The sequence below is a fragment of the Kribbella sp. NPDC058245 genome (assembly GCF_042882005.1).
GTDB lineage: Bacteria > Actinomycetota > Actinomycetes > Propionibacteriales > Kribbellaceae > Kribbella.
Genome location: NZ_JBHVWY010000006.1, coordinates 191,056 through 300,101, shown reverse-complemented (window position 1 = coordinate 300,101; position 109,046 = coordinate 191,056). Strand labels below are relative to the sequence as shown.

98 protein-coding genes and 1 pseudogene are annotated in these 109,046 nt (G+C 67.8%); 48 read left to right on the top strand and 51 right to left on the bottom strand.

Translation table 11 applies throughout. The features are described from left to right. Window positions 1–119 precede the first annotated feature (119 nt). Entirely contained in the window at window positions 120–2,216 is a 2,097-nt protein-coding gene (gene gyrB, locus ACFVWG_RS16455) for a DNA topoisomerase (ATP-hydrolyzing) subunit B (RefSeq protein WP_391544120.1), read from the bottom strand. A 290-nt stretch (window positions 2,217–2,506) separates the two neighbouring features. Between gyrB and ACFVWG_RS16450 the strand changes: the two genes are divergently transcribed. Genes ACFVWG_RS16450 through ACFVWG_RS16440 form a run of 3 tightly spaced genes read left to right on the top strand, consistent with a single transcriptional unit; the run spans window position 2,507 to window position 4,307 of the window. Then, on the top strand, window positions 2,507–3,151 hold the full coding sequence (locus ACFVWG_RS16450; RefSeq protein ID WP_391544119.1) for a hypothetical protein: 645 nt from the start codon (window positions 2,507–2,509) through the stop codon (window positions 3,149–3,151). Between the two features lie 2 nt (window positions 3,152–3,153). Further along, complete coding sequence (locus tag ACFVWG_RS16445) at window positions 3,154–3,753, top strand: hypothetical protein (protein ID WP_391544118.1); 600 nt, start codon at window positions 3,154–3,156, stop codon at window positions 3,751–3,753. After that, entirely contained in the window at window positions 3,750–4,307 is a 558-nt protein-coding gene (locus tag ACFVWG_RS16440) for a hypothetical protein (protein WP_391544117.1), read from the top strand. The genes ACFVWG_RS16445 and ACFVWG_RS16440 overlap by 4 nt, the downstream gene beginning before the upstream one ends. A 4-nt stretch (window positions 4,308–4,311) precedes the next feature. Here the strand turns inward: ACFVWG_RS16440 and ACFVWG_RS16435 are convergent, their stop codons facing one another. From ACFVWG_RS16435 to dnaA, 7 genes are all read right to left on the bottom strand, one after another. Then, entirely contained in the window at window positions 4,312–5,631 is a 1,320-nt protein-coding gene (locus ACFVWG_RS16435) for a hypothetical protein (protein ID WP_391544116.1), read from the bottom strand. Window positions 5,632–5,676: 45 nt separating this feature from the next. Then, the gene (locus tag ACFVWG_RS16430) at window positions 5,677–6,192 is read right to left on the bottom strand and encodes a hypothetical protein (RefSeq protein WP_391544115.1); all 516 of its coding nucleotides are present in this window, start codon (window positions 6,190–6,192) and stop codon (window positions 5,677–5,679) included. A 53-nt stretch (window positions 6,193–6,245) separates the two neighbouring features. Next, entirely contained in the window at window positions 6,246–6,836 is a 591-nt protein-coding gene (locus ACFVWG_RS16425; protein WP_391544114.1) for a DUF721 domain-containing protein, read from the bottom strand. Then, on the bottom strand, window positions 6,829–7,968 hold the full coding sequence (gene recF / locus ACFVWG_RS16420) for a DNA replication/repair protein RecF (protein ID WP_391544113.1): 1,140 nt from the start codon (window positions 7,966–7,968) through the stop codon (window positions 6,829–6,831). The genes ACFVWG_RS16425 and recF overlap by 8 nt, the downstream gene beginning before the upstream one ends. A gap of 1 nt (window position 7,969) precedes the next feature. Next, complete coding sequence (gnd, locus tag ACFVWG_RS16415; RefSeq protein WP_391544112.1) at window positions 7,970–8,893, bottom strand: phosphogluconate dehydrogenase (NAD(+)-dependent, decarboxylating); 924 nt, start codon at window positions 8,891–8,893, stop codon at window positions 7,970–7,972. A 26-nt stretch (window positions 8,894–8,919) separates the two neighbouring features. Further along, window positions 8,920–10,065, bottom strand: a complete 1,146-nt coding sequence (dnaN, locus tag ACFVWG_RS16410) for a DNA polymerase III subunit beta (RefSeq protein WP_391544111.1) — start codon at window positions 10,063–10,065, stop codon at window positions 8,920–8,922. A 459-nt stretch (window positions 10,066–10,524) separates the two neighbouring features. After that, entirely contained in the window at window positions 10,525–12,300 is a 1,776-nt protein-coding gene (gene dnaA, locus ACFVWG_RS16405) for a chromosomal replication initiator protein DnaA (RefSeq protein ID WP_391544382.1), read from the bottom strand. A 1,337-nt stretch (window positions 12,301–13,637) separates the two neighbouring features. On the opposite strand from dnaA, the gene rpmH reads away from it, so the two are divergent. The 8 genes and pseudogenes from rpmH (at window position 13,638) to ACFVWG_RS16365 (ending at window position 20,121) form a co-directional block, all read left to right on the top strand. After that, window positions 13,638–13,775, top strand: coding sequence for a 50S ribosomal protein L34 (rpmH, locus tag ACFVWG_RS16400; RefSeq protein ID WP_130386492.1), 138 nt, complete (start codon window positions 13,638–13,640; stop codon window positions 13,773–13,775). Window positions 13,776–13,800: 25 nt separating this feature from the next. Then, window positions 13,801–14,157, top strand: a complete 357-nt coding sequence (gene rnpA, locus ACFVWG_RS16395) for a ribonuclease P protein component (RefSeq protein ID WP_391544110.1) — start codon at window positions 13,801–13,803, stop codon at window positions 14,155–14,157. Then, on the top strand, window positions 14,154–14,480 hold the full coding sequence (gene yidD / locus ACFVWG_RS16390; protein ID WP_391544109.1) for a membrane protein insertion efficiency factor YidD: 327 nt from the start codon (window positions 14,154–14,156) through the stop codon (window positions 14,478–14,480). The genes rnpA and yidD overlap by 4 nt, the downstream gene beginning before the upstream one ends. Window positions 14,481–14,495: 15 nt before the next feature. Beyond that, window positions 14,496–15,479, top strand: a pseudogene (yidC, locus tag ACFVWG_RS16385) (membrane protein insertase YidC); the annotation flags it as partial. A 310-nt stretch (window positions 15,480–15,789) separates the two neighbouring features. Further along, complete coding sequence (locus ACFVWG_RS16380) at window positions 15,790–16,299, top strand: protein jag (RefSeq protein WP_391544108.1); 510 nt, start codon at window positions 15,790–15,792, stop codon at window positions 16,297–16,299. Continuing rightward, complete coding sequence (gene rsmG, locus ACFVWG_RS16375; protein WP_391544107.1) at window positions 16,296–16,991, top strand: 16S rRNA (guanine(527)-N(7))-methyltransferase RsmG; 696 nt, start codon at window positions 16,296–16,298, stop codon at window positions 16,989–16,991. Before ACFVWG_RS16380 ends, rsmG begins: the two co-directional genes overlap by 4 nt. A gap of 1,232 nt (window positions 16,992–18,223) precedes the next feature. Beyond that, window positions 18,224–19,171, top strand: coding sequence for an AAA family ATPase (locus tag ACFVWG_RS16370; protein ID WP_391544106.1), 948 nt, complete (start codon window positions 18,224–18,226; stop codon window positions 19,169–19,171). Next, window positions 19,168–20,121: a ParB/RepB/Spo0J family partition protein gene (locus tag ACFVWG_RS16365; protein ID WP_391544105.1), complete on the top strand. Its 954-nt coding sequence runs from the start codon at window positions 19,168–19,170 to the stop codon at window positions 20,119–20,121. The genes ACFVWG_RS16370 and ACFVWG_RS16365 overlap by 4 nt, the downstream gene beginning before the upstream one ends. 1,061 nt (window positions 20,122–21,182) lie before the next feature. On the opposite strand, the gene ACFVWG_RS16360 is transcribed toward ACFVWG_RS16365, so the two are convergent. The 5 genes from ACFVWG_RS16360 to ACFVWG_RS16340 form a co-directional block, all read right to left on the bottom strand. After that, window positions 21,183–22,151 carry a class I SAM-dependent methyltransferase gene (locus tag ACFVWG_RS16360; RefSeq protein WP_391544104.1) on the bottom strand — a complete coding sequence of 323 codons (969 nt, stop codon included), beginning with the start codon at window positions 22,149–22,151 and terminating at the stop codon, window positions 21,183–21,185. Between the two features lie 41 nt (window positions 22,152–22,192). Then, entirely contained in the window at window positions 22,193–22,543 is a 351-nt protein-coding gene (locus tag ACFVWG_RS16355) for a DUF3817 domain-containing protein (protein ID WP_391544103.1), read from the bottom strand. Further along, on the bottom strand, window positions 22,540–23,355 hold the full coding sequence (locus tag ACFVWG_RS16350) for an SURF1 family protein (RefSeq protein WP_391544102.1): 816 nt from the start codon (window positions 23,353–23,355) through the stop codon (window positions 22,540–22,542). The genes ACFVWG_RS16355 and ACFVWG_RS16350 overlap by 4 nt, the downstream gene beginning before the upstream one ends. A gap of 1 nt (window position 23,356) precedes the next feature. After that, window positions 23,357–24,304 carry a D-alanine--D-alanine ligase gene (locus tag ACFVWG_RS16345; RefSeq protein ID WP_391544101.1) on the bottom strand — a complete coding sequence of 316 codons (948 nt, stop codon included), beginning with the start codon at window positions 24,302–24,304 and terminating at the stop codon, window positions 23,357–23,359. Window positions 24,305–24,436: 132 nt separating this feature from the next. Next, the gene (locus ACFVWG_RS16340; RefSeq protein WP_391544100.1) at window positions 24,437–25,747 is read right to left on the bottom strand and encodes a PLP-dependent aminotransferase family protein; all 1,311 of its coding nucleotides are present in this window, start codon (window positions 25,745–25,747) and stop codon (window positions 24,437–24,439) included. A gap of 134 nt (window positions 25,748–25,881) precedes the next feature. On the opposite strand from ACFVWG_RS16340, the gene ACFVWG_RS16335 reads away from it, so the two are divergent. Genes ACFVWG_RS16335 through ACFVWG_RS16325 form a run of 3 tightly spaced genes read left to right on the top strand, consistent with a single transcriptional unit; the run spans window position 25,882 to window position 27,159 of the window. Next, complete coding sequence (locus ACFVWG_RS16335; protein WP_391544099.1) at window positions 25,882–26,070, top strand: hypothetical protein; 189 nt, start codon at window positions 25,882–25,884, stop codon at window positions 26,068–26,070. Window positions 26,071–26,122: 52 nt separating this feature from the next. Next, on the top strand, window positions 26,123–26,773 hold the full coding sequence (locus ACFVWG_RS16330) for a GNAT family N-acetyltransferase (RefSeq protein WP_391544098.1): 651 nt from the start codon (window positions 26,123–26,125) through the stop codon (window positions 26,771–26,773). Beyond that, entirely contained in the window at window positions 26,773–27,159 is a 387-nt protein-coding gene (locus ACFVWG_RS16325) for a DUF2784 domain-containing protein (protein ID WP_391544097.1), read from the top strand. The genes ACFVWG_RS16330 and ACFVWG_RS16325 overlap by 1 nt, the downstream gene beginning before the upstream one ends. A 108-nt stretch (window positions 27,160–27,267) precedes the next feature. On the opposite strand, the gene ACFVWG_RS16320 is transcribed toward ACFVWG_RS16325, so the two are convergent. From ACFVWG_RS16320 to ACFVWG_RS16275, 10 genes are all read right to left on the bottom strand, one after another. Beyond that, window positions 27,268–27,594 (bottom strand): PadR family transcriptional regulator, encoded by a 327-nt coding sequence (locus tag ACFVWG_RS16320; protein ID WP_391544096.1) that lies wholly within the window; start codon window positions 27,592–27,594, stop codon window positions 27,268–27,270. Between the two features lie 23 nt (window positions 27,595–27,617). Then, complete coding sequence (locus tag ACFVWG_RS16315) at window positions 27,618–28,565, bottom strand: DUF6528 family protein (RefSeq protein ID WP_391544095.1); 948 nt, start codon at window positions 28,563–28,565, stop codon at window positions 27,618–27,620. Window positions 28,566–28,679: 114 nt separating this feature from the next. Then, a complete protein-coding gene (locus ACFVWG_RS16310; protein ID WP_391544094.1) occupies window positions 28,680–29,804 on the bottom strand; it encodes an N-acetylmuramoyl-L-alanine amidase in 1,125 nt (374 codons plus the stop codon). A gap of 47 nt (window positions 29,805–29,851) precedes the next feature. Further along, window positions 29,852–30,181: a thioredoxin gene (gene trxA / locus ACFVWG_RS16305; protein ID WP_132165553.1), complete on the bottom strand. Its 330-nt coding sequence runs from the start codon at window positions 30,179–30,181 to the stop codon at window positions 29,852–29,854. Window positions 30,182–30,210: 29 nt separating this feature from the next. Then, the gene (trxB, locus tag ACFVWG_RS16300) at window positions 30,211–31,197 is read right to left on the bottom strand and encodes a thioredoxin-disulfide reductase (RefSeq protein ID WP_391544093.1); all 987 of its coding nucleotides are present in this window, start codon (window positions 31,195–31,197) and stop codon (window positions 30,211–30,213) included. Between the two features lie 117 nt (window positions 31,198–31,314). Continuing rightward, window positions 31,315–32,079: a hypothetical protein gene (locus ACFVWG_RS16295; protein ID WP_391544092.1), complete on the bottom strand. Its 765-nt coding sequence runs from the start codon at window positions 32,077–32,079 to the stop codon at window positions 31,315–31,317. A gap of 127 nt (window positions 32,080–32,206) precedes the next feature. Continuing rightward, window positions 32,207–32,926 (bottom strand): RNA polymerase sigma factor SigM, encoded by a 720-nt coding sequence (sigM, locus tag ACFVWG_RS16290; protein WP_391544091.1) that lies wholly within the window; start codon window positions 32,924–32,926, stop codon window positions 32,207–32,209. Next, window positions 32,923–34,578 (bottom strand): protein kinase family protein, encoded by a 1,656-nt coding sequence (locus ACFVWG_RS16285; protein ID WP_391544090.1) that lies wholly within the window; start codon window positions 34,576–34,578, stop codon window positions 32,923–32,925. Before ACFVWG_RS16285 ends, sigM begins: the two co-directional genes overlap by 4 nt. Window positions 34,579–34,671: 93 nt before the next feature. After that, window positions 34,672–36,318, bottom strand: a complete 1,647-nt coding sequence (gene murJ / locus ACFVWG_RS16280) for a murein biosynthesis integral membrane protein MurJ (protein ID WP_391544089.1) — start codon at window positions 36,316–36,318, stop codon at window positions 34,672–34,674. Further along, window positions 36,311–38,572 carry a hypothetical protein gene (locus ACFVWG_RS16275; RefSeq protein WP_391544088.1) on the bottom strand — a complete coding sequence of 754 codons (2,262 nt, stop codon included), beginning with the start codon at window positions 38,570–38,572 and terminating at the stop codon, window positions 36,311–36,313. Before ACFVWG_RS16275 ends, murJ begins: the two co-directional genes overlap by 8 nt. Window positions 38,573–38,647: 75 nt before the next feature. Here ACFVWG_RS16275 and ACFVWG_RS16270 point away from each other — a divergent pair, with 75 nt between their 5' ends. Beyond that, window positions 38,648–40,069, top strand: coding sequence for a CCA tRNA nucleotidyltransferase (locus ACFVWG_RS16270; RefSeq protein ID WP_391544381.1), 1,422 nt, complete (start codon window positions 38,648–38,650; stop codon window positions 40,067–40,069). On the opposite strand, the gene ACFVWG_RS16265 is transcribed toward ACFVWG_RS16270, so the two are convergent. Further along, window positions 40,066–40,815, bottom strand: coding sequence for an aminotransferase class IV (locus ACFVWG_RS16265; RefSeq protein WP_391544087.1), 750 nt, complete (start codon window positions 40,813–40,815; stop codon window positions 40,066–40,068). The genes ACFVWG_RS16270 and ACFVWG_RS16265 overlap by 4 nt on opposite strands. Before the next feature lie 27 nt (window positions 40,816–40,842). Between ACFVWG_RS16265 and ACFVWG_RS16260 the strand changes: the two genes are divergently transcribed. Beyond that, window positions 40,843–41,463 (top strand): hypothetical protein, encoded by a 621-nt coding sequence (locus tag ACFVWG_RS16260; RefSeq protein WP_391544086.1) that lies wholly within the window; start codon window positions 40,843–40,845, stop codon window positions 41,461–41,463. 133 nt (window positions 41,464–41,596) lie between these two features. On the opposite strand, the gene ACFVWG_RS16255 is transcribed toward ACFVWG_RS16260, so the two are convergent. After that, complete coding sequence (locus ACFVWG_RS16255; protein ID WP_391544085.1) at window positions 41,597–42,055, bottom strand: GNAT family N-acetyltransferase; 459 nt, start codon at window positions 42,053–42,055, stop codon at window positions 41,597–41,599. Between the two features lie 112 nt (window positions 42,056–42,167). Here ACFVWG_RS16255 and ACFVWG_RS16250 point away from each other — a divergent pair, with 112 nt between their 5' ends. Further along, complete coding sequence (locus tag ACFVWG_RS16250) at window positions 42,168–43,721, top strand: alkaline phosphatase D family protein (protein WP_391544084.1); 1,554 nt, start codon at window positions 42,168–42,170, stop codon at window positions 43,719–43,721. Here ACFVWG_RS16250 and ACFVWG_RS16245 read toward each other — a convergent pair. After that, window positions 43,718–45,622, bottom strand: a complete 1,905-nt coding sequence (locus tag ACFVWG_RS16245; protein ID WP_391544083.1) for a glycoside hydrolase family 30 beta sandwich domain-containing protein — start codon at window positions 45,620–45,622, stop codon at window positions 43,718–43,720. The genes ACFVWG_RS16250 and ACFVWG_RS16245 overlap by 4 nt on opposite strands. A 123-nt stretch (window positions 45,623–45,745) precedes the next feature. On the opposite strand from ACFVWG_RS16245, the gene ACFVWG_RS16240 reads away from it, so the two are divergent. After that, window positions 45,746–46,762 carry a LacI family DNA-binding transcriptional regulator gene (locus ACFVWG_RS16240; protein ID WP_391544082.1) on the top strand — a complete coding sequence of 339 codons (1,017 nt, stop codon included), beginning with the start codon at window positions 45,746–45,748 and terminating at the stop codon, window positions 46,760–46,762. Between the two features lie 1,639 nt (window positions 46,763–48,401). Then, window positions 48,402–49,847, top strand: a complete 1,446-nt coding sequence (locus ACFVWG_RS16235; protein WP_391544081.1) for a M81 family metallopeptidase — start codon at window positions 48,402–48,404, stop codon at window positions 49,845–49,847. A 109-nt stretch (window positions 49,848–49,956) separates the two neighbouring features. Here ACFVWG_RS16235 and ACFVWG_RS16230 read toward each other — a convergent pair whose 3' ends face one another. Then, on the bottom strand, window positions 49,957–50,544 hold the full coding sequence (locus tag ACFVWG_RS16230; RefSeq protein WP_391544080.1) for a TetR/AcrR family transcriptional regulator: 588 nt from the start codon (window positions 50,542–50,544) through the stop codon (window positions 49,957–49,959). A gap of 76 nt (window positions 50,545–50,620) precedes the next feature. Between ACFVWG_RS16230 and ACFVWG_RS16225 the strand changes: the two genes are divergently transcribed. The 6 genes from ACFVWG_RS16225 to ACFVWG_RS16200 are packed head-to-tail and all read left to right on the top strand — an operon-like array spanning window position 50,621 to window position 56,117. Further along, window positions 50,621–51,871, top strand: a complete 1,251-nt coding sequence (locus ACFVWG_RS16225) for an acyl-CoA dehydrogenase family protein (RefSeq protein WP_391544079.1) — start codon at window positions 50,621–50,623, stop codon at window positions 51,869–51,871. Continuing rightward, window positions 51,868–52,662 (top strand): SDR family NAD(P)-dependent oxidoreductase, encoded by a 795-nt coding sequence (locus ACFVWG_RS16220; RefSeq protein ID WP_391544078.1) that lies wholly within the window; start codon window positions 51,868–51,870, stop codon window positions 52,660–52,662. Before ACFVWG_RS16225 ends, ACFVWG_RS16220 begins: the two co-directional genes overlap by 4 nt. Continuing rightward, complete coding sequence (locus tag ACFVWG_RS16215) at window positions 52,655–53,707, top strand: phosphotransferase family protein (protein ID WP_391544077.1); 1,053 nt, start codon at window positions 52,655–52,657, stop codon at window positions 53,705–53,707. The genes ACFVWG_RS16220 and ACFVWG_RS16215 overlap by 8 nt, the downstream gene beginning before the upstream one ends. Window positions 53,708–53,737: 30 nt before the next feature. Next, window positions 53,738–54,397, top strand: a complete 660-nt coding sequence (locus ACFVWG_RS16210) for a histidine phosphatase family protein (RefSeq protein WP_391544076.1) — start codon at window positions 53,738–53,740, stop codon at window positions 54,395–54,397. Further along, window positions 54,394–55,140, top strand: a complete 747-nt coding sequence (locus tag ACFVWG_RS16205; RefSeq protein ID WP_391544075.1) for an SDR family oxidoreductase — start codon at window positions 54,394–54,396, stop codon at window positions 55,138–55,140. The genes ACFVWG_RS16210 and ACFVWG_RS16205 overlap by 4 nt, the downstream gene beginning before the upstream one ends. Next, window positions 55,140–56,117 carry an LLM class F420-dependent oxidoreductase gene (locus tag ACFVWG_RS16200; RefSeq protein ID WP_391544074.1) on the top strand — a complete coding sequence of 326 codons (978 nt, stop codon included), beginning with the start codon at window positions 55,140–55,142 and terminating at the stop codon, window positions 56,115–56,117. The genes ACFVWG_RS16205 and ACFVWG_RS16200 overlap by 1 nt, the downstream gene beginning before the upstream one ends. Here the strand turns inward: ACFVWG_RS16200 and ACFVWG_RS16195 are convergent. Both ACFVWG_RS16195 and ACFVWG_RS16190 read right to left on the bottom strand, forming a co-directional pair. Then, window positions 56,080–56,670 (bottom strand): hypothetical protein, encoded by a 591-nt coding sequence (locus ACFVWG_RS16195; protein ID WP_391544073.1) that lies wholly within the window; start codon window positions 56,668–56,670, stop codon window positions 56,080–56,082. The two genes, ACFVWG_RS16200 and ACFVWG_RS16195, sit on opposite strands and share 38 nt — an antisense overlap. Then, the gene (locus ACFVWG_RS16190) at window positions 56,667–57,086 is read right to left on the bottom strand and encodes an MmcQ/YjbR family DNA-binding protein (protein WP_391544072.1); all 420 of its coding nucleotides are present in this window, start codon (window positions 57,084–57,086) and stop codon (window positions 56,667–56,669) included. Before ACFVWG_RS16190 ends, ACFVWG_RS16195 begins: the two co-directional genes overlap by 4 nt. Window positions 57,087–57,354: 268 nt before the next feature. Between ACFVWG_RS16190 and ACFVWG_RS16185 the strand changes: the two genes are divergently transcribed. After that, the gene (locus ACFVWG_RS16185) at window positions 57,355–58,350 is read left to right on the top strand and encodes a hypothetical protein (RefSeq protein WP_391544071.1); all 996 of its coding nucleotides are present in this window, start codon (window positions 57,355–57,357) and stop codon (window positions 58,348–58,350) included. Here the strand turns inward: ACFVWG_RS16185 and ACFVWG_RS16180 are convergent. After that, a complete protein-coding gene (locus tag ACFVWG_RS16180) occupies window positions 58,300–60,189 on the bottom strand; it encodes a sensor histidine kinase (protein WP_391544070.1) in 1,890 nt (629 codons plus the stop codon). The genes ACFVWG_RS16185 and ACFVWG_RS16180 overlap by 51 nt on opposite strands. Continuing rightward, window positions 60,179–60,865, bottom strand: coding sequence for a response regulator transcription factor (locus ACFVWG_RS16175; RefSeq protein WP_391544069.1), 687 nt, complete (start codon window positions 60,863–60,865; stop codon window positions 60,179–60,181). The genes ACFVWG_RS16180 and ACFVWG_RS16175 overlap by 11 nt, the downstream gene beginning before the upstream one ends. A 113-nt stretch (window positions 60,866–60,978) precedes the next feature. Here ACFVWG_RS16175 and ACFVWG_RS16170 point away from each other — a divergent pair, with 113 nt between their 5' ends. From ACFVWG_RS16170 to ACFVWG_RS16155, 4 genes are all read left to right on the top strand, one after another. Further along, window positions 60,979–62,043, top strand: a complete 1,065-nt coding sequence (locus ACFVWG_RS16170; RefSeq protein WP_391544068.1) for a hypothetical protein — start codon at window positions 60,979–60,981, stop codon at window positions 62,041–62,043. Beyond that, on the top strand, window positions 62,040–63,335 hold the full coding sequence (locus ACFVWG_RS16165; RefSeq protein WP_391544067.1) for a peptidoglycan-binding protein: 1,296 nt from the start codon (window positions 62,040–62,042) through the stop codon (window positions 63,333–63,335). Before ACFVWG_RS16170 ends, ACFVWG_RS16165 begins: the two co-directional genes overlap by 4 nt. Window positions 63,336–63,349: 14 nt before the next feature. Further along, a complete protein-coding gene (locus ACFVWG_RS16160) occupies window positions 63,350–64,042 on the top strand; it encodes an ABC transporter ATP-binding protein (protein ID WP_391544380.1) in 693 nt (230 codons plus the stop codon). 248 nt (window positions 64,043–64,290) lie between these two features. Beyond that, window positions 64,291–65,478 (top strand): ABC transporter permease, encoded by a 1,188-nt coding sequence (locus ACFVWG_RS16155; protein WP_391544066.1) that lies wholly within the window; start codon window positions 64,291–64,293, stop codon window positions 65,476–65,478. Here ACFVWG_RS16155 and ACFVWG_RS16150 read toward each other — a convergent pair. Together ACFVWG_RS16150 and ACFVWG_RS16145 are read right to left on the bottom strand one after the other, a co-directional pair. Continuing rightward, window positions 65,380–66,708, bottom strand: coding sequence for an MFS transporter (locus tag ACFVWG_RS16150; protein WP_391544379.1), 1,329 nt, complete (start codon window positions 66,706–66,708; stop codon window positions 65,380–65,382). The genes ACFVWG_RS16155 and ACFVWG_RS16150 overlap by 99 nt on opposite strands. A gap of 66 nt (window positions 66,709–66,774) precedes the next feature. Further along, complete coding sequence (locus ACFVWG_RS16145; RefSeq protein WP_391544065.1) at window positions 66,775–67,389, bottom strand: alpha/beta fold hydrolase; 615 nt, start codon at window positions 67,387–67,389, stop codon at window positions 66,775–66,777. 240 nt (window positions 67,390–67,629) lie between these two features. On the opposite strand from ACFVWG_RS16145, the gene ACFVWG_RS16140 reads away from it, so the two are divergent. Then, a complete protein-coding gene (locus ACFVWG_RS16140) occupies window positions 67,630–68,046 on the top strand; it encodes an acyl-CoA thioesterase (protein WP_391544064.1) in 417 nt (138 codons plus the stop codon). Then, on the top strand, window positions 68,043–69,146 hold the full coding sequence (locus ACFVWG_RS16135) for a zinc-dependent alcohol dehydrogenase family protein (protein ID WP_391544063.1): 1,104 nt from the start codon (window positions 68,043–68,045) through the stop codon (window positions 69,144–69,146). Before ACFVWG_RS16140 ends, ACFVWG_RS16135 begins: the two co-directional genes overlap by 4 nt. Here the strand turns inward: ACFVWG_RS16135 and ACFVWG_RS16130 are convergent. Beyond that, window positions 69,135–69,569: a YciI family protein gene (locus ACFVWG_RS16130; protein WP_391544062.1), complete on the bottom strand. Its 435-nt coding sequence runs from the start codon at window positions 69,567–69,569 to the stop codon at window positions 69,135–69,137. The genes ACFVWG_RS16135 and ACFVWG_RS16130 overlap by 12 nt on opposite strands. Window positions 69,570–69,734: 165 nt before the next feature. On the opposite strand from ACFVWG_RS16130, the gene ACFVWG_RS16125 reads away from it, so the two are divergent. Further along, the gene (locus ACFVWG_RS16125; protein ID WP_391544061.1) at window positions 69,735–71,162 is read left to right on the top strand and encodes a PPC domain-containing protein; all 1,428 of its coding nucleotides are present in this window, start codon (window positions 69,735–69,737) and stop codon (window positions 71,160–71,162) included. Window positions 71,163–71,253: 91 nt separating this feature from the next. Beyond that, window positions 71,254–72,687, top strand: a complete 1,434-nt coding sequence (locus ACFVWG_RS16120) for a pre-peptidase C-terminal domain-containing protein (protein ID WP_391544060.1) — start codon at window positions 71,254–71,256, stop codon at window positions 72,685–72,687. Window positions 72,688–72,747: 60 nt separating this feature from the next. Here the strand turns inward: ACFVWG_RS16120 and ACFVWG_RS16115 are convergent, their stop codons facing one another. Continuing rightward, window positions 72,748–73,929, bottom strand: a complete 1,182-nt coding sequence (locus tag ACFVWG_RS16115; RefSeq protein WP_391544059.1) for a M20 family metallopeptidase — start codon at window positions 73,927–73,929, stop codon at window positions 72,748–72,750. 149 nt (window positions 73,930–74,078) lie between these two features. On the opposite strand from ACFVWG_RS16115, the gene ACFVWG_RS16110 reads away from it, so the two are divergent. Together ACFVWG_RS16110 and ACFVWG_RS16105 are read left to right on the top strand one after the other, a co-directional pair. Continuing rightward, entirely contained in the window at window positions 74,079–74,339 is a 261-nt protein-coding gene (locus ACFVWG_RS16110; protein WP_391544058.1) for a hypothetical protein, read from the top strand. After that, window positions 74,336–74,569 (top strand): hypothetical protein, encoded by a 234-nt coding sequence (locus ACFVWG_RS16105; RefSeq protein WP_391544057.1) that lies wholly within the window; start codon window positions 74,336–74,338, stop codon window positions 74,567–74,569. The genes ACFVWG_RS16110 and ACFVWG_RS16105 overlap by 4 nt, the downstream gene beginning before the upstream one ends. A gap of 44 nt (window positions 74,570–74,613) precedes the next feature. On the opposite strand, the gene ACFVWG_RS16100 is transcribed toward ACFVWG_RS16105, so the two are convergent. The 6 genes from ACFVWG_RS16100 to ACFVWG_RS16075 all read right to left on the bottom strand — a co-directional run bounded on the left by ACFVWG_RS16100 (window position 74,614) and on the right by ACFVWG_RS16075 (window position 79,533). Then, window positions 74,614–74,937, bottom strand: a complete 324-nt coding sequence (locus tag ACFVWG_RS16100; protein WP_391544056.1) for a YciI family protein — start codon at window positions 74,935–74,937, stop codon at window positions 74,614–74,616. Window positions 74,938–75,043: 106 nt separating this feature from the next. After that, window positions 75,044–76,003: a hypothetical protein gene (locus ACFVWG_RS16095; RefSeq protein ID WP_391544055.1), complete on the bottom strand. Its 960-nt coding sequence runs from the start codon at window positions 76,001–76,003 to the stop codon at window positions 75,044–75,046. Further along, window positions 76,000–76,191, bottom strand: coding sequence for a hypothetical protein (locus tag ACFVWG_RS16090; RefSeq protein WP_391544054.1), 192 nt, complete (start codon window positions 76,189–76,191; stop codon window positions 76,000–76,002). The genes ACFVWG_RS16095 and ACFVWG_RS16090 overlap by 4 nt, the downstream gene beginning before the upstream one ends. An 844-nt stretch (window positions 76,192–77,035) precedes the next feature. After that, the gene (locus ACFVWG_RS16085; RefSeq protein WP_391544053.1) at window positions 77,036–77,866 is read right to left on the bottom strand and encodes a DUF72 domain-containing protein; all 831 of its coding nucleotides are present in this window, start codon (window positions 77,864–77,866) and stop codon (window positions 77,036–77,038) included. A 9-nt stretch (window positions 77,867–77,875) separates the two neighbouring features. Continuing rightward, complete coding sequence (locus tag ACFVWG_RS16080; protein ID WP_132415544.1) at window positions 77,876–78,955, bottom strand: inositol-3-phosphate synthase; 1,080 nt, start codon at window positions 78,953–78,955, stop codon at window positions 77,876–77,878. Beyond that, window positions 78,952–79,533: a helix-turn-helix transcriptional regulator gene (locus tag ACFVWG_RS16075; protein ID WP_391544052.1), complete on the bottom strand. Its 582-nt coding sequence runs from the start codon at window positions 79,531–79,533 to the stop codon at window positions 78,952–78,954. Before ACFVWG_RS16075 ends, ACFVWG_RS16080 begins: the two co-directional genes overlap by 4 nt. A gap of 213 nt (window positions 79,534–79,746) precedes the next feature. Between ACFVWG_RS16075 and ACFVWG_RS16070 the strand changes: the two genes are divergently transcribed. After that, a complete protein-coding gene (locus ACFVWG_RS16070) occupies window positions 79,747–81,237 on the top strand; it encodes a short-chain fatty acid transporter (protein ID WP_391544051.1) in 1,491 nt (496 codons plus the stop codon). On the opposite strand, the gene ACFVWG_RS16065 is transcribed toward ACFVWG_RS16070, so the two are convergent. After that, complete coding sequence (locus ACFVWG_RS16065) at window positions 81,227–83,344, bottom strand: family 43 glycosylhydrolase (RefSeq protein ID WP_391544050.1); 2,118 nt, start codon at window positions 83,342–83,344, stop codon at window positions 81,227–81,229. The genes ACFVWG_RS16070 and ACFVWG_RS16065 overlap by 11 nt on opposite strands. 173 nt (window positions 83,345–83,517) lie before the next feature. Between ACFVWG_RS16065 and ACFVWG_RS16060 the strand changes: the two genes are divergently transcribed. Both ACFVWG_RS16060 and ACFVWG_RS16055 read left to right on the top strand, forming a co-directional pair. Continuing rightward, complete coding sequence (locus ACFVWG_RS16060) at window positions 83,518–85,734, top strand: transglycosylase domain-containing protein (RefSeq protein ID WP_391544049.1); 2,217 nt, start codon at window positions 83,518–83,520, stop codon at window positions 85,732–85,734. Window positions 85,735–85,846: 112 nt separating this feature from the next. Then, complete coding sequence (locus ACFVWG_RS16055; RefSeq protein ID WP_391544048.1) at window positions 85,847–86,944, top strand: mannosyltransferase family protein; 1,098 nt, start codon at window positions 85,847–85,849, stop codon at window positions 86,942–86,944. 219 nt (window positions 86,945–87,163) lie between these two features. Here ACFVWG_RS16055 and ACFVWG_RS16050 read toward each other — a convergent pair whose 3' ends face one another. After that, window positions 87,164–91,039, bottom strand: a complete 3,876-nt coding sequence (locus tag ACFVWG_RS16050) for a GH92 family glycosyl hydrolase (protein ID WP_391544047.1) — start codon at window positions 91,037–91,039, stop codon at window positions 87,164–87,166. Window positions 91,040–91,355: 316 nt separating this feature from the next. Here ACFVWG_RS16050 and ACFVWG_RS16045 point away from each other — a divergent pair, with 316 nt between their 5' ends. Together ACFVWG_RS16045 and ACFVWG_RS16040 are read left to right on the top strand one after the other, a co-directional pair. Continuing rightward, on the top strand, window positions 91,356–92,255 hold the full coding sequence (locus ACFVWG_RS16045; RefSeq protein WP_391544046.1) for an NAD-dependent epimerase/dehydratase family protein: 900 nt from the start codon (window positions 91,356–91,358) through the stop codon (window positions 92,253–92,255). Beyond that, window positions 92,231–94,342 carry a glycosyltransferase family 2 protein gene (locus tag ACFVWG_RS16040; protein ID WP_391544045.1) on the top strand — a complete coding sequence of 704 codons (2,112 nt, stop codon included), beginning with the start codon at window positions 92,231–92,233 and terminating at the stop codon, window positions 94,340–94,342. The genes ACFVWG_RS16045 and ACFVWG_RS16040 overlap by 25 nt, the downstream gene beginning before the upstream one ends. Here the strand turns inward: ACFVWG_RS16040 and ACFVWG_RS16035 are convergent. Further along, window positions 94,278–94,742 (bottom strand): GtrA family protein, encoded by a 465-nt coding sequence (locus ACFVWG_RS16035; protein ID WP_391544044.1) that lies wholly within the window; start codon window positions 94,740–94,742, stop codon window positions 94,278–94,280. The two genes, ACFVWG_RS16040 and ACFVWG_RS16035, sit on opposite strands and share 65 nt — an antisense overlap. Before the next feature lie 133 nt (window positions 94,743–94,875). On the opposite strand from ACFVWG_RS16035, the gene ACFVWG_RS16030 reads away from it, so the two are divergent. Beyond that, window positions 94,876–96,024 (top strand): NAD-dependent epimerase/dehydratase family protein, encoded by a 1,149-nt coding sequence (locus ACFVWG_RS16030; protein ID WP_391544043.1) that lies wholly within the window; start codon window positions 94,876–94,878, stop codon window positions 96,022–96,024. On the opposite strand, the gene ACFVWG_RS16025 is transcribed toward ACFVWG_RS16030, so the two are convergent. Then, entirely contained in the window at window positions 95,975–96,907 is a 933-nt protein-coding gene (locus tag ACFVWG_RS16025) for a LysR family transcriptional regulator (protein ID WP_391544042.1), read from the bottom strand. The genes ACFVWG_RS16030 and ACFVWG_RS16025 overlap by 50 nt on opposite strands. Window positions 96,908–97,019: 112 nt before the next feature. On the opposite strand from ACFVWG_RS16025, the gene ACFVWG_RS16020 reads away from it, so the two are divergent. Further along, window positions 97,020–98,234 carry an MFS transporter gene (locus tag ACFVWG_RS16020; protein ID WP_391544041.1) on the top strand — a complete coding sequence of 405 codons (1,215 nt, stop codon included), beginning with the start codon at window positions 97,020–97,022 and terminating at the stop codon, window positions 98,232–98,234. Here the strand turns inward: ACFVWG_RS16020 and ACFVWG_RS16015 are convergent. Beyond that, window positions 98,202–98,924, bottom strand: coding sequence for a methyltransferase domain-containing protein (locus tag ACFVWG_RS16015; RefSeq protein ID WP_391544040.1), 723 nt, complete (start codon window positions 98,922–98,924; stop codon window positions 98,202–98,204). The two genes, ACFVWG_RS16020 and ACFVWG_RS16015, sit on opposite strands and share 33 nt — an antisense overlap. A 148-nt stretch (window positions 98,925–99,072) precedes the next feature. Here ACFVWG_RS16015 and ACFVWG_RS16010 point away from each other — a divergent pair, with 148 nt between their 5' ends. Next, window positions 99,073–100,491: an amidohydrolase family protein gene (locus tag ACFVWG_RS16010; RefSeq protein ID WP_391544039.1), complete on the top strand. Its 1,419-nt coding sequence runs from the start codon at window positions 99,073–99,075 to the stop codon at window positions 100,489–100,491. Window position 100,492: 1 nt separating this feature from the next. On the opposite strand, the gene ACFVWG_RS16005 is transcribed toward ACFVWG_RS16010, so the two are convergent. From ACFVWG_RS16005 to ACFVWG_RS15995, 3 genes are all read right to left on the bottom strand, one after another. After that, window positions 100,493–101,494 (bottom strand): alanine racemase, encoded by a 1,002-nt coding sequence (locus ACFVWG_RS16005; protein ID WP_391544038.1) that lies wholly within the window; start codon window positions 101,492–101,494, stop codon window positions 100,493–100,495. 4 nt (window positions 101,495–101,498) lie between these two features. Next, complete coding sequence (locus ACFVWG_RS16000; protein ID WP_391544037.1) at window positions 101,499–102,629, bottom strand: lipid II:glycine glycyltransferase FemX; 1,131 nt, start codon at window positions 102,627–102,629, stop codon at window positions 101,499–101,501. A 67-nt stretch (window positions 102,630–102,696) separates the two neighbouring features. After that, window positions 102,697–103,614 (bottom strand): SDR family NAD(P)-dependent oxidoreductase, encoded by a 918-nt coding sequence (locus ACFVWG_RS15995; RefSeq protein WP_391544036.1) that lies wholly within the window; start codon window positions 103,612–103,614, stop codon window positions 102,697–102,699. Window positions 103,615–103,740: 126 nt separating this feature from the next. Here ACFVWG_RS15995 and ACFVWG_RS15990 point away from each other — a divergent pair, with 126 nt between their 5' ends. The 3 genes from ACFVWG_RS15990 (at window position 103,741) to ACFVWG_RS15980 (ending at window position 107,055) form a co-directional block, all read left to right on the top strand. Beyond that, window positions 103,741–104,328, top strand: a complete 588-nt coding sequence (locus tag ACFVWG_RS15990; RefSeq protein ID WP_391544035.1) for a TetR/AcrR family transcriptional regulator — start codon at window positions 103,741–103,743, stop codon at window positions 104,326–104,328. A 768-nt stretch (window positions 104,329–105,096) separates the two neighbouring features. Continuing rightward, window positions 105,097–105,813, top strand: a complete 717-nt coding sequence (locus ACFVWG_RS15985) for an SDR family NAD(P)-dependent oxidoreductase (protein ID WP_391544034.1) — start codon at window positions 105,097–105,099, stop codon at window positions 105,811–105,813. 33 nt (window positions 105,814–105,846) lie between these two features. Next, complete coding sequence (locus tag ACFVWG_RS15980; RefSeq protein ID WP_391544033.1) at window positions 105,847–107,055, top strand: MFS transporter; 1,209 nt, start codon at window positions 105,847–105,849, stop codon at window positions 107,053–107,055. Here ACFVWG_RS15980 and ACFVWG_RS15975 read toward each other — a convergent pair. Then, window positions 107,024–107,566: an NUDIX domain-containing protein gene (locus ACFVWG_RS15975; protein ID WP_391544032.1), complete on the bottom strand. Its 543-nt coding sequence runs from the start codon at window positions 107,564–107,566 to the stop codon at window positions 107,024–107,026. The two genes, ACFVWG_RS15980 and ACFVWG_RS15975, sit on opposite strands and share 32 nt — an antisense overlap. Before the next feature lie 36 nt (window positions 107,567–107,602). On the opposite strand from ACFVWG_RS15975, the gene ACFVWG_RS15970 reads away from it, so the two are divergent. Continuing rightward, on the top strand, window positions 107,603–108,085 hold the full coding sequence (locus ACFVWG_RS15970) for a hypothetical protein (protein WP_391544031.1): 483 nt from the start codon (window positions 107,603–107,605) through the stop codon (window positions 108,083–108,085). On the opposite strand, the gene ACFVWG_RS15965 is transcribed toward ACFVWG_RS15970, so the two are convergent. Beyond that, entirely contained in the window at window positions 108,086–108,889 is an 804-nt protein-coding gene (locus ACFVWG_RS15965; protein WP_391544030.1) for a deoxyribonuclease IV, read from the bottom strand. Window positions 108,890–109,046 lie beyond the last annotated feature (157 nt).

Below are 109,046 nucleotides of genomic sequence, written 5' to 3'. Positions count from 1 at the left end.
TGGAAAGGAAAAGTTGGGTTCTTGGTCCTGTGGTGCTTTCCCTTTTGGGGCAAGACGTAGGACGTCGGGGGGGGGGGGGGGGGGGGGGGAGCGCCCCCGCGGGTGGGGGCCCGCTGCACTCAGATGTCAAGGAACCGGACGTCCTTGGCGTTGCGCTGGATGAAGTTCCGGCGAGCCTCGATGTCGTCACCCATCAGGGTCGCGAAGGTCTCGTCGGCGCGGGCCGCGTCGTCCAGAGTGATCTGCAGCAGCACCCGGTTGGCCGGGTCCATCGTGGTCTCCCACAGCTCCTGCGCGTTCATCTCGCCCAGACCCTTGTAGCGCTGGATCGCGTTGTCCTTCGGCAGCTTCTTGCCCGCCTCGATGCCGGCCTCGAGCAGCCCGTCCTTCTCGCGCTCGGTGTAGGCGAGCTCGGGCGTCTGGTTGCTCCAGCGGATCTTGTACAGCGGGGGCTGCGCGGCATACACGTGACCGCGCTCGATCAGCGGACGCATGAACCGGAACAGCAGGGTGAGCAGCAGCGTGCGGATGTGCTGACCGTCGACGTCCGCGTCGGCCATCAGAACGATCTTGTGGTACCGCAGCTTCTCCTCGTCGAAGTCCTCGTGAATGCCGGTCCCGAGGGCGGAGATGATCGCCAGGACTTCGTTGTTCTGCAGGACGCGGTCGATCCGGGCCTTCTCGACGTTCAGGATCTTGCCCCGGATCGGCAGGATCGCCTGGTACTTCGGATCCCGGCCACCCTTGGCGGAGCCACCGGCCGAGTCACCCTCGACGATGTAGACCTCGCACTCTTCGGGGTTGGTCGACTGGCAGTCGGACAGCTTGCCCGGCAGCCCGCCGCCACCCAGCAGACCCTTGCGGTTGCGGGCCAGCTCGCGCGCCTTGCGGGCGGCGATCCGGGCACTCGCGGCCGCGGTGGCCTTGCGGATGATGTCGCGACCCTCGGCCGGGTTCTGCTCGAACCAGGCGCCGAGCCGGTCGTTGACGACCCGCTGGGTGAAGCCCTTCACCTCGGTGTTGCCGAGCTTGGTCTTGGTCTGGCCCTCGAACTGCGGATTGCCGAGCTTGACCGAGATGATCGCGGTCAGGCCTTCCCGGATGTCGTCACCGGTGAGCCTGTCCTCCTTCTTCTTGATCATGCCCTGGTCCTCGGCGAACGAGTTCACCAGCGAGGTGAGCGCGGCCCGGAAGCCCTCTTCGTGCGTCCCGCCCTCGTGGGTGTTGATCGTGTTCGCGAAGGTGTGCACGGACTCCTGGTACGAGCCGCTCCACTGCATCGCGACCTCGAGGCTCAGCGACCCGTCGGCCTGCGCGGCCTCGAACGCGATCACGTCGCGGTGCACGGTCTCGCGGATGCCGGTCAGGTACTTCACGTAGTCGACCAGGCCGTCCTCGTACTTGAAGGACTGCTCGACCGGCTGACCGTCCTCGGTGTGGTCCGGCCGCTCGTCGCGGATGACCAGCTCGAGGCCCTTGTTCAGGAACGCGTACTCCCGGAAGCGGGTGGTCAGCGTCTCGTACGAGTAGACCGTCGTCTCGAAGACGTCCGGGCTCGGCCAGAAGGTGATCGTGGTGCCGGTGGAGTCCGCCGTACCGACCTCGGCCAGGTCCTCGTCGGGGACACCGATGGTGAAGGTCTGGGTGTAGGCCTTGCCGCCCGTGCGGACGTCGACCTGCAGCCGGTTGGACAGCGCGTTCACGACGGAGACACCCACGCCGTGCAGACCACCGGAGACCTTGTACCCGCCGCCGCCGAACTTGCCGCCGGCGTGCAGAACAGTCAGTACGACGGTCACCGCCGGCTTGCCCTCGGACTCGACGATGCCGACCGGGATACCGCGGCCGTTGTCGATGACCTGGACGCCGCCGTCGGCCAGCAGGGTGACGATGATCTTGTCGCAGAAGCCGGCCAGCGCCTCGTCCACCGCGTTGTCGACCACCTCGTAGACCAGGTGGTGCAGACCCCGCTCACCGGTGGATCCGATGTACATACCGGGCCGCTTGCGAACCGCGTCGAGCCCTTCGAGGACCTGGATCGCGCTCGCGTCGTACTCCTTCTCGACGACGCTGGACTGGATCTCGGTCAGTAGTGCTTCTTCTTCGATGCCTTGCTCTGCGCTGCCGGTGTCCTCTGCGGACGTTGTTTCGTCGATCTCGGTCGGCTCGTCGGTCACCGGCTGTTGTCCTCCTCGGACCCCGCGTTCGCGAGGCATCGCGGCACAGTGGGAGCGGCCACTACAGTGTTGTCAGGGGCGCAGCTCGTCGTACACGGTCTATCTTACCCGTCGACCAAGGCAGAACCTGCCACCAGCCGCCCGAAACTCACCTCAGGGCGTCTTTTCGCCCTCCTCGCCATGTCCCCTCTCGCGGGTGGGGGGCCGGAAAGCGCTCACGGGCGCTCAGTGGCCTCCGGCAGTTTCACCACTGACCCGGTACGGCGGCGCTCCGTCCGGACCGGTCCAGACCGCCCCGCGCGCACCCACCGCCCCTTAGGATCGCTGCCGTGGAGAGTCTCGACGACGTCATCGACGACCTGATCGCCGACCGGGTGATCCGGCGGCATCGACGGATCTGGCTGATCGTCATCGCGGCCGTCGTCGTACTGGCCCTGCTGGTCCTGGCCACCGGCGGCTGGAAGGAGAAGACCGGTCGCTCGGTGCCGACCCTGGTCGCCACCGTCGACGCGCCGGCCACCGTCACCGCCGGCCGCTGGGAGTACAGCTTCAGCAAGGCGGAGATCGTCCGCGAGCCCAAGACCGAGTACTCCGCCGCCAAGGCCGAGCTGCTCGTCTACTTCGAGCTGCGCAACATCGACACCGAGGACAAGAAGAGCGGCTACCTGAACGGCGACCTGGTCCGGCTGGTCCCCGGTGGCGGCAAGGACCTGGTCAAGTCCAACGGCGCCACCTGCCGCAACGAGATCGGCTGGGTGATCGTCTACGGGCTGCCGTCGGAGAGCTGCTTCACCAAGTTCGAGATCGAGCCGGACTTCAGCGCGGACCAGATCGAGGTCGGCATCCTCGCTGAGCAGTACATCTCCGACAACGGGCTGCTCGGCGCCGACGAGGACCCGTACTGGCACTCGCCCGAGGCAGCGGCCGTGGTCCGGCTGAAGCCGACCGTCGTGATCAAGGACGAGGAGAACTAGGAGTGAAGCTCTACCGCCCCGCGACCATCCTGGTCGGCGTCCTCTTCGTCGTACTCGGCGGCCTGACCCGCCTGGCCACCCCCGACCATGTGTTCGACGAACAGAACATCGAGATCAGCAAGGGCACCATCGGTCAGCCGCTGCAGTTCGGCCGGGAGGCGTCGCTGACCGTCGTCCGGATGCAGCTGGCCAAGTCGGTGCTCGACGCGAACTCGTCGTCGGACGACAAGCCGATCGAGACCAACGGTGTGTTCGTCGCACTGGAGTGGGAGAGCACCCGTGGCATCGAGAAGCCGGACAGCCCCCTGCCCACGTTGACCTCGGACGGGGACGCCACCTACGCACCGATCGGGCTGACATACTCCGACATCGAGTTCGGAGCCGCTGGCTTCACGACCTCCGGCGCGATCGTCTTCGAGGTCGACCCGACCCAGCTCGAGGGCCTCACTCTGAACGTCAAGCCGCAGCAGTTCTGGAACGTGCTGAACCGCAAGGTGTCGGTCGATCTCGGCATCCCCGGTGCCGCAACCGCCCAGCAACTGCTCGACAAGGCCGTGGATCAGTACGTGCTCCCCGAGCAGGATGTCCGGGTGACCTCGTGAAGAGCGCGAACCGCGCCGCCCGGCTGGCGGCCCAGATCTCCTTGCTGCTGGTCCTGTTGGCCACCAGCTGCTTCCTGATGCTGAGAACGTACCTCGGCGATCCAGAACAGAACTACAACGACGGCGCGATCGAGCACGTGATCGACAAGGGTCCGGTCACCATCGGCAAGGTCGGCTGGCAACTCGACTCGATGACCGTCTATACCCGCCTGGTCGACGCCAAGGGCAAGGAGATCTCGGTCAACAAGCCGGCCGGCGCGGTCATCGTCGTCGCCCAGTTGCGGGTCACCCCGCTGGACGGCCTGCGGCTGGAGGACGGCGGCTTCCTGTGCGGCGCGAGCCTGCGCGACGACCGCGGGAACATCTGGGCGACGACGAACGCTTTCGACTTCCCGGTACCGACGAGCTGCTCCGACGACGACCACCCGATGGTCCGGAACAAGGCGAACAAGATCGCGCAGATCTTCGTCGTACCGCAGGCGGCCGTGCCGCACCTGCAGGGTCTGCTGGTCACCAATCGCGACGACTACGAGCGGTTCCTGATCACGCTCTGAGGCTTCAGGCAGGGACCGGTATGGCGGGCTTCTTCGCCGCGGCCGCTTCGGTACGGCGCTCGCTGCCGACCGAGATGCACAGGTCGAACGCCGCTGCCAGCAAGGCGATCCGGATCGGCTCGAAGATCAGGCTGCGGATCAGATCGGCGATCTCGTGGTTCATCAGACCCCAGCGCTGGCCGTGGATCCCGATCGCGCGCTGGATCAGCACGAACAGCCAGTCGTCGCCGAGCAGCCAGACCGTGTAGAGCATGCAGACCACACCGAGGAAGACCGGACCGACCCGGACGAGCAGCCGGAACGCGTTCAGCGTCGGGTAGAACTTCTCCCGGAATCCGCCGAGCACCAGGTCCGGCGCTTTGTTGGTCAGGGCAACGAACCGGTTCGGCTGCGGCGCGTCCGGTGCGACCCGGGTGCCGAACCGTCGCTCCAGCCGAGTGCCCGTGAACACACCCTTGCTCGACAGCACCCGGTGCCCGAATACCACGGTCGTGATCGCCAGCCAGGTCAGCGGTTCGGCGACGCCCAGCTTGAACAACGGCCAGAGGGTGTCCCAGGCGAATCCCCAGAGGAACTCGATGCCGGCCGGCAGCGGAATCTTGATGTGGGCCCAGAAGTCCTTCCAGCCGTCCCACCAGTCCACCGACCAGTACCAGAAGTTGCGCTCGCGGAACCAGTTCTTGGCGTCGTCGATCGCGTAGGAGGACACGACGACGGTGAGCAGCAGGAAGAAGGACTCCGCCCAGACCTGCGCGAACTTGACCGGCCGGCTCGGCCACTTGTCGTCGACCGCCTGCAGGGCTCGCCGCAGTACCAGCAGGATGACGATCGCCGGCAGGTACTTGTGCCAGGCACCGTTGTTCAGCTCGAAGAACGCGGATCCCGCCTGCAGACCGCGCTCGACGCTGTTGCTCGTCGACAGCTCCGTGACCTGCCCCTCGAGGAAGCCCCACGCCGACCACACCGCGACCAGCGGCAGCAGCGTGACCGCGATCAGCTCGAGGAAACCCTGCTGCGTCGGGTCCGACGTCTCCTCGGACTTGTTCCGGGCAGCGTCCCGCCAGCGGTACAGCGAACTCGCACAGGTCCGGATCATGCCGATCGAAGCGGTGATCTGGATCAGCACACCAACCGCGAAGACGCCGACGCCGACGCTCCCGTGCGCATGCTCGTCCAGCCAGACCGCCGCCCGCGTGCAGGCCTTGAAGCCCGCGTACCCCACCAACCACCAGGTGGTCAGAGGCAGCAGGTTCCGCCACCAGAGCCGGAACGTGTCTCCGATCAGCTGGACCATCTCGCGGAAGCCATCGACCAGGGTGCGCATCGCGCATGATCCTAGGTCATCCCGGGGCGACCGGGCCCCACGCGGCTAGCCGGGGCGAACCGCTCGCGCACTCACCACACTGGGCTTCGGCAGTGTCAGCCGGAGCACCACCCGCGGCCGCCAGGTCTGCTTCCCGTAGAACTTGAAAGTGCAGTGGTGGTCATCCTGGTACGTCTGGATGAAGAGGTTCCAGGTGAAGTCGTGCCCCATCGTGGAGTCCCACGTCTTGACCGACCACTTCTTGATCGCGTCGGCGCCCCGCTTGGGATTCCCGTCCCACTGCCCGAAGACCTCGGCCCCACACCGCTCATCGTTCTTCCGGACGTTCCAGGTGGCCGACCGTTTGGTCGAGTCGATCGTGTACTGCGACGGTTTGCCGACCCAACTCCAGCAGTACAGGACGGTCTGGGTGTAGGTGCCCACGACATGGTCGCCTCGGTCCGACAGCAGGTTGGCCGTGCCGCGGGCCGTCGTACAGCCGCTACCGCCGGGGGCCGCTGATGCCGTGAGCGGGACCGCGCACAGGGCCACGGCCGCTGAGACTGCCAGAAGACGTCGCATGGTCAGCAACGCTAATCACTCAGGATGACAGGCAGATCACAGATTGTGAGCGATCAGCCGTATGTGTCTCTTGGACCGCGGCCGCCGCGGACTGTGCGGGGGCCGCGGCGCCAACTGGGGGCGTGGGGGCCTTGGACGTTGACGACGGTGACGGTTCCTTCGCCGAGTTCCGCGTTGAGGCGCCGTACCAGGTCAGGGGCCAGGAGCTTGAGCTGCGTGGCCCAGGCCGTGGACGACGTCCGGACGGTCAGGATGTTGTTCTCGTAGGACTCCGGCGTGCAGTGCTGCGCCGTCTCGGGGCCGACGATGGTGGGCCAGCGAGCCATCACACCATGTACGGCGACGTCGACCTCCCAGCCTTGGTCGCGCATCAGCCGGCCGAGCGTGTTGGTCAGCTTCTGCGGGTCGCGGTCGTCGGGGCGCGCACTGCTGATCTGCGCGCCCTCGATACGCGGCCGGCGGCGGCGCTTGACCGGCTTGAAACCGCCATTGGCCGCCTGCTGCTTGAGCCGCCCGGCCAGCGACTTCGCCAGGTCCAGTCCCTGCTTGTCGTGCTCTGCCTCTTGCGAAAACTCAGTCTCCGGCAACTCCGAAGCAACGGCGCTCTCGTCGTCGCTCTCAGAGGAATTCCGGGGTTCAGGCACGACGGACGGTCCCGTCGCCGACGTCGAAGCGCACTCCACTGAGCTCGGCGGGCACGTCCGCGCCGACCGCAGCGGTCACCAGCACCTGCTCAGCCGGGGCGACGAGCTCAGCCAACCGGTCGCGACGACTGGTGTCGAGCTCGGCGAAGACGTCGTCCAGGATCAGCACCGGTTCACCCCCATCCGCCCGCAGCAGCTCGTACGACGCCAGTCGCAGCGCGAGCGCATACGACCAGGACTCACCGTGACTCGCATACCCCTTCGCGGGCAAGTCCCCAAGACCCAGTACGACGTCGTCGCGGTGCGGGCCGACGAGCGACACTCCACGGTCGAGTTCGTCCTGCCGCTTCTCGTGCACCGTGGCGAGCAGGACCTCGGCCAGTTGCTCGCGGGAGGTGACACCGGGCTCGAGCGGGATCGACGACTTGTACTCGAGCCGCGCATCACCCTTGCCGCGGGCAACGGCGTCGTACGCGTCAGCCGTCAACGGGCGCAGGGCTTCCAGCAGTTCAAGCCGGGTGGCGAGCAGTTCGGCACCGGTCCGCGCCAGGTTCGAGTCCCACACCTCGAGGGTGCGGAGCTGTCCCTCGGCGGCACTCGTCCGATTCTGCCGGCGAGCCTGGGAAGCGCTGCGTAGCAAGGAGTTTCGCTGCTTGAGCACGCGGTCGTAGTCCGAGCGAACCCCGGCCATCCGCGGCGCGCGCAGCGTCAGCAGTTCGTCGAGGAAGCGCCGCCGTTCCGACGGGTCGCCCTTCACCAGGGCGAGATCCTCCGGCGCGAACAGCACGGTCCGGAGCAATCCGAGCACTTCCCGTGGCCGCGGTACCGGCGAGCGGTTGATCCGGGCCCGGTTTGCCTTCCCAGGATTGATTTCCAGCTCGACCACGACGTCGCGGTCGTACTGGCTGCGGATCTCGGTCCGCACGATCGCCCGGGGAGCGCCGGCCCGTACCAGCGGTGCGTCGGTCGCCACCCGGTGCGAACCGAGGGTCGCGGTGTAGTGGATCGCCTCGACCAGGTTGGTCTTGCCGTGCCCGTTCGGCCCGACGAAGGCCGTCACGCCCGGAGCGAGCTCGACCTCCGCCTGGTGGTAGGACCGGAAGTCGAGCAGACCCAGGGCGGTGACATACACCTCAGTGCTGAATCGGCGGTGTCGCGTACGACGGGTCGGCCGCGTCGGCACCCTTCACGGCGTGCCCACCGAACTGGTTGCGCATCGCGGCGATCGCCTTCATCGCCGGCGAGTCGTCCTGCCGGGACGCGAACCGCGCGAACAGCGCCGCCGCGATCGCCGGCACCGGTACGGCGTGGTCGATCGCGGCCTCGACGGTCCAGCGCCCTTCGCCGGAGTCATCGGCGTACCCGCGGATCTTCTCCAGGTGGGTGTCGTCCTCGAGCGCGTTGACCAGGAGGTCGAGCAGCCAGGACCGGATCACCGTGCCCTCGCGCCAGGAGCGGAACGCCTCCGGCACGTTGTCGACGATGTCCGCGGCCTCGAGCAGCTCGTAGCCCTCGGCGTACGCCTGCATGATCCCGTACTCGATGCCGTTGTGGACCATCTTCGAGAAGTGGCCCGCGCCGACCTTGCCGGCGTGCACGAAACCGAACTCGCCCTCGGGCTTGAGCGCGGTGAAGACCGGCATCACGGTGGCGATGGTGTCCTTCTCGCCGCCGCACATCAGCGCGTAGCCGTTCTCCAGGCCCCAGACGCCGCCGGAGACACCGCAGTCGGCGAACTTGATGCCCTTCTCGGCCAGCTGTGCGGCCCGGCGGGTGTCATCGGTCCAGCGGCTGTTGCCGCCGTCGATCACGATGTCGCCGGGGGAGAGCAGCTCGGCCAGCTCGGTGACGACCGGGTCGATGGCCTGGACCGGCACCATCACCCAGACGACCTTCGGCTGGTCCGTCGCGGTGAGCTTGCCGACCATGTCGGCCAGGTCCGTCGCGTCGGAGATCTCCTGGTTGTGGTCGAAGCCGACAACCGTGTGACCAGCGTTGCGGATCCGCTGGCGCATGTTGCCGCCCATCTTGCCGAGACCGACAAGGCCGAGCTCCATCGTGAATCCCCTTGTTCTGTTGGCGTTCAGCTGTTCAGGCGGACCGGCATCAGCACGTACCGGAACTCGCTGATCGGGTCACCTTCGAAGTCTCGCACGCCGGTCAGCTCGGCCGGCTTGGTGGCCTGGGTGAACGCTAGGTGAGCAACCGGCGTACCGATCGCACCGAGGCCGTCGAGCAGGTACGTCGGGTTGAAGCCGACGGTCACCGGTTCGCCGACGACGCGGGCCTCGATCGACTCCGATGCCTGCGCCTCGTCACCGCTGCCGGCATCCAGCGTCACGCTGTCCTCGGCGAAGGTGAGCCGGACCGGAGCGTTCCGCTCGGCGACCAGGGCGACGCGCTTGACGGCCTCGACCAGTACGGCGGTCTCGATCCGGACCCGGGTCGCGATCGCGGCGTCGGTCGGGATGATGCCGCGGACCTTCGGGAACTCGCCGTCGAGCAACCTGGTGGTGGCCCGGCGGTTGCCCCCGGACACCTCGCCCTCGAAGCCGACGATGCCGTCACCAGAGCCAGGGGCAGCCAGCGAGACCGTGACGTCCGAACCGGTCATCGCCTTGGCGGTCTCCGACAGCACGCGGGCCGGCACCAATGCGGCGGCCGAGGCGTCGGGGGACTCGGGGTTCCACTGGAGCTCGCGGATGGCCAGCCGGTAGCGGTCGGTCGCGAGCAGCGAGATCGTCGATCCCTCGATCTCGACCCGCACACCGGTCAGCACCGGGAGAGTGTCCTCACGGCCGGCCGCGGTGACCACCTGCGAGACCGCCTGCGCGAAGACGTCGGCCTTGATGGTTCCGCTGGCCGCGGGAAGGTCCGGCAAAGCCGGATATTCCTCTGTGGGAAGCGTTTGGAGCGTGAACCGCGAGCTGCCACAGGTGACCTGTGCCTTCGCGCCGTCCACGGAGAAGTCCACCGGCTGGTTCGGAAGACTCTTGGAGATGTCGGCAACGAGCCGGCCGGAGATCAGGCACTTGCCGGTGTCCGCCACCTGTGCGGGCACGGTGACGCGGACCGAGGTCTCGTAGTCGAAGCCGGACAGGGTGATCTGTCCGTCCCCGGCCTCGACCAGCAGGCCGGCAAGGATCGGAACGCTCGGACGACTGGGCAAGCTACGCGCGGCCCAGGCCACCGACTCGGCCAGTACGTCGCGCTCGACGCGAAACTTCACCGCGGGGTGCCTCCTGATTCGGCTGGGTGCCAGGCAGATCCTGCCACGTGCACGGGTGGTGTTTGCCCATCGGGGATGACGTGGCGCTTTCGGGCGGGTCGCGTCTGCGTCTGCTGAAGGGGTCTGTGGGTGGTGCGGGGGACCCAGCCTGACAGGTCTCGGCAATCGACGCGAGACGAGGTTTTCCCCAGGTTGGGCCGTTCGTTCAATTTGTGGACTCAGATTCCTCTACAGGTTCCATAAGGTTCTTAGCACCTGTGGATCCTGTGGGAAACCGGAGACTTCGCAGGTCAGACACCGAATTGGCCTGTGTACGCCATGTGGACGGCCACCGCTTCGTCTGTTGACGGCCGTGGATGAACTTTTCTGTCCCCACAGGGCGTCCACAACACACACCGAGGTTCTCCACAGTTTTCCACAGCTGTGTCCCCAACCTGTGTGGTCACCAGGGTGGGCCGGCTACTGCTGTTTCGCCTGGTGTTTGATCCGGTTCGTCAGCTCGGTCACCTGGTTGAAGACCGAGCGCCGTTCGGACATCAACTGCCGGATCTTTCGTTCGGCATGCATGACCGTGGTGTGGTCGCGGCCGCCGAACTGCTGCCCGATCTTCGGCAGCGACAGGTCGGTCAGCTCGCGGCACAGGTACATCGCGATCTGCCGGGCCGTCACCAGCACCCGGCTGCGACTCGATCCGCACAGGTCGTCGATCGACAACCCGAAGTACGACGCGGTCTGGCCCATGATCATGCTGGCCGTCACCTCGGGCTTGCTGCCTTCGGGGATCAGGTCCTTCAGCACGATCTCGGCCAGGCTCAGATCGACCGGCTGCCGGTTCAGGCTGGCGAACGCGGTGACCCGGATCAGTGCGCCCTCGAGCTCACGGATGTTGGTCTGCACCTTCGACGCGATGAACTCCAGCACCTCGGGCGGCGCGGTCAGCCGCTCGGTGGCCGCCTTCTTCCGCAGGATCGCGATCCGGGTCTCGAGGTCGGGCGGCTGGATGTCGGTGATCAGGCCCCACTCGAACCGGTTCCGCAGCCGATCCTCCAGCGCCTCCAGGCGTTTCGGCGCCCGGTCGGAGCTGATCACGATCTGCTTGTTCGCGTTGTGCAAGGTGTTGAAGGTGTGGAAGAACTCCTCCTGGGTCTGGATCTTCCCCTCGAGGAACTGGATGTCGTCGATCAGCAGGACGTCGACATCGCGGTACCGGCGCTGGAACTGGGACGCCTTGTCGTCGCGGATCGCGTTGATGAAGTCGTTGGTGAACTCTTCGCTCGACACGTACCGGACGCGGGCGCCGGTGTAGAGACTGCGGACGTAGTGGCCGATGGCGTGCAAGAGGTGCGTCTTGCCCAGACCGGAGTCCCCGTAGATCAGCTGCGGGTTGTACGCCTTGCCCGGTGCCTCGGCGACAGCGACGGCGGCCGCGTGCGCGAACCGGTTCGAGCTACCGATGACGAAGGTCTCGAACGTGTACTTCGGATTGAGCCGCGCCTCGCCCTGTGCCTCGGTGGCCGGCTGGGCCGGTGCCGGTGCACCCGGCGGGCGACCGTCCGGCCCGGACTGGTGACCGAACGGCTGCTGTGCCGGCTGACCGAACGGCTGGTTCGGCTGCGGTGCGTACTGCTGCGCGGCGGGCTGCTGCTGTTCGTACGTCGGCGCCTGCTCCTGCCGCGGTTGCGACATCGGCTGATGTGTCGGCTGGGCGTAGGGCTGTTGGTGGCTCTGGTCGGGATCGGTCAGCGCGGACTGGATGGTCGGCTGGTACGAGCCCTCGGTCCGCATCGGCTCCCGGACGACCGGCGCCGGCGGGGCCTGCGGCTGTAGCTCGGGATCGAGGGACGGGTCGACTGTGACGGCGATCCGGATGTCCCGGCCGAAGCTCTCGGACAGGATCCGCTCGAGGTCAGGCCGCAACCGCGTCTCCAGCTGACCCCGGGTGAAGTCATCCGGTACGGCGACGATGGCGGTGCTCTCGTGCAGCGTGACCGGGCGTGAGTTGGTCAGCCAGGCGCGCTGGTTCGGCGGCAGGCCGGCCAGCACCCGGGTCCAGGCGTCACCGAGATCCATCACGGGTGCAGCCGCTTCGGCGCGCACCGGTGGTTCGACCCGAGGAGCCGGAGCCGGGGCAGCGACCTGAGCCGGGGCCGGAGCGGCGACTGGGGCTGGGGCTGGGGCTGGGTTGCTCGGGATGGTGCTGTCGGCCTCTGCACGTCCATCACCTTCGTTCCGCATCGGCCCGGAGGCCGGTCCACCGCTGACACCCCAGTCGGGTGCCGTGTTCGGTGTCGCGCCAGGTGTTGCACTCGCTTCTTGCTGTGGTGCGCTCTGGGGTGGGCTCGGTGGTGCGCTCTGCGTGTGGGGCTCCGGTGCCCGTTCGATCGGCTGCTGCTCGGCGACTCGTTCTACTGAACTCTCCACCGGAGGTTCGATCGGACGCTCGGGTGCAGGCTCGGGCCGGCTGTACGACGGCTGCTCATCCCGAACCGGTTCGGGCTCCGGCTCGGGGTGGTACTGACCGCTGTTCCAGCTCGCGGTCTGGTCGGTGCGCCAGCTCGAACTCGAGACCGGCGGGGCGGGAGCGAAGTACGACGTACTGGTCGGCAGCTCGGTGGCTGCGCGCTCCAGCTCGGTGCGGTACACGGCCGCAGGGTTGTAGCGCGGTTCCAGCGGCTCGGGCATCGGGATCGGGAGTGAGGGGCTGAGTTGGTTCTCCTGTCGGGGCTCCGGCTCCGGCTGCGGTGCAGGCCGACGGATGGCCGGCGGGGGAACCAGGAAGTCGAGTTGGTCCGGGGTGGGGGCCGGTGGGAGTTCGGAGCGGAAGTCGGTGCCGGGTTCGGGGCGCAGGTCCGCGCTCGTCGTACCGGGCTGTTCGTCGGTGCCGAGGGTGTACCGGTTCAGCGGCGGTTCGCCGTCGCGGCGGTACTTGTCCTCAGGTTGGTCCACTCCTGTGTAGTCCGCCGCCGTGTACTCAGTACCGGCGGAATGGTCCTCGACCACGCGTTGCTCCCCGAATTCCATCGCTGCGGTGGCCGGTGCCCTCCGGAGTGCTCCTCCGGTGGCGCGACCTTGGACCCGACACCGCACTGTCCACACGGTTGTCCACAGTTGTGAACGACGGCTGGATCGGGTTGGTTACCGATGACGGATGCGGGACCTCTGGTGTGAGGGGCTGACGCTAACAAGTCTGCCCACGGTGCTTCAAGCCGTCATCCACAGGCTATGGAGTGCAAATTGGGGGCAACCTGCGGCGTGTCGGGTGGACGCCGGAGCGTAGTCGTGGTGCGTGGTTGCAGTTGGTGATCAGTCTGATCACTGTGTGACGACGAGGGATTTCCACCGCCATCCACTATTCTGTCCACAGGGCCTGTGGATAATTCTGGGGATACCTGGTTTGACCTGTCCACAGGCGCCCACGTACCGTGGATCGGTCGGTGTTGAACCGGCCCTTTCGTGCTGCGCTCCCGGCGGGACCACCTCAGGATTCCGATGGCGTGCAGGACCGCATCAGCGGTAGCTCCGATCCCTGGAGCTGCCGACCATCGAGTTCTCGAGTAACCGGAGTCATTCCAGTGAGCAAGCGGACGTTCCAGCCGAACAACCGTCGCCGGCACAAGAAGCACGGCTTCCGTCTTCGGATGCGTACCCGTGCGGGTCGCGCCATCATCGCCGCCCGTCGGGGCAAGGGCCGCCAGCGCCTCGCGGCCTGAGCGACCCTTCGACGGTGACCACCCCGTGTTGCCTGCGTCGAACCGGTTACGCCGGTCCGACGAGTTCCGTCGCGCCGTCCGTAGTGGTCGGCGAGCGGGACGGCGCGCGGTGGTGGTTCATCTGTTGCCCTGGTCCGGACCGGACGGCGTCCGGCCCGAACCCGCTCGTGTCGGATTCGTGGTGAACAAGGCGGTGGGCAACGCGGTTCTGCGGAACCGGGTCCATCGCCGTCTGCGCGCCGTGATGGCATCCCGTCTTCCGGAGCTTCCGGCCGGCAGCCTGACCGTCGTCCGTGCCCTTCCGTCGTCCGCCTCGGCGTCGTACGACGACCTGGTCGCGGACGTCGACGGCGCGCTGCGTAGGTTGTCCGGTGCAGGATGAGGATCGGTCTCGTGCTGCGCAACCCGGTCAAGGCCGGGATCATCGGTTTTCTGAAGCTGTATCGGCTGCTGATCAGCCCGTTGTACGGGCAGGTGTGCAGGTTCTACCCGAGTTGTTCGGCGTACGCCCTCCAGGCGGTCGAGCGCCACGGTGCGGTGCGCGGTAGCTGGCTGGCGGCGAGGAGACTCGCCCGCTGTCACCCGTGGAACCCCGGCGGCTACGACCCCGTTCCACCCACAGATGTCGACCACCGCGGAGAGTCCGTCTCCGCCAACCAGCCCGGACCGTCGGCGGACGCCGGGCCTGTGCAGCGAGGTGCTTGAGTGACGCTTCTGGCCATCCCCGGTTTGATCCCCGGATTCGCCTTGTGGGACGGGCTCGTGGGCCTGTTCAACACGGTGATGACGCCGTTGTACTGGGCCGTTTCGGCGCTGCTCGTCGGCTGGCACTGGCTGCTCGGCCACGTGTTCGACCCGAACGGCGGCTGGGCCTGGGCGCTGTCGATCGCCGGCCTGACCATCGTCATCCGGACGCTGCTGATCCCGCTGTTCGTGCGGCAGATCCGTTCCAGCCGGAACATGCAGCTGCTGCAGCCCAAGATGAAGGAGCTGCAGAAGAAGTACGGCCACGACCGGGAGAAGCTCGGTCAGGAAATGATGAAGCTGTACAAGGAGACCGGGACCAACCCGTTCTCCTCGTGCCTGCCGCTGCTGCTGCAGTCGCCGATCTTCCTGGCGCTGTTCCGGGTGCTGGACTACGCGGCCAAGGGCCAGTGGCACAGCGAGATCATGAAGCCGCACGTCGACTCGCTGCAGCACGCGAAGATCTTCGGTGCGGAGATCTCGCAGACCTTCCTGAAGGCGAACGGCGACGGCGCCGGCAACGTCAAGATCGTCGCGATCGTGCTGATCATCCTGATGACGGCGACGATGTTCACCACCCAGCTGCAGCTGATGCGCAAGAACATGCCGAAGGAGGCCCTCGAGGGCCAGGCGGCGCAGATGCAGAAGATCATGCTCTACGTCTTCCCGGTGTTCTTCCTGATCGGTGGCTTCAACTTCCCGATCGGTGTGCTCATCTACTGGTTCGTCTCGAACCTGTGGACGATGGGCCAGCAGTTCTACGTGATCCGCCGCAACCCGGCACCCGGCACTCCGGCGTACGACGCCATGGAGGCCCGCAAGCGTGAGCACAACAAGCGCGCCGGCCGTCCGACCGACGAAGGCCTGGCCGGCGCCGGCGATGCCGAGAGCGACACCCTGACCGATCGTCGTCCGGGTCAGCGTCAGCAGCCGAAGCGTCAGTCGCGCAGCGACCGCAAGACCGGTCCTGTCGCGGGTGAGCCGGCGGCCTCGTCCAACGGCCAGGCCGCGGACGAGCCGACGTCGAGCACCCCGCAGCAGAGCGCTGCCAAGAAGCCTCAGGCCGGTGCTGCGAAGAAGCAGCCGGCCGGCAAGAAGGGATCGGGCGCCAAGCGTCAGCCCGCGGCGAAGACCGCCGCGCAGCGCCGGGCCGCCCAGAAGAAGCCGGGCTCGCGCTGATTGCGCCTGCCGCTGAGCTTGCTGCTGTGCCCTTGTTGCGATTGACCCTGGGTCCCCGTGGGGCGGGCCTCGACATGATGAAGGAGTTGCCGTGAGCGACGGCCTGGAGAACACCGAGTCGGCGAAGCCGACCGCTGCGGACCGACTGAAGGCCCTGGAGGCGGAGAGCGACATCGCCGCCGACTACCTCGAGGAACTGCTGGACATCGCCGACCTGGACGGCGATATCGATATGGACATCGACGGCGATCGGGCCGCGGTGTCGATCGTCGGCGCGGACCTGAAGAACCTGGTCGGTGAGAACGGCAAGGTCCTGGAGGCACTCCAGGAGCTGACCCGGCTGGCCGTCTACCGGGAGACCGGTGAGCGGTCGCGGCTGATGCTGGACGTCTCGAACTTCCGGGCCAACCGGAAGGCCGAGCTGGAAGAGGTCGGTCGCAAGGCGGTCGACGAGGTGAAGGCCTCCGGCGCCGCGATCAAGCTCGACCCGATGACGCCGTTCGAGCGCAAGGTGGTCCACGACGTCGTGGCCGCCGCCGGCCTGACCAGCGAGTCCGAGGGCGAGGAGCCCCGGCGCCGCGTGGTCGTCCAGCCCGCATGACCGATTCGGATTCCGTTTCACGTGAAACGCCGCCGCTCGTGGAGAAGCTTTATCCACGGGCGGCGGCGCCGCTTGCGGCCTATGCCGAACTGCTCGCCACCGAAGGCACCCTGCGCGGTCTGATTGGTCCACGCGAGGTTCCGCGGTTGTGGGACCGGCACCTCTTGAACTGTGCGGTTCTCGAGCGCCTGATTCCCGAGGACGCCTCAGTGGCGGACGTCGGTACCGGCGCCGGCCTGCCCGGCATCGTGCTCGCGATCGTCCGTCCCGATCTGCAGATCGACCTGGTCGAGCCACTGCTCCGTCGTACGACGTTCCTGGATGAGGCTGTCGAGGCGCTTGGCCTCGAGAACGCCACGGTGGTCCGCGCGCGGGCCGAGGATCTGCCCCGGGCGTCGTACGACGTAGTGACTTCGCGGGCAGTTGCGCCGTTGGGCAAACTGGCGGGGTGGTGCCTACCGCTGTGTGCCGAAGGGGGACTGATGCTGGCGATGAAAGGCTCGTCCGCGGAGGAAGAGTTGGAGGCCTCCGAGGACGAGTTGTCGGCACTCGGAGCCGAGCTCTGGCACATTCATCAACTCGGCACGGATGAACTGGCCCAGCCGACGACTGTCGTGAGTATTGTGGCCGGACGTGCTGCAGGGGGATCCCGGAGCGGCCAATCTCCATCAGGTAAACGGCGCAGGAGGTGAGTGGGTTGGTGAGTCGTGCCCTCGGGTGGCCCGAGAAGAGCACCGGGCAACCGAGTAGGTCACAAGGCATCGGCTGGCCAACAGACTCCTCCCCGACCACCGTCACCATCGCCGACCCCCCAACCCCCGGCAATTCCGTCCCCACCGGAACTCCTGACACGCCCGAGCCGGTCGCAGAATCCGCCCCTGCCGAGGCAACTCCCGTGGATGCCGTTGCTGTGGACGCCGCCCCGGTCGAGACTGCCCAGCTGGACGCCAGCGCCGTAGACGCTGCTCCGACGGACTCCGCGGCCGCTGGATCTCGTCCGGTTGGATCCCTTCTCACTGAGGCTGCCCCCCCGCAGGCCGCCCCGGCAGACAGTGCCTCTATAGAGAGTGTTCCTGTAGCCACCCCGACGGACGTCATCCCCATGGACGCCACTCGCGTCGAGAACGCCACTCCCGTCGAGGACGCTCCGGCTGACGTCACACGTGTGGATGCGAGCCACGCAGACGGCGTTCCCAATGACGGTGCTTCCTCCGGGACTCCCGCGGCCGACATTGCCGCCGTCGAGCCCAACCCGTCCGATACTGCCTCCTTCGTGGTCGCCTCTGGTGACGCCGACCTCGCGGAGGTCGCCACCGAGTCCGATTCCGACGACGTCGCCCCTGCGGAGGCGTCATCGGGGGAGAGCGCCCCGGACGGAGTTGCGCCGTACGGCACCAGCTCCGTGAAGACAACGTCGCCGGCGGTCAATTCTCCGGTCGCCACCTCCGGGGACACAACCTCCTCGGTCGCCACCTCGGGGGACGCCACCCCCTCGGTCGCCACGTCCTCCGCGGTTACTGCGGACGCGGGTTCGGTGGCGCCTGTGGAAGGCGCTCCGGTCGACCCGGCTTCCGGGGAAGCGCCTGCGAGCGGCCCCGAATACCGGCCGCCGGCCGATGGGTCGGCTCTCCGCGCCGCCGCGGCCAGTGGTCTCGATCTCACTCCGCCAGCCACGCCGGATCCCGTTTCACGTGAAACGGCGAGTTCGGGAGATGATGGCGTTTCACGTGAAACGGCGTCCCTGGTCGACGCCGACACGGACCTTGCCGAGTCTCCACCGCCTGTGGATGACGACCGTACGAAACTGCCCTCTTACGCGGGGATTCGTCCACAGAGGCCTGTGGATGAAGCTGGGGGCAGACCCGCACCAACCCCCACTGACATCCTCTTCGGGCCAAGTCCCGCACCTATTGGAATGGGCGCTATGACTGCCGCACAGATCGCCGCGCGGGCCACGTCGGACGAGCTTCAGCGACGACTTCTCGAGACTCCGATCGCCGCCGCCACCGAACGGACCCTGCTGGTGAATGAAGGACGCACAATGGGCCGCGAGTTCCCGCTGCCCGCCGAGACCCGGGTCTTCGTTGTCGCCAACCAGAAGGGCGGCGTCGGCAAGACCACCACCACGGTGAACGTCGCTGCCGGCCTGGCGCTGTACGGCGCCCGGATCCTCGTCATCGACCTGGACCCGCAGGGCAACGCCTCGACGGCCCTCGGTATCGACCACTCCGAAGGCACCCCCGGTGTCTACGAGGCGATCATCGAGAACGAGCCGCTGAGCAAGCTGCTCCAGCCGTGTGCCGAGCATCCCGGCATCCAGGTGATCCCCGCGACCATCGACCTGGCCGGTGCCGAGATCGAACTCGTCAGCATCGTGGCGCGCGAGAGCCGGCTGAAGCGGGTCCTCGACGCGCACCTGGCCGAGACCGAGGCCGCCGGCGAGAAGTACGACTACGTTTTCATCGACTGCCCGCCGTCGCTGGGTCTGCTGACCGTCAACGCGCTGACCGCGGCCCGCGAGGTACTGGTTCCGATCCAGAGCGAGTACTACGCGCTCGAGGGTCTGTCCCAGCTTCTCCGCCACATCGACATGGTGAAGTCGCACCTGAACCCCGGGCTCGACGTCTCCACCATCCTGCTCACCATGTACGACGCCCGCACCAAGCTCGCTGGTGAGGTCGCGGCCGAGGTTCGGGGTCACTTCCGGGACGCGGTACTGCGGACCGCCGTCCCGCGCTCGGTCCGGATCTCGGAGGCGCCGAGCCACGGCCAGACCGTGCTCGCCTACGACCCGGCCTCGGCCGGCGCACTGTCGTACCTGGAGGCTTCGCGTGAGATCGCCATGCGGAACAACCTCGAGGAAGCCCGATGAACACCCGACTCGGCCGCGGCCTGGGCGCGTTGATCCCCAGCAATCCCGCGCCCGGCACTCCGCCGACCCTCGGTAGTAAGTCGCACTCGATCCCCGGCGCACCGCCGATCGCGAGGCCCGGTCCGGAGCTGGCCGCGGTTCCGGGCGCCGAGTTCGCGGAGATCGAGGTCGGGAAGATCACCCCGAACCCGAAGCAGCCGCGCTCCGTCTTCGACGAAGAGGCGATGGAAGAGCTCGTCCACTCGGTGAAGGAGATCGGCCTCCTGCAGCCGATCGTCGTGCGCCGGCTCGACGACGACAAGTACGAACTGGTCATGGGCGAGCGCCGCTGGCGCGCCACCCAGGCCGCCGGCCTGACGACGATCCCGGCGATCGTGCGGGACACCTCCGACGACGTCATGCTCCGCGACGCGCTCCTGGAGAACCTGCACCGCAGCCAGCTGAACCCGCTCGAAGAAGCGGCTGCGTACCAGCAGATGCTCGACGACTTCGGCTGCACCCAAGAGGTCCTCGCCAGCCGCATCGGTCGCTCCCGCCCGCAGATCTCCAACACGCTCCGGCTGTTGAAGCTCCCCGCCGGCGTCCAGCGCCGCGTAGCCGCCGGTGTGCTGTCGGCTGGCCACGCCCGCGCGCTCCTCGGCCTCCCCAGCGGTGACGCCATCGAGCGTCTCGCCCAGCGCATCGTCGCCGAGGGCCTGTCTGTGCGCACGGTCGAAGAGATCGTCGCCCTGGGCGACATGAACGGCGACGACCCGACGCCGGCCCGCCGCCGCAACAAGCCGGTCGCGCCGCGCCTGGTCGACCTGGCCGACCGCCTCTCTGACCGCTTCGAGACCCGCGTCAAGGTCGACCTCGGAAAGACCAAGGGCCGCATCACCGTCGAGTTCGCGACCATCGACGACCTCGAACGGATCGTCACCCTCATGGACCCCAACAAGCCCACGACCTAGCACCCCGCGTATCCCAAGCCACGGCCGCCCGGCCGACGGGCACCGACCGCGCCGACCTGACTGGGGAGGATGCAGGACGGAATCGGGTGTGGCTCGGGTGGTGGATCCTCCCACTGTGCTTGGTGAGGTACTCGTGCCTCCCCGAACCGGTTTAGGGAGCGATAGCGCGACAGGTCCGGGCTGGGGCGAGGACCTGCACCACCGTCCAAGTGCGTTCCTGGCCCGTCCGGTATGGCGCGCTGAGCGTGAACCGCGCGAGTCGCGCAGAGTTAGACGGTGATGGCGGTCGGCCAGGCCATCACCACTGGTTCGTTCGGCCGGTTGCCCGCCTGCGATCGCGAGGTGCCGGCCGGTTGTGATGGCCCGGGCGTCCGGAACACCGCGGTGTACCGACGGACGGGTAGTGGTTCGTTCAGCGACATGCCGACCCGCGTGCCAACACAGTCGCCGACAGGTTACCGAGGACCACTACCCGTTGGCCGGTACACCTTGCACCTGTGCCGCAGTCGGCCAGAGCCAGGCCACGGCGTGCAGCTCGCCCATCGTGGCCAAGGTGTCCGGCGAGCTGCACGAGAAGTCGCCCATAGGCGTCTAAACCGCACCCCTACGGCTGCTCGACTCAGGCACTAACCCGAATGACCGAAGTCAGGTCATCGGGTCGGCAGCTGAGGCCCGGTCGAGCTGTCGTTGTGCTGGAGCGGCTTGCGGGGCGATGTCTCGCGCCCGGGCGGCCTCGCGGGGCACATCAGTCGGAGGTCGGAGTCCGCGGGGTGAGTGATTCGCGGTGCGATTTGTGCCGGCTGCTGGCGGGCTGGTGTGTTCAGGCGGCTGGGTGCTGAGGATGCGGATGGGACGGCCAGTCAGTTGTGGCTCGAGCAGCGCGCGGGACCGGGAGGTCTAGCTGAGGGAGCCGGCGTTCTTGTGGTCTCGGTGGCGCGCAGCTGGGTGGTGGTTTGGGGCTGGGTGCGGAGGTCGATATTCCTCTGTGGGGCGGATTCTCCGGGCCGGATGGGGTGGCCTTCTTCTCGCCGTGCCTGTTTCGAGGGCGCTCAGAATCGCGTTCACAGAGGAATATCGGCACCCCGAGAATCGCGTAGATATGTCGACAAAACTACTTGATGACACGCGGCGTGGTTCCACGTGAAACATTGCGGGTCGCGCGGATGAGGTAGGTGGGCGGCTGAGGGGCCCAGGCCGCCGTACATGTCGGCGACGGGGGACTCGGCGAAGTGGGTGAGGTGGAGGCCGGCGGTGAGGAGCGCGGTGATGATGTCGGAGGGCGGCCAGACGAAGGCGGTGAAGGGCGGGGGTGTTGGGGTGTCGCGGGCGCCGGTGGGCAGCTTGGCGTTGTCGATGGTGGAGCGCGGCGCGGTGCGGCCGAAGTAGTCGGTGGTGACGGTGACCGTGTTCGGGCCGGTGACAGTGACGACTTCCCAGATGGGGTGGTGGTCGGCGAGGAGGATTGAGCCGCCGGGGCGGAGGCGGTCGGCGATGATCGTGGCCCAGGTGGTGAGGTCGGGAACCCAGCAGATCGCTCCCCAGCTCAGGTAGATCAGGTCGAGATCGGTGAGGTCTGCGGGAAGGTCGAGCATGTCGGCTCGGCGGAAGTCGACCGGGATACCTGCCTCGGAAGATTTCGTCCGGGCGAGGTCGATGGCGACCTCGGAGATGTCGACGCCGGTCACCGAGGCGCCGAGGTTCGCCCAGGAAAGGGCTTCGTCGCCACAGGAACAGGCGAGTTGAAGAACCCGGCGGCCCGCGACATCGCCTGCCGCCTCCACCTCCTCGGGGCTGAGTGCGGAGCCGCCCTCGGCGAAGAAGGCGGCCGGCCGGCCAAGCCGCTCGCCGTGGATCGAGTTCCAGCTGGCCCTGTTGGCTGCGGTGATGTCACGGAGCCGAGGGTCGACCAGGTCCTGAGGCGCGCTCCGCAGATCGGTGCCGGCGAGGGCTGCTGTCTCTAGCGGGGCGGGCTCCGACGGAACGGCGTCGGCGGAGGCGTGGGGCGGGGGCGGGTCGGCGTTGGGTGGCATGAGGCCGACGGTAGGGCGGGTGGATGGGCCGCCCAAGTGGTTTAGCGGCCGAGGAGTTCGTGGGTGGTCTTGCGCTCGGCGTAGAAGGACAGGAACGGGATAGTGCCGGCTACTGCCATCAGGACCAGGCGCGGCAGAGTCCAGCGGACTCGGCGGAAGAGGTCAAAGGTGGCCAGGAGGTAGACCACGAAGAGGAAGCCGTGGAGGGGGCCGATGACGTTCACGGCGGCGGCGTTGTCGCCGAGGTACTTCAGGGGCATGGCGACGAAGACCAGCAGGAGCAGCATCACGCCGACGATGTAGGCGATCACCCGGTAACGGGTCAGGGCGCCGCGGACGGCGGGGGTGAGCTGTGCGCTGGCAGTGGTGGCGGGGTCCGCTGGTGAAGTCACGCTGAAACGGTACCGCTCGTCCCCACAGGCTCAACCGGGCGGTCCGACTCAAGCAGTTCGGGGTCGTCCTCGTCGGAACCGCGGTGCGCGTCGAGGACCATGCGGGCCCACATCCAGAGGGTGAAGGCGGCGAAGATCCACCACTGGAAGGCATACGCCACGTTCCGCAGGCCGGCGTGATCCGTCGGGGGAGCAGGCGGTGTCACCGCGGTCGGCGCCGGCGAAGGAACGGTGCCGGAGTCCAAAGCAGTCTGTACGACGAAGGCGTCGTACAGGCGGTAGTCGACCATGTGGACGAGCGTGGGGATCCGGAGCGACGAGAGCACTCGGCCCTTGGCGGCATCGCCGGATGAGTCCGCGGCCTCGGAGGAGATGACCGAACCGGACAGCTGTACCGGCCCACTCGGCGCGGCGACAGCGGGATCGCTCACCGATGCCACCCAGCCGCGGACGACCATCACCGCACCGCTGTCGAGCTTCACCGGGCTGACCACCCAGAAGCCGTTCTCGTTGCCGTTGCGTCGGTCGGCGATGAAGACCTGGTCAGCGGCAGGACCCCAGGTCCCGGCGACCGTCACGCGTCGGCCAACAGCCTTGGCCGGAAGGCCATCGTCGACGGAGAACAGCGACTGCAGAGCGACCGGCGCCGCCTGGGCTTGCTTGGCAGTGGCTTCGGCAGTCTTCGACCGATAGACGTCGAGCTGCCAGACGCCGAGGACCGACATCACCGCAGCGATCGCCAGCGCGAGCAGCAGTAGCGCCGACCAGCGTGGGGAGAGGGCCGTCCGCCAGAGCGGTCGTTCCGGTGTCATCTCAACGAGCCGCGGCCGCAGCCAGCAGGTCGCGGCACAGCACGCCGAGCTCGATTCCAGCTGCCTCGGCGGCGAGCGGGACCAGCGACGTCTCCGTCATCCCTGGCGCAACATTGACCTCGAGGAACCACGGCACACCGTCCGCGTCGACGACGAGATCCGACCGCGACAAGTCACGCAATCCCAGCGCCACATGGGCGGTCACAGCTGCCGCAGCGCAAGCGCCCGCAACCTCAGCAGCCAACCGAGCCGGTACGACGAACTCCGTCGCACCCGCCGTGTACCGCGCCTCGTAGTCGTAGAACCCCGAGTCCGGAACGATCTCGACCGCCGGCAGCGCACGCGGTCCATCGCCGGTGTCCACCACCGTGACCGCGACCTCGATGCCATCGACGTACCGCTCGATCAGCGCAACAGGCCCGTACGCGTAGCAGTTCACCATCGCCGACGGCAGCTCTTCGGCTGAGCGCACGATCGATGCACCCAGGGCCGAACCACCACGGGCCGGCTTCACCACGAGCGGCAGACCGATCTGGTGGACGACCGCCTCCATCAGCGCAGCAGCGCCGAGCTCGCGGAAGGTGTCGTGCCCGAGCACGACCGACTCCGGCGTGCGCAGTCCGGCCTTGCCGACCATGGTGGCCGCGACCGGCTTGTCGAAGGCGGTGCGGCACGCGGCCGCGTCAGCGCCGACGTACGGAACGCCGTACAGGTCGAGGACCTGGCGCAGGGCGCCGTCCTCACCGGTCACGCCGTGCAGGACGGGGAAGATCGCATCGGGTGCGTCCTCGCGGAGCCGGTCGACCAGGCTCGCGTCGACATCCCGCTGCTCGACCTCGACACCCACGCTGCGCAGGGCTTCGGCGACGCGGCGGCCCGAGCGCAGCGAGACGTCCCGCTCATGCGACAGTCCGCCGGCCAGTACCAGCACTCGACCCAGATCACTCATCACACATTTCCCGATCACTCGAAGGCGACATCCGGCGGGCGCCGGTCCCGAGGCCCACTGGAACGGTACCGCTACCGAATCAACGATCCCCTGCCGCCTGGAGATCCATAGCGCAACCTTTGCCCAGAAGGGCTAACTCAACTCCGGCCCCGGCGCTTCGTAGCCGTGGCTCGCGCCTGGGGTCAGCGGCCCGAACGTCTGCCGCAGCTCCAGTTCCTCGTTGATCACCGCGGCCAGTCGCGAGACGCCCTCGGTGATCCGCTCCGGCGTCGGGTGGCAGTACGACAACCGCATGCACTGCGAACCGAAGCCGTCCGCGAAGAACGCCGTACCGGGGACGTAGGCGACGCGCGCCGTCACTGCTCGCGGCAGCATCGCCTTGGCATCAAGGCCTTCCGGCAACGTCAGCCAGACGTAGAAGCCACCACCGGGCCTGGTCCAGGTCGTTGCTGCAGGCATCTTCTCGGTCAGGGCCGCGAGCATCGCGTCCCGGCGCTCGCGATACATCTCGCGGAACTGCTTCACCTGGCCGAGCCAGTCATGCCTGGTCAGGTACGACGAGATGGCCAGCTGACTGAACACCGGCGGACACAGGGTGGCCGATTCCTGAGCCAGCACAAGCTTCTCCCGCACCGCGTGGGGTGCAACCACCCACCCGACCCGGAAGCCCGGAGCAAAGGTCTTGGAGAACGAGCCGAGGTAGATGACGCCTTCGCGGTCCTCGGCGCGCAGTGCGCGCTGAGGTTCACCGTCGAAGCCGAGCAGACCGTACGGGTTGTCCTCGAGGATGAGCAGATTGGCCTGCTGGCAGATCTCCAGCACCCGCTTGCGGCGCTCGTCGGACAGCGAAACCCCGGCCGGGTTGTGGAAGTTCGGAATCGTGTAGAAGAACTTGATCTTCTTCCCCGCGGCGCGAACCGACGCGATCGCCTGCTCCAGCGCCTCCGGTACGACGCCGTTGTCGTCCATCGCGACGTGCACGACCTCGCACTGGTACGCACGGAAGACACCAAGCGCACCGACGTACGACGGCGCCTCGACGATCACGACGTCACCCGGATCGCAGAACACCCGCGTCACCAGGTCGACCGCCTGCTGGCTGCCGACCGTCACGCAGACGTCGTCCGGGTGCGCCTCGATACCCTCCAGCCGCATCACGTCGCAGATCTGGTCCCGCAGGCCGGGATCACCCTGGCCGGAGCCGTACTGCATCGCGACGGCGCCGTGGTCGATCACCAGATCGCGGACCGCGCTGCCCACCACATCGAGCGGCAGGCCGGCGATGTTCGGCATCCCACCGGCGAGTGAGACCACTTCCGGCCGGCTCGCGACCGAGAACAGTGCGCGGATCTCCGATGCCGTCATGCCCTTGGTCCGTGCTGCGTACCGGTCGACATAACTGTCGAGACGGGTCTGCCGGACATCGGGCACGTCAGTACTCACGGAGCCACTCCACAGGTCTACGAGGGGAAGGTCACCAGGCTAACCCCGATAGCCCGAACGCGCCTGGGCTGTGGAACGGCGCGACCTCTCACTACCATGCCTTATAGGGGCAGTACGGCGGAAGGCGGACGGGTATGAGCGTGGGCAAGACTGTCGGCGTCGCGGCCGGTGGAGTGCTACTGGGTGTGCTGGCCGGGTTCGCCGGTGAGCTCTTCCGGCGGCAACCAGCCGCGAAGGTGCAGCAGCGGTACGTCGCCCCCCGGGCGGCCGAGACGCCGGAGGTGCGGCCACCGGCTCCCGCTCCGGCCCCGGCGACCCGCTGAGTGGACGGGTACGCAAGGTGACGGAACTAACAGTCCACATAACGGCGATCTGATGACCCGCCGGCTGGAACCGCTGACTCTCGCTACGCTCGGCGAGATACCGGCGCCATGCCGTGACTGCGTCTTCTGGGAGCTCGACCCGGTCGCCGCCCGCCAAGCCTGCCGCAACGGTGACACCGCGCTGGAGAAGGAAGCGTGGCTGTCCCAGCTCCTCCTCGACTGGGGACCCGCCGGGGTGGTGATGTACGTCGACGACGAGCTCGCCGGCTACGCGATCTACGCCCCCTCGGTGTACCTCCCGCGGATCCAGGCGTTCCCGACCGCGCCGGTCAGCCCGGACGCCGTCGTACTGGCGACGGGGCGGATCCTGCCGCGGTACCTCGGGCTCGGGCTCGGCAAGGTGCTTGTCCAGGCGGTGGCGAAGGATGTGCTGAAGCGCGGCTTCCGGGCGCTCGAGGCGTTCGGTGACTCGCGGTGGGACGGGCCTGGCTGTGTCTGGCCGACCGACTTCCTGCGGGCGGTCGGCTTCGGCGTCGTCCGCGAGCACCCACGGCATCCGCGGCTGCGACTGGATCTGCGCTCGACGATCACCTGGCGCAGTGAGATGGAGGCCGCGGTCGAGCGACTGATGGGCGCGATCCGGCCGGAGCAGGCGCCGCCGGTCACAGTCCGGGAGTCCGCACCGCCGGCCCGGACGCCCTGATGCTCTGGCGGCTCCTCGCCGACGTGATGCTGGTGCTGCACGCCGCGTTCCTGCTGTTCTTCGTCGTGGGCGGATTCCTCGTCTGGCGGTGGCCGAAGGTGGTGTGGGCGCATCTCGCGGTCGCGATCTGGAGTCTGGCGATCGTCGTCATCGACTACGACTGCCCGCTGACCGGCGCCGAGAAGTACTTCCTGCGCCGCGGTGGCGAGGACGTCTACGCCGGCGGCTACATCAACCACTACCTCAACGGCACGATCTGGCCGGAGGGCGCGACGCCGGTCGCGGAGAAGGTCGGCTTCGCGCTCATCGTGATCTCGTACGTCGGCTTCTTCGTCCTCCGCAGCCGTCGTCGATCGAGGGTCGGCTCAGTGAAGTCCCCGACGTGAACGACCGTTCGGCGAGGGACAGGAGTGGACTTTCGCGTCCGGGCGGCTCGACGTGCTGCCCGGTCAGCGCTTTCGTCGTCGTACCGCTGTCGCTGGTCGCGCTGCGGGCTACGCCTCGTTCGGGCGTAGCACCCCTTCGACCACGGTCCGGAAGGTCAGCCACTCTTCCTTGCCGGAGGCAAGCATCTTCTGTCCGGACGACGTGAGCTGGTACGTGCGCCGCTTCCGGCCCCCGACCGTCTGCCACTCGCTGGCCAGATAACCGGCGCGCTCCAGTCGGCGCAGGGCCGGGTACAGCGTGCCGGTCGGCAGGTCGAGGGCACCACCGCTGCGCTCGAGCAGCGCCTCCATGATCGCGTACCCGTGCAGCGGGTCGTGCTCGACAACCGCCAGGATCATCGGGTCGAGGTGTCCCCGCAGCACGTCTGCCTTCATGCTCTGCCCTTCATGTAGGCAGTCTACTCATATCGCGAGCTCCACACCCGGGCCTTGTAGATCTCGGCGCCGGTGATCTTCCGGGTGGCTGTCCCCGGTACGGCGAAGTTGACCGTGTCGGTGCACCAGTCGGTCCGGCAGCCACTCTTCGGGGTGGTGCGAACCTCCTGTGCGTTCGGCATGCTGCTGATGCTCTTGATCCCGGCCTCGTTCAGCGTCGTCACGATCGTCGCGGTGGACTTGCTGACCTGGTAGACCTTCGAGCCCGTCGATACCCAGAGCAGGTCGTGGTTCTCCAGGACCGGCGTGAGGTCGTGACCGCCGCCGGTCAGTCCCGGGACCGACGCGACTTCGGTCAGCTTGGGCGCGGCCGCCGTACCGGTGATCTTCAGGGCCGCCAGCTTGCTCCCGCCCAGCACCCACAGCACCTGCCGCGTCGGGTCCCATTGGACGCCGTGCGCATCAGGCAACGCGTAGCTCGCATAGGCAGCAGAGGAGGAACCCTGGGAGGCCGTGTAGACGCGGACGAAGCCGTCCGTGCTGGCGGCAACGGCCACGTTCCCATCCGGCAGAAGCTCGATGCTGTGCGGGTTGTTGGCCGATCCGACGTTCACCGCCCACAACCGCTGGCCGCTCGGGTAGCCGATCAGCGCGGCCAGACCGCGCGAATCCGTCACCACCGCCACGTAGGCGTCGGCCTTCATCCGCAGCTTCACATCGGACGGCAGGCCCCAGGCTCCGGTCAGCCCGGAGAACCCGTTGGCACTGGTCGGCGACCACGTCCACTTCCGGGCGGCCGCCGTATCCCAGTCGGCAACCGCCGGATCCATCAGCCGGATGCGGGCGGCCGGCAGGTTGTCATAGCTCTGGTCGGTAACCGCCACCAGACGACCGGTCTCAGCGGCCTCCGCAGGTGGCGCTGAGGTGAGGAAGGTGGCAAGGACACAGATACTGCCGAGCAGGCGGAACATGGCAACCCCCAGGTCAGAATGTCACCGCCAAGGCTAATGGCGTTGTGACCCGCTCACCACGTCAGACCGGCGGCAGGTGTGCCGACCCTGAGGGCGGGAGCTTGTCCTGCCGTACTAGACCGTGAGTTGACCGAAGCGGAGCATGCCGGTCGCCGCGTCCTGCTCCGGCGGCAGGTAGACGCGCTGGATGGCGACCACGATGGACTCGGCGATCACGTCGCGGAAGGTCGGGTCGGCCAGCCGCGCGGAGTCGTGCGGGTTGGTGACGTAGCCGATCTCCAGCCGGACCGCGGGCATCTTGGTACGACGCAGCAGGTCCCAGGTCTTGGCATGGGTGCGGCAGTTCAGCAGGTCGGTGCGGGCGACGATCTCGCGCTGGACCAGGCCGGCGAACTGCTCGCCGACGCTCGACGAGGCGCCGTGCAGGTCGTTGCCGTAGAAGTACGTCGCGACACCCTGAGCTTCGGGGTTCGCGGAGCCGTCGGTGTGCAGCGAGACGCAGAGATTGGCGTCCGTGTCGTTCGCGAAGGCGGCGCGGGCCAGCTCGTCCGGCCCCTGATCGCGTCCACGGGACAGATAAGCCCGTACGCCGGTCGCTCCCAGGCGACCCTCGATTCGGGCGGCCAGGTCATAGGCGACGTCGGACTCACGCAGCCCGAAGCCCTCCCAGCCATAGTCGAAGCCGCCGTGGCCCGGGTCGATCACCACGGTCTTGCCGGACAGTCGCGGGCCGGCCGCGCGAACGGCCTCCGACGCGCGCAGGGCGTCCGGGCGGCCGCCGGTCGCCATCGGCTTGATCCGCTGCAGGGCCTTGAACGTCGAGGGGCCACAGGTCCCGTCTGCGGGCAGGCCCATGTTGCGCTGGAACTCGGTCACCGCACGCTGCGTGTCCGGTCCGAAGATGCCGTCGATCCGGGCGACGGCGAACCCGAGCTCCTGCAGTTTGGCCTGCAGGGCCTGGACGTCGTCCCCGGTCTGCGGGTGCGAGACGACGAACGTCAGCAGCCGGTCACCCAGCCGCCAACGGGCGTCGTCGATCGCGCGGTACGTCTGCGGACCGACGATGCCGTCGATCATCAGGCCGCGTTGCTGCTGGAAGCCCCGGACGGCGTGCGCGGTCGCTTCGTCGTAGACGTCATGACCGCCGGTCAGCAACCCCAGACGCTGCAGCTTGCCGATGATCTCGGCCACTGCCTCACCGCTGTCGCCGATCCGGTACACGCCGTGCGAGCCTTCCATGAATACTGCTCCCTTGCCGTGGCGGACGGAGGTCCTACCTTGAAGAATTACGCCGTGAAGTCGGCGAGCTCCTTCAGCAGTGCCGCCTTCGGCTTGGCGCCGACGATGGACTTCGCGAGCTCACCGTTCACGTAGACGTTGATGGTAGGGATACCGGTGACACGGTAGTTGCTCGGGGTGACCGGGTTCTCGTCCACGTTCATCTTCAGGAAGGTCAGCTTGTCGCCGTGGTCGGCGTTCAGCTCCTCCAGGATCGGCGAGACCTGACGGCACGGGCCACACCACTCGGCCCAGAAGTCGACCAGAACCGGCTTGTCGCTCTTCAGCACGGTCGCGTCGAACTCGGCGTCGGTGACGGCATTCATCTTCTCGCCCACGGCGATATCTCCTTCAGAGGTTGTGAGGTTTAGACGGTGACGGGCTCGGTGGCGTCCGCGGCCGCCACGGTGTGCTCGAACTCGAGCGTGGCGAGCCAGCGCTCGGCGTCCAGGGCGGCGGCACAGCCGCTGCCGGCCGCAGTGATCGCCTGGCGGTAGGTGTGGTCGACGAGGTCACCGGCTGCGAACACGCCCGGCTGGTTGGTCTCGGTGCTGCCCTCACGGGTCAGCACGTACCCTTCCTCGTCCAGACGAATCTGACCGTGGATCAGCTCAGAGCGCGGGTCGTGGCCGATCGCGATGAACAGTCCGGTGACCGGAAGCTCACGCGTCTCGCCCGTCTCGGTGTCGCGAAGGACCACGCCGGTCAGCTTGTCGCTGCCCTGGATCTCGGCCACCTCGGAGTTCCACGCGAACTCGATCTTGTCGTTCGCGAACGCCCGCTCGGCCATGATCTTCGACGCGCGCAGCTCGCCGCGACGGTGCACCAGCGTGACCTTCGACGCGAACCGGGTCAGGAACGTGGCCTCTTCGATCGCGGAGTCGCCACCACCCACGACGGCGATCTCCTGCTGACGGAAGAAGAACCCGTCACAGGTCGCACACCACGAAACACCGTGGCCCGACATCCGGTCCTCGTGCTCGACGCCCAGCTTGCGGTAACCCGAGCCCATGGCCAGGATCACCGAGCGAGCCTGGTGCACGGTGCCCGCGGAGTCCGTGACCGACTTGATCTCACCGGTCAGGTCCATCGCGACGATGTCGTCAGCGACCAGCTCGGCGCCGAAACGCTCCGCCTGGGTGCGCATCTCGTCCATCAACGCGGGGCCCATGATGCCCTGCGCGAAGCCCGGGAAGTTCTCCACCTCGGTGGTGTTCATCAGCGCCCCGCCCGCGGTGACCGATCCCTCGAACACCAACGGCTCCAGCTGCGCACGCGCGGCGTACACGGCGGCCGTATAACCGGCCGGGCCGGAGCCGACGATGATGACGTTGCGAACTACAGAGTCGCTCATGCAGGCGTTCCTCGAATCGTTGAGACGGGTACGTCGTACTCAACGGAACTCTGAGGCCGACCATTCCCACGGTACCGATTGCGGGACGCTTACGCCGCCTTGGCCCACGGGAAGGGATCAGCGATTGCGCAGAGTCACGGTCGTGTCGTAGAACGACGTACCGGTCCCGCCACCACCGTCACAGCCGGTCAACACGTAGACCTCGATGTCACGCGGCGAACCGCTCTGCAGACCGATCACGGTCGCCCGGGCGCCGTCGACCTTGGCCGGCTGGACCAGCCGGAGTTGGGGGTTCGGCCGGGTGGAAGCGAAGGTCTGGGCGCAGGTGAGCTCGGCATTGCTGCCGTTCAGCACCGGGCCGCTGCTGGCCTCCAGCCACTTCTGCACCTGCGGAGCGATCTGGGCCGTGCTCAGCGACACCACGCCGGTCGGCAGGATCGCCGTCGGGTTCGTGTTCGCCGCGTTCTCGCCGGCCCGGTCCTTGGTCGCCACCACGACGCCGACACCGACCGCAGCGATCAGTACGACGGCCGCCGCCGCGCCGAGCAGCTTCGGCATGTGCCGGCGCGGCTCCTCGCGGATCTGCACGAGTGAGTGGACACCGACCGTCGACGCCCGCATCACGGACTCGGAGCTGATCACCGCATCGAGGTGCTCGGCGACGTCGGCCGGCATCGGAATGTCCATCCGGCCCTCATCGGCGAGATCCTCGGACAGTTGCAGCAGTGCGTCGTAGGTGAGCTGGCAGTCCGGGCACGCTTTCACATGCTCACGAGCACTGTGGGCCTCGGTGGCGGGCAGCAGGTTCTCGAGGAGGTCGGCGATGGTGTCCGTGTCGAGGTGCTCGAGGTGTTCGCTCGTCGGCAGACCGGAATCGGTCATCGTGAACTCGCCCCCAGACGGGACCGCGGTGTGGTCATCGGTGGAGTACTCCGGTCGAAGACGTCGGTGATCGGGTCGCCGGCGACGGGGCGAACCCCAGGCGACTCCGCTACGACGGGCTGGCGGCTCATTCGGTTCCCATGACTTCCGCAGCGGTTTTCTCCGGTACGTCGGAGTCGCCGCCGCGGGTGGTCTGCCAATGTCTGAGCAACGGCAGCAGGCGGGCTCGCCCACGGGCACACCGGGACTTCACCGTCCCTGGCGCACAGCCGAGGATCGCGGCCGCCTCCTCGATGGAGTAGCCCTCCATGTCGACGAGCACCAGCGCACTGCGCTGATCGGGGTTGATCTGCTTCAGTGCGTTCAGTACGTCGAGCCGGCGCTCGCGGACCTCGGCGGCGTCCTCCTCGACCGGCCCGGCCAGCTCGGCCGCGCGGTCCTCGTCCTCCGGCAGCGGATCGGCCTGGCGAACCTGCCGACGGCGGATCCGGTCCAGGCACGCGTTCACCACGATCCGGTGCAGCCAGGTGGTCACCTTGGCGTCGCCGCGGAACGAGTCGGCCCGGCGGAACGCCGAGATGAACGCCTCCTGCAGCGCGTCGGCCGCCTCCTCAGGCTCGCCGAGGGTGCGGATCGCGACCGCCCACATCCGGTCGCGGTGCCGCTTGACCAGGTAACCGAACGTGTCCGGGTTCCCGGCCACGTGCAGCCGGAGCAGCTCGTGGTCGTCCAGCTGGTCGTAGCTGACCGGTCCGGCCGCGTGGGCCGGCTGCGCGACGGGTTCACTCGCGCCGATCCGGGGGAGCTGAGCCGGTGGGTTGGTCCCCGAATCCAGATGTGCGGTCATTTCTGGATCGAGACCTCCGCGATCGTCCCGCGGTACGTCCCGCTGCCCTCTTCGGGGATGCTGGTCAGCCACACCAGCACGTACCGCGTCTCGGTCGGGGTGGCCGGCGTCAGCGCGACCGGGCCCTCGGGCTGGTCGTCCTTGTTGGCGACCGACCGCCAACCGCTCACGGCTGCCGGCGACTGGGTGGTGTCGTCCTTCGGGACCATGATCTGCAGACTGGTGCCGTCACCCTCGAGCGTCACGGTGACCTTCGAGATCGGGGTCGAGGCGCCGAGGTCGTAGATGATGCCTACCCCGGGCTTCTGGCCGCCGAAGTCCGCGCGACCCTTGTACGACTGGGTTTCCCAGGTCGTGCCGGCCTTGCCGTCGTAGGTCTTCGCGACGTCCTTCGGGTGCTCCTCGCCGTTGCCCGCGGGCTCCGGATCGAAGTCCTTGGCGCTGACGATCTTGGCGACCGTGCCGGTGGTCGCCGGCTTCGAGTTGGTCGCGGGCGGCGGCTGGCTCCCGGTACCGGGATCGTCGGTCTGGCCGTTGTTCATCGCGCCCTTGAGCAGGAACTGCGCCATCGCGACGACCGACAGCAGCGCCAGGATCGCGAGCAGGATCAGGATCCGGCCGCCCCAGGAGCCCTTCCGCTTCGGCTCCTCGGACCGCCGGCGGCTGCCACCACCGTTCGCGGGCGGGGGCGTCTGCCGACGCGCGGGCCGCGGCTCGACCGGCGCGTACGCCGCCGTCTCCGCGTGCCCGTTGGACGACTGGTACGCCGGTGGAGTCGGGTCGAGCGCGGGTGGCGGAGCCTGCGGGACCACCTGGGTGGCGTCGTCGATGCTGCCGTTCTGCCGGGCGACCTGGACGGTTTCGTCCATCTGGTTCGGCGGCTCGTGCGAGCTGCCGACAACTCCGGACAGCGCCGCGGACAGGCCAGCCGCGCTGGTGATCGGCGGCGTGTGGTGCCGCGGCGGGTCGGCCAGCAGGCGGTCGCAGATATCGTCCAGCGAACGCGGTACGCCGGCTCGCACCTGGCGCGGGCTCATCAGCCGACCATGCTCCACCGGTGCGGGCTGCAGACCCCAGGCCGGGGTCGCACCAGGCCAGCGGCCGGTCAGCGAGGCGTAGAGCAGCTCACCGAGCGCGTAGACGTCCTGCTCGGCCGTGCCTGGACCGCCCGACCGCAGCGCGGCCTCGGTGGCCAGGCCGACCACCTTGATCGCACCGGCGTCGGTGACGACAACAGTCGACGGGCTGATCGAGCCGTGCGCGTGGCCGGTGCGGTGCAGGTTCTCCAGTGCCTCGGAGACCTCACGAGCCAGCCAGCCGGCCTGCTGACCGGTCAGGGGACCTGTGGCGAGCATGCGCTCCAGCGGACGACCACCGGCCCACTCACGCACGCAGTACGTGACGCCTTCGAACATGTCGCAGTCGAGCACCCGTAGGAAGCGCGGGTCGGCCGCGGCGGCAGCGCGCCGCGCGGCATCGAAGAGGAGGTTGGTCCGCGGGTCGCCGACCGGCAGGACATCGACGACGACCGCTCGGCTGAGCACCTCGTCCACTGCCCGCCACACCCGGGCACCGTCGATCTCCGCGAGTAGCTCGGCGATCCGGTACCGCCCGGCGAGCAAGGCACCCGGACTGACGGTCTGGTTCGACACGGTGTCTCTCGCCCTCCTGGATGCGGTCGTCGGCAGCCACCATCGTAGTGGCATCGTGATCCAGTGCCGGTGCACTAGCGCACAAGCGTTCGATCAGCGGCGACCAGGCAGCTTCGATGTGATCATCGACACCACGTCGTTGACCTCGTGAATTCTTAGTACCCGGGCCACACCGGCGTACACCGGCAGCAGCACGATCCCCGCGATGGCCAACTCCAGCAGCGCGCCGAGCGGTCCGGAGAAGTCCACCACCTGCTCGACGCCCCACAGCACCAGTCGCCCGGCACCCGCGCCGAGCGCGGCCGCGATCACCATCGCGAGTAGCGGCAGCCCGATCCCGGCTCCGGCCACCCGCGGCACCCGTCGCCGCAGTACCGGCCTGGAGATCAGTACGGCGACTGTGTAGGACAGCGCGAAGGCACCGCCGAGCATGACACCGGAGTACCGCAGGTGCTCCTTGTCCAGCAGCACCCGGACGCCGACCAGAGCCGCGGTGATGTTCGTCGCCGCGATCACGCATTGCAGGAAGAACGGCGTACGGGTGTCTTCGAAGGCGTAGAACGTGCGCAGCTGGAAGTACTGGATCGTGTACGGCACCACGCCGAACGCGAGCGTGACGAGCGTGTACGACATCAGCGTCAGGTTGTTCTTACCGGAGCCGTAGCCCGCGATCACCGTGACGATCGGGTACGAGAAGGCGATCATCGCGGCCGCGGCCGGTACGACGATCGCCAGCGTCTGCCGGATCGACCGCGCGGACAGCCGGGCCACCTCGGTGAGATCGCGGTCCGCGGCCAGCGCCGACATCTGCGGCAGCGCCGCGGTCGCCAGCGAGACGGTGATGATGCCGTGCGGCATCAGGATGATCAACATCGCGGTCTGGTAGGCGGTCAGACCCGCCTTCGCGCCGATGTCGTGCGCGGCGCTACCGGCCAGGGCGAGCTTGGTGACGACGACCAGCGTCACCTGGTTCACCGCGACGAACAGCATCGTCCAGATGCCCAGCTTCGCCGTCTGGCTGAGCCCGGTCCCACGCAGCCCGAACTTCGGCCGGTAGGTGTGCCCGCTCGCCTTCAGGTACGGCAGCAGCACCAGCAACTGGACTGCGATACCGGCCGTGTGCCCGAGACCGAGCAGCAGTTGTTCGCCGTGCGTGTAGGTGGCCGGGGTGTCGCCGGTCCGGTAGACGAACAGGAACGTCACGATCACCGCGCAGGCGACGATGTTGTTCGCGATCGGCGCCCACATCATCGGGCCGAACCGGCGCCGTGCGTTCAGCACCTGGCCGACCAGCACGAACGCGCCGTAGAAGAAGATCTGCGGCAGACAGAGCTGGACGAACAGCACCAGGTTCGCCTTCTCGGCGAGCCGGGACGGATCGTGCAGTTCGTCCGGTGTGTAGAGGTCGGCGATCGCCGGGGCCAACAGCACACACGCGGTCGTGACGACAGCCAGTACGACGAAGCCGAAGGTCAGGATCCGGTTGGTGAAGTCCTGACCGCCGTCGTCGTGGTTCTTGATCGCCCGGACCAGTTGCGGGACCAGGACGGTGTTGAACACGCCACCGGCCAGCAGGATGTACAAGCTGTTCGGGATCGTGTTGGCAGCATTGAAGATGTCGGCCCGCAACGCGGTACCGATGGCCGCCGCGATCAGGGCGAGCCGGACGAATCCGAGCAGGCGGGACAGCACTGTGCCAGCTGCCATCACCGCCGCGGAGCGCAGGGTGCGGTCAGCCATCCTTCGAGCCGACTCCTTCTTTCAACGAAGTGGAAGTACCGGGGGCGGCCGGCAACGGAGCCGGGTGCAACGGGTCGATCTCAGGTTCAGGACTTGCCTCGGCCGCGTCGTCGTCAACAGCCGGCGGGTTCCGCCGCTCGGCCCGGATCCGCCGGTAGATCCGCACGAACGACGTACCGAAAAGCAGCGCACAGGCCGCGCCCACCAGAATCCACCCAACACTGCCGTACTGCGTGGCTTGGATCAGCAACGGTTGCGGCGTGCCGACTGTCTCACCGCTGACCGTGACCACCTGAGCGGTCGCCTGGATGACACCGTTCTGTTCGGCGCTGGCCGTGATCCGTGGCGTCCACTTCTTCCCGGGACCGAGCACCACCGTGTCGACAGTCCGGACCCGGAGGTCGGTCCGGTTCACCGACCGCACCATGACGCCGACCCGGATCGAATGGTCCAGGTCGTTCGCCACCGTCAGCGGGAACGTGCCGTTGCTGCCGGCGAGGTTGACCTTGATCCCCTTGCCCTTGTCGAGGCTCGAGTTGACCAGGTGCACCTTGCCCAGCTGCCCGTTCACCGAAGCGGCCTGGACGTTGACGTACTTGCGTGCTTCGTCCGCGTGGGTGCTCCAGCTGAGCGAGGCAGACTGCAGCAGACCCTTCTGCATGCTCGGGTTCACGTCGGCCGGCTCGGACAGCAGGCTCTCGTACGTCGTGATCGACTTGTCGACCCGCTCGACCGCATCGAGTTGGGTGTCGCTCAATGTCCCGTTCGTCTTCGGTGCGGCCGGCGCCGCGATGGGGCGCGGGTTCGGCGTGGCCTTCACGATCTGGTCGACGGTCACGGAATTGAGCCACGGCTGGCTGACTGCCCCGGCCAGAGCGGCGGTTGCCAGGCCGTCGGCATCCCAGCCTCTCGGCGGTACGACGACCGCCGTGGCCGGGCCCGTGCTGTTCGCGGCCAGCAGTGCGGTCTCGGCGAGGAACCGCTGCCGGACCTGGAGCGGGTTCTGGTCGGACCCAGCGTCCGGTCCACCTGCGGTCAGGGCCGAGTTGGCGACGACAGTCCGGGCCTGCTTCGCGGGTCCTTCGGGCGTCAGCACCTGGTAGACCGACGTTCCGGGCGTCAGCACCTTGGCGGCGTCCGCGGACCACGCCGCACTGTTGACCAGGTTGAGATCCTGGGCCTCGTTGGCGCCCCGGAACCCGCTGGCGGCGAAGGCGAGGTAGCGGCTCGCGGCGGCGCCGTTCTCCAGCCAGAGTCCGTTGGTCCGCTGCGGTACACCGAGGGCCGCTTGCTCAGCCTCCATCCGGGCCTGGCGGACCAGGTCCTTCAGCGCGCCACCCGCCTCGTACAGGCCGGCGACGTCCACATCGCCGTACGGGAGCGCGACCACCTGGCTGCCGTCCTGCTGGCTCTTCGTCAGGTCGGCCAGCCAGGCCTGTGCGACCTTGCCGTTGGTACCGGTGACCGCCTGGTTGGAGCCTGCACCGATCCGGTAGCGCGCCACCATCTGGTTGGCTGCGTCGACCAGCGCGGGGTCCACCAGCCAGGTGACCCGGCGCTGCTTCCCGAGATCGAGCAATCGGCGGAGCGATCCGCCCGGCCCCATGGCCTGCGCCAGCGAGTCGTCGGCGAACAAGGTCCCGCCGAAGAAGGTGGGTCGGTACTGCAGCGGGATGACCAGCGCTGTGCTCACTTTGTGGGTCGGCGGTTGGGTCCCGGTCACCGGCATCAGCGTCCGGGCGCGGCCAGCCGTCGTCCGCGCATGCTCCTGCGGGTCACCACGGAAGGTGACGCCCACGGTGTACACGCCGGTCTGGCTTGAGATCCGCCACTCTTTCCACGGCACCGTCAGCGTGAATGGCACCTTGGCGTTCGGCGCGAGTTTCTCGCCGAGGACCTGGAACGTCGGTGTGTCCGGAGTGTCGATTCCGGAGCAGCTGTTCCGGTCCTTCATCGGGATGTTCTGCTCGTTCGGGACCGCGGCGATCTGGGCGGCCGTGGTCAGCCGGTGGCGATCGATACAAGTGATCGCCTGCGGATTGCCGAAGGTCGTCGTACTGGTGTTCGTGACGGTGCCCTTGATGGTCACCGTGTCGCCCGGTTTGGGGGCGACCGGACCGAAGGAGTCGATGGTCACCTCGACGGTGGGATCGTCGTCCACGGCCGCTGCCGGGACGGCCGAAATCGCTGCCGGGGCAACGATCAGCAGGCTCGCGGTCACCGCCGCGGAGAGCCTCAGTCGCCGTCTGAACACGCCGTCACCGTAACCTAGTTCCCCGTGTCACCATTTGCCGACCAGTCAGCCTCTGCTGGATCCCCTGCCGGATCCTTGTCCGCCGTACAGCGGCAAGGCGTCCAGTCACTGCTGGCGATCGCTCCTGTCGTCGATGAACTGGGGTCCCGGTTCGCCGCCGCCGGCCACGAGATCGCCCTGGTCGGTGGTCCCGTCCGGGACATTCTCCTCGGCCGGGGGAGCAAGGACCTGGACTTCGCCACGTCGGCCCATCCGGACGTGGTGGAGCGATTGCTGGCCGGCTGGGCGGACCATGTCTGGGATATCGGCAAGGCGTTCGGCACCATCGGTTGTCGCAAGGGTGAGTGGGTCCTGGAGGTCACCACTTACCGGTCGGAGTCCTACGATCCCACCTCGCGCAAACCGGAGGTTGCCTACGGCGACAGCCTCGAGGGTGATCTGGCCCGGCGCGACTTCGCGATGAACTCGATGGCCGTGCGGCTTCCGTCGCACGAGTTCGTCGACCCGTACGGCGGGATCGCGGACGTCGCGAACAAGGTGATCCGGACGCCGGGCAGCCCGGAGGACTCGTTCTCCGACGACCCGCTGCGGATGATGCGGGCGGCCCGGTTCGCCGCTCAGCTGGCCTTTACGCCCGACCCGGCGGTCGTCACCGCGATGACCGCGATGGCCGACCGGATCACGATCGTTTCGGCCGAGCGCGTCCGCGACGAGCTGATCAAGCTGATCTGCGCCGACCACCCGCGGATCGGTCTCGACCTGCTGGTCGCCACCGGGCTGGCCGACCACGTGCTGCCCGAGCTGCCCGCACTCAAGCTGGAGCGGGACGAGCACCACAGCCACAAGGACGTCTACCAGCACTCGCTGACTGTGCTCGATCAGGCAATCGATCTGGAGTCGCGACTCCCGTACCCGGCGCCGGACTTCGTGAGCCGGTTCGCGGCGCTGATCCACGACATCGGCAAGCCGAAGACGCGCCGCTTCGAGGACGGCGGCAAGGTGACCTTCCATCACCACGATGTCGTCGGCGCGAAGCTCGCCAAGAAGCGGATGAAGGCGCTGCGGTTCAGCAACGAGCAGATCGACCAGGTCAGCAAGCTGATCGAGCTCCACCTCCGCTTCCACGGCTATGGCGACGGCGAGTGGACCGATTCCGCCGTACGGCGTTATGTCCGTGACGCAGGTGATCAGTTGGAGCGCCTGCACGTCCTGACCCGCGCCGACTGCACTACGCGGAACCGTCGTCGGGCCGAGTCGTTGCGGGCTGCGTACAGCGACCTCGAGGAGCGGATCGCTCGTCTCCAGGAGCAGGAGGAGCTCGACTCCCTCCGCCCCGACCTGGACGGCAACCAGATCATGCAGATCCTCGACCTGCCACCCGGCCGCGAGGTCGGCGAGGCCTACAAGTTCCTGATGGAGCTCCGCCTCGACCAGGGCCCCCTCGGCGAGGACCAGGCCCGCGAAGAACTCCTCCGCTGGTGGGCCGAGCGCGGTTAGATCGGCTGCGCTTCCTGCGAGGCGTAGGCGGCGGCGATCGCCTCGGCCGACTCCGGGTGCGGTGCGTAGGTGGCCTCGCCGATCGCGGCGACCGGTAGTGCCGGGTCGATCGAGTTCGTCAGGTAGGCCGCGTCGTAGCTCCCCAGTTCGCTCAGCAGCACGGGCAGGGTCTGGTACGACGTGAGTCCGCGCTGGAGGACTTGTTGCCGAATGCCGTTGAGGATCGGTGCGGCCGGGAACACGAACTCGGGACCGCGAGCGAAGCAGATGTTCCAGATCGACGCCTCCGAGATCTCACCGTCGGCGGTGTGGAAGACGGCATCGTCGTACCCGGCCTCTCGCGCTCGGCGTCCGTAGTAAATGAGGTCGAACGTGCCGGTGTGCTTGAGATGTGGGAGCGCACGCTGGTGCTGGACCGGCTGCAGCCGCACCGGAGTAGTGCTGGGAGCGATCGGCGGTTCGACGCGCAGCAACAGATCGGCGTCGAGCACGGTCAGCCGGAAGGTCGCGTTGCCATCGGTATGCGCGAGCCCGGCCTGGAGTACGGCGCGCACCCGGGCGGCGTCGAGTGATCGGCCGAAGAGTTCGCGCGAGCTGCGGTCGAGGCGCTCGAAATGCAGGTCGAGTCCGTCGACCCGGCCGTCGCGGACTTGGAGTGAGGAGAAGGTCGCGTAGGTGGTTGCCCGGAGCAACTCTGGGGTGACTGTGTGCAGGGTTTCGCCGTTGAGCAGCAGGATCTCGGTCACCAGGCCAGTCTGGTCTACGCTCGCGCTGTGGACGTCTGGAGCATCATCGGCTGGGGCGGATCGGCGTTGGTGGTGGTCTCGCTGCTGCAGACGCGGATCCTGCGGTTGCGGTTACTGAACCTGGTCGGGTGCGTGATCCTGGTCGGATTCAACCTCGTCATCGGGGTCTGGCCGATGGTCGGGATGAACGCCGTACTGGCTGTCATCAACGTCGTGCACCTGTGGCGGCTGCTGCGGCACCGGCACGACGACGCCGAGTACGAGGTGCTTCGGGTCAACCACGACGACGCCTACCTGAGTCACGTGCTGGCCACGCACAGCCGCGACATCAGCCGCTTCAACCCCGGCTTCGCGCCCGGCCTCAGCCCGTACGCCTTCCTCGTCCAGCGCGGCGAGAGCACCGTCGGCGTGGTCATCGCCCACGACGCCGGCTCCGGCCGCGCCCAGATCGACCTGGACTACGTCCTCCCGGCCTACCGCGACTTCACCCCCGGCGAGTTCGTCTACCGCCGCAGCGACGTCTTCACCGACCAGGGCTTCACCCAGGTCCTCGCCCCACCCCGGATGCGCGACTCCTCGCCGTACCTGAACCGCCTCGGCTTCCACCGCGACGGCGACGCCCTGGTCCTCGACCTCCCGAAGGACTGAATCTCAAGTTGTAGAAGTACAGATCTAATAAATACACTTCTACAACTTTGCATACTGAGTATCCAATCTCACAACGTCCGAGAACACGCCGACCACGTACCTCAGGTGTTCGGACGTAGCGACACTCTGCGGGCTAGAGGTCTTTCGCGAAGCAGAGGGATGCGGACTCGTGCTCGAAGGGTGGGTATGGCGGGGTGGGGGTGTAGCCGTGGTTTGTGTAGAGGGCTAGCGCTTCGTGTTGCTGGGGGCCGGTTTCGAGACGGAGGCGGGTCAGGCCGGTACGGCGGGCTTGGGTCTCGACGGCTTCGAGGAGGATGCGGGACAGACCCCAGCCGCGCGCGGATGGTTCGACGTACATGCGCTTGATCTCGCCCAGGCCGGGAGAGATCGGTTGCAGGCCGACGCAGCCGACCGGCGTTCCGTCGAGCAGGAGCAGGATGAACGTGATGTCGGGATGCAGGGCGACCTGGGGCTGGTCGTCGCCGTAGAGCGCGGCCAGTTCGGCCTGCTGGGCGGTGGCGAGGGCGAGGAGGGTGGGGTCGGTGGGCGCGGCTGTGCGCAGTTCCAGGCCTTCTATCAGGTCCGCCGTCATGCCTTCGGACGGTAGCAAGACGCCGTGACGCTGCTGTTTCGGTTTTCTCTCGCCGATTCCGGGACGCCGTGAGGTCTTCCGGTGTTCATGAAAATCTTTCAGTATTCGACCCATGACTGTGACTCGGCGCACCGTTCTCGGCACGGTAGGTGTTCTCGGCGCGGCGGCCGCCGTACCGCTGGAGGCGTTCGGTACGCCGACGCTCCGGACGGCCGCGGATGCCTCACCGACCCTGGTCGCCGGGGCGACGTTCCCCGAGGGCGTGATGGCCGGCGTACCGCGAACCGATGGCGCGATGCTGTGGACCCGGGTCCCGCGCGGTCTGTTCGACGGGGACGCCGAGCTGGCGGTCGTGGTCTCGAAGAACCGCGACCTCTCCCGGCCGGTCATTGTCGAGACGGTGATCGCGGAGAAGCAGTGGGACGGCTGTGTGCACTACCCGGCCAACGGGCTGGCGGCGGGTGCGGAGTACTTCTACCAGTTCCGCGGCAAGGACAAGGTCTCTCCGGTCGGCCGCTTCCAGACCCTGCGTCCGGCGGACTCGAACCAGCCGGTGCGGATCGGCTTCTTCACCTGCCAGGGCTTCACCGAGGGGTACTACTCGGTGCACAAGCACCTCGCCGAAGAGGAGCTCGATCTGGTCGTCTGCCTCGGCGACTACGTCTACGAGGCCACAGTCCCCGGCGTCCGCGGGATCGATCTCAACCTCTATCCCCAGGTCCTGCCCTCGATGCGGGCGAAGTACACGCTCTATCGCAGCGACGAGAACCTGAAGGCGATGCACGCGCAGCACGCGTTCCTGCCGCTGTGGGACGACCACGAGTTCCGCAACAACTACACCAAGAACAAGTGGTCGCTGCCAGAGCTGTTCTTCCAGGAGAAGAAGTCGGCCGCCTGGCACACGTGGTTCGAGCGGATGCCGGTACCGCGGTGGACCGACGACATGACGCGGACCTATCGCTCGCTGCGGTTGGGCAAGACGGTCGAACTGTTTGCCATCGACAACCGGCAGTACAAGGACGACCAACCGTGCAACGACGGTAGTGGTGTGGTTTGCGAGGCCGCGGATGCGACCGGCCGGAGCATGCTCGGGCCGGATCAGAAGGCCTGGCTGGAGAACGGGCTGCGGTCGTCGGGCGCACGCTGGAAGGTGCTCGCCAACCCCAACATGATGATGGGCATGGTCACCGGCGCCAACGGCGAGCGGGCGTTCATGGACACCTGGGACGGGTACGGCGCCGAGCGGACCGAACTGCTGTCCCTCGCGGCCGACCGGGTGTCCGACCTGGTCGTCGTCACCGGAGACGACCATGACACGTTCTCGGGTGAGCTGTGGAACACCGGGTTCGCACCGGGTACGCCGGGTAACCCGGCCGGGACGAAGCGAGCCGGCGTGGAGTTCGTCGTACCGTCGGTGTCGTCGACGAACACCGGCGACCTGCAGGGTGAGGCGAAGGCCAAGGCCGAGGAGCAGAAGCGGTTGCAGTACAACCCGCACCTGAAGCAGATCGACATGCGGCAGCACGGGTACGGCGTACTGGAGGTGACCCGCGACGAGGCGAGCCTGTCGTACCGAGCGGTCGACAAGCTGCACCCCGACGCGGGCGTCAGCACCAGCTACCAGCTCCGAACCGGACGGGGCAGCGCCCGGCTCGAGGCGATCTAGCGATAGAGACGAACGTCCGCCAGACTCCACCAGTGGTCGCTGGTGCCGTTCGAGGTGATCCGGACATATCGCGCGTACGACGGTTTCACGTCGACCGTCGTGAGCTGTCCGGTCGACGTACCGGTCACCGGCTTCGACCAGTGCGCGCCATCGTTGCTCGTGGCAACATCCCAGCTGGTGGCGAAGTCACCGACCTGACCGCCGCTGTCGAGTGCGACCTGACGGAAGACCTGCGCTTTGCCGAGATCGAGTTGGATCGACTGGCCTGGCGCTTGTGCGGCCTTGCTCGACCAGACCGTGGATCCGTCTGCGTCAACGGCCAACCCGGCCTCGGTGCCGTTGACAGTTGCCGTCGCCGTTGCACCGGCAAGTGACACCGGCGTCGGCGCCGAGAGGCGGGACGACGGCCAGGTGAAGGTCCCGATCGAGCCACCGGGCAGCTCGTACTCGAAGGACTGCTCCCCGACCGCGACCGCGAACTTCCGCGGCGCGTCGTTCTCATTGTGGACGACGAGTGCCGTCGTACCGTCCGGGTTCCGGAAGGCCGCCGTCATTAGCTGACCGTTCCAGCCGGTCGTCCCGTACGACGTACTCCCGATCCGCACGGCACCCGGCTTCACGAACTTCGACAGGTGGCCGATCGTGTAGTACTCGGCATCCGTGGTGACCGTGCCGTCGGCCTGCAGCGTGACCAGGCCGGTGCAGGTCCCACAACCGCCGAGGTGCGGACCGCCGGTGGAGTCGAGCGCGATGTTCCAGTTGACGACCGACTTCGCCCAGTTGCGGGTGGTGCCGAGCATCAGGTTGCGCGCGTGCCAGGTGAGGGTGCCGCGGAAGATCTGCGGCGGGGTGTCGTTCGCCCCGTGCGAACCGGAGCACTCGGTGAACCAGATGCCCTTGTTCGGGAAGGCGTTGTGCAACGCGGTCTGAGCCGCCGCATTGCCCGAGTAGCAGTGGTACGCCGTACCGGCGATCCACTTCGCCGCCGACGTCTGCAGCAGTTTGTAGGGGTAGTCGGTCTCCGGGTCTTCGCCGGGCGGGGTGGTCCCGACGTCTCCGGGGTGCGTGGTCCAGTTGTGGTCGTAGCCGAGGATCTTGGTCCGCGGGCTGGCCTTGTGCAGCAACGGGCCGAGCCGCGAGATGACCTCGGCCTCCTGCCGGACCGGCATGTCAGTACCGGGGTAGCCGCCGGGCTTGCGGTTCTGCGGCTCGTTCTGGATCGACAGGAAGTCGACCGGTACGCCGGCCCGCGTGTACGCCTCGACGAACTTCACCAGGTAGCGCGCGTAGGCGTCGTACACCTGCGGGTCGTCCTTGAGTCGCCCACCGACGAGCGAGTCACCGGTCTTCATCCAGGCCGGCGGACTCCACGGGGAGGCCATCACCTCGAGTGCCGGGTTGAGCTGCTTGGCGCGACGGAGCAGTGGCAGCACCTGCTTCTCGTCGTGCTTGATGCTGAACTGCTTCAGGCCGAAGTCGGTCTGACCAGGCGCCACGTCGTCGAACGTGTAGTGCTCAGCTGCCGCGGTGAAGTCGGACGACCCCACCGGCTGCCGCAGGAAGCTGACACCGATGCCCTGCTTCGGGTCGAACAGCTTCCGCAGCGTCTCCTCGCGCAGCGCGGGCGACAGCCTCGACAGCACATCTGCCGACGAGTCGGTGATCGCAGCACCGAAGCCGTCCATGGTCTGGTACGACGTCCGCGGGTCGACCGTGATCGTCGTCAAGTCACTCGTGTCGCGGCTGAAGGCGACCGGGGTGCGCTCGTGCAGCAGCTCGGCCCGGTCCGGGGTGGTGACCCAGATCCGCGCCTGCGCGGTCGGGGGATGGTGCGCCTGCGCGGTACCGGTCAGCGAACCGGCGGCGAGCGCCAGGGCGGCGGCGATTGCCGTTGTTCTCATCGCACTCCTCAGGGGTTGAAACACAGTGCAACAAATGAGGTCAGGAAACGACTTCGGACGAGTGCTGTCAATGGCCTGAGGCGGGAGCTAGAGTGCCGAGCGTGAAACAAGACGATGTAACAAATGTCTAAGCGAGCGACGGTTCGAGACGTGGCCGCGGCGACTGGGGTGTCCACCGCGACTGTTTCGCGGGTGCTCAACCAGCAGGGGAGCGTTGCGCCCGAGACTCGAGAGTTGGTCGAGCGGGCGGTTGAGGAGCTCGGTCTGTTGGCTCCCAGCCCGCGCGGCGGTACGCCGAAGCCCGTGGCCGGCGCGGTCTACGTGCGCTGCCCGTACCTGCTGACCGACTACTTCGGCCTGATCGTCTCGTCCATCGCCGAGACCCTCGACCGCCACGGCCGTCAGGTCGTCCTCAACGCCGGCGAGGCCGCGGCTCACGACCCGGTCCTGTCCCGCCTGCCGTCACAGCGCGGTCTGGGCGGCGCGATCCTGATCCTCCCGCCCGAATCGAGCGAAGACCTGGTCCGCCTCAGCTCCCGCCGCTTCCCCTTCGTCGTCGTCGACCCCCGGACGACCCTCCCGCGCGACATCCCCTCAGTCTCCGCAGCCCACCACTCCGGCGCCCGCCAACTCACCGCCCACCTGACCGCCCTCGGTCACACCCGCATCGGCGTCATCGCCGGCCCCCGCGAATGGCTAGCCGCCGACGCCCGCCTCTCCGGCCACCACGCCGCCCTCGCCGACGCCGGCATCCTCCCCAACCCCACCCTCATCCGCCACGACCACCCCACCACCGCCGCCGGCCACCAAGCCGCCCGCGACCTCTTGTCGGTGAGCCCCCGCCCCACAGCCCTCATCGCCTTCAACGACAAAGCAGCAGTAGGCGCCCTCCAAGCCGCCACCGCCCTAGGCCTCTCAGTCCCGCACGACCTGTCGATAGCCGGCTTCGACGACCTAGACCTAAGCCAAGCCACCACCCCACCCCTAACCACAGTCCGCCAACCCCTAGCCGAGATGGGCCGCATGGCCGTCAGTCTCCTAACCCGTCTCCTAGACCGCCACACCCTCGAAGCCCTCCACGTAGAACTAGCCACCGAACTAGTAATCCGTTCCTCCACCACCCACAACCCCACCCCCTAAACCCCACTTCCCATCCCCGGCCACCACTGCTGGCCGGAGACAGGAAGCGATGGCTGGAGACCTCATGCCATAGGTCTCCGGCGGCGATTACGTGACTCCGGCAACCACTGCCACCCCATCGCTGCGATGCGGCCGGTCTCGTACGGCGTGTGGTTGCTCGCCATTCCGTCTGCGGCCGGGCTGGTACGGCGGTGTGGTTGCTCGCCATTCCGTCTGCGGCCGGGGGTGTGGGTTTGTGGTTGCTCGCCGCTGCGGCCGATTTACAGTGGCGGGTGGCTGGGGCCCGGCGCGGGGCTGAGGGGGATGGTTCGGCCGGTGACCACGGTGGGCGTTTCCTGGGCTTCCGGGCTGTGGTTGCGGCCGGTAACAACGAGGCCTGAAAAGTGACCCACCGTGGCGGATGCTCCCATCAGGCCGCTCGCCCCCTTCCCCATATGGTGGGTTCACCCATCCGCTTGTGGGTTCTGCACCCGCATGCGAGTCCAAAACCCACCACCTCATGGGGTAACCCATCAGATGGCGGGGGCCGGGGGTGCTGGGGGGCTGCCGCGCCTGGCAGCCCTCGCTAATTGGTGGATTTTCGTCACCGGGTCCCTAAAACTCGCCAACTAGCGCGATCAACCCAGCGCTGCGGTCCGCCCGGCTCGCTATTTGGTGGATTTTCGTCACCGGGTCCCCAAAACTCACCAATTAGCGCGACCAACCCCGCGCTGGGGGTCCGGCTGCTCGTTATCGGTGACTTTTTCGGCGCATGGACCCGAAAAGTTCACCGATAACGCGAACCATGCCCGCTGCCGGTCGCCCCGTTCGCTGGATGGAACGTTGTGTCCAAAGGGCGACCGCGGGCACGACGGCTTCGTCGGCGCAGCCGGTCCTCGGGCGAGGTCACGTCGGGGGACCGCCTCCTCGGCGCGGATCTTGGACCCCAGCCACAGCCCGGAAGCCCAAACAACGGGAACCGCGGTCACCGACGGATCCATCCCCCTCAGCCACGCGCCGGGCCAAGCCACCCGCCACTGTAAATCGGCCGCAGCGGCGAGCAACCAAAAACTCACGCCCCCGGCCGCAGACGGAATGGCGAGCAACCACCCCCGCCGTACCGGCCAGAGGCATCCCGACCCCCGCGACCCCACCATCCCCTAACCGCATTTGAACGGATATCCCCTGAAATGCACCCTTCTCCCCTCAAATTTTCAGGGGAGAAGGGTCAACATGCGGGGTTATCCGTTCAAATTCCCGGAGGCGGAGGCGGGGTGAGCGAGCGCGGAGGGGGCGCGCAACCAAACGCCGTACCGGACCTGCCACAGGGGAGCGGCGCGCAATCATCGCGCCGTACGAGCAACCAGCCACGTGCGTCGCCGGCCGCAGCTATTGGCCGGGGGCTTGGACAGGACGTGGTGGGCGGGGACAGGTCATGACTTGTTCAAGGGCACGACAGGGGGTGCACGCCCCCGGCGAGTACACGTGAAGTGCGGCGGCGGCGCGGCTGGCTGAGTGTGGAGAGGGCGAGGGCGGAGGGGGCGGAGGCAGGCTGGGGGAGCGTGGAGGGGTGGGGGCGGAGGGGCGGTGCCGATCCGTTTGGTGACCGGTGGTTGGAGTGGGGGTGGGCCGACGGCTGGGTGTGTGAAAAGTTGAGGGTATGAGGATCGGGATCGCCGGGATGGCCATCGAGTCCAGTACGTTCTCGCCGCATCGGGCGGGGGCGGATGACTTCGACGTATGGCGGGGGGATGCGTTGCTGCAGCGGTATGACTTCCTCGGCAAGGAGTGGGCCGAGGGGGTTGAGTGGGTGCCGTTGGTGCACGCGCGGTCGTTGCCGGGTGGGGCGGTGGTGGGTGAGTTCTATGACGAGTTGTCCGCGGAGATCATGGAGCGGATCGGTACGGCGGGACACCTGGACGGGCTGTTCTTCGACATTCACGGCGCGATGAGTGTGGTCGGGCGTGAGGATGCCGAAGGGGACCTGGCGACGCGGGTGCGCGCTGCGTTGGGTGATGACGTGATGATCTCGACCTCGATGGATCTGCACGGGAACGTGTCGCGCGAGCTGGGTGGTGCGGTGGATCTGATCACCTGTTACCGGATGGCGCCGCATGAGGATGCGATGGAGAGCCGGGAGCGGACCGCCCGCAATCTCGTCGAGCGACTGAAGTCGGGACTGGGGAAGCCGAAGAAGGCGTGGATCCAGGTGCCGGTGTTGCTCCCCGGCGAGAAGACGTCGACGCGGATCGAGCCGGCGGCATCCATTTACCAGCGGGTCGGCGAGATCGCGGATGAGCCCGGCGTACTGGATGCGGCCGTGTGGGTTGGGTACGCGTGGGCCGATGAGCCGCGGTGCAAGGCGGCCGTGGTGGTGATGGGTGATGACGAGGCACTCATCACGACGCGGGCGACCGAGTTGGCCACGGCGTACTGGGATGCGCGGGCCGACTTCGAGTTCGTCGCACCGACCGGGACGCTGCATGAGTGTGTCGATGCTGGGCTGAAGAGCACCGCGAGGCCGTTCCTGATCAGCGATTCCGGCGACAACCCGACCGCGGGTGGCGCGGGCGATGTGTCGTGGACGCTGCGCGAACTGCTCATGGTCGAAGACCTGATCAGCGGGAAGGCGACCGCGATTCACGCGAGCATCACCGACCCGGATGCGGTGAAGGCCTGTGTCGCGGCCGGCGTCGGCAACCCGATCAGCGTGGCTGCCGGCGGGAAGGTCGACTCTGGTCCCGCGGGTCCGGTCGAGGTGACCGGCACGGTCTTCTCCATCACCGAGGACCCGGTCGGCGGAACCGTCGCAGTGATCCAGATCGGCGGATTGCACGCGATCCTGACCTCACGCCGCAAGCCGTACCACCACCTCGCGGACTTCACCCTGCTCGGCCTCGACCCGGCCACCACCGATCTCGTCATCGTGAAGATCGGCTACCTGGAGCCGGAGCTCTACAACCTCGCGGCCGACTGGCTGCTCGCCCTAACCCCGGGCGGCGTCGACCAGGACCTGCTCCGACTCGGTCACCACGGCGTCGTCCGGCCGCTCTTCCCGTTCGACCCCGACATGCCCACCCCCGACCTCACCCCCGAACTCATCTGACCCCACCCATTTCGCTGGCTGGCCAGCCAAATGAGGGGTTCTACACCCTTAACCAGAGTGCTTAACCCCCGATTTGCCTGCCTAGCCAGGCAAATCGGGGGGCCGTGGGTCAGAGCTTGCGGAGGATCTGCAGGACCTCGATCGAGTGGTCGATCAACTCATCGGCCGTCAGCGGGCGGTCGGCGTCGGGGAGGCCGGACCACTCGATCGCCTGGTCCTCGGCGTAGCTGAGCCAGGCGTGGACCCGCAGGTACTCGGCCGAGGACCGGTTGTCGGCCACCTCCGGCGTACCGAGGTAGGTCAGGATGCGGCGGCAGAGGCCGATCCGGGTGTCGTCGTACACCTCGACGGCGTAGTCGTCGCCGCCGGCGGCACCACGGACGAACGAGATGTACGCCGTCCGCCGCCGCTCGATGAACGCGACGAACTGCACGAGCATCTCGCGGAGCGCCTGCTCGGGCGGGAGGTCCTCGTCCGGCTTGGTCACCCGCAGCAGCCGGCGACCGGCCGCGGAGATGACCGCGACGTAGTAGTCGCGCTTGCTCGGGAAGTAGTGGAACAGCAGGCTGCGGGAGATCCCGGCCTGGCCCGCGATGGCGTCGATCGACAGCTCGTGGATCGGCTGATCGCGCAACATCATCAAGCCGATCTTGACGAGCTGCTTCTTCCGATCTTCCGCGGTCAACCTGTTGTCCACACTGTTGAGCATTGCTCAAAAGGGCGCTACGGTCAATTACCCGGTGGTACCCCCGCCGGGTTTCGGAAGGAGTGCAATGGGGTTCGAACCGTCGGCCCGAGCGCAGGATCTGATCGTCCGGGTCGAGGAATTCATCCGGACCGAGATCGAGCCCGTCGAGGCGGAACTCCACGCCGCGACCCGGGCCGCCGCCGATCCGTGGCAGCCGCAGCCGCTGTTCAAGGAGCTGCAGAACAAGGCCCGCACCCAGGGTCTGTGGAACCTGTTCCTGCCCCCGGCCGAGCCGGGCAACGAGCAGTACGGCGAGGGTCTGCCGAACCTCGACTACGCCCCGATCGCCGAACTCACCGGCCGGTCGTTCATCGCGCCGTACATCTTCAACTGCAACGCGCCCGACACCGGCAACATGGAAGTGCTGCTGCGCTACGGCAACGACGAGCAGAAGAAGCAGTGGCTGGAGCCCTTGCTGGACGGCACGATCCGCTCCGCGTTCTGTATGACGGAGCCGGGCGTCGCGTCGTCGGACGCGACCAACATGGTGGCGACCGCGATCGTCGAGGGTGACGAGGTCGTCCTCAACGGCCGCAAGTGGTGGAGCACCGGAGTCGGCAACCCCGAGTGCGAGCTGCTGATCTTCATGGGCCTGACTGATCCGGACGCGCACCGGTACGCGCGGCACACGATGGTCCTCGTCCCGATCAACACGCCTGGCGTCAAGGTCGAACGGTTGCTCCCGGCAATGGGCCGGTACGACGAACCGTTCGGCCACGGCGAGGTGTCGTTCACGGACGTCCGGGTGCCGGCGAGCAACATCCTGGTGGGTCCCGGCCGCGCGGTCGAGATCGCTCAGGGCCGGTTGGGTCCGGGCCGGGTGCACCACTGCATGCGCCTGATCGGGCTGGCCGAGAAGTCGCTCGAGCTCGCGCTGCAGCGCGGCACGAGCCGGCACGCATTCGGGAAGCCGTTGGTCAACCTCGGCGGCAACCGCGAGCGCATCGCCGACGCCCGGATCGCGATCAACCAAGCCCGCCTGCTGGTCCTGCAGACGGCGTACCTGCTCGATACTGTCGGGCTCGCGGGTGCGCTGAGCGAGGTCAGCCAGATCAAGGTCGTCGCACCGCGGATGGCGCAGGACGTGATCGACATGGCGATCCAGCTGCATGGCGGTGGCGGTCTCTCCGACGACTACCCGCTCGCGGCCGCGTGGACGAGTGCCCGCGCGCTGCGGCTGGCCGACGGTCCGGACGAGGTGCACCGCGGCGTGGTCGCCCGTATCGAGCTGGCCCGCTATCTGGCTGAGCGCAAGGAAGAGGAGGCGGTCAAGTGAGCCGCGTACTGGTCACTGGTGGTGCGAGCGGTCTCGGTGAGGCGCTGGTCGCGCAATTCGTTGCCCAAGGCCACCAAGTGCTCCGCACCGACATCGGTACGACGTACGCCGGGGACAACGGTCCTTATCTGCAACTCGATGTCCGCAACCCCGCCGACTGGGATGCCGCGGTCGCCTGGTGCGAAGAGCACTGGGGCGGTCTCGACATCCTGGTCAACAACGCGGGGATCGCGACCGGCGGCCGGATCGACGTCGAGACGCTGGACGAGTGGGACCGCGTCATCGACATCAACCTGATGGGCGTCGTCCGCGGTTGCCGCGCCTTCACCCCGGTCTTCAAACGTCAGCACTCCGGCTACTTCGTGAACACGGCGTCGGCGGCCGGCCTCATGCATCCGCCGATGATGAGCTCGTACAACACGGTCAAGGCGGGCGTCGTCGCGCTCTCCGAGACGCTGTCCCACGAGCTTCACCCGTACGGCGTCAACGTGTCGGTCGTCTGTCCGTCGTTCTTCCGGACCAACCTGGCCGACTCGTTCCAGGGTGCGGACACGGCGATGAGTTCGTCCGGCCGCCGGATGATCGAGAAGTCACCGCGGACCGCCGACGACATCGCGACAGTGGTGCTCGCCGGGATCGCGAAGCGCCGCTTCCTGATCATCCCGGACCGGCCCGCGCGGCTTGGCTACCTCACCAAGCGCTGGGCTCGCCCGCTGTACGACTGGCAGATGCGCAAGGTCGCCGCAAAGGCACACAGCCGGGCAGAGAAGGCCCCACAAACACATGGGTGATGGTGCTCGCGCCGTACGGGACGAGGACGCATTCGACGTCACGGCGGTGGATACCTGGCTCCGGCAGCACATCGAGCTGCCGGCCGGGGAACCAACGGTCAAGCAGTTCTCGGGCGGCGCGTCCAATCTCACCTACCTGCTGCAGTACGCCGGGCACGATCTGATCCTGCGCCGACCACCGGCGGGGACCAAGGCGAAGAGCGCGCACGACATGGGTCGCGAGTACCGGATCCAGGCCGCCCTGAAGCCGGTCTTCCCGTACGTGCCGACGATGGTTGCCCACTGCACCGATGACGCGGTGATCGGCTCCGAGTTCTACGTGATGGAGCGGGTCGCGGGCACGATCCCGCGCCGCTCCGCGCTCGGCGTCGACCTGACCCCGGAGCAGACCGGCCAGCTCTGCCGCACGCTGATCGACCGGCTCGTCGACCTGCACCAGGTGGATCCGGCGGCCGCCGGGCTCGCTGACCTCGGGCGGGGTGAGGGGTACGTCGGCCGTCAGGTGAGCGGGTGGTCGGACCGGTACCGCAAGGCGAAGACCTGGAACGTGCCGAGCTACGAGAAGGTGATGGCGTGGCTCGCGGCGAACCAACCGGCCGACGTCCGCACCTGTGTGATCCACAACGACTTCCGGCTGGACAACGTCGTACTGGCTCCGGACGATCCGCAGCGGGTGGCCGGGATCCTGGACTGGGAGCTGGCCACGCTCGGCGATCCGTTGATGGATCTCGGCGGTGCGCTCGCGTACTGGGTGCAGGCCGATGACGACTGGGCGTTCCGCCGGTTCCGGCTGCAGCCCTCGGATGCGCCGGGGATGCTGACCCGCGACGAGGTCGTTGCCTACTACACCGAACGGTGCGGGCTGAAGCCCGAGAACTGGGCGTTCTACGAGGTGTTCGGGTTGTTCCGGTTGGCGGTGATCGCGCAGCAGATCTACTACCGCTACCACCACAAGCAGACCCGCAACCCGCGGTTCAAGAACTTCTGGCTCCCGGTCAACCTGCTCGAGCGACGCTGCCGTCGCATCATCCGGCAGGCTTCATGACCGGGGTGGTGGGGCGGGGAAGGTATTAGTATGGCGGTGATCTATCTCGTCCGGCACGCGCAGGCGTCGTTCGGGGCGAAGGACTACGACAAGCTCTCCGACCTCGGCGAGAAACAGGCGCTTGCCCTCGGCAACACGCTCAAGGTCCGCGGGATCGTCCCCGACCTCGTGATGTCGGGGTCGATGAAGCGGCACGCGAAGACCGCGACGCTGGCCGGTCTCGCCCCCGAGGTCGACCACGGGTACGACGAGTTCGACCATGACCAGGTGATCCTGGCGCACAAACCGGCGTACAAGGTGCGGGCGTTGATGCTCGCGGATCTGGCCCGGACCGGGAACCCGCAGCGGGCGTTCCAGAAGATGTTCACCGCCGCGACCGACCGCTGGATCAGCGGTGCGGACGGCTACACCGAGATGTTCCAGGCCTTCTGCGACCGCTCCAACGACGCTGTACGACGTACCGCCGAGCGCCTGGGCAAAGGCGAGACCGCGCTGGTGTTCACCTCGGGTGGACCGATCGCTGCGGTCGTCGGCCGGCTGCTGTCCGGGGGCGACGGGCTGTGGGCCAAACTCAATCCGGTCACCATCAACACGGCCATCACGAAGGTCGTGTCGGGCCGCAGCGGACTGACTGTGGTCAGCTACAACGAGCACGGTCACCTCGATCAGCAGGAGCTCACGTACCGATGAGACGGAACATCTTGATCACCGGCGCGAGTGCCGGGCTCGGCGAGGAGATGGCGCGGCAGTTCGCGGCCAAGGGGCACAACCTCGCGCTCACCGCCCGTCGCGAGGACCGGCTCGCCGCGCTCCGGGACGAGCTCCTCGGCAAGCATCCCGGGCTGACGATCACGATCCACAAGCTCGACGTCACCGATGACGAGCAGGTGTTCACGGTCTTCCGCGAAGCAGACAAAGAGCATGGGCAGCTCGACCGGATCATCGTGAACGCCGGGATCGGCAAGGGCGCTCCCGTCGGCACGGGCCGGCCCGAGGTGAACCGCGAGACGCTGCAGACCAACTTCATGGCCGCGTTCACCCAGGCCGAGGCCGCGATGGAGCTGTTCCGTTCCCGCAGCGCCGGCCACCTGGTCTTCATCGCATCCGCCGCCGCGCTCCGCGGTCTGCCGAAAACGATCACCGCGTACGCCGCCGCGAAGGCGGGCGTGGCCTCGCTGGCCGAGGGGCTGCGGATGGAGATGCTGCACAAGCCGATCACGATCAGCACGATCTACCCCGGGTACATCAAGACCGCGCTGAACGAGAAGGTGCAGAACACGCCGTTGATCGTCGACACCGTCCCCGGTGTCCGGTCGATGGTCGCCGCGATCGAGGCGGAGAAGGCGAACGCCTATGTCCCGGCCTGGCCGTGGGTTCCGCTCGCGCGGTTCATGAAGGTTGTGCCGTTGCCGATCTTGAAGAGGATCATCTGATGCGCTGGGGTCTGACTGTCCCGTTGACCGGGGTACCGCTGCGGGACCACAAGCCGTTGATCACCGAGCTCGCGTCACTGGGCTACACCGATCTGTGGTCGGCCGAGGTGGCGGGCGCGGATGCGTTCACGCCGCTGGTGCTGGCGTCCGAATGGGATGACCAGTTGCGGCTGGGGACGGCCGTCGTACCGGTGCACACGCGGGGACCGGCCGCGCTCGCCATGAGTGCGGCCGCGCTGGCGGATCTCGCGCCGGGGCGGTTCGTGCTCGGCATCGGGGCCTCGTCGGAGACCATCGTGACCGGGTGGAACGGGATCGCGTACGACCCGCCGTACGCGCGGACTCGCGACGTACTGCGGTTCCTGCGGCAGGCGTTCGCGGGGGAGAAGGTCGACGGGACGTTCGACAGTTTCGCGATCAGCCGGTTCAGGCTGGAAAAGGCGCCCGACGTACCGCCTGCGCTGATGCTCGCGGCGCTCCGCCCGCAGATGCTGAAGCTCGCCGCACGCGAGGCCGACGGTGCGATCACCAACTGGCTGTCGGCGGATGACGTACGTCAGGTGCGGGCCGAGTTGGGTCCGGACAAGGAGCTGGCCGCGCGGATCTTCGTCTGCGTCACCGAGGACGCCGAGATGGCGCGCAACATAGGCCGCTTCCTGATCGCCACCTATCTGACGGTCCCCGGGTACGCCGCCTTCCACGACTGGCTCGGTCGCGGACCCGCGATGAAGCCGATGCGGGAGGCGTGGGCCGCGGGTGATCGCAACGCCGCGATGGCCGCCGTACCGGTTGAGGTCCTGGACGACCTCATCGTGCACGGTACGGCGGAGCAGTGCCGGGCCCACATCAATCGGTACGTCGAGAACGGCCTCGACACCCCGATCATCGCGACACTGCCGACCGGAACCAGCCTGATCGAGACAGCGCGCGCCCTCGCTCCTAGTGCACCGCGAACGACTTCACGCACGGCCGAGTAGCAACCTCGATCACGAGCATCCCGCCTGCGGTGGTTCCCTGCATGGTGCCGCCCAGGGCATAGACCTCGATCGGTCCGCCGCTGGTCAGGGGAGCCTTGCTCACGGTCAGCGCGGCCGGCCGCCGGACGAAGGTCTGCATCGCCGGCGCGATCGACTGCTTGGTGTCCGCACAGGCGAGCGCCGTCGCTCCGGCCGCATCGTTCGCGTTCACCCGCGCGACGAACTGCGCGGCAAGCCTTGCCGACCCGGCAGGTGCCGTTGGCAACGGTGTGATGGGCACCGGCTTGACCGGGACAGTCTTCACCGGCGCGGTCGGCTTCGGCTTGGCCGGTGTGGTGCGTTTCGGAGTGGGGGCGACGGGCTGCACGTCTGGCGGGAGTTGCGGGTCAGCTGCTCTCAGGTCGGTGAACACCTTGGTGGCCACGAAGGCGAACGAGCCGAGGACGGCGACCAGGAGAACGATCATCAGCGCGATGAACAGCCCGGCTCGGCTCTTCTTCGGCGGGCGGCCGTAGTCGGGCGCGGCGAGACCGCCCGGCGGTGGGTAGCTCACAGGCGGTGCTCCTTGAGCCATGTGGTGGCTCGGCGATTGGATGCCCGGGACAACCAGGCGTCCTGAATGATCTCGGTCAGCTCCTGCTTGCCGAGTTCCCCGATCCGGCTGCCCCGGACGAGCACCGACGGGTGCCCGTCGAAATGCGGCGTACTGAAGAACGGCGTCGACTCGTCCGCCACCAGCGCCAGCTTCTCGTCCTCGGACTCGGTCCAGATCATGATCACGTCGTCGTACTTCTCCCCGGTCTCCGGATCAGCGGCATCGGGCCGAGCCGTCCGGAAGAATACGAACGACTTCCCGCCGATTTGATACACCGGCCGGTCCGTCCCGTCGTCCCGTTCCCACACCGTGACATGCGGCATCCCCCGCGCCACCGAATGCACATCCGCCACCCGCGCCCTCCGATCCCGCATGCCCAGATCGTAGATCGCAGAGCCTCGATTTCGCTGGCTAGGCAGGCAAATTGGGGGTTCGGCACTCATAACCACGGTGCCAAACCCCCAAGCTCCCTGCCCAACCACTCAAATTGCCCTCGCATCCCCTGCGAGGGATGCACATCTGGACACCGAGGTCGATCGCAGCCACCTCGGCTAACGTCCGAAAACACGCCGACCATGCACTCCGATCGTTCGGACGTTGCGCGGCGCTCGTCTGTCGGAGGTGGCCGGTAGCGTGCCGCGCATGTTGCCTGCTGCGAGACCGCTGGGGCCTGATGCCGGCGGTCAGTGGGTACGGCGGTGGCTCTCGCCCGAGTGGACACGGATGGTCGACGACTGGGTCACCCGCCGGCTGGAGAGCCCCATCATCGGTGAGCCCGTCACCTACCGGGCGCGGTTCTGGTCTGTGGTGCGCTGCTACGAGACCGCCGAAGGTCTGGTGTGGTTCAAGGAGAACAACCCCGGTCACCTGTTCGAGGCCGGCCTGGTCGCTGAATTGGCGCGGCTCGCGCCGGACGAGGTCATCCTCCCGCTCGCGGTCGACGTGGAACGCGGCTGGCTCCTCACCGCGGATCACGGTACGACGCTCAGCCGTGCTGACGTGGCCGACCAACGGACCCGGTGCGTCGTGGTCGAGGCGCTCGCCCGCTTGCAAAACGCCGTACGGGGTCAGCTGGGGCCGCAGCCCGGCATGGTCACGCTCGCGCCCGCCGACGCCGGGGACCGAGTGCGGGCGATCGCCAGGGAATGGGCGGGGCAACCGCCCGGGCATCCGCTCCGGCTTGAGGCTGACGAACTGCACCAGGCTGAGGCGGCCGCCGACGTACTGGATCGGACCGTTGCCCACCTCAACGTTCCGCTCGGTCTGGAGCTCAACGACGTCTACGCCGCGAACATCTTCGCCGCCGGCCCACGCTTCTTCGACTTCGGCAACGCGATCTGGGGACACCCGGCCGTGTCCCTGCATAGCTTCCTCACCTCGGTCGTCGAGTGGACCGGCGTACCGCTGTCCCAGGCGCATCGCGACGAGTTGTACGACGTCTATCTCACCGTCGCAGGTGGTCGGCGCGACGACGTCGTGGCCACTGAGGTGCTCGAGCGCGTACACCGGCTCGTCGCGTGGGTCCGCCTGATCCCGTACGCCGATCGGGTCGAGCTTCGCTCGCGGGCCAAGATCCCGCGCACGTACCTAGCGGGGATCTGCGGGGATCCACAGGGTGAAGACGGAGCCCTCGCCTAGTTTGCTGGTGACGGTGATGCGGCCTCGGTGGGCTTCGGCGAGGTGCTTGGTGATGGCGAGGCCGAGGCCGCTGCCGCCGGTGGAGCGGCTGCGGGACTGTTCGGCGCGGTAGAAGCGGTCGAACAGGTGTGGGAGGTGCTGTTCGGCGATGCCGGCGCCGTTGTCGGTGACGGTGAGGTTGTAGCCGTCGTTGACGCGGCGGACGCCGACGACGACGGTGCCGCCGGTCGGGGTGAAGCGGATCGCGTTGGAGACGAGGTTGCCGAGGGCTTGGCGCATCCGGGAGCTGTCGACCGAGGCGACGGCCTCAGCCGGTACGTCGGCAGTCAGGGCCACGCCGGCGGTCTCGGCCGCGGGGCGGTGGGCGAGGACGACCTGCTGGGCGAGTTCGCTCAGGTCCCGCGGGGCCGGGTGCAGGCGGAGCATGCCGGCGTCAGCCAGGGCGAGGTCCTGCAGGTCGGCGACGAGGTGTTCGAGCAGGCTGGTCTCCTCCAGCAGCGACGTGACCAGTTCGGCGTCGAGCGGTACGACGCCGTCCTCCGACGCGACCAGGTAGCCCTTGATGTTGGCCAGGGGTGTTCGGAGTTCATGGGCGACATCACTCACCATCGCCTTCCGCTGGAAGTCGCTGCGCTGGATCGACTCGGCCATCGCGTTGAACGCGTGCCCGAGCCGCGAAACCTCGTCCTTGCCCGTGACCGGAACCCGGGCCGCATGGTCCCCGTTCCGCATCCGCTGCGCCGCACCCGTCAGCGCTACGATCGGCCGGACCAGCCGCCGCCCGGTCAGCAACATGACCAGCGCCGCGATCAGCATCACGCCGAGCGCGGTGGCCGCCGTACGGAGCATGCCCTCGCCTGAGAACACGTTGAACGCACTCTTCGACCCCAGATACAGCTTCGCCGCCGGCGCCACGTACGGCGTGATGGCCTGCGACTGAGCGTTGGCAACGCACTGGTAGAACTTGCCGTCCTGGTCTTCGTAGCCCTGTTTCGGGGTTACCGCGTACAGGTCCCCCGGCATCCCGGTCGGCGAAGCGAGGTCGAACGGAATGCCGGCGGTGGTCAGGCACTCGGCCGCCCGCCGGTTCTGGTCGTCGTTGACCAGCTTCGCCTTGGCGCTCGGCGCGTTCAGTTCCGCGGGGTAGCAGGGGTCCTTGACGGGGCCGGCGAACTGCATCTGGAGCGGTGCGGCCGGCTGCACGGTTTCGCCGTCCGACGCCACCGCGGAGTTGCGGGCCAGTAGCGGACTGCCCGCGGGGGTGACCGTGATCGAGGACTCCATTCCGTTCGCCTGGTAACAGCGGTTCGCCGCTTCGGCGAGCGCCTTGCGCTGTTCCTTCTCCGCGTCGCTGAGGCCCCACTGGCCGTCGAGGTACGAGAAGGATGCCTTGGTCACGGTGGCCATCGGCAGCGGCGGGGTGGCGATCGCGCGAGCCGACACAGCCGCCCCGGCGGTGGCGGTGAACGCCATCCCCTGCTGCCGGGCGTCGATGGTTGCCGCGGGCACCGAGGGGAGCTCCGGCGCGGCACCGAGCATTCGGGCCGAGTCCGCGATCACCGTTCCGTCGTCGTTGATCAGCGCGATCCGGCGACCGGTCTCGTCGGCGAGTCGATGGACCTCTTTGTCGACACCGGACCAGCTGGGGTGATTCATCGCGTAGTCGCTGAGCTCGGCGTACACCTGGCCGTCGCTCTGCAACTGACCAGTGTTCGCGTCGATCTCGCCCTGCAGTTTCTCCCGGGTGCTGTACGTCGCGATCACCGCGGTGGCGACGACCGCGCCCAGGGCCACCGCGAGCGAGAGGCCCAGGAACCGGATCAGCAGACTACGACGCATCGGACACCACCTTGTCGGTCAGCTTGTAGCCCACGCCGTACACGGTCTTCAGATAGGTCGACCCACCGAACTTCTTCCGCAGGTTCATCACATGTACGTCGATGGTCCGGTCGAACACGTAGTGGTCGAACCCGAACGCGTGCTCCAGCAACTGCTGCCGCGAGAACGCCCGCCCCGGCGACGCGGCCAGGCACGCGAGGATCTTGAACTCGGCAGGCGTCACCTCCACCAGCTCATCGGTCAGCCGGACCTCGTGCCGGCTCGGGTCGATCTCCAGCGCACCCACCCGGTAGACCTCACCCTCACCACGGCTCCGCGTACGACGCAGTACCGTCCTGACCCGGGCAACCAACTCCCGCGGGTTGTAGGGCTTGGTCACATAGTCGTCCGCGCCCAGATCGAGCCCCAGTAGCAGATCGTCCTCGGTGGACCGCGCTGTCAGCATGATGATCGGTACGTCGCCATCCGCGCGGAGCACGCGGCAGACGTCCAGACCGTCGACCTTCGGCATCATCACGTCGAGCACGAGCAGGTCGGGGCTGCGGCGGCGGGCTTCGTCGATCGCGGCCCGGCCGTCGTGCACCACGACGGTCAGATGGCCCTCGCGCTCGAGGTAGCGCCGGATCAGCTCCGCCTGCTTGACGTCGTCTTCGGCGATCAGGATCCGGGCAGGCATGTCCTTGAATATGACTGAACATGATGAGAATCCGATGAAGATCGACTGAGAGCATCGAGTGCATACCGGTCCTTCACAGGTTCTTCACAGCCCCGGCGGCACGCTCCACTGCTATGAGAACCTCACGGACCGCACTTGCCGCCCTGGCCGTTCTGGCGCTGGCGGCCTGCGGAAACAACCAGGACAAGGCGCCGGTCGCCGGCGACAGCAAGAGCGACAAGAGCCCGCTCGCGGAGTACATGGGTGACGGGTTCGTCAGCGCCGGCGGCGGTGGCATGGTCGCCACCCGCGCCATCGGTGCGGGCAGCCAGGAGCCGACCGAGGCGGACCTGGCCAAGCAGCGCAAGGTCGAGGAGGCGACCGTCAGCTGTATGAAGACGGCCGGCTTCGAGTACGTCGCCGTACCGCCGGAGCAGAAGACCAAGAGCAAGTTCGCCGAGGCGTTCAACCTGCCGCCGGACAAATTCGCTGAGCAGTACGGCTACGGGATCAGCACGATCGACTGGTCCAAGGCCGCTGCCGGGGACGACGCGAACGACCCGAACAAGAAGATCCGCAACGCCCTCTCGCCGTCGGCGCAGAAGGCGTACGACGCGGCGCTGAACGGCAAGGGCGCCGGGAACGGTATGTCGGTCGCGATCCCGATGGACGGTTCGGGCAAGCCGCAGGATGTCGGCTGCCGGGGCAAGGCCTTCAGCGAGGCGTACGGCGACCCGACGAAGCAGCAGGACGACTTCAAGAAGTACGACGCGCTGTTCAAGGACCTGGAGGCCCTGAACAAGCGGATCAACAACGACCAGCAGGTCGTCGACGCGACCAAGGCCTGGTCGGACTGCCTCGCCGATGCCGGCCATTCCGGGTTCACCAAGCTCGAGGAGGCGCGGAACAGCATTCAGAAGAAGCTGGACGAGCTGACCGGCAACAAGCCGGCCGAGCCGGGCAAGTCCGACGGCCCGAGCGCCACGATCGGCGGACCGCCGTCGTTCGACAAGGTCGACGCGGCCAAGCTGGGCGACCTGCGCAAGGCCGAGACCGCGCTCGCGGTGGCCGACCAGAAGTGCAAGGCCACGACGTACGACGAGCCGTACAAGAAGGTGCAGTTCGCCATGGAGAAGGAGTTCGTGGCCCAGCACAAGGCCGAGCTCGAGGCGTACCGGGACGGAATGGCGAACCGATGACCGCAGGTCCCAAGTCGCGGCGCCAGATCCTGGTCGGGGTGGCTGCGCTCGCGGCCACCTCGCTCGGGGTCGGTGTCGTGGCGGGTGCGCGGATCACGTCGCCGGAGGACGCGGCCGCGAAGACCGCCGCCCCGAAGGCGTCCCAGATCACGGTGCCGGTCGAGAAGAAGGCGCTGGCCAGCAAGGTGGTCGGGCGTGGTGACGCGTCGTTCGACGGCGCGGTGAACATCCGCGTCGAGACCAGCGGCCTGACCACGCCGGCGATTGTGACCGGGAAGGTCCCGGCGGTCGCCTCGACCATCACTGAGGGCAAGGCGTTGCTGGAGATCACCGGCCGGCCGGTGATCGCGCTGGCCGGCGTCCTGCCGATGTACCGGGCGCTCGCGCCGGGCAGCAAGGGTCCGGACGTCCTGCAGTTGGAGAAGACGCTGGACCGGCTCGGGTTCGACCCGGGCAGCGTCGACGGCAAATACGACACCGGTACGGCGCGCGCCGTACGGGAACTGTATGAGAAGGCCGGGTACGACGCGCCCGAAGCGGATCAGCCGCTCAAGGATGCGGTGGACGCGGCGAAGAAGAACGTCGACGCGGCCAAGAAGGCACTCCGGCAGGCGCAGTCCCAGCTCGCCCAGGCGCAGAAGGCGCACGCCCCGGACCTCACGGTCCAGAAGGGCGCGGTGACGGACGCCAAGGAGAGCCTGCAGGACGCCCTCGACGCTCAGGACGACGCCGAGCTGAAGGCGGCGACGCCGTTGCCGGTCTCGGAGATCGTCTACGTGAAGTCGCTGCCGCGCCGGGTCGACAAGGTCAACGTCGAGCGCGGCGGTACGGCGAGCGGCACGGTGATGTCGGCCAGTGGCGCGGCCCTGGTCGTTACGGTCAAGGTGGACTCCGCGTCCGCCGAGCACCTGAAGGCGGGCATGGCGGCCGAGCTGACGCTCGGCGACGGCTCGACGGTCAAGGCGAAGGTCAAGCGGCTCAACCGCAAGGGCGACTCGTACGACGTCGTCGTCGGACCCGACAAGCTCAGCGCGAAGCAGCTCGAGCAGCTCCGGGACGCGAACGTGAAGGTGACGATCCCGGTGAAGAGCACGAACGGCAAGGTGCTGACCGTACCGATCGCGGCGCTCTCGGCCGGATCGGACGGCGGCTCACGGGTCGAGGTGCAGCGCAACGGCAAGACCGAGCTGGTCCCGGTCAAGGTCGGGCTGTCGGCGGACGGATTCGCCGCGGTCGAGCCGATCGGCGACGCCAAGCTCGGCGAAGGGGACCAAGTGGTGGTCGGAACATGAGCACGGCGCTGGAGATGTCGCCGGTTGCGGTCGCGCTGCCGGCACCGGTCGTGGAGATGATTGGCGTCCGGCGCGTCTTCCCCGGACCGCCCGAGGTGGAGGCGATCCGGGACGTCGATCTGGTGATCCGGCAGGGTGAGTACCTGTCGATCGTCGGGCCGTCCGGCTCCGGCAAGTCCACGCTGCTGCATTTGCTCGGGCTCCTGGACAACCCAAGTGGCGGGGTCTACCGCCTCGACGGGGTCGACACGATGAGCCTGAAGGAACGGCGGCGCGCCGTACTGCGTGGTGAGCGGATCGGGTTCGTCTTCCAGTCGTTCCACCTGCTCGCGCACCGGACCGTGCTTGAGAACGTCGCGCTTTCGATGGTGTACGTCGGTGTTCCGCGCCGCGAGCGGATGGCACGGGCACGGGTGGCGCTGGAACGCGTCGGCCTCTCGCACCGAATGGACTTCGGCCCGAGCACGCTGTCGGGTGGTGAACGTCAACGCGTTGCCATCGCCCGCGCCCTGGTCGCCGAACCGAGTCTGCTGCTCGCCGACGAACCCACCGGCAACCTGGACAGCGTCAACGCCGAGGCGATCCTCGAGCTCTTCGACGAACTCCACGCCGGCGGCATGACGCTCGCGGTCATCACGCACGACGACCACGTCAGCGAACGTGCCCAGCGCCGCGTCCGCATCGTCGACGGGACTCTCCAATGGTGACCCCACCAGCAGGCCCCCCGGACTCTCCCACCGGCGGGCCGTCCACTCCCGAGCACGGGGCGGTGCCTCGGGAACCCGATCCGGGGCAGGCGACGTCCTCGTCGTCGCCGCCTGCCCCGCGATCGCGGCGACGGGAACGACGTACCGGACGATTGCGGGTTGCTCTTGCACGGTTGATCGGGCGCGGGACTCCAGAGCGATCCGCCGACCCTGCAGGCGTAGGCAGCGGGCGGCGGTCCAGGCCGGCGGTGCGCGACGTCCTGGACGAAGCCCTGGCCGGTGTCGCGGCTCGGCCTACTCGACTGATCCTGACGACACTGGGCACGGTGCTCGGTGTTGCCGCGCTCGTCGGGACCGTGGGGCTCGGGCAGACCGCGGCCGGGCAGATCAGCGAGAAGTTCGATCTGGCGCAGGCGACCCGGGTGGTCGTGGAGCCGGAGGACAAGAACGGCCAGGAAGGTGAGGCGGCGGCCGAACTGCCGTGGGACGCACCCGACCGGCTCGGCAAGCTGAACGGCGTCGACGCGGTCGGCACAGTGAGCACGCTCGATGTCGGTGGCGACCTGGTCAGCAGTGTGGCCGGGCTGAACGGTGGCGAGGGCAAGGCGCTCACGGTGATGTCGGGTTCGGCCGGCCTGTTCGACGCGATCCGCGCCGTCCTGAAGACCGGGCGGTTCTTCGACGCCGGTCACGACCAGCGCGGGGACAAGGTCGTTGTCCTCGGCAAGCATGCGGCCGAGCGGCTCGGCATCAACCGGGTGGACTCGGCACCGGCCGTGTTCATCGGCGACGAGCCCTACACCGTGATCGGCATCCTCGACTCGGTCAGCGGTCGCGCCGAGCTCAACGACGCGGTGATCATGCCGAACGGGACGGCCAAGGCGGCGTACAAGCTGAAGTCCCCGGACGCGGTCGAGATCCGTACGGCGGTCGGTGCTGCGCAACTGATCGCCGGTCAGGCTCCGAAAGCGCTGCAGCCGAACGACCCGAGCACGCTCAAGGTCGACTCACCCCCGAAGCAGGGTGCGGTCCGCAAGGGCGTCGAGGGCGACCTGAACGCGCTGTTCCTGCTGCTCGGCGCGGTCGCGCTGCTCGTCGGCGGTCTCGGCATCGCCAACGTCACGCTGCTCTCGGTCCTCGAACGGATCGGCGAGATAGGACTCCGCCGGGCCCTGGGCGCCGCGCGACGACACATTGCCGCGCAGTTCCTGGTCGAGAGTGTGATCGTGGGACTGCTCGGTGGACTACTCGGTACGGCGGTCGGCGTGCTGCTCACCGTCGGGGTGTCGTTCGCGAAGGACTGGACGCCGATCCTGGACAACTCGCTCGCGTTCGGGTCACCCCTGCTGGGCGCGGTCATCGGCCTGATCGCCGGGACCTACCCCGCCTGGAAGGCCTCCGCCATCCAGCCGATCACCGCGCTGCGCGGCGCGTGAGTAGAGCACGGCGGTCGCCGCGAAGCCGAGCGCGATAAAGGCCAGCACCGGGTACGACTTCCCGTTGTCGGGCAGGATCACCGCACCGAGCGCGGCCGCGGAGACCTGCCCGACATTGAAGATCATGTCGTAGAGCGAGAAGACGCGGCCGCGGAAGACGTCGTCGACCTTCGTCTGCACGAGGGTGTCGACGCTGATCTTCACGCCCTGCGCGCAGAACCCGGTGAGGAACCCGCCGACGATCAGCGCCGGCTGCGTGAACAGCCCGAGCGGTACGACGGTCACCACCGCGGCGCCGATGAACAACAGCGTGATCCACCGCCGCAGCGGCATCACCCGGGTCGCCCACGGCGTGACGAGCGCGGCCACGAAGATGCCGGCCCCGACCATCCCGGTCGCGATCGCCAGAGCGCCGAACGCCTGGTCCAGCTGACCTGGGCCGTAGAAGTAGTTGCGGTAGAGCAGGATCATCGCGACGGTGATCAGCCCGAAGAAGAACCGCAGCGAGCCGATCGCCGCGAGCCCGAGCGCGGCCTGTCGCCGCTCACGCAAGTGGCGGCCGCCATCCAGCAAGCCCTTCGCGATCGTCCGCATTGCTTCGAGCAGACCTGGCTCATCGCCTTGCAGATCCGGTCCGAGCTGGTCCCTGCGCAGTCTGAGCGCGAGCAGTGCGGCGGCGACGTAGACGAGCACCGTCAGCCCCAGTACGGCGAGATCGGAGTCGACCACGATCTTCACCCCGGCCCCGACCCCGCCGCCGATCAGGAAGGACGCCGTACCGGATGTCGGTGTGACGGCGTTTGCCATCACCAGCTCGTCGCGCTCGACCACATGCGGCAGCCCGGCCGACAGGCCCGACAGCAGGAACCTGTTCACGCCGAGGGTCAGCAAGACGCCCAGGTAGAACGGCACGCCGGCATTGCCTGCCGCAACGATCACTCCGACGACACAGACGAGTGCCGCTCGGGTCAGGTTGGCGCCGAAGAGGATTTGCCGCCGTGACCAGCGGTCCAGCAGTACGCCGGTGAACGGGCCCAGCACGGAGTAGGGGAGCAGCGCTACCGCGAACAGCCCAGCGATGGCCGCGGCATCCGGTGCCCGCTCCGGCGAGAAGAGTACGTATGACGCCAGCGCGACCTGGAAGACCCCGTCGCCGAACTGCGACGTCAACCGCACCGCGAACAGGCGCCGGAAATCCCGCCGTCGCAGCAACGTCCCGAGGTCCCGCATGAACCGCACGCCCGCACTCTAGCCCGGGTTGGTGCACGCTAGACCTCTAGTGCGCACTAGCGCCTGCTAGCTCTCCAGATAGTCGGCCAGCGCGGTCGGGTGCCCCAGCATCGGGAAGTGTGCCCCAGGCATTTCGTCGGGCACCACGCCCAGTCGCTCCCGCGTCACCCTGCGCAGGAACTCCGCCGGAAACAACCGATCGTCCCGCGCGATCACCACCCGCGTCCGGTCCGGCCACCCCTTGAAGTCACACGGATCATTCATCGGCCCACGCGACTGCTCCCGCAGGTGACTCCGCGCCTCAGCCGCCAGCTCCGCCGGCAGGTCGTGGAAGAACACATCCCCCTCCGCCGACTCGTACTCCGTGTTCTTCCACCATTCGCTGATGCGCTCACCCGGCACCGGAACCATCGCCGCGACCAGCACGAGCTCCCGCACCGCCAGCCGCTCACACACGAGCACCCCGGTGAACGCACCTAACGAATGCGCCACCACCGTCACCGGCTCCCCCTCCGGTACGGCGCTCACCACCGCGTCGACGTACTGACCAAGCCCGGCGGCCGGATCCTCACACGGTAGATCGGGCGCAATCACCTCATGCCCGCGCTGAGTGAGCTCAGCGGTGAGCGCGTGCCAATGCCACGCCGAACTGGCCGCACCGTGGATCACAACGAAACGCATGCCCGAACCCTATGCCGTGCTCACCATCGAGCGGTCGCTCACCTTGAGCACCCCTCAACCGTTTTCTGGCCGGCCAAATGGTTGAACCGTGCTCAAGGTCGGTTGGCCGGTTCACTTTGTGCACCGCTCGACCACTTTCTGGGCGGGCGAGTGGTTGAACCGTGCTCAAGGTCGGTTGGCTGGTACGGCGTGCCTTCGGGCGACGTCGCGCCGGCTACGAGCCGCGCTTATGGTGGCTGGATGGACCGGGCCGGTTTCAAGCACTTCCTGCCGATCACGCTGCGGTGGAAGGACAACGACGTCTACGGGCATGTGAACAACGTCGAGTACTACAGCTTCTTCGACACCGTGATCAACGACTTCCTGATCCGCAGTGGCGGGCTGGACATCCACGGTGGTGCGGTGATCGGGTTGTGTGTGGACTCGCAGTGCACGTTCAAGGCGTCGCTGGAGTTTCCGGGCGTGGTCGACGCCGGGCTGCGGGTCGGCCAGTTGGGGAACTCGAGCGTGCGCTACGACATCGGCCTGTTCCGGGAGGGCGCCGACGAGCCGGCCGCGACCGGGCGGTTCGTGCACGTGTTCGTGGACCGGAAGGACAGGCGGCCGGTCCCGATTCCGGATCGCCTGCGCGAGGCTCTGGAGGGAATCACCGGATGATCGTGCGCGGCGCCGTACTGCGGGAGATGGGTCTACCTAAGCCGTACGCCGACTCCCGGCCACTGCAGATCGAGGAGGTCGACCTGGCACCGCCCGGGCCCGGTGAGCTCCTGGTCCGCATCCGCGCCGCAGGGCTGTGTCACTCGGACCTGTCGGTCATCGACGGCTCACGGCCACGCGTGATGCCGATGCTGCTCGGCCACGAGGCGACGGGTGAGGTGGTCCAGTCAGAGGCTCCTGGGTTCGCTGCGGGTGATGCGGTCGCCTTCGCGTTCGTGCCCGCCTGTGGCTCATGCGGTCCGTGTGCGGAAGGACGTGCTGCGCTGTGTGAGCCAGGTGCCGCCGCGAACACGGCCGGCACCCTACTGTCCGGCGTACGGCGCTTGGACGGGGTGCACCATCATCTCGGCGTCTCCGGCTTCGCTGACCACGCAGTCGTGTCAGCGCGGTCCGCAGTGAAGATTGACCCCGCGCTGCCGCCTGAGATCGCCGCCCTCTTCGGCTGCGCAGTAATGACCGGCGTGGGCGCAGTGGTGAACACTGCGCAGGTCCGCGCCGGTCGGAGTGCGGTCGTGTTCGGTCTCGGCGGGGTCGGCCTGTCCGCGTTGCTCGGCGCCGTACTGGTTGGTGCGCATCCCCTGGTCGCGGTGGACGTCGTACCGGAGAAGCTTGAGCTGGCCCGTGCGCTCGGTGCCACGCACACCGTTGCCGCTGGCCCCGACACCGTCGAGGAGGTTCGTGCGGCGACGTCCGGCGGTGCTGACTACGCCTTCGAGACGGTCGGCAGTGGGAAGGTGCTCGAGCAGGCGTACGCCGCCACCCGCCGCGGCGGCACCACCGTTACGGTCGGTCTTCCGCACCCGTCGCAGACCTTCAGCGTGCCCGCGGTCAGCCTCGTCGCCGAGGAGCGCACCGTGAAAGGCTCCTACCTCGGCTCCGCTATCCCGAGCCGCGACATCCCGCGCTACATCGCCCTCTACCAGGCCGGCCGGCTCCCGGTGGACCGCTTGCTCACCGCAACCGTTGGTCTCGACAACCTCAACGAAGCCTTCGACACCCTCGCCGCCGGTACGTCGATCCGCCAGGTGCTAGTCCTCTGAACGACCTTCCAGTACGGCGAACGTGTGTGCCTCGCGCTCTCGCGCCTTCGATGTGAAGTTGTCGCCGAAGTCGTCAGCTGTCGCGACCCGGCGCAGTTCGATCCCGGCCGTGTTGCCGTGGTCGGCGGCGAAGCAGCGCTCGGCCCACGCCTGCGCCTCCGCGCGGGACTCGACCTCGATCAGGCAGAACCCGGCGATCAGTTCCTTCGTCTCCGCGAACGGCCCATCGACGATCCGCGCCTTCCCGCCGTCCGGCACCAACCGGAACCCCTCCGAGCTCGGCAGCAGCCCCTCGCCCGCGAGCAGGACGCCCTGCTCGGCCATCTCGGCCATCACCTGAGTCATCTCGTTCAGGCTCTGTTCGCTCGGCTGCTCCCATGCCTCGGAGCCCGCGCTCGCCCGCATCATCATCACGTATCGCATGGGCCCCATCCTGTGGCCGGAAGCGGTCACAGCCAACGTTAAATCCGCCGAAAAATGTATACAGCGGGGCAACGCATCAGGCAGGCTACGCACAGTGCGGTCTCGCATACCGCTCGTGAGGCAATGTCAAGTGAGACACGCGGAGTCCCTGAGGAGGACCCCTCTATGCACACCCGCCCCCGCCGCATCGGTGCCCTGGTCGGCGCCGGCGCCGTAGCGTTCGGCGCCCTGGCTGTCGTGGCCGGCAACGCGGCCGACGCCCAGCAGCCCGCCCCCACTCCGATCGACCAGCTGCTCGGCTCCGAGCTTCAGGGCAAGGCCGCGCTCGGCCGTGTCCAGTCCCGGCTCACGGAGCTTGCCGACCGCAACGGGATCGCCGCCGCCAAGCTGCAGCAGATCCTGGCCACCGACAAGACCAGCTGGCTCGACCGCGACGGCAAGCTCTTCTTCCGCGAGCCGACCACTGGTGCGAAGACCACGACCGCCGTCTCCCCGCGCTGGGCTGTGAAAGCCGTTGCCGGGGCCACCGGTCCGGCGTTCGAGCTGCACAGCAAGCCCGGCTCGAACCGCGTGATCTACCTGGACTTCGACGGCCACACCATCTCCGGGACGGCCTGGAACACCGGCGGCAAGCCCGCGACGGTCAACGTCACCGCGTACGACACCGACGGCAACACGAACAACTGGAGCACCGCGGAACAGGACGTCGTACGGGATGTCTGGGCCCGGGTCTCTGAGGACTACGCGCCGTTCGACGTGGACGTCACCACGCAGGCACCGGCCGAGGCCGCGATCACTCGCTCTGGTTCGTCTGACCAGCAGTTCGGCACGCGCGTGGTGATCGACCCGACCACCTGGTACCAATCCGGTTGTGGTTGCGGTGGTGTCGCCTACGTCGGCGTCTACGACAACACGAGCCAGCACGCGTACTACCAGCCCGCTCTCGTCTTCACCAAGGGTGTCGGCACCGGCGCGAAGAACATCGCCGAGGCAGCAGCCCACGAGGCCGGTCACAACGTCGGCCTGAGCCACGACGGTACGGCGTCGGTCGGGTACTACGCCGGTCACGGCGCCTGGGCCCCGATCATGGGCGTCGGCTACTCCAAGGCGATCAGCCAGTGGAGCAAGGGCGAGTACACCGGAGCCAACAACAAGGAAGACGACTTCACGGTCATCGGCCAGAACGGCCTCGCACTGCGCGCCGACGACCACGGCAACGGTACGGCGGACGCCAGCGCGCTCACGCTCGGTACGGCGACCTCCGGCATCTACGCCAATGACTCGGACGTCGACGTGTTCCGGATCGACCTGGCCGCCGGCACCTTCAACTTCGCCGCCACATCCGGTGGCGACGTGGACATCAAGCTCCAGCTGCTCGACTCGGCCGGCAACGTCGTCGTCACCGCCGACCCGGCCGCCGGACAGTCCAACTCGGCGACCCCGACCGGCCTGAGCGCGAGCATCAGCCGTCAGGTCGCGGCGGGCCGCTACTACCTGCGGGTCGACAACGTCGGCTACGGCAACCCGCTGAACACCGGCTATTCGACGTACGGGAGCCGTGGCAAGTACACGGTGCGTGTGACGGCCGGCTAGTACCAGAGCAACCCGGGGCCGTCGTTCCCACCGAGATCGACGGCCCCGGGGTTTCTGGGGGGATCAACCGCCCAACCCCTGGAGGACCTTCGTGAGGAAACAACTCCGCCGTACCGGCGCGCTCGCATGCACCGGTGCAGTGATCTTCGGCGGCCTGGCCGTCGCAGCCGGCGCCCGCGCCGACGCACAGCTCACGCCGATCGACCAACTGCTCGGACAGCCCACTCCGGGCGTCACGGCGCTGGCCAAGGTGCAGAGCCGGCTGGCCGAGGTGGCCGCGACCAACGGTCTGCCGACTGACCAGCTGCAGCGCATCCTGGCCACCGACAAGACCGCCTGGCTCGATGCCGGCAGCCGCCTGTTCTACCGCGAGCCGCAGCTCTCCCCGACGCAGAAGTCCGAAGAGGCTTCGCCGCGCTGGGCCACCGACGCGGTTGCCGGCGCGACCGGTCCGGCGTTCGAGCTGCACAGCAAGCCCGGTTCCAACCGGGTGCTCTACCTGGACTTCGACGGCCACACCATCACCGGTACGGCGTGGAACGCGGCGAAGTCGATCGACCCGGTGAACGTCTCGGCGTACGACACCGACGGCGACCCGGCCAACTACAGCACCGCCGAGCAGGACGTCGTACGGGATGTTTGGGCGCGGGTTGCGGAGGACTACGCGACCTTCGACGTCGACGTCACCACGCAGGCTCCCGCCCAGTCCGCGATCGACCGGTCCGGGTCAGCGGACCTGCAGTACGGAACGCGCGTGCTGATCGACCCGGACACCTGGTACCAGTCCGGCTGTGGTTGTGGCGGCGTCGCGTACGTCGGTGTCTACGACAACAGCAGCCAGCACGACTACTACCAGCCGGCGCTGGTCTTCACCAAGGGCGTCGGGACCGGTGCGAAGAACCTCGCCGAGGCGGCCTCGCACGAGGCCGGTCACAACGTCGGCCTCAGCCACGACGGCACCTCGACCGTCGGCTACTACCAGGGCCACGGCTCCTGGGCGCCGATCATGGGCGTCGGGTACTACCGCGGCATCAGCCAGTGGAGCAAGGGCGAGTACGCCGACGCGAACAACAAGGAAGACGACTACGGCGTCGTCGGCACCCACGGCCTCGCCCTGCGCGCGGACGAAGCCGGTGACACCACGTCTGCCGCTGCTGCACTGACCGTCGGTACGCCGGTCACGGGCTACATCGCCGCCGAGACCGACACCGACGTCTACAAGGTCACGGTCGGTGCCGCAGGCAACTACACGGCGACCGCGAACGCGGCGGCCTCCGGTGGGAACCTGGACATCAAGCTCGATCTGTTGAACAGCGCCGGCACCGTCGTCGCCTCGGCCGACCCGGCCTCGGGCCAGACCGACGCCGCCACTCCGACCGGCCTCAGTGCGTCGGTCACCGCCAACCTGGCGGCCGGCACCTACTACCTCCGGATCGACAACGTCGGGTACGGCGACCCGCTGAACACGGGCTACTCGACGTACGGCAGCCGCGGCGCCTACACCGTCAACATCGCGACCGCCTGACCCACTGAACCCCTGCGGCTGGCCAACATCTGGCGTAGGCCAGCCGCAGGTCAGGTCAGCTCAGCTCAGATGCGAGACCGCCAGCTGAGCCAGTGCGGCTGCTTGCAGCGGAAGCACCCCATCGTCGAACCGGACGATGCTCGAGTGATTCGACGGCGCCTCACCGGCCGGTACGTCGTCTGGCCGCGCACCGAGCATGATGAACGTGCCCGGCACCTCCTGGAGCACCATCGAGAAGTCCTCGGCACCCATCAACGGGTTGGCGATCGGCTCCACGTGCTCGGGGCCGAAGAGGGTAGTGAGCTCGCTGAGTGCGTGCTGGGTGCGGTCGGCGTCGTTGATGGTCACCGGGTACTGCAGGTCGAGCGCCGCGTCGACCGTGCACCCGTGCGCCTTGGCAATCGACTCCGCGAGTGCGGGCAGCTCCTGGCTCAGCTGCGCGAAGGTCTCGTTCGAGAGGGTCCGGACGGTGGCGCCGAGCTTCGCCGAGTTCGGGATCACGTTGATCGCGACACCCGCCGACAACTGCGTGACCGTGATGACCACCGGGTCGAACACATTCACCCGCCGCGTCACATACGTCTGCAACGCCGACACCAGCTCCGCGATCACCGGCACCGGATCCGCGGTCGTGTGCGGCGTCGACCCGTGCCCACCTCGGCCGTGCACGGTGATGTGCAGCTGATTCGAACCGGCCATCATCGTCCCCGGCCGAGTCTGGAACAGTCCCTTCGCCGCCAGCGACCACACATGCACGGCGTACGCGGCGATCGGCTTGTCACCACTCGCCTGCAGCAAGCCCTCCCGCAGCATGTACCCCGCACCACCCAGCCCTTCCTCACCCGGCTGGAACATGAACACGACGTTCCCCTGCAGCTCCTCACGATGCGCACTCAGCAACTGCGCGGCACCCACCAACCCGGCCGTGTGCAGATCATGGCCGCAGGCATGCATGTTCCCGTTCTCCGCCGCGAACGCCAGCCCGGTCTCCTCGACCACCGGCAGCGCGTCCATATCCCCGCGCAACAACACCGTGGGCCCCGGCCGCCCACCCCGCAACACCCCAACCACCGACGTCACCTCACGCCCGGTCGAGATCTCCAACGGCAGCCCGGCCACTGCGTCCAGCACCTTCGCCTGAGTCCGCGGCAACACCAACCCCACCTCAGGATCCCGATGCAACTCCCGCCGCAGCTCCACCAACCCAGCCGCCAGCCCGCCACTCTCCCGCACCAGATCCATCCGGCCACCGTACCCGCCCACCCGGTCGCCGAAATGGTGCATCGAAATCGGTGCCCTGCGAACTCCGTGGTCGGTCTGCGTGGCATTCGCTACGGTGACGAGATGGCCGGTCGGATCGTGAACTCGTCCAGAGACTGCGGGGGTGCGCTATGATTCATCTGCGGTGGGAGGAGGTCGAGAACTTCTTCGACCCCGAGCTGATGGGTGCTCTGCCGGACCTGTGGATACCGGGTAGCTCGGTCGAGGACTGGCAGTCGGTCTTCGACCTCGTGCAGTCGAGTGAATGGACCTGGACATACCGAGTGGGGGAAGAGCCGAGCCCCTGCCGACCGCCGCGGAGGTACTCTCACGGCCCGCCGATGCGGAGACTGTTGACCTACACGTCGATCCGGTCCCGGGTGTGCGAGTGATCTTCCGACCGATGCAGTCCGCGGACGTCAACTTCGACGTCGACCTGCGCGAGCTCCAGGGGCAGCAGGGGGTCGACATCCTGTGCGCCCTCCTCTGCACGCTCGGCCGTCGGCTGGCCAAGCCGGTGCTCATGGGTGACGAGGCCGGCTGGGGCCGGGACCAGCCAGTACTCGGCTTCGACCCCGTCGCCGACGGTGTGGTCCTGCTGGCCGACCCACGGCTCCATTGAGCACCGGTCCCACCACCGGTCATAGGCCGGCCCGCGACCGCCACCTACTGGAACGGGCGGAGTTCGATCTTGCGGTCGCAGATGTTCGAGGCTTGGGTGGCGAGGTCCTGGGCCAGCTCCGGAGTGGGGACCTCCCAGACCCAGACGCCGGCGAGGTACTCCTTGGACTCGACGAAGGGCCCGTCGCTGACGATCGCCGCATCGCCGCGGTTGTCGATGACGGTGGCGGCGGTGGTGTCGGCGAGACCGCCGGCGAAGACCCAGTAGCCGTCCGCGATCAGGCGCTCGTTGAACTCGCTGATCGCAGGCTGCCGGTCGATGCTGCCGGGGGTGTCCTTGTCATCGATCACGGAAACCAGATATCGCACCTGAACTCAGCTCCTTGAGACGTCATGACGGTCGGTACATCGCTCTGAGATTCCACACCGTCGCACATCACGGTGTCTTGGACCCTCATCCCTACGACGAACCCGCCTACCCCAATCCGACACCACCACCGCCCCCTGCTCGAGAACCCCGAACAGCCCCGACCGTCGTGAGCGTCCCCCGGGCAGCCGGGGTGGGTCTTGGGGTGGGTAGGCCGGCGAAGGCGGCTTGGGTGGGGTGGGGGATCTGGCGATGGGTGTAGTGGGACTCGGCTCGGGTGATTTCGGAGTGGAGGTGGGAGAGGAAGGCTTGGGTTGTTGTTTGGGCTCGGACGGTTGCTTGGGGGTGGGGGAGGAGGAGGTGGGCGTCGAGGGTGGGGAGGGAATCGCGGAGGAGGGATTCGAGGTGGAGGCGGGTCTGGGGGCCGGACGGTTCCAGGTCGGGGAGGCGGCTGGAGTTGTAGTAGAGGACGGCGAGCAGCTCGACCTGGCGCTCGGCGGTCTGGTTGTTGAGCGCGGTGAGGACCGTGCCGGGTTTCAGGTCGGCTCGGGACTCCAGGTCGGTGCAGAGCATTCGGACGGCGGCGACGTACGGCGCGTAATGGCCGTTGGTGCGGAAGGAATCGATGCCAGGGGCAACCTTGTCGACGCCCAGGTGGTGCAGGTACTCGTTGAGGTGGTCCTGTGCCCAGGCTTCGGCGACGCCTTCCTCCAGTTGGCGACTGCCGGGGCGGACGAAGGCGGCGCGGGCCGCCTCCTGGGTCGCGCCGGCGGGGCCGAGGAAGTGCGAGTGTTCGTGCAGGATCGTGGCGAACGCCTCGCGGTACCGGGCGAGTTGTGGAGTTGGATGTCGTTTGCCGGCCAGGGCGTATATCTCCCGGAGTGGATCGAGGATGTACTCGCGGTCGAGGTGCAGTGTCCCGTCCCAGTGCGCGAGCCCCAGCACGTCGTCGACCGACTCGACGACCTGACCGTTCCAAGCGCTCTGCTGCGCCCCCGATAGGTCGAGCGCAGCCTGCCCACTGCGCAGCAGAAGCTCCTCGAGCGAAGCCGGTTTGGGGTCACTCACGGCCGGTACGCCGTGGCGAGCCGGATCAGCGAGTCCGCCGACCGATGCAGATTGGCTCGCTCGACCGGGCTCGCGGTCGCATCGGCCATCTGTCGCAGCTCGGCAACCAGCCGCTCCGCGCGCGCTCTGTGCTCGGCTGCACTGCTCCGTGGCCGGCCAGTGCTCTGGGTTGTCTCGACGTGCTCCATGGTTTCTCCTCCGAGTTCGGATCTCGGCGGAGAACATACGGAGATTCACCCCCTCCCCAACACCAAACTTCCCACCTGTGGATAACCGCCCCGTCCGCTCCCGACCACGCCCGCTGTGTGGAAACAAATTGCCAGCCGGTGCACATTTCCTTCCACAAAGGCACGGTTCTTGCGGGTGTGCCGGCCATCCGGATCCGCTGGCCAACGCACCACGGGACGGGGCAACCCCAAGTCCGGCTGGTTAGCGGGTCGTGACAGCTGTCACCACCCCCGGCGCTAACGTCCGAACGTTCGCAGAGCCCGTCTCCAGCCGACCACGCGCTACAGGACTTCGAACGCCGTTTCGGGCGATTCACAGCGTCCGAAAACACGCCGACGTCGTACTGCGGCTGTTCGGACGTTAGCCACGGTCCGGCGCTAACGTCCGAACGTTCGGAGAGCCCGTCTCCGGTTCTTCGGACGTTGACTGTGGTGAGGCTGGTTGGGCGGGGTTTGTGGAGTGTGGCTGCCGGCTGGGGAGGTTGTCGCGTGATGTCTGCCTCAACCGGTTTGGGGAGAGTTTGCCCCGCCCGGAAGGCGATCTGGGGAGGATTCGCCCCCCGAATCGGTCGACTATCCTCCCCGGACGCCGGACGCCGGACGCCGGACGCCGGACGCCGGACGCCGGACGCCGGACGCGGCGCATGCTCCCCGAACCGGTTTGGGGAGGATTCCCGGTCACGGCCGAGAAGACGCCGTACCGGGCCTTCGGATCCGTCGGACGTCAGCGCGGCCGCGGGTTGGTTGACGGCCGTCCGGACGCACTGACTGGCCGGGCTTGGGGATAGCCATCGGACGCGCACTGTTAGAAGAGGGTGGGGGGTTCTGGGGAGATGGGCTCGGGGAGGGGAGGTAGGGCGGGGAGTCGGTTGCGGAGGGTGGTGTGGAAGAGGCGGGCCAGGTTGAGGGCCTCGGCGTTGTCGGGGGTGTGGAGGAAGATTGTGGGAGAGCGGCCCTCCACTAACCACGTGTGGACGAGGTCGGTGAGGTAGGACCAGCCTTCGACGGTTTCGTCGACTGAGTCGCGGCCGATGTAGCGGACGATCGGGAACGCGGTGAGGGCGGTGGCGCGGCGGGCGACGCGGGGTTTCTTCATCCAGGCGTCGCGTTCGGCGAGGCTGGTGGGGCGGCGGCCGAAGAGGGTGCCGGTGTCGAAGGGGACCCACTCGGCTCCGGCGCGGACCAGGATGTCTTCCAGTTGGTGCGCGGTGCGGGGGTCGTCGAAGAACGCGCGGTGACGGACCTCAACGGCGTACCGGTGTTCGCGGGGTGCGCCGCGCAGGAAGGCAGCGAGCGTGCCGAGATCGGTAGGGGCGAACGATGCCGGGAGCTGGATCCACAGCGCGTGGTTGCGGGAGCCGAGTGGCTCGACCGCGGCGGCGAAGGCGTGGAACTCGGTGGCGATGTTGCTGAGCCGGCGTTCGTGCGTGATGGTCTGCGGCAGCTTCACGACGAAGCGGAAGTCAGGTGGTGTCTGCGCGGCCCAGTTCTCGACCGAGGAACGGGAGGGCGTTGCGTAGAAGGTGGTGTTGCCCTCGACCGCGTTCACCCATGAGGCGTAGGAAGCGAGCTTGTCGCGGGAGGGTTGCGGCCACGCGGGGTGTGTCCATTGAGCACACCCCACGTGAAGCCGCATCGTTCAAATCTAGCGCTCGACCTCACCGCGGATGAACTTCTCCACCAGGTCGCGGCAGACGTCGTCGGCGTACTGCTCCGGCGGCGACTTCATGAAGTACGACGACGCGGACAGGATCGGGCCGCCGATGCCGCGGTCCTTGGCGATCTTCACCGCGCGGATCGCGTCGATGATGATGCCGGCCGAGTTCGGCGAGTCCCAGACCTCGAGCTTGTACTCCAGCGACAGCGGGACGTCGCCGAAGTTGCGGCCCTCGAGCCGGATGAAGGCCCACTTGCGGTCGTCCAGCCAGGCCACGTAGTCCGACGGGCCGATGTGCACGTTCCGCGGGTCGATGTCGTTGACCAGCTGCGAGGTGACGGACTGGGTCTTGCTGATCTTCTTGGACTCCAGCCGGTCGCGCTCCAGCATGTTCTTGAAGTCCATGTTGCCGCCGACGTTCAGCTGGTAGGTCCGGTCGACGGTGACGCCGCGGTCCTCGAACAGCTTGGCCAGCACGCGGTGCGTGATGGTGGCGCCGATCTGCGACTTGATGTCGTCGCCGACGATCGGGACACCCGCGGCGGTGAACTTGTCCGCCCACTCCTTGGTGCCGGCGATGAAGACGGGCAGCGCGTTGACGAACGCGACGTTCGCGTCGATGGCGCACTGGGCGTAGAACTTGGCCGCCTGCTCGGAACCGACCGGGAGGTAGCAGACCAGTACGTCGACCTGCGCCTCACGGAGGGCCGCGACGACGTCGACCGGGGCCGCGTCGGACTCGGTGATGGTCTCGCGGTAGTACTTGCCGAGACCGTCCAGGGTGTGACCGCGCTGCACGGTGATGCCGCTCGGCGGCACGTCGCAGATCTTGATCGTGTTGTTCTCGCTGGCGCCGATCGCGTCGGCGAGGTCCAGGCCGACCTTCTTGCCGTCGACGTCGAACGCGGCGACGAACTCGACGTCGCGGACGTGGTAGTCACCGAACTGGACGTGCATCAGACCGGGGACGCGCTCCTCCGGCTTGGCGTCACGGTAGTAGTGCACGCCCTGGACGAGCGAGCTGGCGCAGTTGCCGACGCCGACGATCGCTACCCGGATCGAGGTCATCTGGAATCTCCTTGGTCAGGCGGTGGGGGAAATTGGGAGGGTTGTTGCCGCCGCTCGCCGTCGATCAGCTCGTTCAGCCAGCGGACCTCGCGCTCGGCCGACTCCAGGCCGTGCCGTTGCAGCTCGAGGGTGTAGGCGTCGACCCGCTCCGCGGTCCGGCTCATCGCGGCCCGGAAGTTCGCCAGCCGCTCCTCCATCCGGGCGCGCCGGCCCTCGAGGATGCGCAGCCGGGTGGCCGGATCGGTCCGGCCGAAGAACGAGAAGCGGACGCCGAACGTGTCGTCCTCCCAGGCCGACGGACCCGCATCGTGCATGGCCTGCGCGAAGTGGTCCTTGCCGTCGGCCGTGATCGTGTAGACGATCTTCGGCCTGCGCCCGGACTCCGGCGTACCGGGGTCGGCGGTGATCAGGCCGTTGCGGAGCATCGCCTTCAAACCCGGGTAGAGCGATCCGAACGACAGCACGCGTCCCCAGCCGAACTGGGCGTTGACGCGCTTGCGGAGCTCGTAACCGTGCATCGGCGCTTCGTGCAGCAGACCGAGTACGGCGAGCTCAAGGACCCCGCTGCGGTTTCCCATGACCCACCTCCTCGATCCAGTTTGTCAGAACCTGATGTATCGGTTCGATACATCGTGTCGCCACTGTAAGCAGAGGTCCGAGCTGTGGACAACTCATGACAAAGGTCGGCTTTGTCACCTCCGCGGTGCGGCGCGCCCCACGGAAGCTGTTACGTCAGGCGCCGATCTGCGTTAATCGGTTGACACCCAGTCGTGAGCCAGGAGCACAGCGTCATGACCGAGCATGGAAAGCACGCGAAGCACGAGCACGAGCTCGAGGACGAGAGCCGACTGGCGCGGGTGGCGCTGCGGTTCACCGCGTTCACCGAGAAGTGGTTGCCGGACGCATTCGGGTTCGTGCTGGTCGGCACGTTCGTGGTGCTGTTGTTCGGGCTCGTCACCGGCGAGCCGCTGCTGAAACGGCCGGACGATCCGGCGGCGACCAAGGGCTTCGGGCTGGTCGATGCCTGGGGCATCGGGTTCTGGAGCCTGATCACGTTCACGCTGCAGATGGCGATGATCATCATCGGCGGGTACGCCGTCGCTACCAGCGGCCCGATCGCCCGATTGATCACGCGGTTGGCGCGGATCCCGAAGAACCCACGGAGTGCGGTCGCGTTCGTGGCGGCGGTCGCGATGCTGGCGTCGTACCTGAACTGGGCTTTCAGCCTGATCTTCGCCGCCATCCTGGCGCGTGAGGTGGCGCGGAACGTGCCGAAGGCGGATTACCGAGCGCTGGGGGCGATGGCGTTCCTGGGGCTGGGGACGGTGTGGGCGCAGGGGCTGTCGGGCTCGGCTGCGCTACAGGTCGCGAGCGCGAGCAGCAGCCCGGCGCCAGTGCAGGAGGTCATCAAGGCCGGTGGTCGGGCGTCGGGGCTGATCCCGTTGAGCGACACGATCTTCACCTGGCAGGCGTTGGTTGCGACGCTCATTGTGTACGTCGTTGGTGTGGTGATGGCGTGGTTCATCGCACCGGGCGAGGGGAGTTCGCGGACGGCGGAGCAGTTGGGGATCGAGCTCAAACCGCTCATCGGGCGCGGATCGGCGTACAACGGTCAAAGAGAAGCGAGTGAGAAGCGTCGGCCGGGTGACTGGCTCGAGCACTCACCGCTGTTCAGTCTGCTGGTGGTGCTGCTCGGGGCGATGTATCTGGTGCGGTACTTCGACGGCAAGAGCTTCTTCAGTGCGCTGGACCTCAACACCGTCAACCTGATCCTGTTTCTGCTCGCTCTGCTGCTGCACTGGCGTCCGTGGCGGATGGCCCGGGCGGTGCGGGACGGCGCGCCAGCGGCGGCCGGCGTACTGCTGCAGTTTCCCTTGTACGGCGGGATCTTCGGCATGATCGCCTATACCGGCATCTCGGCGCGGTTGGCGGGCTGGTTGGTGCAGGCGAGTAGCCAGTTCCTGTTTGCACCGCTGGTGGCGATCTACTCGTGCATCCTGGGCATCTTTGTGCCGAGTGGTGGCAGCAAGTGGGTGATCGAGGCGCCGTATGTGTTGCAGGCGGCCAATGCGCTCAACGTGGACGCTGGGTGGATGGTCATCGTGTACGACCTCGGTGAGGCGAGTGCGAATCTGCTGCAGCCGTTCTGGATGCTGCCCACGCTGGCGATTCTGGGACTGAAGGCGCGCGACATCATGGGGTACACGTTCACGATGTTCCTGGCGTGCTTCCCCGCTGCACTGATTGCTGTGACCTTCCTGGCGCCGCACATCACCGGGTGACGCGGAAGTAGTCGAACTGCGCAGTCGCCTTGCCGTACTGGGCTTCTGTCGCTGCCGACGAGCCCTGGGAGACCAGTCCGATGCGTGGGGTGGAGTTGGCGGGCAGAGTCCAGGCGGCGCCCCAGACCCAGTGTTTGCCGTCGGTGCTGGAGGCCGCGCGGTAGCGGTGCTCACCAGTCGCCGGTACGACGTCATGCGCGAGCCGGAGCCAGGTCGTCGCAGCGGGTGCGCCGATCATCGCGCCGCCGAAGGTGACGTTGGACGGTGCACCGATCGGCTGGAACCGCATGCGCTTGCCGAACTCCACGAAGCGTCCGGTGCCACCGGCGACGTGGTCGAGGCGCATCCAGTTCTCGTCGTCGACGTACACGAGCAGACCGGCCTGCTGGTAGTTGCGGATGGTGTCGGTGCCGACGTCGAGGTGCAGCTTGGTCTCTACGACGAAGTTGCCTGCTGGCTGGTCGCGGAGGAGCAGTGCGGCCTTGCTGGCGGTCGCGTTGTCGGTCAGGTCGTTCGTCTCGGTCGGCCACCGCAGACTGCCGTCGGCAACAGTCGTGTCGGGACTGGTGTTGCGCCACGTCCACCCAGGGTTCAGGCCGTGCGTGAAGTCATCCGAGTACGCCGGATCTACGCGGCCGACCCCTGGTGTCGGAGCCGGTCGAGTGGCAGGCGTGTAGAGCGGTGCGACGGAGAAGTTGCCCGCATCCCCAATCGGTACGGCGCGTTGGCCGCGAGCACGCGTGGGGAGCGTGAGCGTGGCGAGCGGGTCGCCCAACCGGTCCTCGCTGAACTCAGCAGTTGCCCGATCGCCTCGAAGCTCCAGCGAGATCGTCCCAGGCACATCGAGCGGAACACGCACACTGCGCGTGCCTCGGTCAGTAGTAAGGCGAAGGAACCCGTGGTCCACGACAGCCCGCACCCGCCCGTCCCGAGCCGACACGCCCTGGGCAGCCCGCGCTGGCTGTACGTCGGCCTCGAGCCGCAGGTTGGCGGAGGGAGCGCTCGGCGCTGAGGTGGTGGCTGGTGACGTCTTGCTGGACTCGGTGGGGCCGGTGCCGGCGTTGACTGTGGGCCAGCCGTCGATCCAGTCGAGGCGGTCTAGGAGCATGGGGCGGAGGAGCCAGCCGTTGGAGTTCGTGACGTAGGGGTCGGTGCGGTCTACGGCGTGGTAGGCGAACCATTGCTGGCCGCTGAGGTCCGTCACGACCGCGGAGTGGCCGGTTCCTACCCAGCGGTTGCCGTTGGCGGCCAGGACGGGGGTGCCGCCTGTGCGGGAGGCGTTGAGGTTGTTGCCTTCGCGGTCGGTGAAGGGGCCGAGGGGACTGCGGGAGCGGCCGGCGAAGACGGCGTAGCCGGTGGTGGGGCCGGCGCAGCAGTTCGCGGAGGAGCCGAACAAGTAGTAATAGCCGTCGTGTTTGACGACGTACGGGCCTTCGAAGCGGTCGCGGGCGACGTTGGTCACTGCTCCTACGGTTCGGAGGCCGTCGGGGGTGAGGCGGACGGCGTGGATGCCGCCGTTGTAGCTGCCCCAGTACAGGTAACGCGTGCCGTCGGAGTCGGTGAACTCGGCCGGATCGATGGTCCACTCGAATCCACCGTCGGCGGCGGGCCGGGGCGCGACCACGGGTGCACCGGAATCGGTCCAGGGTCCGGAGGGTGTCGGTGCGGTGGCGGCGCCGATGGCGTAGTCCCAGTTGTCCGGCGTGGTGGTCGTGTTGTGCACGGTGAAATAGAGGACATACCGACCATCGACGTACCGGATATCGGGCGCCCAGAAGCCGCTGGTCGGGTCTGCCCAGGTGGGCCGGTTGGTGTCGTTGAAGACCGAGCCAACCTTCTCCCAGTGTGTTAGGTCACGGGAGCGGGCGATCTTGTACCCGTCTCCGTCGTGCCCGTCCTTCGCGTAGGGACCGCCGGTCGAGTACGCGTACCACCAGCCGTCGCGCCCCTTGATCAGCGCCGGATCCGGGAAGTCGGCCGAGTACCCCGCCGTCACCGGGTTCGCGAAACCCGCCCGAGCGGGCCGCTCGGCGTACGCCGACGCGGTCAGGAGTACCGAAAGGGACACGATCGCGGCGATCAGCCGCCGTACCGGACGCGCTCGCATGCTGCCACGGAAACCGATTCCCGCCGCGGTGTAAAGATCCGGTCCAGACAGCTGTGGACCAGTTCGCCCCCGAACCCCGGAGTTGGTACCCTCCGGAGCGGATTCGGGCCCGTTACCACACCCGCCGTAGTCTGTGGGGCAATGACTTCCGCGAGATCGTCGAGGATTGCACTGTGAGTGAAGCTCGTAGAAAGGCCGCTCCGCCGCGCCGGCACAAGCGACACTGGGCGCTCCGGGTGCTGGGCTGGCTCCTCGCTCTGGGGTTCCTCGGCATCATCGCCGGTACCGCAGCGTTCTTCATCATCTACCAGCAGACCGAGATCCCGGACGTCAACAAGGAGTTCCAGGCCAACACCAGCACGGTGACCTGGAGCAACGGCGTCACGATGGGCACGTTCTACGAGCAGAACCGGACCTCGGTTCCGTTGAGGCAGATCCCGAAGCGGGTCCAGGACGCCGTACTGGCAGCCGAGGACCGGACGTTCTGGACCAACCCCGGCATCTCCCCGCAGGGCATGGCCCGCGCCGCGTTCAACATCGCCCGCGGTGAGCAGTTGCAGGGTGGGTCGACGATCACCCAGCAGTACGTGAAGATCATGTACCTGAACCAGAACCGGACGGCGACCCGGAAGTTCAAGGAACTGTTCATCGCCACGAAGCTCAGCCGCCAGCAGGACAAGAGCAAGACCCTCGAGGGTTACCTCAACACGATCTACTTCGGTGAAGGTGCCTACGGCATCTCGGCCGCGGGACAGGCGTACTTCCAGGAGCCCGATCCGGCCAAGCTGACGGTCCAGCAGGCCGCGTTCCTGGCCACGGTCCTGAACAACCCGACGCTGTTCGACATCGACAAGAAGTCGAACCACCAGCGGATCATCGAGCGCTACCGCTACGTCCTCGACGGGATGAAGCTGAGCGGCACGATCACCGAGGCCCAGGAGACGCAGTACGCCAAGGCCTTGCCGAAGATGAACAAGCCGAAGAAGAACAACAAGTACAAGGGTCCGTCCGGCTTCCTGCTCGACATGGTGAAGAAGGAACTGCAGCGCCGCGGGTACTCCGAGAACGACATCACCGGTGGCGGATTCAAGGTCGTCACCACCTTCGACAAGGACCTGCAGTTGAAGATGGTCGCGGCCGCCGAGACCAAGGTGCCGAAGAAGAAGGACAACCTGCACATCGGGATGGCGTCGGTGCGGCCCGGCACCGGACAGTTGGTGGCGATGTACGGCGGTCCGGACTTCCTGAAGAGCCAGTTGAACTGGGCAACGTCCAAGGCCCGGCCCGGATCGTCGTTCAAGCCGTTCGCGGTCGCCGCGGCGCTGAAGGACAACTGGGATCTGACCGAGGACTTGCAGGGTGACAGCCCGATCCGGATCCAGGGGCAGGAACTCAACAACGAGTTCAACCACGACTACGGCCCGGTCAACCTGAAGTACGCGACCCAGGAGTCGATCAACACCGCCTTCTACGACCTGATCGACAACCAGCTGGGCGACGACGGCCCGGCCAAGCTGGTGAACGCAGCCGAGGCGGCCGGCATCCCCAAGACGACGGCGCTCGAGAACGGCCGCAACAACCCGTCGACCGTGCTCGGCCCGGACCCGTACGCCTCACCGGTCGACATGGCGAACGCCTACGCCACCTTCGCCGCCGAGGGCAAGCAGGTCGAGCTGCACACGATCAAGACCATCACCGACCACAACGGCAAGGTGGTCTTCTCGGACAGCAGTCTGAAGAAGAACGATGCCTTCGATCCGGAGATCGCCCGGACGGTCAACAACATCCTGCAGAACGTCGTCGACAAGGGCACCGGTGAGGGCGCCCAGGCGCTCGACCGCCCGGTGGCCGGTAAGACCGGTACCGCTGGTGGTGTCGCCGTTGAGCACCGCGCGGCGGACAAGAAATGCGACGGCTGTAAAGCAGGCACCGACACCCTGACCTCGTGGTGGACCGGGTACACGCCGCAGCTCTCGACCTCAGTGCTCTATCGGGCGGGCAAGACGGGTGAGGGCGATCTCGACCCGTATTCGAAGGATGAGGCGTTCTTCGGTGGCAACTGGCCGCTGCAGACCTGGCTCGCCTATATGAAGCCGGCCCTCGCGGCGCAGGACCCCACGGAGTTCGTCGAGCCGCAGGACGACGACGGCCTCAAGGACCCCGTGCCGACGAAGACGCCGACGAGCACCCCGAGCAGTACGCCGACCAACACGCCGAGCGGCCCGACGACCACGCCGACGCCGACCAGCACTCCGACCAGTACGCCGACGAACACGCCGAGCGGTCCGACGAAGCCGACGAAGCCGACCAAGACCCCGGGCTGGCCGACCATCACCCCACCGGGTAGCGACCCGGGTGCGTCGGAGAAGCCCGGCGGCGGTGGTCAGTAGCCCAGCCGCCCCGCCCCCGGAACCGTCCCCGCCCGCCGTTGAGGCGCGCCCGGGGCGTGCGCGGCGGGCCAGGGTGGACGGGGTCGGGCTGCGCCGGTGGTTGCCGGCGGCGATGACGCGGGAGGTCCTCGGGTGGTGGCTTGTCACCCGGGTGGGGCTGTTCGTGCTGTCCGTCTCGGCGCCACTGCTCTTCAACCGCGGGAGCGACTACCCGAACGTCTGGCGCGCCTGGGTGCAGTGGGACGTCTGGCACCTGAAGGCACTCGCGGAGTACGGCTACACCCACGGTGAGCCGTCACAGGCGCCACTCGCGGCGTTCTTCCCCGGGTTCCCGCTCCTGGTCCACATCGTCCAGTGGTCCGGCATCGGGTACTTCGGTGCCGGCATCTTCGTCTCGGCGGTGGCCAGTGCGATCGCCGGCGTCTACCTGGCCCGGCTCGCGCAGTACGAGTTCCCGGAGCTGAAGGGCCTCGGGCCGAATGCGGCCGTGGTCTGGTTCGGTGCTCCGGTCGGCGTCTTCCTCGCGGCCGGGTACACCGAGTCGCTGTTCTGCGCCTTCGCCTTCCCCGCGTGGCTGGCCGCGCGGCAGGGCCGCTGGGCCCGGGCCGCCGTCTTCGTCGCGCTGGCCGCGACGGTCCGGGTCTCCGGGATCTTCCTGGCCTTCGCACTGGTGGTCGAGTTCCTCACGTCGAAGAAGCGCGACTGGCCGTCGGCTCCGTGGCTGCTGCTGCCCGCCGTACCGGTGCTCGGCTTCATGGCCTACCTGAAGGAGGTCTACGGCTCGTGGTTCGCCTGGCAGCAGGCGCAGGAGAAGGGGTGGCAGCGGGAGTTCACCTGGCCGTGGACCGCGCTCTCGCACACCTTCGACGCCGCGTCGACCGGCTATTTCTCCGGGGACCGCAGCGACTGGACCTGGATGTTCCGGGCCGAGCTCGTCGCGCTGGTGGTCGGTCTGATCGTGCTCGGCTGGCTGCTCTGGCGCCGTTCGTGGGGTGAGGCCGCCTGGATCGCAGCCACGGTCGGCGCCTTCTGTACGTCGTACTGGGTCTACTCGCTGACCCGGGCCACCCTGCTGTGGTGGCCGCTGTGGATCGGCCTGGCCGTCGCCGTACACCGGCACCGCTGGCTCGGGCGGCTCTACCTTTCGGTGGCGATCCCACTGGCCGCGATCTGGGCGGCCGCCTACTTCACCGGCCGCTGGGCCGGGTGACTTTGTCCGCCATGTGGACTCTTTGAACTGAAAGGCAACCCCTCGCCGATCTCGGCCGTCGATAGGGGTGAAGGGGTGGCAGTCCGGGCGGGGACCGCCACCCCTCCTCACTTTCCGGCGGAACCTCTCAGGGGCAGGCTCCGCCGGGTGGACCACAACGGGCGGCGACCGGATTCCGGTCGCCGCCCGAGGTCTGTTCAACCCTGCTGACGTTCGGGATCAGCCGTAGTTGCGGTCGATCGGCTGTGACGGGGTCGGGCTCGGCCGGGTCTCCGCGATCCGCTGGTCACTCGGATGCGTGCCGGTCTCGATCCCCTTCAGCGTGCCGAGCAGTTCGAACTCGGCCAGCGTCACTCCGTCGGTCCCGGCGGGCGTCAGCACCAGCCGGTACTGCGTGTAGGCCTTCGGCGACGCGACACTGAAGGACCGCGTGTACGACGTCCACGGCCAGGTGACCCCGGTCCGTTTGTCGACGGTGTTCCACGTGGTCCCGTCGTTCGATCCCTCGAGCGTCCAGCCGGACGGCGCCGTACCGGTGGTGCCGTTGGTCAGCGTGTACATGCCGACCGGGCGACCCTGCTGAAGGGCGACCGTCACGGTGGGCTTGTCACCGGTAAGGGTGACCTGGGTCTTGGCGTTGTTGTCGGTCAGCGCGGTCACATCCGCCGAGCCGGTGACAACCGCACCCTCGTCCGAGGTGGAGTCCCGCCAGGTGCTCGGGTCCTGGCCGGGGGTGGTGATCGACGGCGGGGCGTCGTTGCGGCCGGTACCCCAGTTCGACGGCTTGTCCGTCATCTCGAACTCGATCTGGCCGCCGCCCGCGATCAGGGCGTGCGGCAGGTTCGTCGACGTCCACTTCTTGCCGTTGATCCGGACGCTCTTCACGTAGACGTTCTTCGTGCTGTTGTTCGGTGCGCTGACCACCAGCTTCTTACCGCCCGGCAGCCGGACGGTCGCCTTCTTGAACAGCGGCGAACCGATCGCGTACGTCGGCGATCCCACCTGCAGCGGGTAGAAGCCGAGCGCGCTGAACAGGTACCAGGCGGACATCTCACCGTTGTCCTCGTCACCCGGGTACCCCTGGCCGATCTCCGAGCCCAGGTAGAGCCGCGACACGGCCTCGCGGACGAGGGCCTGCGTCTTCCACGGCTGACCGGCGAAGTCGTACATGTAGGTCAGATGGTGCGACGGCTGGTTGCTGTGACCGTACTGACCCATCCGGACGTCGCGAGCCTCGAGCATCTCGTGGATCGTGCCGCCGTATCCGCCGGTGTGCAGCGCGTCCTCCGGCGTCGAGAAGAACTCGTCGAGCTTCTTGGCCAGCCCGTCGCGGCCGCCGTACAGGGCTGCGATGCCGGCGCCGTCCTGCGGTGCGGAGAACGCCATGTTCCACGCGTTGGTCTCGGTGTAGTCGTTGCCCCAGTCGCGCGGGTCGAACTGCGCCGGCGACGTGCCCCAGACCCCGTCCGGAGCCTTGCCCTGGAAGAAGCCCAGCGTCGGGTCGAACAGCGTGACGTAGTTGCGGGCCCGGTTCAGGAAGTACTTGTAGTTGTCCAGGTACTCCTGCTTGCGCGGGTCGCTCTTCTTCGCCTTGTCGTACAAGGACTTCGACATGTTCGCGATACCGAAGTCGTTGATGTAGCCGTCCATCGACCAGCTGTAGCCCTCACCGGTGGTGTTGGCCGTGTAGCCGTTGAACGTCGACAGGTCCATGCCCTTGCGGCCGACGTTCTCCGTCGGCGGTACGACGGTCGCGTTCTTCACCGCGGCGTCGTACATGGCCTGGACGTCGATGCCCTTGATCCCCTTCAGGTAGGCGTCGGCGAAGGCCACGTCGGACGACGTACCGACCATCAGGTTGGCGTAGCCCGGCGAGGACCAGCGGGAGATCCAGCCGCCGTCCTTGTACTGCTGGACGAACCCGTTGACCAGGTCGGCCGCCTCGTCCTGTGCGAACAGCGAGTACGCCGGCCACACCGTGCGGTAGGTGTCCCAGAATCCGTTGTTCACAAAGGTCTGACCGGCCACGATCTTCGAGCCGGTCGTGGTCGGAGTGTCCGCGCCGACCTTCGGCGAGGTCGGTGAGGCGTAGGTGATGACCGGCTTGGACTTGGTGCCGGTGTTCTCCGAGCCGTTGTTCGGGTAGAGGAACAGGCGGTACAGGTTCGAGTACAGCGTGGTCAGCTGGTCCGCGGTGGCACCCTCGACCTCGATCGTGCGCAGCTTGGCGTCCCACAGGTTCTGGGCCGCGTCCTTGACGTGGGCGAACTTCGACCCGGCCGGCAGCTCCATTTCAAGGCTCTTGCGAGCCTGTTCGGTACTGATCAGCGAGGTCGCCAGCCGCAGCTGCACCTGGGTGACCTTGGGGTCGAAGCCGAAGTAGCCGCCGACGTTCGCACCGCCGCCGTTCGACAGCTTGCCGGAGGCAACGACCTTCTGGTCGACGACGCCGTACACGAACAGCCGGCCGGCGCCGGTCGACAGCCCGCTCTTCACGTCGCTGAAGCCGGTGACGACACCCGTCTCCGGGTCGAGCGTCAGGCCGCCCTCGTTGGTCACGTTGTCGAAGACCAGCGACGCGCCGCCCTTCGGGAAGCTGAACCGCAGCATCGCCGCATGGTCGGTCGGCGCAATCTCCGCGGCGTTCCCGTTGTCGAACTCGACGCCGTAGTAGTACGGCCGGGCGACCTCGTTGTCGTGGCTGAACGTCCACGCCCGGTCGGCCCGGTTCGCGGTCGGGGTGGCCGCGGTCGACGGCATCACCTGGAAGGTCTGCCGGTCACCCATCCACGGGCTGGGCTCGTGGCTGATCGAGAGCGCCTGCAGTGACGGCCGGTTCTCGGCGTCGTTCGCCTTGGCGTAGTCGTACAGCCAGGAGCGGGAGCCGGCGTTCGTGACCGGGGTCCAGAAGTTGAAACCGTGCGGTACGGCGGTCGCCGGGAAGTTGTTGCCCCGCGAGAACCCGCCGGTCGCGTTGGTGCCACGCGTGGTCAGCGCCAGATCGGACGGGTGCGAGGCCGCCGTACGGGCAGCTGCGGAGTCTGGGTTGATCGCGGCCGCGATCCGGATGTCGTCCACCCAGCCGCGGAAGTCGGCGGGGCCGCTCGGCTTGTCGTAGCCGATCAGGATCCGCTTGATGGTCTTGCCTGCCGCGACCTTGCCGAGGTCGGCCTCGATGTTGTCCCACTGGTTCGTGGACAGCGCCTTGGAGTCACCCTGGCCACGCGGGCTGAGCCCGAAGCCGTGGTTGTCCTTCGCCTTCAGGTCGCTCAGGTACGTCCCGTCCGAGAACAGCAGGTCCATCGCGGCGTACGTGCTCGGGTAGCTGAGGTCACCGTCGATGAACTCGGGGAAGATCTTGTACGACAGCCGGGTGTCCCGGCCGACCTTCAGATCGACGTCCGAGATCTTGTTCCAGGTGTAGCCCCGGCCGGTAGCGGTCTGGTGCCCGGCGTACCGGAACGACTTGACGCCGGTGAAGCCGACCCGGGCGCGGGCGTTGTAGGCGCTCGTCGGGCCCGAGTCCAGGCGCGACTCGGCGACCGGACCCGGAGGCGGCAGCGGGGCGCCGTTCGACAGGTACCAGTCGGCGAGCTGGACGATGTCCTCGCCGTGGTTGAGCGTGACGTCGAACTTGAAGAACTTGTACGCCGTCTCGTTCGCGAAACTGTATTCCTTGGTCTGGAACCGGTTCTCGAAGCTCTGACCGGTCTGGGTGTCGAGCACGGTCCAGTCGGTGCCGTTGTTCGAGCCCTGGACGGTCCAGTTCTGCGGGTCGCGACCGTCGGCGTCGTTGGCCGAGGTCAGCGCGTATTTCCGGATCACGACCGGGGCCGAGGTCTCGTAGTTCAGCCAGCCGGTCTTGGTGAAGACCAGCCACTTGGTGAACTTGTCCCCGTCGGCGGCGTTGGAGGCGATCTCGCCGCCGCCGGTGTTCTCACCGCTCGCGGTGACCTTGGTGACCTTGTCCATCTCGCTGCCGCCGACGCCGGTCGGCGTCGGGCCCTGGACCCCGTCCGCCCGCTCGGCGGTGTCGGTGTATCCCGGCTGCGGCTGCCCGGACTCGAAGGACGTGAAGAACGAGGCCCCGCTCACCACGGGCTCGTTGTGACTGGCCGAAGTGCTCGGTGGGACGGCATGCGCTGACGTCATAGCAGGTGACATTGTCACAACTAACCCGAGCGACGCGACGACCCCTAACGGGCGGCGGAGATTCATCCACGCTCCTTGCACGGCCGGACCGGCGCGCCAGCCTGAGCTGCCGTGCCGGAGGTTTTACGCGGCCCCGATGACAAGGTTGTCAGCCCGCGTCCGGGGTGATCTTCCCTATCTTGCTGACCCCGGGTCAAGGGCTCGTCGCAGACCGTTCCCGGTCACTCATCGGTTGACCACTCCGCGTAGGTTGAGCGATATGGCGGAACGGGTGCTGGTCACGGGTGCGGCAGGTTTCATCGGGCGAGCGGTGGTGAAGGCCCTGCGGGAGCGCGACGTACCGGTGACGGCCGTCGACCGGGAGCCGCCGGACCCCACGTGGGACGACGGCGTGACCGTGGTGACCGGGGACCTGGCCAACCAGGAGGTCTGCATCGGCGCCTTCGAGACCCGCCCGACCGCGGTGGTCCACCTGGCCGCCCTGACCTCCGTACTGCGCTCCGTGGACGCCCCGATGGCGACGTTCGCGCAGAACGTGACCATCACCCAGGTGCTGCTGGAGCTGTCCCGAGGCAGCGGTGTGGACCGGTTCGTGCTCGCCTCGACCAATGCGGTCGTCGGAGACGTCGGTACGGCGACCATCACGGCCGAGCTGCCGCTCCGCCCGCTCACGCCGTACGGGGCGACCAAGGCGGCCGGGGAGATGCTGCTCTCGGCGTACTCCGGCAGCTACGGCATGGCGACCGCCGCACTGCGGTTCACGAACGTCTACGGGCCGGGGATGTCGCACAAGGACAGCTTCGTACCGCGGATGATGCGCGCGGCGCTCGCCGGTACCGGAGTGCAGGTGCACGGCGACGGCACCCAGCGTCGGGACCTCGTCTACATCGACGACGTGGTGAACGCCGTACTGCTCGCTCTCGAGACCGACTTCAACGGGCGCGCGATCATCGGCTCCGGCCGGTCGGTGTCCGTGCTGGAGATGATCGAGGCGGTCCGCACGGTGACCGGCAAGGCGCTCCCGGCGGAGCACATCGAGGCCCCGGCCGGCGAGATGCCCGCCGTGATCGTCGACATCACGAACGACCTCGGGTACGCCCCGACCGTTGAGCTGGACGAGGGCCTGGCGCGGACGTGGCAGTACTTCCAGCAGTCCTGAGACGCCACTGGCTGCTGGTCGTCTTCCTGATGGCCGGTACGGCGTTACGCGTGCTGGCGACGATCGCGTACCAGCCGGGGATCATCTATGTGGACTCGCAGCAGTACCTGTTCAACATGGAGCTGCTCAAGCCGGACCAGCTCAACCCGATCGGCTACTCGATCGCACTGAAGCCGCTGGTCGACCTGGGCGGCATCACGCTTGTGGTGATCGTGCAGCACGTGGCCGGGCTGCTGATGGGGATCGCCATCTACGCCCTGGCCCGGCGGCTGACCGTCTACCGCTGGCTGTCCGCGCTGGCCGCCGCACCGCTGCTACTCGACGCCTACCAGGTTCAGATCGAGCAGAACGTGATGGCCGAGACGCTGTTCGACGTACTGCTCGTCGGCATCCTCTGGCTGCTCCTCGCCAAGCTGAACTGGAAGACGGCGGCCGCAGCCGGTGTCCTCGTGGGCGCAGCCTTCTCCGTCCGAGCCATCGGCATCACCCTGCTGCTCGCCGTCGTCCTGTACGTCGGCTGGCGGCGGGCGCTGGTGGTCATAGCCGGGTTTGCCGTGGTGGCCGGTGCCTACGTCGGCTACTTCCACGCGGAGACCGGTCGCTGGGGTTTCACGGGTGCTGGGAGCCAGGTGCTCTACGGACGGACCGCAGTGGTCGCGGACTGCGCGCCGAGCCCGCTCTGCCCGAAGGAACCACTCGGCCAGCGACTGGGCGTCGACTACTACGCCCACACCCCACTCCCCGCCGGTACGACGCCGCAGCAGGCCACGGCGTTCGCCCATGAGGTCATCAAGCATCAGCCGCTCGACGTCGCCTGGGCTGTGCTGAAGGACTTCGCCAAGGGTTTCGCCCCCACCCGGACCACCTCGCCGAACGACGTGCCGCTGAGCCGTTGGCAGTTCCAGCTCACCTATCCGAACCTCCAGGACATCAACACGGCCGCCTTCGCGGTGAAGTTCGGCGGCGAGGAGCCGCACGTGGTCCACACGCCAGCGGCGATCCTCCGGGCGTACCAACTGAACGGCGGCTACACGTCGGGGAGTCTGCTCGGTCTAGGGGCGCTGATCGCGCTGGTGGCTGGAGTGAGGCGGGTCAAGGGCAGCGGCCCCCGCCGAGCTGCGGAGGCGGCAATCGCACGCGCCGCGCTGTTGCTGGCCGCGGCCGGCATCATTCTGCTGCTCGGCTCCGCAGCGTTCGAGTTCTCCTGGCGGTACCAGCTTCCGGCACTCGTGTTCTTCCCGCTCGCGGGCGCGATCGGGCTACGCGCGCTTCTCGGCAGGGATCAGGCCCGCCCCGCACTCGCCGCCTACCCGGACGCCGTCGACTCCCAAGCCACCAAGGGATTCACCAAGGACTTCGCGCCGATCGTCGTGGTGATTGCCGCCTACAACGAATCCGCCGGGATCGGTCCGGTGCTGGCCAATATGCCACGGACCTGCGCCGGGATGCCCGTCGACGTACTGGTTGTGGTTGACGGTGCGACCGATGACACCGCCGCGATTGCCCGGCAAGCGGGAGCATCCGTGGTGGTTGCCGAGAGCAACCGTGGGCAAGGTGCCGCGCTGCGCCTCGGGTATCACGTTGCAGCGCAGGGCGGAGCGCAGTACATCGTCACAACCGACGCTGATGGTCAGTACGACAACGACGAACTCGACGTACTGGTGCAGCCGATTCTCGACGACCGGGCGGACTTCGTTACCGGGTCGCGCCGGCTCGGGGCGGAGGATGCGGACAGTAGGCTGCGCTGGCTCGGGGTACGCGTCTTCGCCGTACTGGCGTCGATCCTGACCAGGCGGCGGCTGACAGACACGTCGTTCGGGTTCCGCGCGATGCGGGCCGAGCTCGCGACCGCGGTCACGCTGCGAGAGCCGCAGTACCAGTCGTCGGAGCTACTTCTCGGAGTGCTTGCGCTGAAGGCGCGTGTGGTCGAGCTGCCGATGACGATGCGCCGGCGCGGCGACGGGACCAGCAAGAAGGGCCCAGGCCTCGTGTACGGCGCGAACTACGCGCGGGTGATGACCACTACGTGGCTGCGGGAGTACGTACTGCGACGGGCTCGGCGAACACCCAGCGGTCGAACAGCTTGAACTTGACCACGAACAGCACCGCGAAGGTGAGGAAGTACGAGCTGCTGACCAGCATGGTCTGCCAGAACAGCGAGTCGATCCACGCCTGCGCGGCCTTGTCGGTGACGCTGGTGACCACCGCGGCGACGGCGGCGTTCCCGACCACGATGATTGCGTAGGGCAACACTCTCCCGCGGCGTTCCCAGGCCCAGCGGCGGGTGAGCACGTAGTTCGGGATCCCGCCGGCCACCCAGGCGACGACGGTGGCCAGCAGCGGCGCGGCGCCGAACCAGTAACACAGCGCGAAGGCGACCTGACTCACCGCCGTGGAGATCACGGAGGATGCCGAGTACTTCGCCCACAGCAACAATCGGCTCCGGCGCAGGCCGAAGCGCCTCGCGAGCTGTCGGTGGATGCGCACGGCATCCATTGTGCACCAGTGCAGAATGCCCGCATTCACAGGCAATTGCCAGCGGTCTCTAGGTTGCACGGGCGGGTACCGGGATAGGAATGAAAGTGAGCCAATATCCCCATACCGGAAGGCGGCGAGCGCTGTGCGCGTACTCGTCCTGGGCGGTGACGGTTACCTAGGGTGGCCGACCGCGTTGCATCTGTCCGATCGCGGCCACGACCTCGCGGTGCTGGACAACTACGCCCGCCGCGGTTACGACCGTGAGCTGGGCGTCCAGAGTCTGGTGCCGATCGAGGACCTCGACACCAGAGTCGCTGCCTGGAAGGAGGTTTCCGGGCACAGCATCACGCCGTACGTCGGTGATCTGCTGGACGGGGAGTTCCTCGCCACGGTGGTGCAGGAGTTCGCGCCCGACGCGATCGTTCATTTCGCCGAGCAGCGGGCGGCGCCGTACTCGATGATCGACCGGCAGCACGCCGTGTACACCCAGCAGAACAACGTGATCGGCACGCTGAACCTGATGTACGCGATCGCCGAGCACAACCCGGGGATCCACCTGGTCAAGCTCGGCACGATGGGGGAGTACGGCACTCCGAACATCGACATCGAGGAGGGCTGGCTCGAGGTCACCCACAACGGGCGGACCGACCGGATGCTCTACCCGAAGAAGCCGGGCTCGTTCTACCACCTGAGCAAGGTGCACGACTCGCACAACCTCGAGTTCGGTTGCCGCGTCTGGGGATTGCGCGTCACGGATCTCAACCAGGGCGTGGTCTACGGGCAGCAGACCGACCAGACCGTGCTCGATCCGCGGCTGGCGACCCGCTTCGACTACGACGCCGTCTTCGGCACAGTGCTCAACCGCTTCGTCATCCAGGCCGTACTCGGCGAGCCGCTCACCGTGTACGGCGCGGGCGGGCAGACGCGAGGCTTCCTGGACATCCGGGACACCGTCGAGTGCATCCGGCTCGCCGTGGAGAACCCGGCCGACGCGGGTGAATTCCGGGTCTTCAACCAGATGACCGAGAGCTATTCGGTCAGTCAGTTGGCGACCCTGGTGGCCGAATGCTTCCCCGGTCCGGTTCAGGTCGAACACCTGGAGAACCCGCGGGTCGAGCAGGCCGAGCACTACTACAACGTCAAGCACACCGGTCTGGTCGGGCTCGGTCTGCAGCCACACCTGTTGTCGGAGACGCTGATCGAGTCGATGTTCGACATTGTTGCCGCCAACAAGGATCGGGTCAGCCTGGAGGCGTTGCTGCCAACAGTGAACTGGCGGGTCGCACCTTAGACCGCACGAGCTCGGCGAACCGGCGCGCCGCAGGAGTCGCGGCGTGGCCGGCCGGCAGCACCAGGTCGACCCGCCGGGCGAGTTGGCTGCCGGACAGCGGCACCAGCTGAACCGTCCCGGCCGACCGGGCGTGCAAGGCGAAGTCGAGGCCTTCCGGAACCAGCGCGACGCCCGCACCGGCGGCGATCAGGTCGAGCGTCAGACTCCACTCGTTGACCTCGACGGCGACCCGGCGCTGCAGACCGACAGCTTTGAAGGCCCCGTCGATGACGGCCCGGATCGCCCATTCAGGCGGAGCCTCGATGAACCGTTCGCCGAGCAACTGATCGAGTCCGACCGCGGACTCCTTCGCCAGCGGATGATCGGCCGGGCAGGCCAGCATCAGCGGTTCGGTCAGCAGCGGTACGACGTCCAGTCCGGGCGGGCCGTCGTCGAGCAAGGCGGCGAGCGCGATGTCCAGGCCGCCATCGACGACCCGGTCGATCATCTCCGAGGCCGCCTCGAACCGGACGACGATCTCCACCCGAGGATGGGCCAGCGTGAACTCGGCGAGCCAGTTCGCGAACGGGAGCGTGTGGCCGGTGCTCTGCAGCGCGCCGATCCGCAACCGCCCAGCCAGGACGCCGTGCACCTCCTGAACCGTCTGCCGGGCCGCGGCCGCCGCTTCGAGCGTCCGGCGAGCCGACGGGATGAGTGCCTCCCCTTCGGCGGTCAGTCGGATCGGCCGGGTGCCGCGGACGAACAACAGCGCGCCGACGTCCTTCTCCAGCGCCCGGATCGAGGTCGACAGTCCGGACTGGACGATGTGCTCGCGCTGGGCAGCCGTCGTGAAGCTGCGTTCCTCGGCGAGCGCGACGAAGTGGCGCAGGTGCCGCAGCTCCATCAATATCTCCAATGCAGATGGAAAGTATCTCAACCAGTCCCAATGAAGATGCTATCGCTGGTCGAGGGGCCTGGGTTCAGATGGAGGGAGACGCACCGACGAGAGGTTTCTGATGAGCATCGCAACACCGCTGCGCACCGGCAGCCGGCACCTGACCGGCTTCTGGTTCGTCGCCGCGGCCTTCGTGACCCTGATGGCGTTCGGCACGGTGCCGACGCCGCTGTGGCCCATCTACCAGTCCCACGACCATTTCGGCCCGACCACCGTGACCATCGCGTTCGCCGCGATGGTGATCGGCGCCGGCGGCGCCCTGCTGGCGCTCGGGCATCTGTCCGACCGCCTCGGCCGTCGGCGCATCATCCTGCCCGCGCTGCTGACCGGGATCGTCGCGGACGTGATCCTCGCGATCTGGCCGCAACTGCCCGCGCTGCTCGTCGGCCGGGTGCTCACTGGAGTCGCCATCGGGCTGATGGCTTCGACCGCGACGACGTACCTCACCGACCTGTACCGCGAGGCGTGGCCAGAGCGGGGCGGATCCTCGTTCCCGGCGCTGGTCGCGACGGCCTCGAACCTGGGTGGACTCGCCCTCGGCCCGCTCGTGGCCGGCGTACTGGGTCAATGGGGTCCGGCTCCGTTACGGACGTCGTACGTGGTCTTCGGCGTACTGATGTCGGTGTTCCTGCTGCTCGTGCTGACCAGCCCGGAGACGGTCGACACCGAGCTGGCCGAGCAGGACCGGCCGGTGCGGTTCGCGCTGCGGGACGGGCAGCGGCGGGCGTTCGTCGCGGCGGCCGCGCTCGGGGCCATCGCCTTCGCGGTGATGGGGCTGTTCTCCTCGCTCGGGGCGATCATCGTCCGCGGCGAGCTCGGCATCACGTCGTACTTCGTTGCTGCTTTGGCGCCCTTCACCGTCTTCGCGGCCTCCGCGGTCGCGCAGATGGCGTTGGGCCGGGTCGATCGATCGCGGACGCTGATGATCGGTGCCGTGCTGTACCCGGCAGGTCTGGTTCTGACTGCGGCGGCCATCTATCGGCCGTCCCTTTGGGTCCTGCTCGTCGGTGCCGCGCTCTCCGGCGCAGGTGCGGGGCTGCTCTTCAAGAGCGCTGTCGCCGAGACAGTCATCGCTGCGCAGCCGGCCTCCCGGGCAGGTGTCCTAGCAGTGTTCTTCGTCATCGCCTACCTCGGCATGGGACTGCCGTCGATCGGCTTCAGCGTGCTGATCCAGCATGTGGCGCTGCTGCCATCGATGATCGGTCTCGCGACCGTATTGTCGGCCGGCGCGATCGTCGCCGCGCTAACGGCGAGCGCTGACCAGCAACGTCGGTAGCACCGTGAGGAAGCGGTCGCGACGACCGCGTTCCTTCTGCTCGGCCAGCCAGCCGTCGGCATCGTCCCGCGTGATCAGGGCCTTGTCGACGGCTGCGGTTGCGGCGGCCGCGAGCTGCGGAGCCATCGCGGCGTAGTCGGTGACGACATCGGTGTGGACGACGACCTCGGCGTCGCGGAACCCGGCGTCCAGGAGCAGATCACGAAGATTCCGTACGGCGCGGGGCGCGACCGAGCGGGATTCGAGACCGAGCAGGATGACGTCGGTCAGGTCCTGATCGGAGCTGTCGATCAGCAGGAAGCCGTAGTCCTGGCCGCCGACCACGATCCGGCCGCCGGGCCGCAGAACCCGATAGGCCTCGGCGATCGTCGGGACCGGGTCCTCCAGCAGGTGGAAGAGCCGCACCGCCCGGTAGCCGTCCATCGACTCGTCGGCGAGCGGCAGGTCGTCGGAATGTGCCACGTGAAACATCGCCCCGGGAACCCGGGTGCGGGCCGCCTCGACCGCCTCGGGATCGGCGTCCAGCCCAGTCACTTTGAGCCGGAGCGCCGCGAGCTCCTCGGCCGCGTGCCCGGCACCGCAGCCCACGTCGACCACGCTCGCGCCGCGCTTGAGACCCAGCAGCCGGTACGACTCGGCCCGAAGCTCAGCAGCTCCGGGCTGCTCCTCGATCCGTTCCAGAAACCCCATGACCCCACGGTGCAACTTCAGGTGCACCTGAAGTCAAGAGCTGCGCGATGGGGCAGACAAGGTTCGACCAGGCTGGAAATGAGTGGGGCTACGGGCCTGGCAAGAGTTAGGTTCGGGCCCCTTCCCCTCCCGGATCGAGGTTCTCGCCATGGTCACCAGGCGCCGCGCTCTCGCCCTTGGCTTCACCGTGCTGGCCGGTCTCGCCGTACCGGTCGGTGCCAACCAACTGGACGGGACCGATCAGCTCGATGCCGCCGGTTACGACGGCACCGCGAAGGTCCTGATCCGGGACGCGTCGATGGTCCTCACGATGGATCCGGCCGTCGGCCAGGGCTCACTCGGTCTGCTCAAGGACGCCGACGTCCTGATGACCAAGAACACGATCACCGCCGTTGGCAAGGACCTGCCTGCCACCGCCGGCGCGCGGGTGATCGACGGTCGCGGCAAGGTCGTGATGCCCGGCTTCGTCGACCTGCACACGCACACCTGGCAGTCGCTGATCCGCGGGTGTGCCACCGACAAGGAGCTCAACGGCTGGCTCGCCGAGTGTGTGCTCCCGCTGTACAGCAACCAACCGGCGTACGCCGATGCGTACGCCGGCACGAGGCTCTCCACGCTGGACGCGATCGGCACCGGCATCACCACCACGACCGACTGGTCGCACAGCTTCTCCGCCGACTTCGCGAACGGCAGCCTGAAGGCCCTCGCGGATTCGAAGCTGCGCTTCTTCTTCTCGTACACGGCCAACACCAACCCGGCCACCCTCGACGAGATCCGCCGGGTGAAGAAGCAGGTCATCGATCCGAACCCGTTGGCGCACCTGCAGGTCGGTCAGCACCCCACGCTGCAGAACCTCGCCAACACCGCGGCCGCGGAGAAGCTGGCCGAGGAGCTCGGCGTCGCCCTGAACGTGCACGTGCACGAGTCGAAGACCGACCCGGCCACCGGCCAGATGGAGGCCCTGCGCAAGGTCGGCGCCATCCGGCCCGGTCTGCTGATGAACCACGCGATCCACATGACCGATGCGGAGCTCGACGAGTTGGCCGCCAACGACGTCCGGGTCGCGCACAACCCGCTCTCCAACATGCGCCTGGCCTCCGGCGTCATCCGGCTGCCGGAGATGAAGTCGCGCGGTATCAAGGTCGGCCTCGGCATCGACGGCGGGACCAACGACACGACGGACATGTTCAACGACATGCGCGCCGCGGTCGGCCTCCAGCGCGCCACGGCGGAGGATCCGACCCGCTACCCGCAGCCGGCCGACGTCCTGCGGATGGCCACCCTGGGTGGCGCCGAGGCCCTCGGGATCGACCAGGAGATCGGCTCGCTGACGCCGGGTAAGAAGGCGGACCTGCAGATCATCGACCCGCAGGCCCTCAACTTCGCCCCGAACGGCAACTGGGTCAGCCAGCTTGTCTTCAACGCCCAGCCCGCCAACGTCCAATGGGTCTTCGTCAACGGGGTCGCCGTCAAGCGCGACGGCCAGCTGATCGGCGTCGACACCGCCAAGGTGATCCGCGACGCCGATGCGGCCAGCGACCGCATCGACGTACTGCTGGGCCGCTGACCTAATCCATCGAGACGCGGTCGAAGGATGTGGTGGTGAAGCGGACGTCGACGCCGATCGTGTCGCCCACGGCGGGCGGCGCGACGGCCGACGGCAGGAACAGCATGCTGGCCTGCATGTGCGGGGGCTCGGCGAACCAGCGCTGCTTGCCTTCGATCGTGAACGGCGACAGCGCCATGCCGGCCGCGTCGAGGCTGCCCTTGGCCATCGCGATCGCGCGCTGGCGGACGGTCGCGGCCGCGGTCGGGGCCTCGAGGCCGACGCCGTGCGCGGTGCCGCCGGAGACGACCAGGATGTGGCCGTCGCCGCTGACCCGGCGCTGGCGGTAGCCGACGCGCTCGCCGCGGCGGACCGAGTGCACGTCGAGCACGGTCGCGCGGACCGTCAACGCACCACGGTCGCCGAGCCAGAGCGCCGTACCCATCCGGAGCTTCACGTTCTCGCCGATGTCACCGAGCTTCTGAGCGGGGACATGCGACACCCACAGCGGACCCCGCCGTACGTCGGTCGCCGCCTTGGCCAGGTTGGCCGCCTCGCGGACGTTGGCCGACGTACCGCCGGCGCCCATCGGGAAGTGCAGTGACCAGCCCTCGAAGCGGATCCGGTCGAGCGCGTTCAGCAGCATCGTGTGCCGCAGCTCGCGGGCGCCGATCCCGTGCCGGCGCATCGACGTCTGGACCTCGATCAGCACCCGGCTGCCGGCCGGGATCGAGACCAGGTCGGCCAGGCGGCTGACCGTGTGGATCACGTTCTTGCTCTGCGACATCTCCAGGAACGGCCGCCACGGCGTCAGTACGACGACGTCCTCGCGCGGGTCCGGCGGCACCTCGAAGTAGGTGCCGACGGCGACCGTGCGGGCACCGAGCGCGCGCGACTCAGCGATCAGCCGGTGGTTGCCGAACCCGTAGCCGTTGCCCTTGGCCACCGGGACGATGTCGGGGTTCCACGTGGAACGAAGGTGATCGCGCCATCGATCGGAATCGACGTGCAGGGTCAGGGGCATGGTGTCAACGCCGTCTCATGTAGAGGTCGAATGCGGTGTAGAGCGCCTTGTTCAACGGCAGATCCCACTCACCGACGTACTCGACGGCCTCGCCGCCGGTGCCGACCTTGAACTGGATCAACCCGACGTGCGGGTCGTTCGGGTCCAAGGTGTCGGTGATGCCCCGTAGGTCGTACACGGTCGCACCCTCGGCGAGTGCGTCCGACATCATGCGCCACTGGATCGCGTTCGATCCACGCACGTCCCGCTTGGCGGTCGAGCTGGCTCCGTAGGAGTACCACGAATGACCACCGACCCGGATCCAGATCGTCGACGCGACCAGATCGCCCTCGTGATGGGCGTTGTAGACCCGGAAGTCGCAGCACCCGGCCGGCTGGTTCGCCATCGCCGAGTACATCTTCTCGAAGTACGGCAGCGGTCGCGGGGTGAAGTGATCCCGCTCGGCCGTCTCGACGTACAGCTGGTGGAAGGCCTTGATGTCCTCGAGGCCGCCTTGGCTGACCTCGACACCCATCTTGTCGGCCTTCTTGATATTGCGCCGCCAGAGCTGGTTCATCCCCTTCAGCAGGTCGTCCGGGCTGCGGTCGGCCAACGGGACCTGGAAGACGAACTGCGGCTGGCCGGCCGCGAAGCCCTCGACGACGCGGGGGGCCTTCCAGCCCAGCGCCGTCAGCTGGTTCGCGACGGTGGCGCCGGACGGCTCGATCACGTCCGGACGGACGTCGCGGATCCGCGCCTGCTGACCGGCGGCGATCGCGTCCTTGATGGTCTTCGAGCCCCAGCGCCGGGTCGGCACCGGCGGACCCATCCGGAGGCCGAAAGCGCCCTGTGCCACCGCGTGTTCGGCCAGTGGCCGCAGGTAGCGACCGAGGTCGATCGCGTCCCAGTCGATGACCGGGCCCTCGGGCAGGTAGGCCAGGTAGCGCTTCACCTTCGGCATCTGCCGGTACAGCACCAGACCGACGCCGACCAGCTCGGCCGGATTGCTCGGCTCGTACCAGCCGAGTGACTCCGCCTTCCACTCGCTCTTCACCGCCGCCCACCCAGGCGTCTGCAGGAAGCTGGCCGACGGACGTGCCGCGATATAGGCGGCGTGCTCGTCGGCCGAGATGATCCGGATGCTCAAGTCACTCACGGTCGGTCAGGTTACCGGCCCAACCTGAGGAAACCCCAGTCGAGCCAGCAACCTGATCGAACGCCCCTTACTTGTTCAAAAGTTCGAGTGAGGTCTCCCACAGCCGGGTGGCGGCCTCCGGATCCAGCGCGTACGGCGCCACCCCGGTGTTTTCGCCGGGCACGGTGGGCAGTGCCTCGTTGTTGTCCTCGAAGTACAGACCGGTCACCCCGTCGAGCAGCGGCGACCCGGCCAGCAGGACCGAGGTGGACGCGCCCTGCTCGGGCGTTTTCCAGGGGAACTCGTCCCATTGCTGCAGGGTTTCGGCCGAAATGTGGCGCTGCAGCGCGGTCCGGATACCACCGGGCATCAGGGCATTGGCGACGATCCCGGCCGGCGCCCAGCGCTTCGCCGCCTCGACCGCGAACAGGATGTTCGCCGTCTTGGACTGCCCGTACGACGACCAGGCGTCGTACGGGCGGTTCTCGAAGTGGATGTCGTCGAAGATGACGTCGGAGCTCAGGTGGGCACTCGAACTGACCGCCACGATCCGGGCGTCACCCGCGGCCGCGAGCGCGTCGTACAGGCCGAGCGCGAGGCCGAAGTGGCCGAGGTGGTTGGTGGCGAACTGGTGCTCCCAGCCCTCGGGAGTGCGGTTCAGCGGCTCGGCCATCACGCCGGCGTTGTTGACGAGGATGTGCAGCGGCCCGTCCCAGTTCGCCGCGAAGGCCCGGACCGAGGCGCGATCCGCGAGCTCGAGCGGAGCGACGTACACCTTGCTATTGCCCGTGGAGTCGATGATGCCTGCGGCGACGCGCTCACCGACGACCTTGTCGCGGGCGGCCAGCGTCACCTCGGCGCCGGCCCCGGCGAGGGCGCGGACGGTCTCGACGCCGATCCCGGAGGCGCCACCCGTGACGATCGCGCGCCGACCGGTCAGGTCCGTCCCGGCGATCACCTCGGCGGCCGTGGAGTCATGTCCAAAAGGAGTGATGAATCTGCTCATCAGGGTTGATCCCGTTCTGCGAGCTAGTCTTGATCCGGAGGAGCCTCCGGATAAATCCAGTTAAGCGGAGGCGCCTCCGGATATCAAGTCCGCTAGGTTCTGGGTGAAGTTCGGGAGGAGGGGGAGATGGGGGAGGAAGACAAGTTGACTGACGCGAAGGCACGACCGCTGCGGGCCGACGCACAGCGCAATCGCGACCAGGTGCTGGCCGCGGCCGCGCGGGCATTCGCGAAGTGCGGGCTGGAGGCGACGCTCGAGGGGATCGCGAAGGACGCGGGCGTCGGCATCGGCACGCTGTACCGGCACTTCCCGACTCGCGAGGCGCTGATCGAAGCGGCGTACCGCAAGGAGCTCGCGACCGTCTGCGAGGCCGCGCCCGAGCTGCTCGACAAACTCCCGCCGGCCGAGGCGCTGCGGACCTGGATGGACCGCTTCGCCGACTACATGCACCGCAAGATGGGCATGGCCGACGCTCTGCGCGCGATCATCGCCGCCGGCGCCAACCCGTACGACCACAGCCTCGAGCTGCTCGTCGGCGCGATCGAACCACTCCTCGCCGCTGGCATCGCCGCCGGTGAACTCCGCCCCGACGTCTCCGCGGACGACGTACTCGTCAGCATCAGCGGCGTAGCCCTCGCCGCCGGCGACCGCCGCGACCAGGCCGGCCGTCTCCTCGACCTCCTCCTGGACGGCCTCCGCTACCGCGTGACCTAACGTCCGAAGAAGCGCAGTGCGTGGTCGGCGTGTTTTCGGACGCTGTGTCTGAGGACATCGGTCGGTTGCGTACACACCGACTGTTAGTACGCACACCAGCCGTCCCTTCCAGAACCCCTGTCACGCCGCAGCACCACCGCTCCGGCTGCCTACTCACAGTCCGTCTGTACACCCCGACCTCCAACCGTGCCCGCCTTCGGCCAGACCAGGCACCGCCGCGGACATTTGCGGGGATCTCCGTCGAGGTTGCCGGTTCTCTGCTCAATTTTTGAGGGGAGACCCAGCAACTTGAGGGGAGATCCGTTCAGGTTGCCGTCGGCTGGCGACACGGGCATCTGGTGGTGACTGGGGGCGGTTGGTGGATGTGGGTTCGGGGTGTCTCCGGCCTTCGGCCGCCCCGCCTTCGGCCGCCCCGCCTTCGGCCGCCCCGCCTTCGGGTTGCGGTCACCGGCGGCTGAGGGGCCACCTTGAGCACCCACCAGCCATCTGACACCCGCCGAGACGGTTGAACCGTGCTCAACGTCGCAGCACCAACCCACCTTGAGCACCGCTCAATCACGTATCGGCTGTACAAACGACTGAACCGTGCTCAACGTCGCACCGGCTTGCGACAACCCCAACAACCGGCTGCTTCGGGGCCGACCCCACAGTGACGCCGTACCGGCCCACCCTGTTACCCATGTCCGGAGACCTCACCTATCTGATGAGACTGAAGAAGAGCGCGTGGTCGGTGTGTTTTCGGACGTTGTGAGTTTTTAAGGTGGGCGGATGGCGAAGGTTGCGTTGGTGACGGGGTCGGTCTCGGGGATCGGCGCCGGGGTGGCTCGGCGACTGGCGGCGGACGGGTTCACGGTGGCGGTGCATTCGCGGGTCAGCCGGGATGCCGGGATCGCGCTGGCGGCGGAGTTGGGCGGGTCGTATCACCAGGCCGATCTGGCTGATGACGACTCGGCCCGCGAGCTGGTCCCGGAGGTGCTGGCCGAGCACGGGCGGCTCGACGTACTGGTGAACAACGCGGGCATCAGTTGGCCGGTACCGCATGCCGAGCTCGACGGGCTGACGGCGGAGGACTGGCGGCGGATGCTCGACGTCAACCTGATCGCACCATGGTTGTTGTGTACGGCGGCGCTCCCGGCCCTGCGGTCATCGGGTGGCTGCATCGTGAACGTGACCAGCCATGCAGGCGTCCGCCCGAAAGGCAGTTCCATCGCGTACGCCGCCAGCAAAGCCGCCCTGAACCATGTGACCAAACTGCTGGCGGCCGCGCTCGGACCCGAGGTCCGGGTGAACGCGGTGGCGCCAGGGCTTGTGGATACTCCGCTGACCGCCGACTGGACCGGCGCTCAAGACCTGTGGAAAACCTCAAGTCCGATGCGTCGAAGCGCCCAGCCGGCAGACGTGGCCGATCTGATCTCGGCACTGATCCACAACACCTATGTGACAGGCGAGGTCGTCCTCCTCGACGGCGGTCTCAACCTGCGCTGAGTTTCTGTCGGTGGCCGCTTCTACGATCGCGGGATGTCTTTGGGGCCGGACTTCCGGCGGTTGTGGTTCGCGAACGCGGTCAGTGCGATGGGGTCGGGGATCGGGTACGGCGCGCTGCCGCTGGTCGCCGTACTGGTGCTTGATGTCAGCACAGTGCAGGTGTCGATGCTCGCCGCCATCTCGGCGCTGGCGGCCGCGGTGCTCGCGTTGCCGATGGGGGACTTCATCGAACGGCGGCGGAAGCGGCCGGTGATGATCGCGGCGGATGTCATCCGGTTCGGGGCGCTGGCCAGTGTGCCGATCGCGGGGGCGTTCGGGGTGCTGAGTTATCCACAGCTGTGTGTGGTGGGTGTGCTGCAATCGGCGGCACAGATCGCGTTCATGGGTGCGAGCGGTGCGCATCTGAAGGCGCTGGTCGGGCCGGAGGGGCGGGCTGAGGCGAACAGCAAGTTCGAGCAGGTCTTCTGGTTGACCATGAGCGTCGGGCCCGCGATCGGTGGCGGGCTGGTCAGCCTGGTCGGTGCGACGTTGACGCTGGCTGTGGACGCGGTGTCGTTCCTGCTGTCCGCCCTTGGCGTCCGGCGAATCGAGCAGCCGGAGCCGGAGCCTGTTGCGCACACCGGCAAGCGTGATGTCGCGGCCGGCTGGAAATACATCTTCAAGAACCGCGGGCTGGCCGTGCTGTTCGTGAACGCTCAGCTGTTCGGCGGTCCGCTGATGATGGTCTCTCCGCTGCTGACAGTGTTCATGCTGCGTGATCTCCACCTGGCGCCGTGGAGCTACGGCGTATTCCTGGGCGTCTCCTGCCTCGGCGGCGTGCTTGGTGCCTGGCTCGCGCCGATGCTCACCCGGCGGCTCGGGCTGCACCGGATGCTGCTGTGGTTCGGCGTACTGCGGGCCCCCTGGACGCTGCTGCTGCCGCTCGCACCGGCGGGTATGGCTGGGTTCTTCTGGCTGTTGATCGCCGAGACCGCGCTGCTGGTGGCGGCCGGCGCGTTCAACCCGTCGTTCGCGACGTACCGGATGGAGGTGACCGAGGACAGTCACATGGCCCGCGTCCTGACGTCCTGGTCGATCACCTCACGAAGCGTGCAGCCGGCGTTCACAGCGCTCGGCGGACTGCTGACCGCCGTACTGGGGCTGCGTGGTGCGATGTACTTCGGCGGCGCGTGCGCTCTGCTGAGTGCGTTCGTGCTGCCGTGGCGGTCGGCTAAACCAGCCCCATTGCCATCGCCAGTCTGACGACCGGGCCCATCACGCCGTCCGACTGCTCCTCGAGCCAGGCAGCAGCCTCGGCCGGCGGCAGGATGAGCACCTCGGTGACCTGCTCGCCGTCCTCGGGATTCGTCGGAGCCTGATCGACGACGACGTCCGCGACGACGTTCGCCCAGTAGGACAGTGGGTGGGGCAAGTGCGGCCGGTACGGCGTGGGCCGCCGATGGTCGGCGCGGTGAGCACCGAGCCAGGTCATCGGGCCGGTCAGCCGGGCACCGGCCTCTTCGAGGAGCTCGCGGTGGACGAGCTGCTCGATCGTCTCGTTCGGTTCCCGGGTGCCGCCGGGCAGGAAACGCCAGCCAAGATCGTTGCCGCAGACAACGAATCCGCCGGTGGTCCGGCAGAGCACGTGGACGTTGCTGATCAGCTCGTCGGGTGGCTCCTCGACGGTGAACCGGACGTCGAGCTCGCCCCAGGCCCAGTGGCCGGGAGCGAAGAGCTCGGGGAACTGCTCGGCCCAGGATTCCTCGGTCTGCATCCCGCCATTGTCCTTCGGTGCGCTACCGTCGCGGCCATGGCCCCAGATCCCGAGCCCGACGCCGAGCCGGCTGAACCAGCCGAGCCGGCTGAAGAAGCCGAAGCGGCCGAAAAGACTGAGCCGGCGAAGCAGAGCCCGAAGAGCCTGTTCTGGGTCTGTGTCGCGGTCACTGTGCTGGTGGGCGCGTTCCAGTACGGGCACAGCCTGGGCGGGATGGACGGTTTCGACGTCCTCGCCGTCCTCGGTCTGGTTGTGCTGACGGTGCTGCTGCTCGGCCTGGCCGGTCTGTACGCGCTGTGCGCCCTGGAGCGCACGGATCTTCGGCAACGTGTCTTCGGCCGGTTCGACCTGTTCCAGGTGTCGACGATCCTGTGCGTGGCGGGAGTGCTGGTCGGCGTCCTGATTCCGCCGCGCACCACCACCACGCTAGGGCTGCTGCTGCCCTTCGGGATCGGCTACTGGCTCTACCACCTGAACGCGGACAAGGCTGACGCGGACAAGGCCGAGCAGGCCGAGTAGCTAGCTCAGGTGTGAGCGCAGGTAGTCGAGGTCGGTCTTCTGGCCGTTGTCGACGTTCGGCGTCTCGACCACGACCGGTGCACCGGCCGCCTCGACCACCGCGACGATGTGCGCCGGGTCGATGTGACCGTCCTCGAAGTTCGCGTGCCGGTCGGCGCCGGAGCCGAACTCGTCGCGGGAACCGTTCGCATGCACCAGATCGATCCGGCCGGTGATCGCCAGCACCTTCTCGACGATGCTCGGCAACTCCTCGCCGGCCGCGTGGAAGTGGCAGGTGTCGAGACAGAAGCCGACGTTCTCCAGGCGGTCGTTGCCGGATGCCTGCACCGCCTCCCACAGCCGCTCGATTCGCTCCAGCTGACGGGCCATCGCGTTCTCGCCGCCGGCCGTGTTCTCGATCAGCAGCGGGACCGGCAGTTCGGCGCGCTCGATGCACTTGCGCCAGTTGTCGAAGCCCGCCTCGGGGTCGTCCTCGTCGCCGACGTGCCCGCCGTGCACGATGACGCCCTTGACGTCGATCTCGGCCGCCTTGTCGAGCGTCTGCTGCAGCAGCTTGCGGCTCGGGATCCGGATCCGGTTGTTCGTGTTCGCCACGTTCAACCGGTACGGCGCGTGCACGTAGAGGTCGACGCCGGCCGCGGCGGCCCGCTCGCGCAGCGCCTCCTCGCCGTCGGCATACGCGACCTTCGGCGCTTTGTAGTCCTGCGGATTGCCCAGGAAGAACTGCACCAGGTCGGCGCCCCGGTCGGCCGCCTCGGCCAGCGGGTCCTCCTGGTCGACGTGTGCACCCAGCTTCAAGCTCATGCCCCCACCCTAGAACCCCCCTCCGACAGTTCTCACGCGCCACCAGCCCCGGCCGCAACTGGTGGCGCGAGACAGGAAGTGGTGGGTGGGGGAATGTGGGCAGAGGGCTCCCACCCCCCCGAAATGTCTCCTTCCCTCCCCGTTTGTGAGGGGGAAG

What these genes read in the sequence shown, in the direction of transcription:
- gyrB (WP_391544120.1), bottom strand. Translation starts at nt 2,216, where the DNA reads ATGCCTCGCGAACGCGGGGTCCGAGGAGGACAACAGCCGGTGACCGAC.
- ACFVWG_RS16435 (WP_391544116.1), bottom strand. Translation starts at nt 5,631, where the DNA reads ATGCGCACCCTGGTCGATGGCTTCCGCGAGATGGTCCAGCTGATCGGA.
- ACFVWG_RS16430 (WP_391544115.1), bottom strand. Translation starts at nt 6,192, where the DNA reads ATGCGACGTCTTCTGGCAGTCTCAGCGGCCGTGGCCCTGTGCGCGGTC.
- gnd (WP_391544112.1), bottom strand. Translation starts at nt 8,893, where the DNA reads ATGGAGCTCGGCCTTGTCGGTCTCGGCAAGATGGGCGGCAACATGCGC.
- dnaA (WP_391544382.1), bottom strand. Translation starts at nt 12,300, where the DNA reads ATGCGGAACGAAGGTGATGGACGTGCAGAGGCCGACAGCACCATCCCG.
- yidD (WP_391544109.1), top strand. Translation starts at nt 14,154, where the DNA reads ATGAGGATCGGTCTCGTGCTGCGCAACCCGGTCAAGGCCGGGATCATC.
- rsmG (WP_391544107.1), top strand. Translation starts at nt 16,296, where the DNA reads ATGACCGATTCGGATTCCGTTTCACGTGAAACGCCGCCGCTCGTGGAG.
- ACFVWG_RS16370 (WP_391544106.1), top strand. Translation starts at nt 18,224, where the DNA reads ATGACTGCCGCACAGATCGCCGCGCGGGCCACGTCGGACGAGCTTCAG.
- ACFVWG_RS16365 (WP_391544105.1), top strand. Translation starts at nt 19,168, where the DNA reads ATGAACACCCGACTCGGCCGCGGCCTGGGCGCGTTGATCCCCAGCAAT.
- ACFVWG_RS16360 (WP_391544104.1), bottom strand. Translation starts at nt 22,151, where the DNA reads ATGCCACCCAACGCCGACCCGCCCCCGCCCCACGCCTCCGCCGACGCC.
- ACFVWG_RS16350 (WP_391544102.1), bottom strand. Translation starts at nt 23,355, where the DNA reads ATGACACCGGAACGACCGCTCTGGCGGACGGCCCTCTCCCCACGCTGG.
- ACFVWG_RS16345 (WP_391544101.1), bottom strand. Translation starts at nt 24,304, where the DNA reads ATGAGTGATCTGGGTCGAGTGCTGGTACTGGCCGGCGGACTGTCGCAT.
- ACFVWG_RS16335 (WP_391544099.1), top strand. Translation starts at nt 25,882, where the DNA reads ATGAGCGTGGGCAAGACTGTCGGCGTCGCGGCCGGTGGAGTGCTACTG.
- ACFVWG_RS16330 (WP_391544098.1), top strand. Translation starts at nt 26,123, where the DNA reads ATGACCCGCCGGCTGGAACCGCTGACTCTCGCTACGCTCGGCGAGATA.
- ACFVWG_RS16325 (WP_391544097.1), top strand. Translation starts at nt 26,773, where the DNA reads ATGCTCTGGCGGCTCCTCGCCGACGTGATGCTGGTGCTGCACGCCGCG.
- ACFVWG_RS16320 (WP_391544096.1), bottom strand. Translation starts at nt 27,594, where the DNA reads ATGAAGGCAGACGTGCTGCGGGGACACCTCGACCCGATGATCCTGGCG.
- ACFVWG_RS16315 (WP_391544095.1), bottom strand. Translation starts at nt 28,565, where the DNA reads ATGTTCCGCCTGCTCGGCAGTATCTGTGTCCTTGCCACCTTCCTCACC.
- ACFVWG_RS16310 (WP_391544094.1), bottom strand. Translation starts at nt 29,804, where the DNA reads ATGGAAGGCTCGCACGGCGTGTACCGGATCGGCGACAGCGGTGAGGCA.
- trxB (WP_391544093.1), bottom strand. Translation starts at nt 31,197, where the DNA reads ATGAGCGACTCTGTAGTTCGCAACGTCATCATCGTCGGCTCCGGCCCG.
- ACFVWG_RS16295 (WP_391544092.1), bottom strand. Translation starts at nt 32,079, where the DNA reads ATGACCGATTCCGGTCTGCCGACGAGCGAACACCTCGAGCACCTCGAC.
- sigM (WP_391544091.1), bottom strand. Translation starts at nt 32,926, where the DNA reads ATGACCGCACATCTGGATTCGGGGACCAACCCACCGGCTCAGCTCCCC.
- murJ (WP_391544089.1), bottom strand. Translation starts at nt 36,318, where the DNA reads ATGGCTGACCGCACCCTGCGCTCCGCGGCGGTGATGGCAGCTGGCACA.
- ACFVWG_RS16255 (WP_391544085.1), bottom strand. Translation starts at nt 42,055, where the DNA reads ATGACGGCGGACCTGATAGAAGGCCTGGAACTGCGCACAGCCGCGCCC.
- ACFVWG_RS16250 (WP_391544084.1), top strand. Translation starts at nt 42,168, where the DNA reads ATGACTGTGACTCGGCGCACCGTTCTCGGCACGGTAGGTGTTCTCGGC.
- ACFVWG_RS16245 (WP_391544083.1), bottom strand. Translation starts at nt 45,622, where the DNA reads ATGAGAACAACGGCAATCGCCGCCGCCCTGGCGCTCGCCGCCGGTTCG.
- ACFVWG_RS16240 (WP_391544082.1), top strand. Translation starts at nt 45,746, where the DNA reads ATGTCTAAGCGAGCGACGGTTCGAGACGTGGCCGCGGCGACTGGGGTG.
- ACFVWG_RS16235 (WP_391544081.1), top strand. Translation starts at nt 48,402, where the DNA reads ATGAGGATCGGGATCGCCGGGATGGCCATCGAGTCCAGTACGTTCTCG.
- ACFVWG_RS16225 (WP_391544079.1), top strand. Translation starts at nt 50,621, where the DNA reads ATGGGGTTCGAACCGTCGGCCCGAGCGCAGGATCTGATCGTCCGGGTC.
- ACFVWG_RS16215 (WP_391544077.1), top strand. Translation starts at nt 52,655, where the DNA reads ATGGGTGATGGTGCTCGCGCCGTACGGGACGAGGACGCATTCGACGTC.
- ACFVWG_RS16210 (WP_391544076.1), top strand. Translation starts at nt 53,738, where the DNA reads ATGGCGGTGATCTATCTCGTCCGGCACGCGCAGGCGTCGTTCGGGGCG.
- ACFVWG_RS16205 (WP_391544075.1), top strand. Translation starts at nt 54,394, where the DNA reads ATGAGACGGAACATCTTGATCACCGGCGCGAGTGCCGGGCTCGGCGAG.
- ACFVWG_RS16200 (WP_391544074.1), top strand. Translation starts at nt 55,140, where the DNA reads ATGCGCTGGGGTCTGACTGTCCCGTTGACCGGGGTACCGCTGCGGGAC.
- ACFVWG_RS16190 (WP_391544072.1), bottom strand. Translation starts at nt 57,086, where the DNA reads ATGCGGGATCGGAGGGCGCGGGTGGCGGATGTGCATTCGGTGGCGCGG.
- ACFVWG_RS16185 (WP_391544071.1), top strand. Translation starts at nt 57,355, where the DNA reads ATGTTGCCTGCTGCGAGACCGCTGGGGCCTGATGCCGGCGGTCAGTGG.
- ACFVWG_RS16180 (WP_391544070.1), bottom strand. Translation starts at nt 60,189, where the DNA reads ATGCGTCGTAGTCTGCTGATCCGGTTCCTGGGCCTCTCGCTCGCGGTG.
- ACFVWG_RS16175 (WP_391544069.1), bottom strand. Translation starts at nt 60,865, where the DNA reads ATGCCTGCCCGGATCCTGATCGCCGAAGACGACGTCAAGCAGGCGGAG.
- ACFVWG_RS16170 (WP_391544068.1), top strand. Translation starts at nt 60,979, where the DNA reads ATGAGAACCTCACGGACCGCACTTGCCGCCCTGGCCGTTCTGGCGCTG.
- ACFVWG_RS16165 (WP_391544067.1), top strand. Translation starts at nt 62,040, where the DNA reads ATGACCGCAGGTCCCAAGTCGCGGCGCCAGATCCTGGTCGGGGTGGCT.
- ACFVWG_RS16160 (WP_391544380.1), top strand. Translation starts at nt 63,350, where the DNA reads ATGTCGCCGGTTGCGGTCGCGCTGCCGGCACCGGTCGTGGAGATGATT.
- ACFVWG_RS16150 (WP_391544379.1), bottom strand. Translation starts at nt 66,708, where the DNA reads ATGCGGGACCTCGGGACGTTGCTGCGACGGCGGGATTTCCGGCGCCTG.
- ACFVWG_RS16145 (WP_391544065.1), bottom strand. Translation starts at nt 67,389, where the DNA reads ATGCGTTTCGTTGTGATCCACGGTGCGGCCAGTTCGGCGTGGCATTGG.
- ACFVWG_RS16140 (WP_391544064.1), top strand. Translation starts at nt 67,630, where the DNA reads ATGGACCGGGCCGGTTTCAAGCACTTCCTGCCGATCACGCTGCGGTGG.
- ACFVWG_RS16135 (WP_391544063.1), top strand. Translation starts at nt 68,043, where the DNA reads ATGATCGTGCGCGGCGCCGTACTGCGGGAGATGGGTCTACCTAAGCCG.
- ACFVWG_RS16130 (WP_391544062.1), bottom strand. Translation starts at nt 69,569, where the DNA reads ATGCGATACGTGATGATGATGCGGGCGAGCGCGGGCTCCGAGGCATGG.
- ACFVWG_RS16125 (WP_391544061.1), top strand. Translation starts at nt 69,735, where the DNA reads ATGCACACCCGCCCCCGCCGCATCGGTGCCCTGGTCGGCGCCGGCGCC.
- ACFVWG_RS16115 (WP_391544059.1), bottom strand. Translation starts at nt 73,929, where the DNA reads ATGGATCTGGTGCGGGAGAGTGGCGGGCTGGCGGCTGGGTTGGTGGAG.
- ACFVWG_RS16110 (WP_391544058.1), top strand. Translation starts at nt 74,079, where the DNA reads ATGATTCATCTGCGGTGGGAGGAGGTCGAGAACTTCTTCGACCCCGAG.
- ACFVWG_RS16090 (WP_391544054.1), bottom strand. Translation starts at nt 76,191, where the DNA reads ATGGAGCACGTCGAGACAACCCAGAGCACTGGCCGGCCACGGAGCAGT.
- ACFVWG_RS16085 (WP_391544053.1), bottom strand. Translation starts at nt 77,866, where the DNA reads ATGCGGCTTCACGTGGGGTGTGCTCAATGGACACACCCCGCGTGGCCG.
- ACFVWG_RS16080 (WP_132415544.1), bottom strand. Translation starts at nt 78,955, where the DNA reads ATGACCTCGATCCGGGTAGCGATCGTCGGCGTCGGCAACTGCGCCAGC.
- ACFVWG_RS16075 (WP_391544052.1), bottom strand. Translation starts at nt 79,533, where the DNA reads ATGGGAAACCGCAGCGGGGTCCTTGAGCTCGCCGTACTCGGTCTGCTG.
- ACFVWG_RS16070 (WP_391544051.1), top strand. Translation starts at nt 79,747, where the DNA reads ATGACCGAGCATGGAAAGCACGCGAAGCACGAGCACGAGCTCGAGGAC.
- ACFVWG_RS16065 (WP_391544050.1), bottom strand. Translation starts at nt 83,344, where the DNA reads ATGCGAGCGCGTCCGGTACGGCGGCTGATCGCCGCGATCGTGTCCCTT.
- ACFVWG_RS16055 (WP_391544048.1), top strand. Translation starts at nt 85,847, where the DNA reads ATGACGCGGGAGGTCCTCGGGTGGTGGCTTGTCACCCGGGTGGGGCTG.
- ACFVWG_RS16045 (WP_391544046.1), top strand. Translation starts at nt 91,356, where the DNA reads ATGGCGGAACGGGTGCTGGTCACGGGTGCGGCAGGTTTCATCGGGCGA.
- ACFVWG_RS16025 (WP_391544042.1), bottom strand. Translation starts at nt 96,907, where the DNA reads ATGGAGCTGCGGCACCTGCGCCACTTCGTCGCGCTCGCCGAGGAACGC.
- ACFVWG_RS16020 (WP_391544041.1), top strand. Translation starts at nt 97,020, where the DNA reads ATGAGCATCGCAACACCGCTGCGCACCGGCAGCCGGCACCTGACCGGC.
- ACFVWG_RS16015 (WP_391544040.1), bottom strand. Translation starts at nt 98,924, where the DNA reads ATGGGGTTTCTGGAACGGATCGAGGAGCAGCCCGGAGCTGCTGAGCTT.
- ACFVWG_RS16010 (WP_391544039.1), top strand. Translation starts at nt 99,073, where the DNA reads ATGGTCACCAGGCGCCGCGCTCTCGCCCTTGGCTTCACCGTGCTGGCC.
- ACFVWG_RS16005 (WP_391544038.1), bottom strand. Translation starts at nt 101,494, where the DNA reads ATGCCCCTGACCCTGCACGTCGATTCCGATCGATGGCGCGATCACCTT.
- ACFVWG_RS15995 (WP_391544036.1), bottom strand. Translation starts at nt 103,614, where the DNA reads ATGAGCAGATTCATCACTCCTTTTGGACATGACTCCACGGCCGCCGAG.
- ACFVWG_RS15990 (WP_391544035.1), top strand. Translation starts at nt 103,741, where the DNA reads ATGGGGGAGGAAGACAAGTTGACTGACGCGAAGGCACGACCGCTGCGG.
- ACFVWG_RS15985 (WP_391544034.1), top strand. Translation starts at nt 105,097, where the DNA reads ATGGCGAAGGTTGCGTTGGTGACGGGGTCGGTCTCGGGGATCGGCGCC.
- ACFVWG_RS15980 (WP_391544033.1), top strand. Translation starts at nt 105,847, where the DNA reads ATGTCTTTGGGGCCGGACTTCCGGCGGTTGTGGTTCGCGAACGCGGTC.
- ACFVWG_RS15975 (WP_391544032.1), bottom strand. Translation starts at nt 107,566, where the DNA reads ATGCAGACCGAGGAATCCTGGGCCGAGCAGTTCCCCGAGCTCTTCGCT.
- ACFVWG_RS15970 (WP_391544031.1), top strand. Translation starts at nt 107,603, where the DNA reads ATGGCCCCAGATCCCGAGCCCGACGCCGAGCCGGCTGAACCAGCCGAG.
- ACFVWG_RS15965 (WP_391544030.1), bottom strand. Translation starts at nt 108,889, where the DNA reads ATGAGCTTGAAGCTGGGTGCACACGTCGACCAGGAGGACCCGCTGGCC.